The sequence below is a fragment of the Litorisediminivivens sp. KMU-197 genome (assembly GCF_056858395.1).
This window is the reverse complement of the sequence record NZ_JBXEQG010000004.1, coordinates 225994-335092: the sequence shown is the minus strand read 5'-3', so window position 1 is coordinate 335092 and position 109099 is coordinate 225994. Positions and strand designations below refer to the sequence as shown.

At 65.6% G+C, this 109099-nt stretch carries 113 protein-coding genes and 1 riboswitch (2 of these 114 running past the window's edge); of the genes, 62 read left to right on the top strand and 51 right to left on the bottom strand.

Going from position 1 to position 109099, the window contains the following annotated elements:
* Nucleotides 1–1049, top strand: the 3' portion of a protein-coding gene (locus tag AC04PT_RS11695) for a mandelate racemase/muconate lactonizing enzyme family protein (protein ID WP_482873864.1). It extends 184 nt beyond the left edge of the window; only the last 1049 of its 1233 coding nucleotides appear in the window; its start codon lies beyond the left edge, outside the window; its stop codon occupies nucleotides 1047–1049.
* A 102-nt stretch (nucleotides 1050–1151) separates the two neighbouring features.
* On the top strand, nucleotides 1152–1430 hold the full coding sequence (locus tag AC04PT_RS11690; RefSeq protein ID WP_482873981.1) for an ArsR/SmtB family transcription factor: 279 nt from the start codon (nucleotides 1152–1154) through the stop codon (nucleotides 1428–1430).
* On the opposite strand, the gene AC04PT_RS11685 is transcribed toward AC04PT_RS11690, so the two are convergent.
* Both AC04PT_RS11685 and AC04PT_RS11680 read right to left on the bottom strand, forming a co-directional pair.
* Nucleotides 1418–2644 carry a DUF1963 domain-containing protein gene (locus AC04PT_RS11685; protein WP_482873863.1) on the bottom strand — a complete coding sequence of 409 codons (1227 nt, stop codon included), beginning with the start codon at nucleotides 2642–2644 and terminating at the stop codon, nucleotides 1418–1420. The genes AC04PT_RS11690 and AC04PT_RS11685 overlap by 13 nt on opposite strands.
* 67 nt (nucleotides 2645–2711) lie before the next feature.
* Nucleotides 2712–3347 (bottom strand): ImuA family protein, encoded by a 636-nt coding sequence (locus AC04PT_RS11680; protein ID WP_482873862.1) that lies wholly within the window; start codon nucleotides 3345–3347, stop codon nucleotides 2712–2714.
* A gap of 137 nt (nucleotides 3348–3484) precedes the next feature.
* On the opposite strand from AC04PT_RS11680, the gene AC04PT_RS11675 reads away from it, so the two are divergent.
* Complete coding sequence (locus AC04PT_RS11675) at nucleotides 3485–4525, top strand: aldo/keto reductase (protein WP_482873861.1); 1041 nt, start codon at nucleotides 3485–3487, stop codon at nucleotides 4523–4525.
* 66 nt (nucleotides 4526–4591) lie between these two features.
* Nucleotides 4592–5272, top strand: coding sequence for a thermonuclease family protein (locus tag AC04PT_RS11670; protein WP_482873860.1), 681 nt, complete (start codon nucleotides 4592–4594; stop codon nucleotides 5270–5272).
* Between the two features lie 118 nt (nucleotides 5273–5390).
* On the opposite strand, the gene scpA is transcribed toward AC04PT_RS11670, so the two are convergent.
* A complete protein-coding gene (gene scpA / locus AC04PT_RS11665) occupies nucleotides 5391–7520 on the bottom strand; it encodes a methylmalonyl-CoA mutase (RefSeq protein ID WP_482873859.1) in 2130 nt (709 codons plus the stop codon).
* 126 nt (nucleotides 7521–7646) lie between these two features.
* On the opposite strand from scpA, the gene AC04PT_RS11660 reads away from it, so the two are divergent.
* Nucleotides 7647–8135 (top strand): DUF4174 domain-containing protein, encoded by a 489-nt coding sequence (locus AC04PT_RS11660; RefSeq protein ID WP_482873858.1) that lies wholly within the window; start codon nucleotides 7647–7649, stop codon nucleotides 8133–8135.
* 114 nt (nucleotides 8136–8249) lie between these two features.
* Here AC04PT_RS11660 and AC04PT_RS11655 read toward each other — a convergent pair whose 3' ends face one another.
* The 6 genes from AC04PT_RS11655 to AC04PT_RS11630 form a co-directional block, all read right to left on the bottom strand.
* On the bottom strand, nucleotides 8250–10295 hold the full coding sequence (locus tag AC04PT_RS11655) for an ATP-binding protein (RefSeq protein WP_482873857.1): 2046 nt from the start codon (nucleotides 10293–10295) through the stop codon (nucleotides 8250–8252).
* 577 nt (nucleotides 10296–10872) lie between these two features.
* Nucleotides 10873–11235: a hypothetical protein gene (locus AC04PT_RS11650; protein ID WP_482873856.1), complete on the bottom strand. Its 363-nt coding sequence runs from the start codon at nucleotides 11233–11235 to the stop codon at nucleotides 10873–10875.
* Nucleotides 11236–11301: 66 nt separating this feature from the next.
* Nucleotides 11302–11445 carry a hypothetical protein gene (locus AC04PT_RS11645; protein ID WP_482873855.1) on the bottom strand — a complete coding sequence of 48 codons (144 nt, stop codon included), beginning with the start codon at nucleotides 11443–11445 and terminating at the stop codon, nucleotides 11302–11304.
* A gap of 214 nt (nucleotides 11446–11659) precedes the next feature.
* On the bottom strand, nucleotides 11660–12058 hold the full coding sequence (locus AC04PT_RS11640; protein WP_482873854.1) for a DUF6497 family protein: 399 nt from the start codon (nucleotides 12056–12058) through the stop codon (nucleotides 11660–11662).
* A 95-nt stretch (nucleotides 12059–12153) separates the two neighbouring features.
* Nucleotides 12154–12510, bottom strand: a complete 357-nt coding sequence (locus tag AC04PT_RS11635; protein WP_482873853.1) for a hypothetical protein — start codon at nucleotides 12508–12510, stop codon at nucleotides 12154–12156.
* 22 nt (nucleotides 12511–12532) lie between these two features.
* Nucleotides 12533–14065: an acyl-CoA carboxylase subunit beta gene (locus AC04PT_RS11630; RefSeq protein WP_482873852.1), complete on the bottom strand. Its 1533-nt coding sequence runs from the start codon at nucleotides 14063–14065 to the stop codon at nucleotides 12533–12535.
* Between the two features lie 224 nt (nucleotides 14066–14289).
* Between AC04PT_RS11630 and AC04PT_RS11625 the strand changes: the two genes are divergently transcribed.
* On the top strand, nucleotides 14290–15507 hold the full coding sequence (locus AC04PT_RS11625; protein ID WP_482873851.1) for a multidrug effflux MFS transporter: 1218 nt from the start codon (nucleotides 14290–14292) through the stop codon (nucleotides 15505–15507).
* An 86-nt stretch (nucleotides 15508–15593) separates the two neighbouring features.
* On the opposite strand, the gene AC04PT_RS11620 is transcribed toward AC04PT_RS11625, so the two are convergent.
* Nucleotides 15594–16985: an aminotransferase family protein gene (locus AC04PT_RS11620; RefSeq protein ID WP_482873850.1), complete on the bottom strand. Its 1392-nt coding sequence runs from the start codon at nucleotides 16983–16985 to the stop codon at nucleotides 15594–15596.
* A 362-nt stretch (nucleotides 16986–17347) separates the two neighbouring features.
* Here AC04PT_RS11620 and AC04PT_RS11615 point away from each other — a divergent pair, with 362 nt between their 5' ends.
* The 3 genes from AC04PT_RS11615 to AC04PT_RS11605 all read left to right on the top strand — a co-directional run bounded on the left by AC04PT_RS11615 (nucleotide 17348) and on the right by AC04PT_RS11605 (nucleotide 20494).
* Nucleotides 17348–18358 carry a taurine ABC transporter substrate-binding protein gene (locus AC04PT_RS11615; RefSeq protein WP_482873849.1) on the top strand — a complete coding sequence of 337 codons (1011 nt, stop codon included), beginning with the start codon at nucleotides 17348–17350 and terminating at the stop codon, nucleotides 18356–18358.
* Nucleotides 18359–18425: 67 nt separating this feature from the next.
* Nucleotides 18426–19229 (top strand): taurine ABC transporter ATP-binding protein, encoded by an 804-nt coding sequence (locus AC04PT_RS11610; protein WP_482873848.1) that lies wholly within the window; start codon nucleotides 18426–18428, stop codon nucleotides 19227–19229.
* The gene (locus AC04PT_RS11605) at nucleotides 19229–20494 is read left to right on the top strand and encodes an ABC transporter permease (protein ID WP_482873847.1); all 1266 of its coding nucleotides are present in this window, start codon (nucleotides 19229–19231) and stop codon (nucleotides 20492–20494) included. The genes AC04PT_RS11610 and AC04PT_RS11605 overlap by 1 nt, the downstream gene beginning before the upstream one ends.
* A 52-nt stretch (nucleotides 20495–20546) precedes the next feature.
* Here AC04PT_RS11605 and AC04PT_RS11600 read toward each other — a convergent pair whose 3' ends face one another.
* A complete protein-coding gene (locus AC04PT_RS11600) occupies nucleotides 20547–22118 on the bottom strand; it encodes a 2-isopropylmalate synthase (RefSeq protein WP_482873846.1) in 1572 nt (523 codons plus the stop codon).
* A gap of 267 nt (nucleotides 22119–22385) precedes the next feature.
* Here AC04PT_RS11600 and AC04PT_RS11595 point away from each other — a divergent pair, with 267 nt between their 5' ends.
* Together AC04PT_RS11595 and AC04PT_RS11590 are read left to right on the top strand one after the other, a co-directional pair.
* Nucleotides 22386–23063: an SDR family NAD(P)-dependent oxidoreductase gene (locus tag AC04PT_RS11595; protein ID WP_482873845.1), complete on the top strand. Its 678-nt coding sequence runs from the start codon at nucleotides 22386–22388 to the stop codon at nucleotides 23061–23063.
* Nucleotides 23057–24586, top strand: a complete 1530-nt coding sequence (locus AC04PT_RS11590; protein ID WP_482873844.1) for a cryptochrome/photolyase family protein — start codon at nucleotides 23057–23059, stop codon at nucleotides 24584–24586. The genes AC04PT_RS11595 and AC04PT_RS11590 overlap by 7 nt, the downstream gene beginning before the upstream one ends.
* Nucleotides 24587–24696: 110 nt before the next feature.
* Here the strand turns inward: AC04PT_RS11590 and AC04PT_RS11585 are convergent, their stop codons facing one another.
* Entirely contained in the window at nucleotides 24697–26184 is a 1488-nt protein-coding gene (locus AC04PT_RS11585) for an MORN repeat-containing protein (protein WP_482873980.1), read from the bottom strand.
* Nucleotides 26185–26369: 185 nt separating this feature from the next.
* Between AC04PT_RS11585 and AC04PT_RS11580 the strand changes: the two genes are divergently transcribed.
* Nucleotides 26370–27683: a nitrilase-related carbon-nitrogen hydrolase gene (locus AC04PT_RS11580; RefSeq protein WP_482873843.1), complete on the top strand. Its 1314-nt coding sequence runs from the start codon at nucleotides 26370–26372 to the stop codon at nucleotides 27681–27683.
* Nucleotides 27684–27724: 41 nt separating this feature from the next.
* Here the strand turns inward: AC04PT_RS11580 and AC04PT_RS11575 are convergent, their stop codons facing one another.
* The 4 genes from AC04PT_RS11575 to AC04PT_RS11560 all read right to left on the bottom strand — a co-directional run bounded on the left by AC04PT_RS11575 (nucleotide 27725) and on the right by AC04PT_RS11560 (nucleotide 30796).
* Nucleotides 27725–28372, bottom strand: a complete 648-nt coding sequence (locus AC04PT_RS11575; protein ID WP_482873842.1) for an SGNH/GDSL hydrolase family protein — start codon at nucleotides 28370–28372, stop codon at nucleotides 27725–27727.
* Nucleotides 28373–28400: 28 nt separating this feature from the next.
* Nucleotides 28401–28799 (bottom strand): metallopeptidase family protein, encoded by a 399-nt coding sequence (locus tag AC04PT_RS11570; protein ID WP_482873841.1) that lies wholly within the window; start codon nucleotides 28797–28799, stop codon nucleotides 28401–28403.
* Nucleotides 28796–29746 (bottom strand): 1-phosphofructokinase family hexose kinase, encoded by a 951-nt coding sequence (locus AC04PT_RS11565; protein ID WP_482873840.1) that lies wholly within the window; start codon nucleotides 29744–29746, stop codon nucleotides 28796–28798. The genes AC04PT_RS11570 and AC04PT_RS11565 overlap by 4 nt, the downstream gene beginning before the upstream one ends.
* Before the next feature lie 120 nt (nucleotides 29747–29866).
* Nucleotides 29867–30796: an MBL fold metallo-hydrolase gene (locus AC04PT_RS11560; RefSeq protein ID WP_482873839.1), complete on the bottom strand. Its 930-nt coding sequence runs from the start codon at nucleotides 30794–30796 to the stop codon at nucleotides 29867–29869.
* A gap of 106 nt (nucleotides 30797–30902) precedes the next feature.
* On the opposite strand from AC04PT_RS11560, the gene AC04PT_RS11555 reads away from it, so the two are divergent.
* Entirely contained in the window at nucleotides 30903–31337 is a 435-nt protein-coding gene (locus tag AC04PT_RS11555) for a DUF1801 domain-containing protein (RefSeq protein ID WP_482873838.1), read from the top strand.
* 96 nt (nucleotides 31338–31433) lie between these two features.
* Nucleotides 31434–32759, top strand: coding sequence for a glutamate--tRNA ligase (gltX, locus tag AC04PT_RS11550; RefSeq protein ID WP_482873837.1), 1326 nt, complete (start codon nucleotides 31434–31436; stop codon nucleotides 32757–32759).
* Nucleotides 32760–32834: 75 nt separating this feature from the next.
* Here the strand turns inward: gltX and AC04PT_RS11545 are convergent, their stop codons facing one another.
* Nucleotides 32835–34025, bottom strand: a complete 1191-nt coding sequence (locus AC04PT_RS11545) for a DUF2254 domain-containing protein (protein WP_482873836.1) — start codon at nucleotides 34023–34025, stop codon at nucleotides 32835–32837.
* Nucleotides 34022–34594 (bottom strand): gamma-glutamylcyclotransferase family protein, encoded by a 573-nt coding sequence (locus AC04PT_RS11540; protein ID WP_482873835.1) that lies wholly within the window; start codon nucleotides 34592–34594, stop codon nucleotides 34022–34024. The genes AC04PT_RS11545 and AC04PT_RS11540 overlap by 4 nt, the downstream gene beginning before the upstream one ends.
* A gap of 95 nt (nucleotides 34595–34689) precedes the next feature.
* On the opposite strand from AC04PT_RS11540, the gene AC04PT_RS11535 reads away from it, so the two are divergent.
* The 4 genes from AC04PT_RS11535 to gcvP all read left to right on the top strand — a co-directional run bounded on the left by AC04PT_RS11535 (nucleotide 34690) and on the right by gcvP (nucleotide 39881).
* On the top strand, nucleotides 34690–35139 hold the full coding sequence (locus AC04PT_RS11535; protein WP_482873834.1) for an RrF2 family transcriptional regulator: 450 nt from the start codon (nucleotides 34690–34692) through the stop codon (nucleotides 35137–35139).
* A gap of 41 nt (nucleotides 35140–35180) precedes the next feature.
* A riboswitch (glycine riboswitch) is annotated at nucleotides 35181–35267 on the top strand.
* A gap of 163 nt (nucleotides 35268–35430) precedes the next feature.
* The gene (gene gcvT / locus AC04PT_RS11530; protein WP_482873833.1) at nucleotides 35431–36564 is read left to right on the top strand and encodes a glycine cleavage system aminomethyltransferase GcvT; all 1134 of its coding nucleotides are present in this window, start codon (nucleotides 35431–35433) and stop codon (nucleotides 36562–36564) included.
* 18 nt (nucleotides 36565–36582) lie between these two features.
* The gene (gene gcvH / locus AC04PT_RS11525; protein ID WP_482873832.1) at nucleotides 36583–36942 is read left to right on the top strand and encodes a glycine cleavage system protein GcvH; all 360 of its coding nucleotides are present in this window, start codon (nucleotides 36583–36585) and stop codon (nucleotides 36940–36942) included.
* An 89-nt stretch (nucleotides 36943–37031) separates the two neighbouring features.
* Nucleotides 37032–39881: an aminomethyl-transferring glycine dehydrogenase gene (gene gcvP / locus AC04PT_RS11520; RefSeq protein WP_482873831.1), complete on the top strand. Its 2850-nt coding sequence runs from the start codon at nucleotides 37032–37034 to the stop codon at nucleotides 39879–39881.
* Nucleotides 39882–40016: 135 nt separating this feature from the next.
* Here gcvP and AC04PT_RS11515 read toward each other — a convergent pair whose 3' ends face one another.
* From AC04PT_RS11515 to AC04PT_RS11505, 3 genes are all read right to left on the bottom strand, one after another.
* Entirely contained in the window at nucleotides 40017–40916 is a 900-nt protein-coding gene (locus AC04PT_RS11515; protein WP_482873830.1) for an inositol monophosphatase family protein, read from the bottom strand.
* A 190-nt stretch (nucleotides 40917–41106) separates the two neighbouring features.
* Nucleotides 41107–43623, bottom strand: a complete 2517-nt coding sequence (locus AC04PT_RS11510) for an ABC transporter permease (RefSeq protein ID WP_482873829.1) — start codon at nucleotides 43621–43623, stop codon at nucleotides 41107–41109.
* Nucleotides 43620–44312: an ABC transporter ATP-binding protein gene (locus tag AC04PT_RS11505; protein WP_482873828.1), complete on the bottom strand. Its 693-nt coding sequence runs from the start codon at nucleotides 44310–44312 to the stop codon at nucleotides 43620–43622. The genes AC04PT_RS11510 and AC04PT_RS11505 overlap by 4 nt, the downstream gene beginning before the upstream one ends.
* A 19-nt stretch (nucleotides 44313–44331) precedes the next feature.
* On the opposite strand from AC04PT_RS11505, the gene AC04PT_RS11500 reads away from it, so the two are divergent.
* The gene (locus tag AC04PT_RS11500) at nucleotides 44332–45003 is read left to right on the top strand and encodes an arylesterase (protein ID WP_482873827.1); all 672 of its coding nucleotides are present in this window, start codon (nucleotides 44332–44334) and stop codon (nucleotides 45001–45003) included.
* Between the two features lie 212 nt (nucleotides 45004–45215).
* Here the strand turns inward: AC04PT_RS11500 and AC04PT_RS11495 are convergent, their stop codons facing one another.
* The 5 genes from AC04PT_RS11495 to AC04PT_RS11475 all read right to left on the bottom strand — a co-directional run bounded on the left by AC04PT_RS11495 (nucleotide 45216) and on the right by AC04PT_RS11475 (nucleotide 48278).
* Nucleotides 45216–45422, bottom strand: a complete 207-nt coding sequence (locus AC04PT_RS11495; RefSeq protein ID WP_048532637.1) for a cold-shock protein — start codon at nucleotides 45420–45422, stop codon at nucleotides 45216–45218.
* 179 nt (nucleotides 45423–45601) lie between these two features.
* Nucleotides 45602–46111 carry a histidine phosphatase family protein gene (locus tag AC04PT_RS11490; RefSeq protein ID WP_482873826.1) on the bottom strand — a complete coding sequence of 170 codons (510 nt, stop codon included), beginning with the start codon at nucleotides 46109–46111 and terminating at the stop codon, nucleotides 45602–45604.
* Between the two features lie 58 nt (nucleotides 46112–46169).
* Complete coding sequence (locus AC04PT_RS11485; protein ID WP_482873825.1) at nucleotides 46170–47321, bottom strand: geranylgeranyl reductase family protein; 1152 nt, start codon at nucleotides 47319–47321, stop codon at nucleotides 46170–46172.
* 74 nt (nucleotides 47322–47395) lie between these two features.
* The gene (locus AC04PT_RS11480) at nucleotides 47396–47953 is read right to left on the bottom strand and encodes a L,D-transpeptidase (RefSeq protein WP_482873824.1); all 558 of its coding nucleotides are present in this window, start codon (nucleotides 47951–47953) and stop codon (nucleotides 47396–47398) included.
* Nucleotides 47954–48065: 112 nt separating this feature from the next.
* Nucleotides 48066–48278, bottom strand: coding sequence for a hypothetical protein (locus AC04PT_RS11475; protein ID WP_482873823.1), 213 nt, complete (start codon nucleotides 48276–48278; stop codon nucleotides 48066–48068).
* A gap of 182 nt (nucleotides 48279–48460) precedes the next feature.
* Between AC04PT_RS11475 and AC04PT_RS11470 the strand changes: the two genes are divergently transcribed.
* On the top strand, nucleotides 48461–48946 hold the full coding sequence (locus tag AC04PT_RS11470; RefSeq protein WP_482873822.1) for a DUF2938 domain-containing protein: 486 nt from the start codon (nucleotides 48461–48463) through the stop codon (nucleotides 48944–48946).
* Nucleotides 48947–48976: 30 nt separating this feature from the next.
* Here the strand turns inward: AC04PT_RS11470 and AC04PT_RS11465 are convergent, their stop codons facing one another.
* The 3 genes from AC04PT_RS11465 to AC04PT_RS11455 all read right to left on the bottom strand — a co-directional run bounded on the left by AC04PT_RS11465 (nucleotide 48977) and on the right by AC04PT_RS11455 (nucleotide 50423).
* Nucleotides 48977–49519: a ribosome modulation factor gene (locus tag AC04PT_RS11465; RefSeq protein WP_482873821.1), complete on the bottom strand. Its 543-nt coding sequence runs from the start codon at nucleotides 49517–49519 to the stop codon at nucleotides 48977–48979.
* Between the two features lie 315 nt (nucleotides 49520–49834).
* Nucleotides 49835–49990, bottom strand: a complete 156-nt coding sequence (locus AC04PT_RS11460; protein WP_482873820.1) for a DUF3309 family protein — start codon at nucleotides 49988–49990, stop codon at nucleotides 49835–49837.
* 226 nt (nucleotides 49991–50216) lie between these two features.
* On the bottom strand, nucleotides 50217–50423 hold the full coding sequence (locus AC04PT_RS11455) for a cold-shock protein (protein WP_482873819.1): 207 nt from the start codon (nucleotides 50421–50423) through the stop codon (nucleotides 50217–50219).
* 329 nt (nucleotides 50424–50752) lie between these two features.
* On the opposite strand from AC04PT_RS11455, the gene AC04PT_RS11450 reads away from it, so the two are divergent.
* Nucleotides 50753–51373, top strand: a complete 621-nt coding sequence (locus AC04PT_RS11450) for an REP-associated tyrosine transposase (RefSeq protein ID WP_482873818.1) — start codon at nucleotides 50753–50755, stop codon at nucleotides 51371–51373.
* 254 nt (nucleotides 51374–51627) lie between these two features.
* On the opposite strand, the gene AC04PT_RS11445 is transcribed toward AC04PT_RS11450, so the two are convergent.
* Nucleotides 51628–52143 (bottom strand): hypothetical protein, encoded by a 516-nt coding sequence (locus AC04PT_RS11445; RefSeq protein ID WP_482873817.1) that lies wholly within the window; start codon nucleotides 52141–52143, stop codon nucleotides 51628–51630.
* A gap of 77 nt (nucleotides 52144–52220) precedes the next feature.
* Nucleotides 52221–53876 (bottom strand): energy-dependent translational throttle protein EttA, encoded by a 1656-nt coding sequence (ettA, locus tag AC04PT_RS11440; protein WP_482873816.1) that lies wholly within the window; start codon nucleotides 53874–53876, stop codon nucleotides 52221–52223.
* A 254-nt stretch (nucleotides 53877–54130) separates the two neighbouring features.
* Between ettA and AC04PT_RS11435 the strand changes: the two genes are divergently transcribed.
* From AC04PT_RS11435 to AC04PT_RS11410, 6 genes are all read left to right on the top strand, one after another.
* On the top strand, nucleotides 54131–54769 hold the full coding sequence (locus tag AC04PT_RS11435; protein WP_482873815.1) for a DUF1326 domain-containing protein: 639 nt from the start codon (nucleotides 54131–54133) through the stop codon (nucleotides 54767–54769).
* 13 nt (nucleotides 54770–54782) lie between these two features.
* The gene (locus AC04PT_RS11430) at nucleotides 54783–55613 is read left to right on the top strand and encodes a DUF2182 domain-containing protein (protein ID WP_482873814.1); all 831 of its coding nucleotides are present in this window, start codon (nucleotides 54783–54785) and stop codon (nucleotides 55611–55613) included.
* Nucleotides 55614–55641: 28 nt separating this feature from the next.
* A complete protein-coding gene (locus tag AC04PT_RS11425) occupies nucleotides 55642–56094 on the top strand; it encodes an MOSC domain-containing protein (RefSeq protein WP_482873979.1) in 453 nt (150 codons plus the stop codon).
* Between the two features lie 53 nt (nucleotides 56095–56147).
* Nucleotides 56148–56753, top strand: a complete 606-nt coding sequence (locus AC04PT_RS11420) for a nicotinate-nucleotide adenylyltransferase (RefSeq protein WP_482873813.1) — start codon at nucleotides 56148–56150, stop codon at nucleotides 56751–56753.
* Nucleotides 56754–56849: 96 nt separating this feature from the next.
* On the top strand, nucleotides 56850–58394 hold the full coding sequence (dacB, locus tag AC04PT_RS11415; protein WP_482873812.1) for a D-alanyl-D-alanine carboxypeptidase/D-alanyl-D-alanine endopeptidase: 1545 nt from the start codon (nucleotides 56850–56852) through the stop codon (nucleotides 58392–58394).
* Between the two features lie 172 nt (nucleotides 58395–58566).
* Nucleotides 58567–59085 carry a GNAT family N-acetyltransferase gene (locus AC04PT_RS11410; RefSeq protein ID WP_482873811.1) on the top strand — a complete coding sequence of 173 codons (519 nt, stop codon included), beginning with the start codon at nucleotides 58567–58569 and terminating at the stop codon, nucleotides 59083–59085.
* A gap of 309 nt (nucleotides 59086–59394) precedes the next feature.
* Here the strand turns inward: AC04PT_RS11410 and AC04PT_RS11405 are convergent, their stop codons facing one another.
* Together AC04PT_RS11405 and AC04PT_RS11400 are read right to left on the bottom strand one after the other, a co-directional pair.
* Nucleotides 59395–59913, bottom strand: coding sequence for a L,D-transpeptidase (locus tag AC04PT_RS11405; protein WP_482873810.1), 519 nt, complete (start codon nucleotides 59911–59913; stop codon nucleotides 59395–59397).
* 22 nt (nucleotides 59914–59935) lie between these two features.
* Nucleotides 59936–60361, bottom strand: a complete 426-nt coding sequence (locus AC04PT_RS11400) for a tellurite resistance TerB family protein (RefSeq protein ID WP_482873809.1) — start codon at nucleotides 60359–60361, stop codon at nucleotides 59936–59938.
* A gap of 107 nt (nucleotides 60362–60468) precedes the next feature.
* Between AC04PT_RS11400 and AC04PT_RS11395 the strand changes: the two genes are divergently transcribed.
* The 3 genes from AC04PT_RS11395 to AC04PT_RS11385 all read left to right on the top strand — a co-directional run bounded on the left by AC04PT_RS11395 (nucleotide 60469) and on the right by AC04PT_RS11385 (nucleotide 65049).
* Nucleotides 60469–62112 carry a lysine--tRNA ligase gene (locus tag AC04PT_RS11395; protein WP_482873808.1) on the top strand — a complete coding sequence of 548 codons (1644 nt, stop codon included), beginning with the start codon at nucleotides 60469–60471 and terminating at the stop codon, nucleotides 62110–62112.
* Between the two features lie 72 nt (nucleotides 62113–62184).
* Nucleotides 62185–62613, top strand: coding sequence for a DUF4864 domain-containing protein (locus tag AC04PT_RS11390; protein WP_482873807.1), 429 nt, complete (start codon nucleotides 62185–62187; stop codon nucleotides 62611–62613).
* Between the two features lie 150 nt (nucleotides 62614–62763).
* A complete protein-coding gene (locus tag AC04PT_RS11385; protein WP_482873806.1) occupies nucleotides 62764–65049 on the top strand; it encodes a glycosyl hydrolase family 28-related protein in 2286 nt (761 codons plus the stop codon).
* Between the two features lie 26 nt (nucleotides 65050–65075).
* On the opposite strand, the gene AC04PT_RS11380 is transcribed toward AC04PT_RS11385, so the two are convergent.
* Together AC04PT_RS11380 and AC04PT_RS11375 are read right to left on the bottom strand one after the other, a co-directional pair.
* A complete protein-coding gene (locus AC04PT_RS11380) occupies nucleotides 65076–66545 on the bottom strand; it encodes a hypothetical protein (RefSeq protein ID WP_482873805.1) in 1470 nt (489 codons plus the stop codon).
* A gap of 76 nt (nucleotides 66546–66621) precedes the next feature.
* The gene (locus AC04PT_RS11375; RefSeq protein WP_482873804.1) at nucleotides 66622–67290 is read right to left on the bottom strand and encodes a hypothetical protein; all 669 of its coding nucleotides are present in this window, start codon (nucleotides 67288–67290) and stop codon (nucleotides 66622–66624) included.
* Between the two features lie 145 nt (nucleotides 67291–67435).
* Between AC04PT_RS11375 and AC04PT_RS11370 the strand changes: the two genes are divergently transcribed.
* The 3 genes from AC04PT_RS11370 to AC04PT_RS11360 all read left to right on the top strand — a co-directional run bounded on the left by AC04PT_RS11370 (nucleotide 67436) and on the right by AC04PT_RS11360 (nucleotide 69260).
* Nucleotides 67436–68278, top strand: a complete 843-nt coding sequence (locus AC04PT_RS11370; protein WP_482873803.1) for a DUF6206 family protein — start codon at nucleotides 67436–67438, stop codon at nucleotides 68276–68278.
* A 95-nt stretch (nucleotides 68279–68373) separates the two neighbouring features.
* Nucleotides 68374–68694: an antibiotic biosynthesis monooxygenase family protein gene (locus AC04PT_RS11365; RefSeq protein ID WP_482873802.1), complete on the top strand. Its 321-nt coding sequence runs from the start codon at nucleotides 68374–68376 to the stop codon at nucleotides 68692–68694.
* The gene (locus tag AC04PT_RS11360; RefSeq protein WP_482873801.1) at nucleotides 68691–69260 is read left to right on the top strand and encodes a hemerythrin domain-containing protein; all 570 of its coding nucleotides are present in this window, start codon (nucleotides 68691–68693) and stop codon (nucleotides 69258–69260) included. Before AC04PT_RS11365 ends, AC04PT_RS11360 begins: the two co-directional genes overlap by 4 nt.
* A gap of 37 nt (nucleotides 69261–69297) precedes the next feature.
* On the opposite strand, the gene AC04PT_RS11355 is transcribed toward AC04PT_RS11360, so the two are convergent.
* The 5 genes from AC04PT_RS11355 to AC04PT_RS11335 form a co-directional block, all read right to left on the bottom strand.
* A complete protein-coding gene (locus AC04PT_RS11355; RefSeq protein ID WP_482873800.1) occupies nucleotides 69298–70131 on the bottom strand; it encodes a 2OG-Fe(II) oxygenase in 834 nt (277 codons plus the stop codon).
* 66 nt (nucleotides 70132–70197) lie between these two features.
* On the bottom strand, nucleotides 70198–70578 hold the full coding sequence (locus AC04PT_RS11350) for a VOC family protein (protein ID WP_482873799.1): 381 nt from the start codon (nucleotides 70576–70578) through the stop codon (nucleotides 70198–70200).
* Nucleotides 70579–70679: 101 nt separating this feature from the next.
* Nucleotides 70680–70865 carry a PLDc N-terminal domain-containing protein gene (locus AC04PT_RS11345; RefSeq protein ID WP_482873798.1) on the bottom strand — a complete coding sequence of 62 codons (186 nt, stop codon included), beginning with the start codon at nucleotides 70863–70865 and terminating at the stop codon, nucleotides 70680–70682.
* Between the two features lie 194 nt (nucleotides 70866–71059).
* Nucleotides 71060–71347: a hypothetical protein gene (locus tag AC04PT_RS11340; protein WP_482873797.1), complete on the bottom strand. Its 288-nt coding sequence runs from the start codon at nucleotides 71345–71347 to the stop codon at nucleotides 71060–71062.
* Between the two features lie 160 nt (nucleotides 71348–71507).
* Entirely contained in the window at nucleotides 71508–72467 is a 960-nt protein-coding gene (locus AC04PT_RS11335) for an NADPH:quinone oxidoreductase family protein (RefSeq protein ID WP_482873796.1), read from the bottom strand.
* 321 nt (nucleotides 72468–72788) lie between these two features.
* Between AC04PT_RS11335 and AC04PT_RS11330 the strand changes: the two genes are divergently transcribed.
* The 4 genes from AC04PT_RS11330 (at nucleotide 72789) to AC04PT_RS11315 (ending at nucleotide 75881) form a co-directional block, all read left to right on the top strand.
* A complete protein-coding gene (locus AC04PT_RS11330) occupies nucleotides 72789–73163 on the top strand; it encodes a helix-turn-helix domain-containing protein (RefSeq protein ID WP_482873795.1) in 375 nt (124 codons plus the stop codon).
* 49 nt (nucleotides 73164–73212) lie between these two features.
* Complete coding sequence (hisN, locus tag AC04PT_RS11325) at nucleotides 73213–74007, top strand: histidinol-phosphatase (protein WP_482873794.1); 795 nt, start codon at nucleotides 73213–73215, stop codon at nucleotides 74005–74007.
* A gap of 106 nt (nucleotides 74008–74113) precedes the next feature.
* Nucleotides 74114–75457, top strand: a complete 1344-nt coding sequence (locus AC04PT_RS11320) for an 8-oxoguanine deaminase (protein WP_482873793.1) — start codon at nucleotides 74114–74116, stop codon at nucleotides 75455–75457.
* Nucleotides 75444–75881: a CAP domain-containing protein gene (locus tag AC04PT_RS11315; protein ID WP_482873792.1), complete on the top strand. Its 438-nt coding sequence runs from the start codon at nucleotides 75444–75446 to the stop codon at nucleotides 75879–75881. The genes AC04PT_RS11320 and AC04PT_RS11315 overlap by 14 nt, the downstream gene beginning before the upstream one ends.
* A gap of 96 nt (nucleotides 75882–75977) precedes the next feature.
* On the opposite strand, the gene guaD is transcribed toward AC04PT_RS11315, so the two are convergent.
* A complete protein-coding gene (gene guaD, locus AC04PT_RS11310) occupies nucleotides 75978–77267 on the bottom strand; it encodes a guanine deaminase (RefSeq protein WP_482873791.1) in 1290 nt (429 codons plus the stop codon).
* A gap of 127 nt (nucleotides 77268–77394) precedes the next feature.
* On the opposite strand from guaD, the gene mgtE reads away from it, so the two are divergent.
* The 5 genes from mgtE (at nucleotide 77395) to AC04PT_RS11285 (ending at nucleotide 82629) form a co-directional block, all read left to right on the top strand.
* Nucleotides 77395–78798: a magnesium transporter gene (mgtE, locus tag AC04PT_RS11305; RefSeq protein ID WP_482873790.1), complete on the top strand. Its 1404-nt coding sequence runs from the start codon at nucleotides 77395–77397 to the stop codon at nucleotides 78796–78798.
* Nucleotides 78795–79358, top strand: a complete 564-nt coding sequence (locus AC04PT_RS11300; protein ID WP_482873789.1) for a 5-formyltetrahydrofolate cyclo-ligase — start codon at nucleotides 78795–78797, stop codon at nucleotides 79356–79358. The genes mgtE and AC04PT_RS11300 overlap by 4 nt, the downstream gene beginning before the upstream one ends.
* A 79-nt stretch (nucleotides 79359–79437) precedes the next feature.
* Entirely contained in the window at nucleotides 79438–79851 is a 414-nt protein-coding gene (locus AC04PT_RS11295; protein ID WP_482873788.1) for an OsmC family protein, read from the top strand.
* A 78-nt stretch (nucleotides 79852–79929) separates the two neighbouring features.
* On the top strand, nucleotides 79930–80748 hold the full coding sequence (locus AC04PT_RS11290) for a TIGR00282 family metallophosphoesterase (protein ID WP_482873787.1): 819 nt from the start codon (nucleotides 79930–79932) through the stop codon (nucleotides 80746–80748).
* A 90-nt stretch (nucleotides 80749–80838) separates the two neighbouring features.
* Nucleotides 80839–82629, top strand: coding sequence for an SLC13 family permease (locus tag AC04PT_RS11285; protein WP_482873786.1), 1791 nt, complete (start codon nucleotides 80839–80841; stop codon nucleotides 82627–82629).
* Here AC04PT_RS11285 and AC04PT_RS11280 read toward each other — a convergent pair.
* Both AC04PT_RS11280 and AC04PT_RS11275 read right to left on the bottom strand, forming a co-directional pair.
* On the bottom strand, nucleotides 82620–83354 hold the full coding sequence (locus AC04PT_RS11280) for a glutamine amidotransferase (RefSeq protein ID WP_482873785.1): 735 nt from the start codon (nucleotides 83352–83354) through the stop codon (nucleotides 82620–82622). The two genes, AC04PT_RS11285 and AC04PT_RS11280, sit on opposite strands and share 10 nt — an antisense overlap.
* 111 nt (nucleotides 83355–83465) lie before the next feature.
* Nucleotides 83466–85238 carry an SLC13 family permease gene (locus AC04PT_RS11275; RefSeq protein WP_482873784.1) on the bottom strand — a complete coding sequence of 591 codons (1773 nt, stop codon included), beginning with the start codon at nucleotides 85236–85238 and terminating at the stop codon, nucleotides 83466–83468.
* A 151-nt stretch (nucleotides 85239–85389) separates the two neighbouring features.
* Between AC04PT_RS11275 and AC04PT_RS11270 the strand changes: the two genes are divergently transcribed.
* The 9 genes from AC04PT_RS11270 to AC04PT_RS11230 all read left to right on the top strand — a co-directional run bounded on the left by AC04PT_RS11270 (nucleotide 85390) and on the right by AC04PT_RS11230 (nucleotide 94701).
* On the top strand, nucleotides 85390–85920 hold the full coding sequence (locus AC04PT_RS11270; protein WP_482873783.1) for a MarR family winged helix-turn-helix transcriptional regulator: 531 nt from the start codon (nucleotides 85390–85392) through the stop codon (nucleotides 85918–85920).
* A 39-nt stretch (nucleotides 85921–85959) separates the two neighbouring features.
* Nucleotides 85960–86385: a group I truncated hemoglobin gene (locus AC04PT_RS11265; RefSeq protein ID WP_482873782.1), complete on the top strand. Its 426-nt coding sequence runs from the start codon at nucleotides 85960–85962 to the stop codon at nucleotides 86383–86385.
* Nucleotides 86386–86519: 134 nt separating this feature from the next.
* Nucleotides 86520–87260, top strand: coding sequence for a YebC/PmpR family DNA-binding transcriptional regulator (locus AC04PT_RS11260; protein ID WP_482873781.1), 741 nt, complete (start codon nucleotides 86520–86522; stop codon nucleotides 87258–87260).
* Between the two features lie 371 nt (nucleotides 87261–87631).
* Nucleotides 87632–88771: a lytic murein transglycosylase gene (locus tag AC04PT_RS11255; protein ID WP_482873780.1), complete on the top strand. Its 1140-nt coding sequence runs from the start codon at nucleotides 87632–87634 to the stop codon at nucleotides 88769–88771.
* Between the two features lie 153 nt (nucleotides 88772–88924).
* Nucleotides 88925–90718 carry an HWE histidine kinase domain-containing protein gene (locus AC04PT_RS11250; protein WP_482873779.1) on the top strand — a complete coding sequence of 598 codons (1794 nt, stop codon included), beginning with the start codon at nucleotides 88925–88927 and terminating at the stop codon, nucleotides 90716–90718.
* A 107-nt stretch (nucleotides 90719–90825) separates the two neighbouring features.
* Complete coding sequence (locus tag AC04PT_RS11245) at nucleotides 90826–91422, top strand: heme NO-binding domain-containing protein (RefSeq protein ID WP_482873778.1); 597 nt, start codon at nucleotides 90826–90828, stop codon at nucleotides 91420–91422.
* Complete coding sequence (locus tag AC04PT_RS11240; RefSeq protein ID WP_482873777.1) at nucleotides 91422–92453, top strand: diguanylate cyclase domain-containing protein; 1032 nt, start codon at nucleotides 91422–91424, stop codon at nucleotides 92451–92453. Before AC04PT_RS11245 ends, AC04PT_RS11240 begins: the two co-directional genes overlap by 1 nt.
* Nucleotides 92454–92521: 68 nt before the next feature.
* A complete protein-coding gene (gene tsaA / locus AC04PT_RS11235; RefSeq protein ID WP_482873776.1) occupies nucleotides 92522–93004 on the top strand; it encodes a tRNA (N6-threonylcarbamoyladenosine(37)-N6)-methyltransferase TrmO in 483 nt (160 codons plus the stop codon).
* A 41-nt stretch (nucleotides 93005–93045) separates the two neighbouring features.
* On the top strand, nucleotides 93046–94701 hold the full coding sequence (locus tag AC04PT_RS11230; protein ID WP_482873775.1) for an ABC transporter permease: 1656 nt from the start codon (nucleotides 93046–93048) through the stop codon (nucleotides 94699–94701).
* A gap of 57 nt (nucleotides 94702–94758) precedes the next feature.
* Here the strand turns inward: AC04PT_RS11230 and AC04PT_RS11225 are convergent, their stop codons facing one another.
* The 3 genes from AC04PT_RS11225 to AC04PT_RS11215 form a co-directional block, all read right to left on the bottom strand.
* Nucleotides 94759–95130, bottom strand: a complete 372-nt coding sequence (locus AC04PT_RS11225) for a DUF2237 family protein (protein ID WP_482873774.1) — start codon at nucleotides 95128–95130, stop codon at nucleotides 94759–94761.
* A 52-nt stretch (nucleotides 95131–95182) separates the two neighbouring features.
* Nucleotides 95183–95863, bottom strand: a complete 681-nt coding sequence (gene pth, locus AC04PT_RS11220; RefSeq protein WP_482873773.1) for an aminoacyl-tRNA hydrolase — start codon at nucleotides 95861–95863, stop codon at nucleotides 95183–95185.
* Between the two features lie 105 nt (nucleotides 95864–95968).
* Entirely contained in the window at nucleotides 95969–96616 is a 648-nt protein-coding gene (locus AC04PT_RS11215) for a 50S ribosomal protein L25/general stress protein Ctc (protein WP_482873772.1), read from the bottom strand.
* A 162-nt stretch (nucleotides 96617–96778) separates the two neighbouring features.
* Between AC04PT_RS11215 and AC04PT_RS11210 the strand changes: the two genes are divergently transcribed.
* From AC04PT_RS11210 to AC04PT_RS11195, 4 genes are read left to right on the top strand one after another with little or no spacing between them, the layout of a single operon-like run.
* Entirely contained in the window at nucleotides 96779–97936 is a 1158-nt protein-coding gene (locus AC04PT_RS11210; protein ID WP_482873771.1) for an MFS transporter, read from the top strand.
* Nucleotides 97926–98531, top strand: a complete 606-nt coding sequence (locus tag AC04PT_RS11205; RefSeq protein ID WP_482873770.1) for a GNAT family N-acetyltransferase — start codon at nucleotides 97926–97928, stop codon at nucleotides 98529–98531. Before AC04PT_RS11210 ends, AC04PT_RS11205 begins: the two co-directional genes overlap by 11 nt.
* Before the next feature lie 4 nt (nucleotides 98532–98535).
* Nucleotides 98536–99132: a LysE/ArgO family amino acid transporter gene (locus AC04PT_RS11200; RefSeq protein ID WP_482873769.1), complete on the top strand. Its 597-nt coding sequence runs from the start codon at nucleotides 98536–98538 to the stop codon at nucleotides 99130–99132.
* A 50-nt stretch (nucleotides 99133–99182) separates the two neighbouring features.
* Nucleotides 99183–100103, top strand: coding sequence for a DMT family transporter (locus tag AC04PT_RS11195; RefSeq protein WP_482873768.1), 921 nt, complete (start codon nucleotides 99183–99185; stop codon nucleotides 100101–100103).
* Between the two features lie 20 nt (nucleotides 100104–100123).
* Here the strand turns inward: AC04PT_RS11195 and AC04PT_RS11190 are convergent, their stop codons facing one another.
* Entirely contained in the window at nucleotides 100124–101011 is an 888-nt protein-coding gene (locus AC04PT_RS11190) for a helix-turn-helix domain-containing protein (protein ID WP_482873767.1), read from the bottom strand.
* A 108-nt stretch (nucleotides 101012–101119) separates the two neighbouring features.
* On the opposite strand from AC04PT_RS11190, the gene AC04PT_RS11185 reads away from it, so the two are divergent.
* Nucleotides 101120–101326 carry a DUF2061 domain-containing protein gene (locus AC04PT_RS11185; protein WP_482873766.1) on the top strand — a complete coding sequence of 69 codons (207 nt, stop codon included), beginning with the start codon at nucleotides 101120–101122 and terminating at the stop codon, nucleotides 101324–101326.
* A 43-nt stretch (nucleotides 101327–101369) separates the two neighbouring features.
* Here the strand turns inward: AC04PT_RS11185 and AC04PT_RS11180 are convergent, their stop codons facing one another.
* Both AC04PT_RS11180 and AC04PT_RS11175 read right to left on the bottom strand, forming a co-directional pair.
* Nucleotides 101370–102068 carry an NUDIX hydrolase gene (locus tag AC04PT_RS11180; RefSeq protein ID WP_482873765.1) on the bottom strand — a complete coding sequence of 233 codons (699 nt, stop codon included), beginning with the start codon at nucleotides 102066–102068 and terminating at the stop codon, nucleotides 101370–101372.
* A 10-nt stretch (nucleotides 102069–102078) separates the two neighbouring features.
* On the bottom strand, nucleotides 102079–102453 hold the full coding sequence (locus AC04PT_RS11175; protein ID WP_482873978.1) for a DUF983 domain-containing protein: 375 nt from the start codon (nucleotides 102451–102453) through the stop codon (nucleotides 102079–102081).
* 295 nt (nucleotides 102454–102748) lie between these two features.
* On the opposite strand from AC04PT_RS11175, the gene AC04PT_RS11170 reads away from it, so the two are divergent.
* From AC04PT_RS11170 to AC04PT_RS11155, 4 genes are all read left to right on the top strand, one after another.
* Complete coding sequence (locus AC04PT_RS11170; protein ID WP_482873764.1) at nucleotides 102749–103339, top strand: EF-hand domain-containing protein; 591 nt, start codon at nucleotides 102749–102751, stop codon at nucleotides 103337–103339.
* Between the two features lie 153 nt (nucleotides 103340–103492).
* A complete protein-coding gene (locus tag AC04PT_RS11165; protein ID WP_482873763.1) occupies nucleotides 103493–104086 on the top strand; it encodes an RNA polymerase sigma factor in 594 nt (197 codons plus the stop codon).
* Complete coding sequence (locus tag AC04PT_RS11160) at nucleotides 104073–104456, top strand: hypothetical protein (protein ID WP_482873762.1); 384 nt, start codon at nucleotides 104073–104075, stop codon at nucleotides 104454–104456. The genes AC04PT_RS11165 and AC04PT_RS11160 overlap by 14 nt, the downstream gene beginning before the upstream one ends.
* A 2-nt stretch (nucleotides 104457–104458) precedes the next feature.
* Entirely contained in the window at nucleotides 104459–104959 is a 501-nt protein-coding gene (locus AC04PT_RS11155) for a periplasmic heavy metal sensor (protein WP_482873761.1), read from the top strand.
* A 6-nt stretch (nucleotides 104960–104965) separates the two neighbouring features.
* Here the strand turns inward: AC04PT_RS11155 and AC04PT_RS11150 are convergent, their stop codons facing one another.
* Complete coding sequence (locus AC04PT_RS11150; protein WP_482873760.1) at nucleotides 104966–106396, bottom strand: diguanylate cyclase domain-containing protein; 1431 nt, start codon at nucleotides 106394–106396, stop codon at nucleotides 104966–104968.
* A gap of 95 nt (nucleotides 106397–106491) precedes the next feature.
* On the opposite strand from AC04PT_RS11150, the gene AC04PT_RS11145 reads away from it, so the two are divergent.
* Nucleotides 106492–106776: a DUF3572 domain-containing protein gene (locus AC04PT_RS11145; protein WP_482873759.1), complete on the top strand. Its 285-nt coding sequence runs from the start codon at nucleotides 106492–106494 to the stop codon at nucleotides 106774–106776.
* Nucleotides 106773–107486 carry an HAD family hydrolase gene (locus AC04PT_RS11140; RefSeq protein ID WP_482873758.1) on the top strand — a complete coding sequence of 238 codons (714 nt, stop codon included), beginning with the start codon at nucleotides 106773–106775 and terminating at the stop codon, nucleotides 107484–107486. The genes AC04PT_RS11145 and AC04PT_RS11140 overlap by 4 nt, the downstream gene beginning before the upstream one ends.
* A gap of 2 nt (nucleotides 107487–107488) precedes the next feature.
* Here the strand turns inward: AC04PT_RS11140 and betA are convergent, their stop codons facing one another.
* Nucleotides 107489–109099, bottom strand: the 3' portion of a protein-coding gene (gene betA / locus AC04PT_RS11135; protein ID WP_482873757.1) for a choline dehydrogenase. 48 nt of this gene lie beyond the right edge of the window; only the last 1611 of its 1659 coding nucleotides appear in the window; its start codon lies beyond the right edge, outside the window — the gene reads right to left on this strand; the stop codon is at nucleotides 107489–107491.

Below are 109099 nucleotides of genomic sequence, written 5' to 3'. Positions count from 1 at the left end.
TGGCGGGCGAAAATCCCGAAAACATCGAACGGATGTTCCGCCGCGCCTATTCCAGCGGCTTCACGCAGCGGCCCGACCTGACGGTGATGGGGGCGTTTTCGGGGCTGGAGATCGCCTGTTGGGATATCCTCGGCAAGGCGCGGGAACGGCCGGTCTGGGCGCTGCTTGGCGGGATGATGAACGAACGGCTGCGTGCCTATACCTACCTCTACCCGCTGTCGCACCACCAGATGCCGGCATTCTGGGCCTCGCCTGAAATGGCGGCGGAGAGCGCGCTGGATCTCGTGGAAAAGGGCTATACGGCGGTGAAGTTCGATCCGGCGGGGCCTTACACCTTCCGCGGCGGACACATGCCGGCGATGTCGGATATCTCGACGTCGGTGGCTTTCTGCAAGGCGATCCGCGAGGCGGTGGGCGACCGGGCGGATCTGCTGTTCGGCACGCACGGGCAGTTCACCACCGGTGGCGCGATCCGGCTGGGAAACGCAATCGAACCCTACCAGCCGCTGTGGTTTGAGGAACCGATCCCGCCCGACAACCCGCTTGAATTCGCCAAGGTCGCGCAGGCGGTGCGTATCCCGGTTGCGACCGGCGAACGGCTGACCGGACGGGCCGAGTTCGGCACCCTCCTGCAGACCGGCGGCGCGTCCATCCTGCAGCCGGCGCTGGGCCGCGCCGGCGGCATCTGGGAGGTGCGCAAGATCGCCGCCATGGCCGAGGCCTTCAATGCGCAGGTCGCGCCGCATCTCTATGCCGGGCCGGTGGAATGGGCGGCCAACATCCACCTTGCCGCCGCAATCCCCAATCTCCTGATGATCGAGACCATCGAGACCGGGTTCCACGCCGACCTAATCCGGAACAGTCTGATCGTCGAAGGCGGCTTCGTCACGCCGCCTGACGCTCCGGGCCTCGGGATCGAGGTCGACGAGGATCTGGCGCGAGCGCATCCCTATACCGGCGACGGGCTGCACCTCGAGATGCAAGAGGGCCCTTGCGATTACGTGAACGGAAACGTCTTTGGTGGCGGCGCGCCGCCGCAGGAGACGTGATTGCGGTAACGATGTCCGGTGTGATATGGCTGGACGCGATTATTATTTACGAGCTAATTGCACCCCGTGAAGGACGAACAACCCAAACCCGGATTTGACGAGATGACCCGCAATGCCGAAACGGCAGCCGGGTATCTGAAGACGCTTGCGCATCAGGGCCGCCTGATGATCCTGTGCCATCTGGTGCAGGAGGAAATGTCCGTGGGCGCGCTGGAAGAGGCGCTTGGCATGCGGCAGGCCGCTGTCAGCCAGATGCTGGCGCGGCTGCGCGACGAAGGGCTTGTGTCCACCCGGCGCGAGGGCAAGGCGATCTATTATTCGCTGGCTGACGACAAGACCCGGCGCATGATCGGACTGCTCTACGAGCTTTACTGCTCCTGACCCTTCAGCATCGGCACCACCTCCGGTGCGCCCTGCGGGCCCGTGTCCGTCCAGAGTACGAAGGCGGCTGAGAAGTCGCCGACGGCCAGAGCGCCCAGCGGCAAGCAGACCGTCAACGTCGCGCCGCCCCAGTCCCAGCCGGTCAGAGGCCGGTCGGGCAGGCGCATCAGCACCGCGACGGCACCGTCGGGTGTGCTGCCCATTTCGCCCAGCGTCAGGCTCATGCCATCGGTCTCGTGGTAAAGCGCGCGGGTCCAGAGCGGGTGAAGCGCCTCGGGAAGCTGCCCGGGCGTGTGGGTCAGAAGCGTAAGGGCGTGGCGCTTCAGGTCCTTGTGCCAGACCTCGGCCCAGTCACTTTGCGGCATGCCCTGCGGCGCCTGGGCCGATGCGGTGGCAGGCACGTTGCGCTGGTAGATGCGCAGGGACGTCGGCGCGTTCGGCGCGGTGGGCAAGTCCGGCGCGGCTTCGGTCAGAAACAGCGGCAGGGTCACATGGCTCAGCGCGTCGCTGAGCAGCAGCACGGCGTCACGGGGCAAGGGATCATCGGCCCGGTCCAGCACGTCGGACAACCGGTCCAGCACCTCGCGGGCACGGTCGATATCGGCACGACCGGTGATCAAGATTCCGGGATTGGCAAGCGCGGGGGGCACCGGCTCGTTCCGGGGTCTGGCGCGCAGCATCCGGCCCCAGATGCCCTGGCTGCCGGGGCGGTCCACCGGGACCGGGCTGCATTTCGCAGCGAGGGCGTCAAGATAGGCCTGCCCACGGTTCAGCTCGGCCTGCAATGCCGCGATCAGGCTGCGGGCGCTTGTCAGGTCCACCGGCTGGCAGGCGGGGTTGTTCAGGTCGAAGGCGGGTGGCTGCGCATGTGGTATGTGTGCCGCGTCATAGCCCAGCTCGCGCCGTGGCCCGGAAGGACCGTCCGCCGGGGCGCCCCGCGTTTCGCTGTGGATCAGGCAGGGTTCGCCCCCCGCGCCGAGAAACAGCCTCAGCCAGCCGGTGCGCGGGCCATAGCCACGCCACATCGCGTCGGGTAGCGCCGAAAGGTCGATCTGCGCCAGGAAACGGGCCGGCGCGCCGTCGACTTCGGGCCAGGGCTGTCCGGGCGCCAGGCAGGGACCGCCGCCGATCCATCCTACCGCGTCGCCGGTGCCTTCCGGGACCGGACGAAGGCAGAGGACCTCGTCCTCGGGGATGGGCGCGCGTTGCGGCATGGCAGTCTCCTTCACCACCCCCGGTTAACCAGCCGAATGCGGAGAAAATTCGGCAGCACCGTGACAATCACCCGGAAGGGCACCCGGAGGGGCGGGCCAGTTCCGGGCCGTCCGGGCCTTCGGTCACCCGCCAGTTGCGCAGCGGTGCGGTGCGTGCGCGCAGACGGGTCAGCGCCCAGCCGGCGGCCTCGGGTCCATGCGCGGGATCGAGCCGCCAGCGGCTTTCCACCCCCGGCGCGCCGCCCTCGGACCCCGGTGTGAGCAGCAGCCCGAGGGGCGCGCTGCCCATCGCCTCGGCCCCGGCCTCGGCCGCGAGATGCATGCGCCGCACCTGCGTCAGGCTGGGCAGACCGGGCAGATCGCCCACCACCAGCGGCGACGCGCCCGAGCGCAGCACCTCTTCGAGGCTCCACAGGATATCCTCGGCGCGCGACGGCCGGACAAAGAGAAACCGATCGGGCGCGCAGACCTGCGCCAGACCGGGGGTGAAGAGCGTCTCCGCGTCCCAAGCCGGCGCGACCCAGATCACCGGGCCGTGCTCGGCCTTCTGCACCGCGCCGGCGATCCAGGCCGCCAGCGTCCGCCGCGCCCTTCCGCAGACCTCGTGCACCCGCATCCGGGTCAGCGACAACTCTCCCATCACCGACAGCGCCGGCCGCGCCTGATGTGGCGCGCGGGTGAGAAGGGCGTGATGGCGACTCATGCCCGCATTGTAAGTGTTCGCTATATGTTCTCAAGCGTCCCATTGAGGCTTACGCAAGAGAAGACGCCCGCACGGGGCTTTAACTTCCGCTCCGGCGCGCTAGGGTCCGCCGCGAACTCAGTGAGGGACCGCACACCATGAAGACCAATCCGCTCGGCCGTACCGGCATCGAGGTATCCGAATATTGCCTCGGCACCATGACCTTCGGCACCCAGACCGAGGCCGGGGATGGCCATGCGCAGATCAGCCGCGCGTTGGACGCCGGGGTCAATTTCGTCGACACCGCCGAGATGTATCCGGTCAATCCCGTCCGGGCCGAGACCATCGGGCTGACCGAAGAGATCATCGGTGAATGGTTTGCCGCGTCGGGACGGCGGAGCGATGTGGTCCTGGCCACCAAGCACTCGGGCGAAGGGTCGAAAGCGCGCGGCGGCGCGCCGATCACCGCCGAAAGCATTCCCCGGACCATCGAGGGATCGCTGAAACGGCTGAAGACGGATTACATCGACCTCTACCAGTTTCACTGGCCCAACCGGGGCTCCTACATGTTTCGCAAGAACTGGCACTACGATCCCTCCGGACAGAACCGCGCCGAAACGGTGGCCAACATGGAAGCCTGTCTTGGTGCCCTGCAGCGTGAGGTCGAGCGCGGCACGATCCGCGCCTTTGGCCTGTCCAACGAAAGCGCCTGGGGCACCACCCAGTGGATCGAGGCGGCCAAGCGCGTCGGCGGGCCGCGGGTGGCGTCTTTGCAGAACGAATATTCGCTGATGTGCCGGCTGGCCGACACCGACGTGGCCGAGATGTGCTGCAACGAAGACGTGGGGCTGCTGCCGTTCTCGCCCTTGGCCTGCGGGCTTCTGAGCGGAAAGTATTCCGGCGGAACCGTGCCCGAAGGCTCGCGCATGTCGCTGAACCCCAAGTTGGGCGGGCGAATGAATGACCGCGTGTTGCCTGTGGCGGATGTCTACGTGGGAATTGCACGGGATTTCGGGCTCGACCCGGTGCACATGGCGCTGGCGTGGACGACGGGGCGGCCCTTCGTGACCTCGACGATCTTCGGCGCGACGACGCAGGCGCAGTTGGAACATGCCTTGGGTGCGGCAGAAGTTACCCTGAGCGACGAAGTGCTGGCCGCACTGGACGCCGCCCACCGGGCGCACCCAATGCCGTATTAACTTTCCGTTAACCTTTCTTAACAAATTTGGCTTGTGCGATGTCTGCGAACGCCGCACATTAACCAAATGTTAAGAGTTTGTTTACGGCTTGTTCCCTTCCTGCTGGGGTTTGCTGCGCTGACCCCGGGCCCCGCCCAGACTGCACCCAACGAAATCATCGGTTCCGCGCGTGTCATCGACGGTGACACCCTAGAGGTCGGCGACACCCGAATCCGGCTGTTCGGTATCGACTCGGTCGAGCAGTCTCAGACCTGCCGGCACCCTGCCACCGGCGTCTGGCCGTGCGGGCGCGAGGTGACCCGTGAACTCCGGCGCTGGCTGGACAACGAGACCCTGCGCTGCGCGCCGCGCGACAGGGATCGCTACGGCCGCGTCGTGGCGATCTGCCACCTGCGTGGCGCGGACGTGGGCGAGGCGCTGGTGACCGCCGGGCTGGCGTTTGCTTACAAGAAGTACTCGACCCGCTACGTCGCGCAGGAAGCGCAGGCCTTGGCGGCTGGACGCGGGCTCTGGACTTCGGTCGTGCTCCGGCCCGAAGCGTTCCGGCGCAACCAAGGGGCATCGGCGGTGCCGACGCAGGCGAAGTGCAGGATCAAGGGCAACATCTCGTCGAAGGGCGAGCGAATATACCATGTGCCGGGGCAGAAGTGGTACAGCCGCACGAGGATCTCGCCACGCAAGGGCGAGCGTTGGTTCTGCAGCGAAGCCGAGGCGCGCAAGTCCGGGTGGCGTCGCGCCCGACGCTGAAAGCCGGACGTCAAGTCGACACGCCAAAGTGCGAACACCCGCCGACGGACCTTGCGGAATCCATCGAAGGAATTTCGGCGTCCGGCCGCAAGCATGTGTGCCGGACGTCTATGACGGATCAGGCCCGGGCTTCGCGGATCAGTTTCAGGATGTTTTGCGCGGCCTCAGGAATGTTGGTGCCCGGCCCGAAGATCGCCTTCACGCCCTTGGATTTCAGGAACTCGTAATCCTGCTGCGGAATGACCCCGCCGCAGATCACGATGATGTCGCCCGCATCATTGGCCTTGAGCGCCTCGATCAGCTGCGGCGCCAGCGTCTTGTGACCCGCCGCCTGTGACGAGATGCCGACCACGTGGACATCATTGTCGATGGCGTCCTGAGCGGCCTCTTCGGGCGTCTGGAACAGCGGGCCGACGTCGACGTCGAAGCCGATGTCGGCAAAGGCGGTGGCGATCACCTTGGCGCCCCGGTCGTGGCCATCCTGGCCCATCTTGACCACCAGCATGCGGGGGCGGCGGCCTTCGTCCGCCGCGAATTCCTCGACCGATTTCTGGATCGCCGCAAAGCCCTCGTCGCCCTCATACGCCGCGCCGTAGACGCCCGCGAGGGTCTTCACCTCGGCGCGGTGCCGTCCGAATACCTTTTCCATCGCCATGCTGATTTCTCCTACGCTGGCACGGGCACGCGCGGCCTCGACCGCCGCTTCCAGAAGGTTGCCGCCGTCCTTTGCGCGGCGGCTGAGTTCGTCGAGCGCCGCGTCGCAGGCAGCCTGATCGCGGCTGGCGCGGATGCGTTCGAGCCGGGCGATCTGGCTGTCGCGCACCTTGACGTTGTCGACGTCGAGGATGTCGATCGGGTCTTCCTTGTCCTTGCGGTACTTGTTGACGCCGACGATCACCTCGTCGCCGCGGTCGATCATCGCCTGCCGGGTGGCGGCCGATTCCTCGATGCGGAGCTTGGGCATGCCGGAGGCCACGGCCTTGGTCATGCCGCCCATCTCCTCGACCTCCTCGATCAGTTCCCAGGCTTTTTCGGCCAAGTCGTGGGTGAGTTTCTCGACGTAGTAGGAGCCGGCCAGCGGATCGACCACGTTGGTGACGCCGGTTTCCTCCTGCAGGATCAATTGCGTGTTGCGGGCGATGCGGGCCGAGAAGTCGGTGGGCAGGGCGATGGCTTCATCGAGTGCGTTGGTGTGCAGCGATTGCGTGCCGCCCAGCACCGCCGACATTGCCTCGTACGCTGTGCGGATGACGTTGTTGTAGGGGTCTTGTTCCTGCAACGAGACGCCCGAGGTCTGGCAATGCGTGCGCAGCATCTTCGAGCGGTCGTTCTTGGCGCCGAACTCGGTCATGATGCGGTGCCAGAGCAGGCGGGCGGCGCGCAACTTGGCGGCCTCCATGAAGAAGTTCATGCCGATGGCGAAGAAGAACGACAGCCGGCCGGCGAACTTGTCGACGTCCATTCCGGCGTCGATGGCGGCACGCACGTATTCGCGGCCGTCGGCCAGCGTATAGGCCAGCTCCTGCACGAGGTTCGCGCCGGCCTCCTGCATGTGGTAGCCGGAGATCGAGATCGAGTTGAAGCGCGGCATGTCGTTCGAAGTGTATTCGATGATGTCCGACACGATCCGCATCGAGGGTTCGGGCGGATAGATGTAGGTGTTGCGGACCATGAACTCCTTGAGGATGTCGTTCTGGATGGTCCCCGAGAGCACCGACTTGTCGTGGCCCTGTTCCTCACCGGTGACGATGAAGGAGGCCAGGATCGGGATCACCGCGCCGTTCATCGTCATTGACACCGACACCTGATCCAGCGGGATGCCGTCGAACAGGATCTTCATGTCCTCGACCGAATCGATGGCCACGCCGGCCTTGCCGACATCGCCGACGACGCGGGCATGATCGCTGTCATAACCGCGGTGGGTCGCAAGGTCGAAGGCCACCGACACACCCTGCTGTCCGGCGGCAAGGTTGCGGCGGTAGAAGGCGTTGGATTCCTCAGCCGTCGAGAACCCCGCATATTGGCGGATGGTCCACGGACGCCCCGCGTACATCGTGGCTTTCGGCCCGCGAGTGAACGGCGCGAAGCCGGGCAGCGACCCCATGTGCGGCAGGCCGGCGGTGTCCTCTTCGGTATAGAGGGGCGCCACCGGGATGCCTTCAAGCGTCTGCCAGGTCAGGTCGTCCAGCGGGCGGCCGCGCAGTTCCTTTTCCGCAAGGGTCTTCCAGTCGTCTTTCGTCGGGCTCATCGGGTCTTCCTTTCAGACGGGGCAGGGCCGGGGCACCTGCGAAATGGGTTGCATTGACGCACACTCACGCCATTCTCAGTCGCAATCGGGGGGACAGTGCCTATATGCTGGGAGCAAGGAGGACCCATGGCCCATATGTTCCGGTTTTTGATCCTGGCCTTGATGGTGTCGGCGCCCGCCGTGGCGGCGCAGGATGACGCTGTCGTCGAGGAGGGCCCGGAAGGGGCCGAAGAGGTCGTGGTCGAAGCCGATCCGGTGATCGTTCCAGCGGGCGAGCACGATCTGGCCGAGTACTTATGGCTCAAACGCCCCCTGGTCGTCTTCGCCGACAGTCCGAACGACCCGCGCTTCATCCAGCAGATGGACCTGATCGAAGAGCGGCTGGAGGATTTGGCGGTCCGCGACGTTGTGGTGCTGATCGACACCGACCCTTCGACCCTGACGCCGCTGCGCGAAAAGCTGCGCCCGCGCGGCTTCATGCTGGTGCTGGTGGGCAAGGACGGCGCGGTATACCTGCGCAAGCCATTCCCGTGGTCGGTCCGCGAAATCGGCAGGTCCATCGACAAGATGCCGCTGCGCCAGCAGGAGATTCGCGACCGACGCGCCGGCGGGTGAACGCCTGCCGCCGCAGCCCATCGACCGGGCCGGGCGCCGCCGTGGCGGACGACGCCGATAACCGGCCAGACCGCAGGAAAGGTCGCTATCCAGCCCAGCGCCGCCATGGTGGGGTTATTCGAACTCCATGATCACGTCATCGACGGCAAGGCTGTCACCGGCCGCAGCGTTGATCTTAGACACCACCCCGGTGCGTTCGGCTCGCAGGATATTCTCCATCTTCATCGCCTCGACGGTGCACAGCGCCTGACCCTCCTGAACCTCCTGGCCTTCCTCGACATCGACCTTCACGATCAGCCCGGGCATCGGGCAGAGCAGCATCTTCGAGGTATCGGGGGCTTCCTTCTCGATCATCAGCGAGGACAGTTCCGCCTGGCGGCGCGACCGGACATGAACCTTGATATCCGCCCCGCGCGACCGCACGCGGAACCCATGGGTAATCTTGTCGACCTTCAACACCAGCGGCACGCCATCGACCTTCATCGAGGCCAGCGTCATGCCGGGGGTCCAGCTGCCCTCGACCCGCAGCGCACCGCCATCCTCGAAGGTCACCGTGGCACCGTCATGATCAGGCTGGATAGTGACGTTGTAGGTGCTGCCCTGAAGCGAAACGCAGGCCTTGTTGTCCACCCGCCGCTCGTGGTTGTCGAGCCGTCCCGAGACGCGTGTCCGCCGGATCTCTGCAACGCGATTCATCGCGGCGCAGGTGGCAGCGATGCGGCGCAGGGCGGTGTCGTCAAGCTCGACCCCCTGAAAGCCGTCGGGATATTCCTCGGCGATGAAGGCGGTGGTCATGTTGCCGGAGGCGAACTTCGGGTGATCCATCACCGCTGACAGGAAAGGGATGTTGTGACTGATGCCCTCAACCTCGAACGAGTCGAGCGCCACGCGCATCGCCTCGATGGCCTCGGGCCGGGTCGGCGCCCAGGTGCAGAGCTTGGCGATCATTGGATCGTAGTACATGCTGATCTCGCCGCCCTCGAAGACGCCGGTGTCATTGCGCGCGGCGGTGGCGCCGGAGGGTGCCTCGCCCTGCCACTTGTCGTTCGTCAAAAGCGGCCCCGCTGCGATCTCGGCGGGCGGACGGTAACGGGTCAGTCGGCCGATGGAGGGCAGGAAGTTGCGGTAGGGGTCCTCGGCATAAAGGCGGCTTTCGATGGCCCAGCCGGTCAGCTTCACGTCGTCCTGGGTAAGGGAAAGCTGTTCGCCCGCGGCGACACGGATCATCTGTTCCACAAGGTCGACGCCGGTGATCAGTTCGGTGACCGGGTGTTCCACCTGCAGGCGGGTGTTCATCTCGAGGAAATAGAAGTTCTTTTCACCATCGACGATGAATTCCACGGTGCCGGCGCTGGCATAGCCCACGGCCTTGGCCAGGGCAACCGACTGCTCGCCCATCGCCTTGCGCGTGGCCTCATCCAGAAAAGGCGAGGGCGCCTCTTCGATGACCTTCTGGTTCCGGCGCTGGATCGAGCATTCGCGCTCGCCCAGATAGATCGCATTGCCGTGGTGGTCGGCCAGCACCTGGATCTCAATGTGGCGCGGCTGCGTGACGAACTTCTCGATGAAGATACGGTCGTCGCCGAAGCTGCTTGCCGCTTCGTTCTTGGACGACTGGAAGCCTTCGCGCGCTTCATCGTCGTTCCAGGCGATGCGCATCCCCTTGCCACCGCCACCGGCGGAGGCCTTGATCATCACCGGGTAGCCGACCTCGTTCGAAATCTTCACGGCCTCCTCGGCGTCCGCGATCAGGCCCATATAGCCCGGCACGGTCGAGACGTTGGCCTCCTGCGCGATCTTCTTCGAGGTGATCTTGTCGCCCATCGCCTCGATCGCGCCCTTGGGCGGTCCGATGAAGGCTACGCCGGCGGCTTCCAGCGCCTCGGCGAACTTGGGGTTCTCGGACAGGAAGCCATAGCCGGGGTGCACCGCCTCGGCGCCGGTCTCTTTGATCGCCTGCATGACCTTGTCGATCACGATGTAGGACTGGTTGGCGGGTGGCGGGCCGATGTGCACCGCCTCATCGGCCATCTTGACGTGCAGCGCGTGCTTGTCGGCGTCGGAATAGATCGCCACCGTCTTGATGCCCATCTTGCGGGCGGACTTGATGACACGGCAGGCAATCTCGCCGCGGTTGGCGATCAGGATCTTGTTGAACATGCGGACTCCTTGAGGACCTTGGCGGACACGACAAAAAGGCCTCGCGGCGCAAAGCACGCCGGAAGCCGTTCATGAGTCGTGAGAGGAAGCGGGTTTAACGCGGGATCTGGTGCACCATCGACCAGCCGGACCTGGACGTCATCTCGGTTCGGCTGCAGCCAGCTAAGGCGACCAGTACGGATACCAGTACCATGATGGAAAACATCGGTTGTCCTGCTCTCATTTTCTGCCCCTTGTGCCAGCGGCTCGGTGACATTGACGGTAACAGGCAGAGCGCCGCGAGCAACCGCGCGTTGCACGGAATGCGGACAGGGTGATGCTATTTGGCGACAGTTATTAACGGTCGCTGCAACAGGACAGGGCCGCGAAAAAGGTGCGGGCGGATGCGAAGGGGACACGCAGAGCCGCCCGCAGGTCAAAGGGTAACGGTGATTGGCAGGATAAGACTGGGACTCCCGCCGCACTCGTGTAGAGCCGAGCCTGCGCGCAGATTCGGCGAAATCCAAGGCAATCCGATGCGTCTTCCTGCGATCGGCAAGGTGCCGCGCGTTTACGGCAAGGCTCAGCAAGAAGGCGCTCATTGCAACGGTCCGCCGTCTTCAAAGGCTTCGGGAAAGGCACGCCGGGCGGCGTCCTCGTCAATGACGAGCTGAGCATCATAGGAGGTCGGATCGAAGGGATCGTCGTAGGGCAGCACCTCGCGTCCGAACAGCCAGCTGAGCCGGCCACCGTCGAGGTTGCCGCGCACGAATGGCTCGGTCCCGAAATGCTGCCAGAGGGCGGCCATGAACCACAGGTCGGCGCGCCGGTCGGGAGCACGGCGGTCGCGATAGCGTTCACGCCGGATCAGCGGCGTCGCACCCTTGGGATTGAAGCGGCGGATGATGAACTGGAAATCGGTGCCCGGAAGGCGGCCGGGGAAGCCGCGATGCTTGATCATGCCGCACCTCCGGGAGCGGGGGCGACGCAAAGGGGGGCAGGCCCGAGGGCCTGCCCCAGAGTCTGCTTACTTGTATTTGCCGGTGTAGACGGGCTCGACCGAAATCGGCTCCGGATCCACGACGACATACTCTTCCTGCTGCTGCTGCGCGCACGCGGAAACAACGGTGAAGAGGCCAAGCGCTGCGATGAGCTTGATGCTCTTGGACATAAGTTTCTCCTGTCAGTCAAAACGGCACGGTCCCGGACGCGAAATCCGGCACCATACCGCCACAGAGGTGAGGTCACTTTGGGGTAACCCGCCTTAAGGTTAGTGGATAAGTATTCGGAAATATACGCTATTTCGCGCGGTGCGATGTCATGTGTCATGAAAGCCGCAGACCCGTGACCCGACCCCGCGCGTTCCGCAAGATGTAGTATTTCCATCAGTAGAGTTCCCAGATGCAGGTGCCGTCCTCAACGGTGTAGGACTCGAAATATTGCGGCACATCGGGCGCGATGGTGCCCAGTTCCAACGGTTCGGCGCTGATCGAGACGACGATGCGGCGCGGTTCGGCGCCGCGTGCCGCGACCTCGGAAAGGGCGGCGGTGTTGCACAGGTGTTCGAGGTCGGTGAACACCGTCTCGAGGTCGGCCTCGCCGCTCAGGCCGGGGACCAGAAAGCGCGCCCGGAAGACACCGTCGGCAGTGGCGGTCTCGTCGTGGTATTCGAGCACTTCTATTGGCTGGCCTGAAGGCAGCTCGATCGCCTCGGGATCGGCCGAAGCGGTGCCAATGGTGGCGGTGAAGGTCAGCGATATCGTGGTGACAAAGGCTGTCGACAAGTGGCAGCCCCGACCCCGTTTCCAGGCTCCTCCCGCCGGGGCTGCGCGGCGATTTGGTCCCCCTCGCGCCGCTTTGACCTTGTCTCGAAGAAGGCTCATAACACATCCTTTCGCGACGTCAACCTGGCACAGCGTTGCCACCGGGCGCGGTGATCCGGATCGGCCAGAAACGCCCCGATTTGCGCTTCAGTGCGCAGCTTTGGGAAGGATCCGGCAACCGATCCGCCTGCCGTGACCTGCAAACCCTCGGCGACGCGACGGATATCGACGACCGGGGTAAAGCCGCGCAGCCGCTGAAGCAACCGCCAGAGGTCCTGCCGAATCATCTGTGCCAGCGGCAGCATCCTGAGCGGCGGAAACTCCGCCGTCGCGGCGACGTCGAACCGCGCCTGCGCGTGGCGTGACAGGGTCAGGCCATCGGCATCGCGGGTGATGTGCCAGCGGGGTTTCATCAGGGTGTCTCCGGCGCGCCGCTTACAGCGGGATGTTGTCGTGTTTCTTCCACGGATTGGTCAGCTTCTTGCTGCGCAGGGCCGCGAAGGCCCGACTGACCCGCTTGCGGGTCGAATGCGGCATGATCACCTCGTCGATGAACCCGCGCTCGGCGGCGACGAAGGGATTGGCAAAGCGGTCCTCGTACATCTGCGTGCGCTCGGCGATCTTCTCCTTGTCACCCAGCTCCGAGCGATAGAGGATCTCGGTCGCGCCCTTGGCGCCCATCACCGCGATCTCGGCCGTGGGCCAGGCATAGTTCATGTCGCCGCGCAGGTGTTTCGAGGCCATCACGTCATAAGCGCCGCCATAGGCCTTGCGGGTGATGACCGTCACTTTGGGCACGGTCGCCTCGCCATAGGCGAACAGCAGCTTGGCGCCGTGCTTGATGACGCCGCCGTATTCCTGGCTGGTGCCGGGCAGGAAACCGGGAACGTCCACGAAGGTCAGGATCGGGATCTCGAAGGCATCGCAGAAACGCACGAAACGCGCCGCCTTGCGCGAGCTGTCGATGTCGAGGCAGCCTGCCAGCACCATCGGTTGGTTGGCGACGACACCAACGGTCTGGCCTTCAAGCCGGATGAAACCGGTGATGATGTTCTTGGCGAACTCTTCCTGGATCTCGTAGAAATCGCCCTCGTCCGCGACCTTGTGGATCAATTCCTTCATGTCATAGGGCGTGTTGGGGTTCTCCGGGATCAGCGTGTCGAGACTGTCTTCCAGCCGGTTCACGTCGTCGAAGAACGGCCGCACCGGGGGCTTGTTGCGGTTGTTCAGCGGCAGGAAGTCGACGAGCCGGCGAACTTCTGCCAAGGCTTCCACGTCGTTTTCGAAGGCGCCATCGGCGACGCTGGACTTGCGGGTGTGGGTCGAGGCACCGCCCAGTTCCTCGGCGGTGACCTGTTCATTGGTCACGGTCTTCACCACGTCAGGGCCGGTGACGAACATGTAGGAGCTGTCCTTCACCATGAAGATGAAATCGGTCATGGCGGGGGAGTAGACCGCGCCGCCCGCGCAGGGCCCCATGATGACCGAGATCTGCGGTACCACGCCCGACGCCATGATGTTGCGCTGGAAGATCTCGGCATAGCCCGCCAGAGCATCGACGCCTTCCTGAATGCGCGCACCGCCCGAGTCGTTCAGCCCGATCACCGGGGCGCCGTTGCGGATGGCCATGTCCATGATCTTGCAGATCTTCTGGGCATGGGTGGCGCTGACCGATCCGCCAAGGACCGTGAAATCCTGTGAATAGACATAGACCATGCGGCCGTTGATGGTGCCCCAACCGGTGACCACGCCGTCCCCTGCCGGACGGTTGTCCTCCATCCCGAAGTCGGTGCAGCGGTGTGACACGAAGGTGTCGTATTCCTCGAAGCTGCCTTCGTCGAGCAGCAGCTCTATGCGCTCTCGGGCGGTGAGCTTGCCCTTGGCGTGCTGCGCGTCGATGCGCTTCTGTCCGCCCCCCATGCGGGCGTCGTGGCGGCGGTCTTCGAGTTCCTGAAGGATGTCTTTCATGGCGGGCCCCTTTGCAATTCCCGCGACCATACTGCGGTGCAGCGACGAGACAAGGAGAAGATGGAATATTTGCAAATCACTTCGCTACAGCTTTCGCAAATTTGCAAATCTAGAGATGTCAGCAGAATTGCACAGGTTTTGTGCGCAGCGTAACCTAACCTACCGACCGGTTTGCTGGCCTGTGTACATGGACAGCCCGGCGTGGCAGGCGTAAGCCTTTGGCCATGTCAGTCCAGCCTGTGGTCCGTTTCCTCGACCGCTCCACCCCGCCACATATCTTCACGCTGATCCTGCTTGCGGGAATGTCGGCGCTGGCGATGAACATCTTCCTGCCATCGCTGCCGGGGATGACCGCCTACTTCGATACTGAGTATCGCCTGATGCAGCTGTCAGTGGCGATCTACCTTGGCGTGAATGCCTGCCTGCAATTGGTGATCGGCCCGCTTTCGGACAAGCTGGGGCGGCGGCCGGTGATCCTTGCGGGGCTGGCAGTGTTTCTGGTGGCGACGCTGGGCTGCATCTTCGCGCCCAATGTCACCGTGTTCCTGATCTGCCGTATGGCGCAGGCCGCCGTCGTCGTTGCCATGGTGTTAAGCCGCGCCGTGGTGCGGGACATGGTGCCCCAAGACCAGGCGGCATCGATGATCGGTTATGTCACCATGGGCATGGCGGTTGTGCCGATGATCGGCCCGATGATTGGGGGCGTTCTCGATGAGGTCTGGGGCTGGAAGGCCTCGTTCTGGCTGTTGTTCGCCACCGGTGCGGCGACCTTCTGGCTGGCTTGGCGCGATCTGGGTGAAACCAAGGTTCGCTCGGGTCAGACGCTGGTACAGCAGTTCAGCGAATACCCCGAGCTTATCGCCTCGCCCCGGTTCTGGGGCTATGCGCTGGCAGCGGCGCTGTCGTCGGGGGCCTTTTTCGCCTACCTCGGCGGCGCGCCTTTCGTCGGGTCCGAGGTGTTCTCGCTCGATCCGGCGCTGTTGGGCGTGCTGTTCGGAGCGCCGGCGGTGGGCTACCTGATCGGCAACGGCCTGTCGGGCAAGTTTTCGGCCCGGTTCGGGATCAACCGGATGATCCTCTGGGGCACCTACGTGAATACCCTGGGTTTGGGCCTGTCCATACTGGTCTTCGCTCTGGGCTACGGCTCGGCGCTGAGTTTCTTCGGTTTCATGACCTTCGTCGGCCTCGGCAACGGCCTGACCATCCCAAATGCAACCGCCGGAACGCTGTCGGTGCGGCCGCATCTGGCGGGCACGGCCAGCGGCCTGGGCGGCGCGATCATGATCGGCGGTGGCGCTGGTCTGTCGGCACTGGCGGGCGCGCTGCTTCAGCCGGGGACCGGGGCGTGGCCGTTGCTGTGGATCATGCTGGTGACCGGGCTGGCGGGGATGGTGGCGATCCTCTACGTGATCCGGCGCGAAAAGATGTTGGGATTGGTCTAGCGCCACACCCTTCCGGGACCGGACCCTCATGGCGTATGCGGGCAGGCCCCGGCTCAGGGCCGGGGCGCGTTGTTACTCAATCCGCTTTAGCCGAACACCCGGCCAAGCGCGCCGTCCACCGCCGACACGATCTCGTCCACGTTGTCGCGGCTGGCGATCAGCGCAGGTGAGAAATACAGGCTGTTGTTGCGTCCCGGCACCGAGCGGTTGGCCGAGCCGATGATGACCCCGTTCTTGCTGCAATCGGCGACGCAGGCCGCGATCTGCGCCTCGGCCACCGGGTCCTTGCTGTCGCGGTCTGCGACCAGTTCGATGCCCAGGAACAACCCCTTGCCGCGCACGTCACCGACGATCCGGTGCTTGTCTTTCAGCGCCTGCAACTGGTCCAGCATGTAGTGACCCATTTCGGTGGTGTTCTCCAGCAGGCCCTCTTCCTCGATGATCGCCACGTTCTCAAGCGCCGCCGCCGGCCCGGCCGTGCAGCCGCCGAAGGTCGAGATGTCGCGGAAATGGTTCAGCGGGTCCGAAGCGTCGTCCTTGAACATCTCGAACACCTTCTCCGACGTGACGAGACAGGCAATCGCCGCATAGCCCGAGGCCACGCCCTTGGCCATGGTCACCATGTCGGGCTCGATCCCGTAGTGCTGATAACCGAACCAGGTGCCGGTGCGCCCGACGCCGCAGACCACCTCGTCGATATGGAGCAGGATATCGTACTTGCGGCAGATCTCCTGCACCTTGGGCCAGTAGCCGTCCGGCGGCAGGATCACGCCGCCGCCCGCCGTCACCGGCTCAAGGCAGAGCGCGCCCACGGTGTCGGGGCCTTCGCGCAGGATGATCTGTTCGATCTGGTCGGCGGCCCATTCGCCGTAGTTCTGCTCAGGCGCTCCGTCCTGTTCGTGCTTGCGGTATTCCAGGCAATGCGGGATCCGCACGAAGCCCGGCGTGAACGGCCCGTACTGTGCATTGCGGTCGTCCTGACCGCCCGCCGAGAGGCAGCCGATGGTGGTGCCGTGATAATCGCGGTCGCGGTAGAGGATCTTGTGCTTCTTGCCGCCGTAGCGCTTGTGCGCGATCTGGCGAACCAGCTTGAAGCCCTTCTCATTGGCCTCGGAGCCCGAGTTGCAATAGTAGACGCGGCTGAGGCCCGGCATCTTTTCCAGCAGCTTCTCGGCAAACCGCGATCCGGGAACCGACCCGGCGGTGCCCGCAAAATAGTTCAGCTTGACCAGCTGGTCGCGCACCGCATCGGCGATGCGTTCGCGGCCATAGCCCACGTTCACGGTCCAGACCCCGCCCGAAACGGAATCCAGAAACCGGGTGCCGTGCTGGTCCCAGACATGGATGCCCTTGCCTTCGATGATGACGCGCGGATCGGAGGTCTCGAAGGGTTTGTGCTGCATCAGATGATGCCAGATATGCGCCTTGTCGGCCTCGACCACCCGGCTGATGTCGTTCTCGTTCAGATTGCCGTCCATGGCGTCCTCCTGCACAAACCCGTGTTCTTCCCCGCATGGGCCTGCCCTCCGGGCGGCCGCATCGCGACGCCGCATTCAAGACAGGCTGAGCGCAAAAAGGAAGAGCCTATTTTTCAGGCATGACGGTTTCGCTCCGTGGAAAGACGTTTTCGTAATCGGGGCCGACGGAAAATTGCCGAATGTTGCGTACTGTGGGGGCGGAGGCGCGCACGACGAATTTTGACCCGTGCAAAGTTTTTCATTGATCGAAGCGCCGATTTCCGTTCGGATTGCAGCGACGTCCCGGAGAATCCGGGACGGGCCCGGCAAAACGCCGGCAATATAGGTGCCGCACGACGGTACCACCAACACGGGAGATGACTATGACGATTACACGGACGCTCATGGGTGCGGCGGCGGGTGCTGCCCTGCTGGCCTCAAGCCAGGCAGCGCTGGCGGCAAGCCACAGCGACGGCATCACGGTGGGGTACTTCCTCGAATGGCCGATGCCGTTCCAGTACGCCAAGCAGGAAGGCATGTATGACGAGGCGCTCGGCATGCCGGTCAACTGGGTCAGCTTCGACACTGGCACGGCAATGTCGGCGGCGATGGCCTCGGGCGACGTGCAGATGTCGGTCAGTCAGGGCGTGCCGCCCTTCGTGGTGGCCACCAGCGCAGGGCAGGACCTGCAGATCCTCGACGTGGCGGTCAGCTATTCCGAAAACGACAACTGCGTCGTTCGCGAAGACCTCGAGATCGACAAGGACAGCGCCGGCGAACTGGCCGGCAAGAAGGTCGCAGTGCCGCTGGGCACGGCGGCGCACTACGGTTTCCTCAAGCAGATGAGCCACTTCGGCGTCGACGTCGCGTCGCTCGACGTGGTTGACATGGCGCCGCCGGACGGCGCGGCCGCGATCGCACAGGGCTCGGTCGACATGGCCTGCGGCTGGGGTGGCTCGCTGCGCCGGATGAAGGAGCACGGCAATACCCTGCTGACCGGTGCCGAAAAGGAAGAGCTGGGCATTCTGGTGTTCGACGTGACCTCCGGCCCGGCGGGCTGGGTTGCCGAGAATTCTGACACAGTGGCGAAGTTCCTCAAGGTCACGGCGGATGCCAATGCCATGTGGGCGGATGAGGCCAACCACGACAAGATGCTCCCGGTGATCGCCAAGGATGCCGGCATGGACGAAGAGGCGACCATGCAGACGATCTCGACCTTCATCTTCCCGTCGGTCGACGAGCAGATGGGCGAGAAATGGCTCGGCGGCGGCGCGCAGGAGTTCATGAAGGGCGTGGCGGATGTCTTCGTTGAAGCGGGGTCCATCGATTCGGCGCTCGAGTCCTATGAGGATGCCGTGAACACCGGACCGCTGAGCTCCGCCAGCGGCATGTGATGATCGGGCCGCTCCCCCGTCCGTCACGGGCGGGGGGGCGGCTCCACCAACGAAAGACAGGGCAGGGATGTCGGGACTACAAATAGAAAACGTGTCGATGCGGTTCGACCTGCCCAACGGGAGCTACGTACAGGCTCTGCAGGACGTGTCGCTCGACCTGAAGGAAGGCGAGCTGATGTCGGTGCTGGGCCCGTCGGGCTGCGGCAAGACCACGTTGCTGAACATCGTGGCCGGCTTCCTTGCGCCGACGGACGGGCGGCTGGTCCTCAACGGCCACGAAATTCACGGACCGGATGCCGAACGCGGCATGGTGTTCCAGCAGGGCGCGCTGTTCGAATGGATGAGCGTGCGTGAGAATGTCAGCTTCGGCCCGCGGATGCGTGGCCAGCGCGAAAAACAATATGCCGAGGAGGTGGATCACCTGCTCGACATCGTCGGGCTGCGCGACTTCAAGGAAAAGGCGATCTACGAGCTGTCGGGCGGCATGCAGCAGCGCGTGGCGCTGGCGCGGTGCCTGGCGAACCATCCCGACGTGATCCTGATGGACGAACCGCTGGGCGCGCTGGATGCGCTGACCCGCGAGAAGATGCAATCGCTTGTGCTGAAGCTCTGGAAGGAGACCGGAAAGACCATCATCCTGATCACCCACTCGGTCGAAGAGGCGCTGCTGTTGGGCGAACGCCTGCTGGTGATGGCTCCGCGCCCGGGACGCATCCACCGTGAATACCGTCTGCCCTTTGCCGATCTCGGAGTCGGCCAGGACCTGCGCGAGGTCAAGAAACATCCGGAGTTCGGCCAGCGCCGCGAGGAAATCCTTGGCATGATCTGGGACATGGAAGAGGAAATCATGGGCCGGACGGAGGACGCGTGATGGTTATTCTGCTGATCTATATCGTCATCTTCGCCGCGTCCTTCTTCCTTGTGCGACTGATCGTCGACCAGACCGCCAAGGGGTTTGCGGCCCGCAAGACCGTGACCTTCGGGGATGAAAGCGCGGTCACGTCGAACCGCGTGGCCAGCGTGATCTCGGTGCTGACGATCTTCCTGTTGTGGGGGGCCTTCACCGGTTCGACCCTGCTACCCCGGTTCCTGCATGCGCCGGGGCCTTTCGAAGGCACGGCGACGATCGACTACACGGCGCAGGCGGCCGATGGCTCGACCGACGACGCCACCATCACGATCGTGGTGCACAAAGTGGGCGAAGAGAGCGCGGAACCCGAGATCGATCCCGGTGATGGCTGGGCCAAGAACGACGTGTTCACAATCGGGGCTTGGCGCTCCGGGCTGCTTCGGGTTGACCGCAACGACGAGAAGGGCCGCGACGAGGGCCACGAAGTGATCGCCGTCGACGGTCAGCAGATCGCCCCCGGCGGTTCGGTTCAGACCGACTTTGGCCGGGTCGGCATGTCACCCAAGGGCACGCTGAACTTCGAGCCCGCGAAGGGCTGGCAGATGGAGCCGATCTGGCTGCCTCCGCCCGAAGCCGTCGCCGCGCGGCTGGTCGAAATCGCGGATCAGGGCTATCGCGATTCAACGCTGTGGGAGCATCTGGGCTGGTCGCTGTTCCGCGTGGTGGTCGGCTTCTTCTTCGGGGCGCTGGTCGGTATTCCGTTGGGCTATGCCATGGGCCTTTCGGCCTGGTTCCGCGGCTGGTTCGATCCCATCGTGGAGTTCATGCGCCCGGTGCCGCCGCTGGCGCTGATCCCGCTGGTGATCATCTGGGCCGGCATCGGCGAGGTCGGCAAGATCATACTGCTGTTTCTCGCGGCGCTTTGGATCATGGCAATCGCCGCGCGGTCGGGCGTGTCGGGGGTCAACATCACCAAGGTGCACGCCGCCTATTCGCTTGGTGCCTCGAAATGGCAGATCATGCGGTATGTCATCGTGCCCAACTCACTGCCCGAGATTTTCACCGGTGCGCGGGTGGCGATGGGGGTTTGTTGGGGCACCGTGGTGGCGGCCGAACTGGTCGCGGCCGAGAAGGGGGCCGGCATGATGATCATGGTCGCCTCGAAGTTCCAGCTGACCGACATCGTGATCATGGGGATCATTTTGATCGGCGTGATCGGCTTCGGCATCGATATGCTGATGCGCTGGGCGGAACGCGTTCTGGTGCCTTGGAAGGGTCGGGCGTGACGTCAATGTAGCGTGTAGGATGGGTGCTGAGCACCCATCCTACCGACCTCCGCTACCCCAGTTCCTTGTAGCTGATCTCGCGCGTGTCGGCGCCGGGGCCTAGCTTCTCGCGCCGCGTCAGAATGCGGTTCAGCGCCTGGATGTAGGCCCTGACGGAGGCCACCACCGTATCGGTGTCCGCAGATTGCCCGGTGGCGATCATGCCGTCCTCCTCCAGCCGCACTGACACAGTCGCCTGCGCATCGGTGCCTTCGGTCACCGCATGCACCTGGTACAGTTGCAGTTGCGCCGTGTTCGGGTGCAACTCGCGCACCGCCTTGAAGGCCGCATCCACAGGCCCGTCGCCGTGGCAGGTGGCGGACTGCTCCGCGCCGTCGATTTCCATCTCCAGCACCGCCTCGGCCGGGCCGCCGGTGCCGCAGACGACCTTGAGGTTGACCAGCTGCAACCGCTCGGTTCCGCCATCGGTGGTGGCCGTCACCAGCGCCAGCACGTCGTCGTCGAAGACCTCCTTCTTGCGGTCGGCCAGTTCCTTGAACCGCACGAAGATGTCCTTGAGCTGGTTGTCGCCCACTTCGACCCCGAGGTCCTTCAGCTTGGCCCTGAGCGCCGCCCGCCCCGAGTGCTTGCCGAGTGGCAGCGAGGTGCCCGAAAGCCCCACGTCCTCGGGGCGCATGATCTCGAAGGTCTCGGCGTTCTTGAGCATGCCGTCCTGGTGGATGCCGCTTTCATGCGCGAAAGCGTTCTTGCCGACGATGGCCTTGTTGAATTGCACGTTGAAGCCCGAAACCGTCGCAACACGGCGCGAGATGTGCATGATCTTGCGGGTGTCGATCCCGGTCTGGAACGGCATGATGTCGTTGCGCACCTTCATCGCCATGACGACTTCTTCCAGCGCGGTATTGCCGGCGCGTTCGCCCAGCCCGTTGATGGTACATTCAATCTGCCGTGCCCCCGCTTCCACCGCCGCCAGCGAGTTGGCCGTCGCCATGCCGAGATCGTTGTGACAGTGGGTCGCGAAGACAACCTCGTCTGCGCCCGGCACCGTCTCGATCAGCCGGCGGATCAGGTCGGCGCTTTCGCGCGGCGCGGTGTAGCCCACGGTGTCGGGGATGTTGATCGTGGTGGCGCCGGCCTTGATGGCGATCTCGATCACACGGCAAAGATAGTCCCACTCGGTCCGCGTTGCATCCATCGGCGACCATTGCACATTGTCGCAAAGGTTGCGGGCGTGGGTGACGGTCTGTTCGATGCGCTCGGCCATCTCGTCCTGCGTGAGGTTCGGAATGGCGCGGTGCAGCGGTGAGGTGCCGATAAAGGTATGGATCCGCGGCCGGGCGGATTGTTTCACCGCCTCGAAGCAGCGGTCGATGTCGGGCAGCTGTGCCCGCGCAAGCCCGCAGATCACCGCGTTCTTCGATCGCTGGGCAATCTCGGACACGGCGCGGAAATCGCCCTCAGAGGCGATTGGAAAGCCAGCTTCGATGATGTCGACGCCCATGTCGTCAAGCAGTTCGGCGATCTCGAGCTTCTCGGCATGGGTCATGGTCGCGCCGGGGCTCTGCTCGCCGTCGCGGAGGGTCGTGTCGAAGATCAACACGCGGTTCTTGTCGGTCTGGGTCATTGTCTTTGTCTCTTGATTGGATGCGTCTTGCTGGTCCGGGCGCGAACGGGCCTCCTCTGAGCGGTCGCGCCGGAAGGCACGCTCAGAGGCGGACTAGCAGAGCCAGCAGGCCACGCGACAGCGCCGCGCGGGGGGCGCTGGGAAGGGTCGCTGTATGGGCCTGGATCGACATGGGGGCGACTATACGCGGCTGCGCCTGAATGAAAAGTGTCTTTTTGCCCTTCGGTCGTGCTTGAATGCGGGCTTCGCACAGCTAGTTGGCGCGCAATGGAGCACAGGATCGAACGCGCGCTGGTGATCGGCGCAACGGGTGGCATCGGCAAGGCTGTGGGCAGGGCGCTCGCGGCGCAGGGAACCGAGGTGACCGGCCTGTCCCGCGCGGTGAACGGATTGGACCTCACGGTCGAAGCCTCGATCGAGCGGCATCTGTCGGCGCAAGAACGCCCCTTTGATCTTGTTCTGGTGGCAACCGGCGCGTTGGAGATCGCCGGGGCGGAGCCGGAAAAGACCATCCGCGATCTGACACCCGAAGCCATGGCACGGCAGATGGCGCTCAACACGATCGGTCCGGCTATGGTGCTGAAACATGCGCTGCCCCTGCTGCCGAAGGACCGCCGGTCGGTGGTGGCAGCGCTTTCGGCGCGGGTTGGGTCCATCGGCGACAACCGGCTGGGCGGCTGGTATTCCTACCGGGTGGCAAAGGCGGGCGTGAACCAGGTCGTGCATTCCTTCGCGATCGAGCTTGCCCGGTCTCACAAGCATGCGGTCTGCATTGCCCTGCACCCCGGGACCGTGGCGACCACCTTCACGGAGAAATACGTCAGCCGGCATCCGGCCGTGTCACCCGACGAAGCGGCCGGCAACCTGCTGAAGGTGATCGACGGGCTGGGGCCGGACCAGACCGGTGGCTTCTATGACTGGGCCGGCCAAGAGGTTCCGTGGTGAGCCGCCTCGTTCTGGTGCTGGGCGATCAGCTGACGTCTGACATCGCTGCGCTGGAGGCCGCGGACAAGACCCGCGACGTCGTGGTCATGGCCGAAGTCGCGGACGAAGCCGACTACGTGCCGCATCACCCCAAGAAGATCGCACTGGTGCTGGCGGCGATGCGCAAGTTCGCCGCGGCGCTGCGCGACGACGGCTGGGACGTGCGTTACACCCAGATGGACGACACCGACAACGCGGGCTCCATCGTCGGTGAACTGCTGCGACGGGCGGAAGAGACCGGTGCTGACGAAGTGCTGGCCACCGAGCCCGGCGAATGGAGGCTGATCGATGCGCTGAACGCCGCACCCATCCCCGTCCGCATGCTGCCCGACACCCGGTTCCTGGCGTCGCATACCGAGTTCGAGACATGGGCCGAGGGCCGCAAGAGCCTGCGGATGGAATATTTCTATCGAGAGATGCGGCGCAAGACCGGGTACCTGATGGACGGCGACAAGCCTGAGGGCGGCGCGTGGAACTACGACAAGGAAAATCGCAAGCCGCCGCCCGACAGCGTCGATTTCGGCGGGCCGATGGAATTCACCCCGGACGAGACCGTCGAAGAGGTGCTGGACTTGGTGGAGGCTCGCTTCGGCGACAACTTCGGCACGCTGCGGCCCTTCACGCTGGCCACCGAGCGCGGGCAGGCGCGTCGCGCACTAGCCCATTTCATCAAACACGCGCTGCCCCGCTTCGGCGACTATCAGGACGCAATGCTGAACGACGAGCGGTTCCTCTACCACGCGGTAATCTCGCCCTACATGAACATCGGCCTGCTGGATCAGCGTGAGGTCTGCGCAGCGGCGGAGGCGGCCTATCGTGCCGGGGATGCGCCGCTGAACGCCGTCGAAGGCTTCATCCGCCAGATCATCGGCTGGCGCGAGTTCGTGCGCGGCGTCTATTTCCTGGAAGGGCCGGATTACACGCGGAACAACAAGCTGAACCACCAGCGCAAGTTGCCTTGGCTCTACTGGGGCGGCGAGACGCGGATGAACTGCATGTCCAAGGCCGTGGAACAGACCCGCGACGCGGCCTATGCCCACCACATCCAGCGGCTGATGGTGACCGGCAACTTCGCGTTGCTGGCGGGGGTGAACCCGGCCGAGGTCCACGAATGGTATCTCGCGGTCTATGCCGATGCTTATGAATGGGTCGAGGCGCCCAACACCATCGGCATGAGCCAGTTCGCCGACGGCGGGGTATTCGCTTCGAAACCCTATGTCTCGTCAGGGGCCTATATCGACCGGATGTCGGATTACTGCGGCACCTGCGCCTATGACGTGAAGACCAAGGTGGGCGAGGGCGCCTGTCCGTTCAACCTGCTCTACTGGCACTTCCTCGACCGGCACCGCGACCGGTTCGAAGCCAACGGACGGATGGGCAATATCTACCGCAACTGGGACCGGATGGACGAAGACAAACGTGCGGCGGTGTTGGCGCAGGCAGAGGCGTTCCTCGCGGATCTGAGCGCCGGCAAACCCGTCTGAGGCGGTCGCGTTCCGAGTGGTCACCGTAGGCCGGGCTTCAGCCCGGCACTCCGCGGACCGGAGCCGGGCTGAAGCCCGGCCTATGCCCGGTCTATTAGTGACCCGCGCGGTTACTCGGTCTCGGGCTCTTCTGGAGTGTCGGCGGCGGCGCCGTCCTCGGTGTCAGGCTCTGTTTCGGTCTCCGCCTCTGCCGGCTCGGCCTGCTGTACCAGCGCGCCGTTCTTCCACTCGCCCGATGCTTCCTGCCCTGCGGCATAGCGCATTGTGCCCTCGCCCTGGCGCTTGCCGGCGACGAAAGTGCCCTCGTAGACATCGCCGTTGGCATAGGTGGCCACGCCCTTGCCCGAGATCTCGCCATTCTGCCATTCGCCGATGTACTTGAACCCGTCGGGCATCGAGATCTCGCCCTCGCCGTGGCGCTGGCCGTCTTCGAATTGGCCGATGTAGACGGTGCCGTCGGCATAGGTCGCGGTGCCCTTGCCATGGCGGCGGCCCCGTTCCCATTCGCCCTCGTAACGGTAGCCGTCGGCGTAGGTCATGATGCCGAAGCCATGGTTGCGGGCATTGAGGAAGCTGCCCTCGTAGACCAACCCGTTGGGATAGGTGGCCTTGCCCTCACCCTCGATCACGCCGTTGACCCATTCGCCTTCGTAGGTCGAGCCGTCGGGATAGGTGATGTTGCCCACGCCATGCGCCAGGTCGTCGACGAACTCGCCCACGTAGATCGAGCCGTCGGGATAGGTCACGGTGCCGACGCCCTGGATCTTGCCGTTTTCCCAGTCGCCCTCGTAGCGATAGCCGTCCTCGCCGGTGAACACGCCCTTGCCGTTGCGCTGGTCGTCGCGGAAGGTGCCTTCGTAAACATCACCGTTGGCATAGGTGACGCGGCCCTGTCCCTCGCGGCGGCCCTCGATCAACTCGCCCTCGTAGACATCGCCGTTGGGCTGGATCAGCTTGCCTTCGCCGGAAATCTGGCCTTCGCGCCAAAGGCCCTCATAGATCAGCCCGTCGGTCATCTCGAGCTTGCCTTCGCCATCGCGCTTGCCGTCCGCGACGCGGCCTTCATAGACCGAACCGTCGGGATAATTGATGGTGGCCACGCCTTCCTTGACGCCGTTGACCCACTCGCCGTCGTAGCTGTAGCCGCCCGGGCTGGTCATCACGCCGCGACCGTGATGCATCGCGTTGCGGAACGCGCCCTCGTAGCGCACGCCGTTGGCATAGACCGCGACGCCCTGGCCGGTGATCTGGCCGTCGTCCCAGGTGCCTTCATAGGTGCCGCCGTCGGTGAAGGTGATCTTGCCGACGCCATGCGGCTTGCCTTTGGCAAACTCACCCTCGTAGATCGAGCCGTTGGGAAAGCGGGCCACGCCCTTGCCCTTGATTTCGCCCTCGTGCCATTCGCCGGTGTATTCATAACCGTTGGGCAGCCGATAGGTGCCGGTGCCGTGTTGCAGCCCGTCGCGGAAGGTGCCCTCGTAGACCCCGCCATCATCATATTGCTTGGTCAGGACTTCGGTTCCCTGCGCCAGCGCCGGCTGCATGGCGAGAACTGCCAGGGCCAGGCCCATGCCTGCACTGCGAACGGTCTGCTTCATATGGCTCAACGTGCCCCCGGGAACAACTTTCCCCGGAAGGTAAAGGAGCCTGACGGTGCAGACAATGGCTTTTGATCACAGGCGCTTGATCGGGCCGGCGCTCGGCGGCGGCACGCGCAGCCACCATGGGGCTTGCTCCCGGCCGCGTAGCCGATAGGTACGGAACGAACCAAGGGGGCAAGACCATGACCGAGACCTTCCGCATTACGCTGGCGCAGCTGAATCCCACTCTGGGCGACATTGACGGCAACGCCGCGCTGATCCGTCAGGCGTGGAAGGACGCGCAGGCGGCGGGGGCCGACCTGCTGGCCTGTCCGGAAATGGCGATGACCGGTCATCCCATGGGGGATCTGCTGCTGGACCCCGCGGTCTGCCAGACCGCCACGCAGGCGATAAAGACGCTGGCCAAGGACTGCGCAGAGGGGCCAGCGTTGGCTGTCGGCGGGCCTTGGGCCGAAGGCACGGAGGTGTTTAATGCCTATGTCGTCTGCCACGGCGGCAAGATCGTCTCGGTGCAGAAGAAGCACCACCTGCCGCATCACGAGGCCCGCGCCTTCGCCGCGGGCGACCTGTCCGGCCCATTTGCGGTGAACGGGGTGCGGATCGGTTGCGCCATCGGCAGCGACGCGGCAGGGCCGGACGTGGCCGAGACCCATGCCGAAACCGGGGCGGAGCTTCTGCTGATCCCCGACGCTTCGGCCTATGCGCCCACGGCCTTCGATCTGCGGCTAAACCATGCGGTGGCCCGTACGGTCGAGACCGGGCTGCCGGTGATCTGGCTCAACCTCGTGGGTGGGCAGCAGGGCCGGGTGTTCGATGGCGGCGGTTTCGGCCTGAACCCGCGCGGCGAGCTGGCATTCAAGCTGCCGGTGTTTCGCTCGCAGTCCGTGCATGTCGACCTGAAGCGCGGCGCGGAAGGCTGGCGCATCCTGCCGGGTGAGGTGGCACCTCATCCCGGCGCCAAGGAGCAGGACTATCATGCCATGGTGCTGCGCTTGCACGATGGTCTGCGCAAGGCGGGCAAACGGACGGTTTGGCTGGACCTATCGGGCGGGATGAACGCGACGCTGCTGGCGATGATCGCCGTGGATGCGCTGGGCGCAGACCGGGTGCGCTGCGTCTGGCTCGCCCCGGGCCGGCCATCGGGCGAAGCCTTGCAAATGGCAGGCAGGCTGGCCGAGCGGCTGGGATGTCGGTTCGATGTCATACCGACGGAGGGCGTTGCGGCTGCGGTCGCCGAGGCGGTAGCGCCCATTTCGGAGGGGGCTCCGCCGGCTGCCCTTCAGGCGCGGCTGCGCGTCTTCCTGCTTGGGGCTCTGGCCGACGATGACGCGGTGGCCTTGACCTCGGGCGACGGGGCCACGGAGGCTGGAGTGCAGTTCAATCCGCTCGGTGGGCTGGATGCCGTGCGGATCGCGGACCTGCTCCGCTGGCGAAACGGCAACCACCGCAGCTGGATGCTTGGCCCAAATGGTGGGGTGGTTTCGGAAGACGGGTGAACCCGTGTACTGCCCCACCAAGAACCCACATCCTACAGGGGTCAGCGCGGAATGTAGGACGCGATGAACCGCGCGATGCGGGCGCCGCCCTTGGGTGTGGGGTGGATCAGGTCGCGGGCATAAAGCGACATGTCACGCGGATCGTAGACCTGCCCGGCATCGAGGAACGTCACCTTCTGCCTTTGTCGCGCCGCCTTTTCCATGCGGCTGGCCAGCGTCGCCAGTTCGTCGCGGCAAGGCGCAAAGGGTCCACCGCGCACCGAAACCGGGAAGTAATCGAGCCAGATCACCTTGTTCGCCCGTTGCGCCAGCAGGTCGAGGAAGGCCGGCATCTCGCCTCTCTGCCCGTCGGCGGACACCAGTTGGTTCAACGTGCCTTCGCACCGCCCGCAGCCGCATTCGCGCTTGAGGTCGTTGCCGCCGCCGTTCACCACGATCACGTCCCAAGTGCCCTGCGGCAGTTGCGACATGATCTCCCGGCCGAACAGCCCGCGCGTGCCTGAAAAAACCGCCCCCGAAGCCGCACGACTTTGCACCGACAGCCCGTCAAAGCGATTCATCTGCTGGGGGATCGACTGACCGCGCAGCCCGTTCCACGCAAGAATGGAATCGCCCACCACCAACACGCGCATCTCAGCCATGGCCGACATCGGCAGCAGCAGGAAGACGATCAGAAGCAGGCGCGCCATGGCTGGTCCTTTCGAAGATCTGAAGGGATCACTCCCACCACGGATCAATTATGGCGATGTCGTCGTCGGACCAGCCGAAATGATGCGCAAGTTCGTGAACCAGCACGTGACGGACCAGATCGCCCAGCTCCTCGTTGCCGCGATCGCGCCACTCGGCAAGGATCGGTTCTCGGAACAGCCAGATCACATCGGCGCCGTAGGGCTGGTCGAAGCCGGACTTCTCGGTCAGCGGAATGCCCTCGTAAAGCCCGGTCAATTCTCGCGGGTCCTGCATGCCGAAGCTTTTCAGCATCTCGTCGCTGGGCCAGTCGGCCACCTGTATCACCACGTCCCGGGCCGGTGTGGCGAAGACGTCGGGCAGGCTGTCGATGGCCTCGGCGGCGAGGCGGGCAAAGCCTTCGGCCGAGGTGTCGGTGCGCGCGGTCACAGCCTGGTCAGCTTCGCGCCCGGCAGCATCCGCTCGACCGTGGCGCGTTCGCACAGGCGGGTGCCCAGCGTCGTGCAGGCAGCCCCGGCGGCGACCACGCCGACCTTGAGGCACTGCTCGACCGCTTCGCCCCGCGCAAGGGCCAAAGCGAAGGCGCCGACGAAACTGTCGCCCGCCCCGACCTTGGAGACGACCTCGATCTTCGGGCCGACCGCGTGCCAGCTGGCGTCGGCGCTGGACAGGACGGAACCGTCGGCGCCGCGCGCGACGATCACGTTCCCCGCCACCCCCCGGTCGACCAGGCTGCGGGCGAAGGCAGCGCTTTCCTCGCGGGTGGGCAGGGGGCAGCCCGCCAGTTCCTCGGCCTCGGGTCCATCCATGCGCAGCGCGAAGACCGTCTCATGCGGTTCGCGGGCCAGCTGGAACAGCGCCGGGCCGGAGGTGTCGACGATGATCTGCGCCCCGCGTCCCTTGATGTGGGCGGCGAGGATCGAGGGAAACTCCTTGGCCACCCCCGGCGGCTGGCTGCCCGACAGGATCACCAACGTGTTCTCGGCCGCCGCCTGGTCGATGGAGTTCAACCCTCGGGCCACGTCATGCTCTTCCCAGGGCGAACCGGGCATGACGAAGCGGAATTGCTCGTTGGTCTGCTGGTCGGTAACTGAGAACGACAGCCGCGTCTCGCCCGGCCCCTGAAAGGCCACCGTCGGCACGCCTTCCAGCGCCAGCAATTGCAGCAGTTGCGCACCGGTGCCGCCGCCGATGGCGATCAGCGCAGTCGCGTGTCCGCCAAGCATCTGCACAGCGCGGGCGACATTGATGCCGCCGCCGCCCGGGTCAATCGAGGGATCGGTGCAGCGCAGCTTGTGCTCGGGGTAGACATGCGGCGCCGAGGTGGCGAAATCAACCGCGGGATTGAGCGTGATGGTCAGGATGTTGGTTTGCATCGTGTCGGTCCGGGCCTGTCGGCATGTAGCAGTTAGCGCTCACATTCTCACTTCCGGCATCCGGATGCCACCCCTTCGTACTTGAGGCGCCCGCCTCAGTCGGGCGGGCGCCTGCCGGGATCAGAGCATCAGTTGATAGCTCATCGCCTCGTAGCCATAGCCGCCTTCGCGTTGGTTGACATATCCGATGGCGGGAAAGGGCATGTGGTAGCCGATGAAGGGGGTCTTGTCGGCCGCCATCATCGCCAGCAGTTCCTTGCGGGTGGCAGCGGCCGCCGCCTTGTCCATATCGAACTTCACCTCCCAGTCGGGGTAGGCCAGCGACCAAACGTAGTGATTGGCGAAATCGGCCGCGATGATCAGGCTCTTGTCGCCGCTGTCGAGCCGATAGACCATGTGGCCAGGGGTGTGGCCGAAGGCCTCGACGGCCTCGATGCCCGAGGCGACGGAATGGCCGCCCTCGACCATCTCCATCTTCTCGGCCAACGGCCTGACCTTGGCATCGAAGCCGTCGTTGCCGGCGCTGGCCCAGTGGTCGTACTCGGTCGCGCCGGTCACGTAACGGGCATTGGCGAATGTGGCATTGCCGGCGTCATCGGCCAGGCCGCCGATGTGGTCGCCGTGCATGTGGGTAAGGACAACCACGTCGATATCGTCCGTGCTGCGCCCCGCGGCCTCCAGCGCGGCAGAGATGCCCTGCGCGTTCAGCCCCGTATCGAAGAGCACCAGTTCGGACCCGGTGTAGACCAGTGTCGGCGTGAAGAAGAACTGTGCCTGGTCGGTGGGGATATTGGCCTGTTCCGAGGCTTGCGCGAACTCTTCCTCGCTGGCGTTGAGGCCGAAGATATTGTGCGGATCGGGCACGGCGCGGGTTCCGGCGAGCAGCGTCGTCACCTCGAAGTCGCCCAGCTTCACGCGACGGTAGTCGGTGGTGTTGATGCCCATCTGCTCGGGCTGCGAGGATTGGGCGCGGGCGGCGCCCGCTGTCAGCCCGGCCAGCGGCGCGGCGGCAGCAGATGCAAGAAGGGCGCGGCGGGAAAAATCGGTCATGCTATTGTCTCCTTTTGGTGGACGGCTAAGGCTAAAGTGACCGGAGAAGACGTCCCTGTCTATCACGGCTTCGTGACCGGCAAGGACCGGATCAGAGGGATCGCGGATGACGCAGGACCAGAACAAGACACAGGCGACCGATGCGTCGGTCACGGAGTTCCTCGCCACGGTAGAACCAGAGCGAAAGAGGGCGGACGCGCAGGCGCTGGACGCGCTCTTTCGGCAGGTGACGGGTTTCCAGCCCAAGATGTGGGGCAAGGCGATCATTGGCTACGGGCAATATCACTACCGCTATGCCTCGGGCCGAGAAGGCGATTCCCTGGCCACGGGGTTCAGCCCGCGCAAGGCGAACCTGTCGATATACATCATGCCCGGCTATGCGGATTTCGGGGACCTGATGTCCCGGCTCGGCAAGCACAAGACCGGCAAGTCCTGCCTCTACGTGAACAAGCTGGCGGATGTCGACATGGACGTTCTGGCCGAGTTGATACGCGCGGGACTGCGCGACCTTGACAGCCGTTGGCCGGTGCAACCGACCTGAGGCGGGTGCTCAGGTCCGCGGCGCGGGCGCGCGCGGGGCAGGCGGCTGGACAAGACTGCCGGATCGTGGGAAAGGCTCAGCCAACAGGAGAGCCCCATGACCACCACCCGTTTCGCCCCGTCGCCCACCGGTTACATCCACATCGGCAACCTGCGCACCGCGCTGTTCAACTGGCTGATCGCGCGCAAGGCCGGCGGCAGCTTCATCCTGCGCATCGACGACACCGATCCGGAGCGGTCGAAAGAGGAATACGTCGACGCGATCAAGGAGGACCTGGAATGGCTGGGCCTGACATGGGACCGGGTTGAGCGTCAGTCGGAGCGGCTTGACCGCTACCACGAGGCAGCCGAAACCCTGCGCGACAAGGGCCGCTTCTACGAGGCCTTCGAAACCCCCACCGAGTTGGACCTGAAGCGCAAGAAACAGCTCAACATGGGCAAGCCGCCGGTCTATGACCGCTCGGCGCTGGCGCTGTCGGACGACGAGAAGGCCAAGCTGCGCAACGAGCGCGGCGCCGGTGTCTGGCGCTTCAAGCTGGACCATGAGCGGATCGAGTGGCTGGACGGCATCCTCGGCGACATCTCGATCGACGCGGCCAGCGTCTCCGACCCGGTGCTGATCCGGGCGGATGGGCAGATCCTCTACACTCTGGCCTCGGTGGTCGACGACACCGAGATGGGCGTGACCCACGTGGTGCGCGGCTCGGACCACGTCACCAACACCGCGACACAGATCCAGATCATCAAGGCGCTCGGCGGCACCCCACCGTCCTTCGCGCACCATTCGCTGCTGACCGGTCCGCAAGGCGAGGCCTTGTCGAAACGGCTGGGCACGCTCAGCCTGCGCGACCTGCGCGCCAACGGTGTCGAGCCGATGGCGGTTCTCAGCCTGATGGCGCGGCTGGGCTCGTCCGACCCGGTCGAGTTGCGCAGTGACCTATCGGAGCTGATCGAGGGCTTCGACCTCGAGAAGTTCGGCTCCGCCCCGACCAAGTTCGACGAACAGGATCTCTATCCGCTGACCGGGCGCTATCTGCAGACCCTCGATTACACGCAAGTGGCCGACGATATCCGCGCCCTGGGCGTGCCGGAGGACTTGGGCGAACGCTTCTGGACAGTGACGCGTGAAAACATCACCACGCGCGGCGACCTGGCCGGTTGGTGGCAGATGTTCCGCGACGGCGCCGAGCCGGTGATCGCCGAGGAAGACCGTGACTTCGTGAAAGAGGCGATGACGCTGTTGCCCGAGGGCCCCTATGACGGCGAGACATGGGGAAAGTGGACAACCGAAGTGAAAGCCGCCACCGGGCGCAAGGGACGGGGGCTCTTCATGCCGCTGCGCAAGGCCCTGACCGGGATGGAACGAGGGCCGGACATGTCCGACGTGATGCCCCTGCTGCAGGTTGTGAAAGCACGCGGCTAGGGCACTCTGCGCTGGCACTGGTCCACTACGCCACGGGCTCGGATGACCCCCGCACACCCGTGGGCCGGGCAGGAGTCATTCCTCGAAGATTTCCTCTCGCGCCCTCTTTGCGGCGCCGGCCATGTCGCTGTTGGGGTGGGTCTCGAGGCTTTCCAGCACCTCGCGCAACCGGCCCATCACCTGAGGGTCTTCCGCGCCGTCCCGCGCGATCGGCAGGACCGCGTGGCGCAGCAGCCCCTCGGCCTCGATCGGCGGCATCGAGATGCGCGGAAACTGCGGCGTGCGCTCGCGCTCATGGTTCGGGACACTCGGGACTTCTTCCCAGAGCAGCCGGTCGATGCGCCCCAGCACTTCGATGGCGGTGCCGGGGTCGTTGATACCGGGCGAAAGCGCCCGCTGGGCGCTCTCTGCCAGGATGGACAGGCCCAAGGTCGGGTCTTGGTCAAAGGTGCGCACATCGCCAATGTCGAAGCATCGGGCAATGCGGTCGATCAGCGCGTCGTCGGCCTTCGTGGCGGTGCCTAGGGTCTTGGTGCGCAGCACGTATTCACCCGGTACGCGGGCTATATGCACATGGATTCCCGCCTCCTTGGCCAGTTCGTCCAGGTTCGAGACGTCGATGAAACGGATGTAACCGGATTTCAGCGCCGGCACCCGGCGCGCGGTGTCGGGCACGATGTCCTCGGGCGTGGCCTCGCGCGCGCCGAGACAGGGCCTCTGCGCCCGGTCGCGCATGGATTCGCGCGCGCGCACCTCGATGATGTGCAAAGTATGGTCCATGCTGCCAAGTTGCGACAGGTGGTCGATCCAGCGCAGGATCGCCAGCACGATCATTGCGAAAACCACCATGGTGAGGGCGAAAACCACCACCGAAGCCTCTTCCGAATAGACTTGCGCGTGAAACAGGATCACCGCGCTCAGCGAATAGACGAAACCGCCCACGAAGGTCGCCAGCACGCTCTGCGTCACCGTATCCTCGAGCAGCAGGCGGTAGGCGCGCGGGGTCGCCATGGACGAAGCGGTGCGATAGGCGCTGACCATGACGTTGAGCGAAAAGGTCGTTACCGCCAGCATCCCCGAGGCGAGGATGGTCAGCACCGGCAGGATCGCCTCGCGGCCCAGATGCAGCTTGATGTTCGTCGGGATGATCGGCGTCAGCAGGGGCGCCATCGCCAGCGCCAGTAGCGAAAACGCCGAGAGAAGAGCCACGCGGACCCAAAGCTTGGTGAATATTCGCCGCAGGATCAGCAGCGCCTTCGAGATCATGCGAGGCTCACCAGAATGCGTGCGCCGGCATCGGTCAGCAGGTCGCCAAAGAAATCGCGTTCATGTCTCTCCATGATCTGGTGGCGCGGATAACGCGGCTCGGCCCGATCATCGAGGATCGGTGCGTCCCAGCCATCAGTGGTGGCGATGAAATCGCGCACACCGTCACGGCCATAGAGCCTGAGGTAGCCCTGCAACACGCATTCCAGATAGGACATCAGGATCGGGTGCGCCTCGGTCGGGGGGCTGTGCCGGTCCGGCGGGATCGCATAGATTGCAATGTCGCGGGCGTAATCGGCCCTGTGGTCGATCTGGTGCGCCGCCGCGATGCGGTCATAGGCACCCTCGCGCTCATCCAGCGCCGCCCAGTCGGCTCCCGGCACGGCAGCGATCACCCCGTCGATGGCGGTCAGGCTGTCGGGCACCGCTGTGAGAAATGACACCGGCCGCAATTCGGTGTGACGCCACGCGCGGCGCCACCCGCGGGCCTGCGCGAGGTGGATGTCGGTGAAGGCATGCGTCGCCGCATTCACCAAAGAGCCGTAGCCGAAGAAGAAAGGATCACTCATCGCCTCTAAATGTGACCTGTCAGTGACTTATGTCAAATCCTGCGTTTCGGCGTTGTGCCATGCTGAGCCTCATAAACAGCAAGAGAGTGTTATTGATGCGAGTTACCAAGCGTACCAACATTGCCGTCCGGGTCCTCATGTACAGCGCCGCCCATACCGGAAGGCTGGTGACAAAGTCCGAGATTGCACGGCGCTGCAATGCCTCTGAGAACCATTTGGGTCAGGTAATCAACCAGTTGGCACAGCTTGGCTTCCTGAAAACCCACCGGGGCCGCAACGGCGGGCTGGAACTGGCAAGGCCGGCTTCGGAACTGCATATCGGTTCGGTGTTTCGCGCGATGGAGACCGCGACGCCCGCCAACGAATGCGTCGCGGATTCCGACAACAGCTGCCCGCTGATCGAGGTTTGCCGGCTCCGCATCGCCCTGGCAGACGCCTGCGAGGCCTTCTATGCGCATCTCGACAAACTGACGCTCGACGCGCTGGTCTGCGATAACGCGCCGCTGATGGATATCCTCAATCCGATGACCTGCGCCCGGCACTGATTTTGCCGTTGCCCCGGGTGTAGACCTTCGCATACATTCCCCGCGACTCGGTGGGAGAACCGGCTGATGCCGGTGCCGAAGGAGCAACCGCCCCGGAAACTCTCAGGCGACAGGACCGCCGACGTCGACAGAATCTGGAGAGATCCCGGCCAATCCGGGGCGCCGAAGGGATAACGATCTCAGGCAGAAGGACAGATGGGGCATCACCGGGCTGACCTTCGGGTCGGGTCGCAGGGGATGCCGGGTTGATCCTTCACGGACGCTCCGGCCCGAAAACGGGAGAGTGTCGACGTGTCCGACGATCAAGAGCTGAAGCGCACGCCGCTGTATGACCTGCACGTGAAACTTGGCGCCAAGATGGTGCCCTTCGCGGGCTATGAGATGCCGGTGCAATACCCGCTGGGCGTTCTGAAAGAGCACCAGCACACCCGCGCCAAGGCCGGGCTGTTCGATGTCAGCCACATGGGGCAGGTGGTGCTGCGCGCCAATGACCCCGAAGCGGCGAAACGCGCTTTCGAAACGCTGGTGCCGGTCGATGTGCTGGGGCTGGGCGAGGGCCGGCAGCGCTATGGCTTTTTCACCAACGAACACGGCGGCATCGAGGACGACCTGATGTTTGCCAACCGGGGCGATCACCTGTTCGTCGTGGTCAACGCCGCCTGCAAGACAGCCGACATCGCCCGGATGCGCGACGCGCTGGAACCCGAGGTGACGGTCAAGGAAATCACCACCCGGGCGCTCCTGGCGCTGCAAGGGCCGGCCGCCGCGGCGGTGCTGGCCGAGCATCATCCCGCCGTGGCGGACATGAAGTTCATGGACGTGGAGACCGTGCCGCTGGCCGGGGCCGAATGCTGGGTCTCGCGGTCGGGCTATACCGGCGAGGACGGCTATGAGATCTCGGTGCCCGAGGCGGCGGCGGAGGAACTTGCCAAGGCGCTGCTGGCCCATGACGACGTGGAGCCTATCGGCCTCGGTGCCCGGGACAGCCTGCGGCTGGAGGCGGGGCTCTGCCTTTACGGTCACGACATAGACGATCAGACCACGCCGGTTGCGGCGGGACTGACGTGGGCCATGCAGAAGGTGCGCCGGCCGGGCGGGGACCGGGCCGGAGGCTATCCCGGTGCCGACGCCATCGCCAGCGATCTGGCCGAAGGCAGCGCACAGAAGCGGGTCGGGCTGCAACCGGAGGGCCGTGCCCCCATGCGCGAAGGCGTGGAGCTTTTTGCCGACGCGGACGGCGGCGAAGCGGTCGGCCACGTGACCTCGGGCGGTTTCGGCCCGACGGTGGGCGGACCGGTGGCGATGGGCTATGTCTCGACAGCGCTCGCGTCCGTCGGCACGGTGCTTTACGGCGAGGTGCGCGGCAAGCGGCTGCCGGTCAAGGTGGTGAAGCTGCCCTTCGTCGCACCCGGGTTCAAGAGATAGGTTCAACAGGAGACACCGATGAAATACACCGAAGAACATGAATGGCTCGACGCCGACGGCGACGTCGTCACCGTGGGCATTACCGCGCACGCTGCCGAACAACTGGGCGACGTGGTCTTTGTCGAACTGCCCGAGGTCGGCACCGAGGTCAGCAAGGACGACGAGATCGTGGTGATCGAAAGCGTCAAGGCCGCCAGCGACATCCTCGCGCCCATCGATGGCGAGATCGTCGAGGTCAACGAGGCCATCGTCGAGGATCCCGGCAAGGTCAACGACGATCCCGAGGGCGAGTCGTGGTTCTTCAAGATCAAGGCGTCGGACGCCAGCCAGATGGACGACTACATGGACGAAGCCGCCTACAAGGATTTTATCGGCTGATATTCCGTCCTGTCGGAGCCTGTTTTTCGTCGCAGGACCAAGGGCTTCCGGCAGGATTTTAATTTGCAAGATGAAGCAGGGGGCTTTGCATGGCTTTCACTCCGATCGACTATCTTCCGTATGATTTCGCCAATCGGCGGCACATCGGACCGTCCCCTGCCGAAATGGCGGAAATGCTGGAAAAGCTGGGTGCCGACAGCCTCGACGCCCTGATCGACGAAACGGTGCCCAAGGCGATCCGGCAGGACAAGCCGCTGGATTTCGGAAAGCCAAAGTCGGAACGCGAGCTGCTGCGCCACATGCGCGAGGTCGCGTCGAAGAACAAGGTGCTGACCTCACTGATTGGCCAAGGCTATCACGGCACTGTAACACCGCCCGCCATCCAGCGGAATATCCTTGAAAATCCGGCGTGGTACACGGCCTATACCCCGTACCAGCCGGAGATCTCGCAGGGCCGGCTCGAGGCGCTGCTGAACTTCCAAACCATGGTCAGCGACCTGACCGGGCTGGAGGTCGCCAATGCCTCGCTGCTCGATGAAGCCACCGCCTGCGCCGAGGCGATGACCATGGCGCAACGCCTGTCGAAGTCGAAGGCAAAGGCGTTCTTCATCGACCGTGACTGCCACCCGCAAAACATTGCGGTAATGCAGACGCGGGCCGAGCCTCTGGGCATAGAGATCATTGTGGACAAGCCGGAAAGGCTCAATCCATCAGCGGTTTTCGGGGCGATCTTCCAGTACCCGGGCACCTATGGCCACGTCCGCGACTTCTCCGACGAGATGTCGGCGCTGCATGAGGCCAAGGCCATAGGCATCGTCGCCGCCGATCCGCTGGCGCTCACCCTGTTGAAAGAGCCGGGCGCGATGGGCGCGGATATCGCTGTCGGATCGACGCAGCGCTTCGGCGTGCCGATGGGCTATGGCGGTCCGCACGCGGCTTACATGGCCTGCCGCGACGATTATAAGCGGGCGATGCCGGGCCGGATCGTCGGCGTGTCGGTGGACAGCCACGGCAACCGCGCCTACCGCCTGTCGCTGCAAACCCGTGAACAGCATATTCGGCGTGAAAAGGCCACCTCAAACGTCTGCACCGCGCAGGCGCTGCTGGCGGTAATGGCCGGGATGTACGCGGTGTTTCATGGGCCGGAAGGGCTCAAGGCGATTGCCCAGCGTATCCACCGTAAGACCGTGCGACTGGCCGAGGGGCTTGAGGAGGCCGGCTTCAAGGTCGATCCCAAGGCCTGTTTCGACACGATCACCGTCGACGTACGCAGCCTGCAATCGGCGGTGCTGAAATCGGCGCGGGACGAGGGCATCAACCTGCGCCGCGTCGGTGAATACCGCGTCGGCATCACGCTCGATGAATGCACCCGGCCGTCGACCATCCAGGCCGTCTGGCGCGCCTTCGGGATCACCAAGAAGGACGACGACTATACGCCGCATTATCGGATGCCCGAGGAAATGGTGCGCACGTCGGACTTCCTGACCCACCCGATTTTTCACATGAACCGGGCCGAGACCGAGATGATGCGCTACATGCGCCGTCTGGCCGACCGCGATCTTGCGCTCGACCGGGCGATGATCCCGCTGGGGTCCTGCACCATGAAGCTGAACTCGGCGGCCGAGATGATGCCGGTCAGCTGGCGTGAGTTCTCGGTGCTGCACCCGCTGGTGCCAGCGGATCAGGCGCTGGGCTACAAGCACCTGATCGACGACCTGAGCCAGAAGCTCTGCGCGATCACTGGCTACGACGATTTCTCGATGCAGCCCAATTCGGGCGCACAGGGCGAATACGCCGGCCTCCTGACGATCGCCGCCTATCACCGCGCCAATGGCGAGGGCCACCGCAACGTCTGCCTGATCCCGATGTCGGCGCATGGCACCAACCCGGCCAGCGCGCAGATGGTGGGCTGGAAGGTCGTGGCGGTGAAATCCGCGAAAAACGGCGACATCGACCTCGACGATTTCCGTGCCAAGGCCGAGAAGCATGCCGACAACCTCGCCGGCTGCATGATCACCTATCCCTCGACGCATGGCGTGTTCGAGGAAACCGTGCAGGATGTCTGCTCGATCACCCATGAGCACGGCGGACAGGTCTATATCGACGGCGCCAACCTCAACGCCATGGTGGGCCTTTCGCGCCCCGGCGATCTGGGCGGAGACGTCAGCCACCTGAACCTGCACAAGACCTTCTGCATTCCGCACGGCGGCGGCGGTCCCGGCATGGGGCCGATCGGCGTCAAGCAGCATCTCGTGCCGCACCTGCCGGGTCATCCCGCGACGGATGGCGAAGAAGGACCGGTCAGTGCCGCGCCCTATGGCTCACCCTCGATCCTGCCGATCTCCTGGGCCTATATCCTGATGATGGGCGGCGAGGGGCTGACCCAAGCGACCCGCGTGGCGATCCTAAACGCCAACTATATCGCCAAGCGGCTGGAGGGGGCCTATGACATCCTCTATCGCGGCCGCAACGGGCGGGTGGCGCATGAATGCATCATCGACACGCGGCCCTTCGCAGACAGCGCGGACATCTCGGTGGACGACATCGCCAAGCGGCTGGCCGATTGCGGCTTCCACGCGCCAACGATGTCATGGCCGGTGGCCGGCACGCTGATGGTCGAACCCACCGAGAGCGAAACCAAGGCCGAGCTCGACCGGTTCTGTGACGCGATGCTGGCCATCCGCGCGGAGATCCGCGAGATCGAAGAGGGCCGCATGGACCGGGCCAACAACCCGCTGAAGAACGCGCCGCACACGATGGAGGATCTGGTTCGCGAATGGGACCGGCCCTACAGCCGCGAGCAGGGGTGCTTCCCGCCGGGCGCGTTCCGCGTCGACAAGTACTGGCCGCCGGTGAACAGGGTGGATAACGTCTTCGGCGACCGGAACCTGGTGTGCACCTGCCCGCCGATGGAGGAGTACGCCGAAGCGGCGGAATGACGTCTCGGGGGGCTGGCCAGCGTGCTTCCCCCCAGCCTTCCCGGACCTGATCCGGGACCTCCGGTCAAACCATAAGGAGAGGCCCCGGATCATGTCCGGGGCCCTTGTTCGCAAACCTTCGGCGGTGCGCGCCGGTCAGGCGTCTTCGACCTCGGGTGCATCCTCGGGCTTTGGCCCCAGCAAGAAGCTCAGCTCGTCCGCCACGGTCTGCCACGTCTTCTCGCTGCCGGCGCACAGCAGATAGCCCTCGCGGTGCGCGACCGAATAGTCGCGCCCGTCGAGAAAGGCCACATGGCCGCCTGCCTTCTGGCACAGGATCACCCCGGCCGCATGGTCCCAGGATGTCATCTTGCACGACAGCACGAAATCGCAGTGCCCCTCGGCCAGCAACCGGTACTCATGCGCCGAGCAGCGCAGCGCGTCGGGCCGGCCGATGCGCGGATAAAGCGCCGCAATCTGCGGCTGCACCGCCTCTGGCATCAGCTTGAGGTGAATGTAGCCCACCATATCGGCCAGCGGTTTCGGCGCGGCGGTGGCCAAAGTGCGGCGGCGGCCTCGGGGGCCGGTCCACTGGGCAACGGTGTCTTCGTCCGCCGTCACCACATCGTCGTTCAGCGGGTCATAGATCAGCCCGAACACCGGCTTGCCGAAGCGTGTGGCGGCAACCATCGTCCCGAACAGCGACAGCCCGTGCGCGAAGTTCCAGGTGCCGTCCACCGGATCGATCAGGAACCCCAGCTCGGCCTCGTCCAGCGCATCGAGTATTTTCGGATCGCGCGACGCGGCTTCCTCGCCGACAATCACTGCCGAAGGAAAGGCCATTTGCAAGCCCCGGGTGATCATCGCCTCGGCGGCCTCGTCGGCGGCGGTGACGAGGTCCAGCTTGCTGGTCTTCTCGATGATGTCGGCCGGATCGAGGGCGCGGAAGCGGGGCAGGATCTCGGCCTTGGCGGCGCGCCGGACCAGGTTCAGCAGTGCGGTCTTCTGGGCACGCGTCAGCGGCGCGTGGACGGTCATGGGCAGGTTGTCGGCCATGGGGAGCTCCGATTCTGGCGGAAGTTGTAAGCGGTTTGCCAGCCGGGGGCCAAGGGTTCAAGGGAAGGTTTGCGAGCGCGCCGCGGTCCGCCGTGCAGCCCCGTCAGCCGAAAGGCGCGACGCGAACGGAAAGCGCCTGCCGACACGCATTACGTCAGCGCACCGGCGGCACGCCAGCTGCCTGTCGGCGCTACTCCCGCGCCCTCAGCACCCGCGCCGGACGCGCCGCCAGCGGACGCCATGCGAAGGCCAGCCCCGACAGCAGGGTCGCCAGCACCCCGCCCGACACGATCAGCAGCGCCGAGGCCCATTGCACCGCATAGTCGGTCTCCATCACGAAGGTCATGACCGCCCAGCCGCCGATGACGCCTGCGGCCAGCGCCACCAGCCCCGCCGCCGCGCCCAGCAGCACCGAACGCAGGGCAAAGCTTTGCAGGATTCGCGCCCGCGCCGCGCCCAGCGTCTTGAGCACCGCCGCCTCGTAGGTACGCGCCTGTTCGCCCGCCGCCGCCGCACCGATCAGCACGAGGAAACCGGTCAGCAGCGTTGTCGCCGCGCCCCACGCGGTGGCCGAAGCGATCCCGGCGAGGATCTCGGCCACCCGGTCAACCGCGTCCTTCACCCGGATCGCGGTGATATTGGGAAACTGCGTGGCCAGATCGCGCAGGATCGTGGCCTCGGCCTCTTCCTCGGCATAAACAGTGGCGATGAAACTGTGCGGTGCCGCTTGCAGCGCGGCGGCGTTCATCGTCATGACAAAGCCGATTCCGGCCGTCGAGAAATCAACCTCGCGGAACGAAGTGATGGCGGCTGTGATATCGCGCCCAAGGATGTTGACGGTGATCTCGTCGCCCAGGCTCAGCCCGATCTCATCGGCCTCTTCGGCGGCAAAGCTGATCTGCGGGTTGCCGGTATAGCCCGCGCCCCACCACTCGCCGGCGGTGATCGTGGTGTCTTCGGGCAGGGCGTCGGCATAGGTCACGCCCCGGTCGCCACGGATCACCCAGTGGTTGCCTGCGACCTCACGTGCCGGGACGCCGTTGATCTTGGTGATCACCCCGCGCAGCATCGGCGCGCTCTGGACCCGCGACACCGCCGCGTCCGCGTCCAGCCGCGCCCGGAAACCTGGCATCTGGTCCTTCTGGATATCGACGAAGAAGAACGACGGCGCCACGTCAGGCAGTTCTGTCTGGATCGCCGCGCGCATGTTGCCGTCGATCTGGCCCACCGCCGCCAGCACCGACAGCCCGAGCCCCAGCGACAACACGGTCGAGGCCGCGCCCTCGTGGTGGCCGGAAATGGCCGACAAGGCCCAACGCAGCGCCGGTCGGTGCCGCGCCGCCCGCTGCGAGCGGTGCGCGATGCGGCGGATCAGGAACGCGGCAAGCGCCAGCACGGCCAGCGCGCCGATGATGCCACCGGCGGTCCAGAGCGTCAGGGTGGACGCGCCGGAAAACAGCATGGCCGAGCCCAGCAGCCCGGCGAAAAGTAGCAGCGTCGCCCCAATGTAAGGCCAGTGTGGCACCAGTCTGGCGCTGTCCAGCGCGTCCCGGAACAGGGTGGCGGGGCGGATGTCTTCGGTCCGCGCCAGTGGCCAGAGGGTAAAAATCAGCGCTGTGAAGGTGCCGTAAAGCGCGGCCTCCGCCAGCGGTCCGGGATGCAGCGCAAAGATTGCCGGCACCGGCAATTGGGACTGCAACAGCGGCGCCAGTACCAGCGGCACCATCGCACCAAGCACCAGCCCCAGCGCAATGCCCAGAAGGCTCAGCGCCCCGATTTGCAGGAAATAGGTCAGGAAGATCACCTTCCGCGTCGCCCCCAGGGTGCGCAAGGTGGCGATAACCGAGGTTTTCGTCGCCAGGTAGGCCCGCACCGCCGCTGATACGCCCACGCCCCCCACCGCAAGGCCCGACAGGCCCACGAGGATCAGGAAGTTGCTCAGCCGGTCGACGAACAGCCGCACGCCGGGGGCGCCATTGCGGGCGTCGCGCCAGCGGCCCCCGGTGTCGGAAAACCGCGCCCGCGCCTCCCGCGACAGCGCTGCCAGCTCGGTGCCCGGCGGCAGCGCCATCCGGTAATGCGTCTCGTAAAGCGTGCCGGGTTGCAGCAGGCCCGAACCCTCCAGCGCAGCGGTCCGCACCAGCGTCCTCGGCCCCAGGTCGAAGCCGCCGCCGGCGTTGTCCGGCTCGACCTTCAGCACCGCCGAGAGGGTGAATCCCTGTTCGCCCAGCCGGAAGCTATCGCCCGGGGTCAACCCCAGCCTGTCCGCCAGCACCGGCGCCATCACCGCGCCCTGTCCGGCCAGCGCCTCGTGCAGTGGCATTGCGGGCTCCAGCACAACCGCGCCCAGCAACGGATAGGCGTCGTCCACTGCCTTGACCTGCGTCAGCGCGCGCTCGGTGGTTCCGTCCCGGTCCACTACCGCCAGCGAGCGGAAATCGACCATCTCAGAAACCGCCGTGGCGCGCTCTTCCAGCCAGTCGCGCTCATCGGCCTCGGCAAATCGATAGGTAAAGCGCAGCTCGGCATCGCCGCCCAGCAGTTCCGCGCCCTTCTCCTCCAGCCCCATCTGGATCGAGGCCCGCACCATGCCGATCCCGGCGATTGCCGCGACCCCAAGCGCCAGGCAGGCCAGAAAGATGCGAAACCCGCGCAGGCCGCCGCGCAGCTCACGGCGGGCGAAGCGGGCCGAGGTGGCAAGGCTCATTCGGCGGCCTCGCGCACGGCGGTATCCACCCGGCCATCGCGCAGCCGCACAACCCGGTCACAACGATCGGCCAGCGCCGGCGCATGCGTCACCAGCACCAGCGTCGCCCCGTGCCGGTCGCGCAACCCGAACAGCAGGTCCATGATCGCACCGCCGTTGGTCTCGTCGAGGTTGCCGGTCGGCTCATCGGCCAGCAGGATATGCGGGCGCGGGGCCGAGGCCCGCGCCAAAGCCACGCGCTGCTGTTCCCCGCCCGACATCTGCGCCGGGTAGTGACCGGCGCGATGCGCCAATCCGACGGTTTCCAGCTCGGCCTCGGCGCGGTCAAAGGCATCGCGGTGCCCGGCCAGCTCCAACGGCGTGGCAACGTTTTCCAGTGCGGTCATCGTGGGGATCAGGTGAAAGCTCTGAAACACCACCCCCATGTGGTCACGCCTGAACCGCGCCAGGGCGTCTTCGCTCATCGCGCCCAGATCCTGCCCCAGCGCGGTCACCGTGCCGCTGGTGGCGCGCTCAAGCCCACCCATCAGCATCAGCAACGACGACTTGCCTGATCCCGAAGGGCCGATCAGCCCGATCGAAGAGCCTTTCGCGACGTCCAGAGAGATGCCGTGCAGGATCTCGACCCTCCCGGCATTGCCATCCAGCGCCAAGTGCACATCTTTAAGCGACAGGACGGGATCAACCATGAAAAGGGCCTTTCGGGCAATGTTGCAGCTTTTGACATATGGGGTCGGCCGGGGGTTGAGCAAGACGCTGGCCTTGGTTTTGACGCTCGCGGCCCCCGCGGCGGCGGATGAGCTTGAAATCCTGCTGCTGGGCGACAGCCTGATCCAAGGCTACGGATTGCCGTCTGACGAAGGCTTCGTGCCGCAGATGCAGGCCTGGCTCGACGCGCGCGGCCATGAGGTGACGCTGATCAATGGCGGCGTGTCGGGCGACACCACGGCAGGTGGGCTGGCGCGGGTGGAATGGTCGCTGACGCCCGAGATCGACGCCATGATCGTGGCGCTGGGTGGCAACGATGTGCTGCGCGGCATCGCGCCCGAGGTCGCCCGCGCCAACCTCGACGGCATCCTCAAGGTGGCCGCAAGCGCCGGTCTCGCGACCATGCTGGTGCCGATGCGCGCACCGGGCAACTATGGTGCCGACTACAAGACCGCCTTCGACGGCATGTACCCTGACCTTGCGGCGCAATATGCCGCGCAGGAGGCTCCGGCCTTTTTCGAGATCCTTATGGAGGGTGGCACCGATCCGATGGCCGCCAAGGGGCTCATGCAGGGCGACGGCATTCACCCCAACGCCAAGGGCGTCGCGCGCATCGTCGAGGGCATCGGCCCGCACGTCGAGCAATTGATCAAGACCGCCGAGCCAGGCTGAACCCGGTCTCCCTCTTTCATCTTGCAAGAAAAACTCCCGCCGGAGGCATCCGCCCGCGCCTCTGGCGTCTCCGTCGGAAAAACGTCTTCCTAGCGCCCGTTGCGCGACACCCACCCATAAACCTGCGCGCCGCAGGCGCTCCTTGTGATCAGACCCCGTGCAACGAAAAAGGCCCCGCCGAAGCGGAGCCTTTCATGTCGCACGGCGCAATCTTACGCCAGTGCGATGTTCTCGGCAGCCTCGCGGCCGTCGCGGCCCGGCTTGATGTCGAAAGTCACCTTCTGGTTGTCCGCCAGACCGGTCAGGCCCGAGCGTTCAACGGCAGAGATATGCACGAAGACGTCCTTCGATCCGCCATCGGGTGCAATGAAGCCGAAGCCTTTGGTGGTGTTGAACCATTTCACAGTGCCAGTGGCCATGTGTCTACTCCTGGTGTTTGCTGCCCGCGGAAGTGCGGCAGCCCGGCTTAGTCAGTGCAGATCGAAAGACTGAGCCGTGAAGGAGCAGTGGTCGATAGATAACTTCGCGCCGGAAATATGAGGTCTGTTCGGACGTCTTTCAAGAAATTTTTCATGTCGCCAAGGCAGGTTCCGCCGGTCTAGGCCGGTTCCCAGCGCCGGCGCAATACCTGCAGGGTGCCCGTCGCGTCGGCGGTCAGGATCGCCAGGTCGCCGTATTCCAGTGGCGGTGCGCCGCCGGGGTCGAGATCAGACCAGATACTCTTCAGGTTGCCCTTGTTGCCGACCCAGACCACCGATTGGCCGGGGCTGCGCGCGGCGATGATCGGTGCCGGACGCTCCTGCGGGATGCGGGTCACCTCCAGGCCGCGCGCCGCCGCGAGGGGCGCCGCGGTATCGAGGTTGCGCTGAATGCCGGGGCTGTAGATCACGTCGATCGGAAGGCCCGCCAGCGCGGCAGGCAAGGCCGCGGCGCGCGCCCTGCCGATGTCGCTGAGGTCGGAACCGTTGCGGTCGGCATGGCGCAGCAGGATCAGCCGGGTGCCCGGGGCCAGCGTCACCTTGCCGGCCACCGGCGGTCGGGCGCAGGCCGTGACGCCCGCCATGGCGCCCAGTCCGAGGGCAAGAAACAAGCGTCTGGTCAGGGGCATGCGCGGTCCTTCCGAAATTCCGGGGTCGCCCCGAGTGTCCGGGCTAACTGCCCCTCGGTCAAGGCCGCCGCATCAGGCCCGACGCGCGGCTCAGGTAATCGGGCAGCCGCCACATCACCCGCCGCATCAGTTGCGGGTATTCGATTTCGCCGCCCAGAAGCGCCATGTAATCGTGCCGCAGCCGCCCGGACCCGCGCGCCGCGCGCACGAAACCGCGTTGCAGCGGGCCGCGATAGAGCAGCACCCGCAGGCGATTGGCGTGCCGCATGGCCGCAAGGATCGGACGCAGCCGGTGACGATAAAGCGTCAGCGCCATCTCAGGTTCATGCCGCGCCAGCGCATCGCGGGCCGCAAGCGCCGCCATCTGCCCGGACTTCATCGCATAGCCGATGCCCTCGCCGGTGACCGGATCGACCAGCCAGGCGGCATCGCCCGCCAACAGGACATTGGCCCGGCCCGGCCGCTTGCGGGCCTTGCCGAAAGGCAGAAACTGGCCTTTCACGGGCGTGTCCCCGGGCAGGCCGAGCCCCTCCAGATAGACCCGCATCCGGGCCTTCATGTCCGGGTTGCGGCCATACACCCCACCGACGCCCACCGTGTGGCTCCCAGGCTTGGGAAAGGACCAGCCGTAACCCCACTCCGCGGCGCCCAGATCTATGCGCAGCGTCGCGTCGGGCGCGATCGCGGGTGCCTCGGTCTCCAGCGCGAAACCCACCTCTGCGGGATCGAAGGCCCGCCTGAAAAGCGCGCGCGCGGTGGCGCTGTTCACACCGTCCGCCCCGATCACCACCGGCGCGGTCAGCACGGCTCCATCCGACAGGGTGACGCGCCCGGCCTCGGGGTCGAGTTCGGCAATCCGCCGGCCGGTGAAATCCTCGGCTCCGGCGGCGCAGGCCAATGCAAGCAGGCGCGCGTCAAGCGAGGTCCGCATGGTCAGGTGGATCGGCGGTATGTCCTCGATCAGGCCCAGCTTCTCGCCGAAGGCATAAAGCGCCACCGACGCCTTCGAGGTGAAATCCGCTGGCAGTTCGGTTTGAAAAATCTCGCGGTAATAAATCGCGGCACGGCCGGTGAACCCACCGCCGCACAGCTTGTCGCGGGGAAACACCGCCTTGTCGACCAGCGCCACGCGCAGGCCCTCGGCCGCGGCGGTCCGCGCGGCGGCCGATCCGGCGGGGCCGGCACCGATGACGATCACATCGTAAGACATGAATCTACTTCCGCCGCCTGCCTGCCGGGGTCAAGATCGAAAATCCTCGCGCTGCTGCGTGGAGGCGCGATGCCTCAGAGCACGGTGACCGGAGTGCCGACTGGAATGCGCGGATAAAGGTCCATCACATGGGCATTGGCCATCCGGAAACAGCCGTTCGAGGCCGCGCGCCCGATCGAGCCCAGATCATCGGTGCCGTGGATCGCCGCATAGGTGTTGACGCCGTTCTGGAACAGGTACATCGCACGCGCGCCCAACGGGTTGCCGGGGCCGCCCGGTTGCACATCGGTATTGCCCTTGAACTTGCCGTAGACGCGGGGGTTGCGTTCGATCATCGCGTCGGTGGGCCGCCAGGTCGGCCATTCCTTCTTGACTTCGACGACGGCGGAGCCCGAGAATTCGAGCCCGGCCTGCCCGACGCTGATACCATAGCGCAGGGCCTTGCCCTGTTCCTCGACCCAGTAAAGGAAGCGCGCCTTTTGCAGCACGACGATCTGCCCGGCGGGCAGGTCCGACCGGACGCGGACATATTGCGGATTGAACTTGGGGTCGAGGCTGGTCTGGGCCTTGGCGACGGCCGGAACGGCAAGCGAGGCCGCGGCTGTTCCGATAAAGTTGCGGCGTGAAATCATCCTGCTGTCCCCTGCGATGCCCGAGCGTCCGCAATGATAGGGCAGTGCCGCGGCGATCTGGAGTCAGGAATTCGTGACCCGCGCCGATTGTGGGCGCAGGGCAACGGGACGGTCAGGCGGCAAGCACGTCGCTGTCAGCCGAGGGGCTCAGCGGGCCCTGACCCTGACGCAGTGCCGTGACCACGATCAGCAGTGTGGGCAGGCTCAGGCTGCAGGCAAGGTAGACCGCGAAGGCGGCACCAAGGCTGAGACCGAACACCAGCCATCCGACAGCTCCGGCACAGAAACCAAGAAAACTTGCGCCCAGGATTGCGATGATGGCCATGTCGGTGTCCCCTTGTCGATGTGTCGCTGCCGTAATCCATGTTAATGCGTGAATTGAGGCAGCAATGCGACGCAAACGGTGCGTTGTTATGTGCAGAACCTCCGACTGTGGCCGTGCGGCCTTGCGGGCCCCGGTCGGGTCTGGCAGCCTTCGATCAACCGGCGGCAAAGGGACTTCCGTTGATGACAGGGTTGATCTTGGCGGGCGTTGTCATCGGGCTTGGCGGCACGATCGCGATGGACCTCTGGGCCGAGGTTCTGGCCCGCGGGTTTGGCCAGCCGCGTCCGAACTGGGCCAATGTCGGCCGCTGGTCGGCGCAGGCGGGCCGTGGGCGCTTCTTTCACGATGACATCGGTGCCGTCCGGCCGTGGCCGGGGGAAACAGCGCTGGGGTGGGGCGTACACTATGGTGTCGGCATGCTCTACGGCGTGGTCTGGGTGCTGCTGGCGGGCCCCGGTTGGCTGGATCAGCCGACGTTTCTGCCGGTCTGGACCTTCGCGCTGATTACCATCGCCGCAGGCTGGTTCCTGCTTCAGCCTGGCATGGGGCTTGGCGTCGCGCTGTCGAACACAGCACGTCCGTGGAAGGGGCGTCTCATGGGTCTTGTCGCACACACGGTTTTCGGGGTTGGAATGTGGACGGTGGCCTGGCTGGGCGCGCAAAGCTGATCGCAAAAGATAACGTCGCGCGTATGGATGTCAGCGTTCCGAGGTGGGCCGAAAGGGTTCTGCCTGACGCTCTTTTTCGTTGGCCTGCATCCAGCCGTTCTTCCATGACTGGTGGTCGACGCTGTTGGGTGAATAGGGGTTCGCGTCGAAGGTTATTCCGTCCAGACGTGCGTCAAAGCCCTCGTCATAGCTGCCGATCCGCGGGTCCATGCCGGCCGAATGGTGGGCGGTGGCCTGCAGATGCTCGGCGAATTCCGGGTAGGTCACGAGGATGGTCTGATCGAGACCGTCCGGGTGCGATGCCAGCGCCTCGTGGCCGCGATCGGTCAGGCGCAGGCTGTCACCCTCATCGGCGGGCACCAGTATCCGGGCGATTGTCAGGTGGTGCAAATGTCGCGAGAGCCTGGCCTTGCGGTCGTCAAGGTCGAGACCGGGTGTCTTTCCAGCTTGCTCGAACAACCGGTCCAACCGGTCGGAGCACCCCTGAAGCGTCACCGGACCCTTGGCGGCTTCGTGCAATATCAATGCTGTGAGGCTGGCGGTGCTGAGCAGGGGATGATCGTTATCGAACATGGTTGCGCTGTCCTGTCTCAATGCTCCCCTTTGATCAGCCTAGGCGCAAGGGCCAGTGCGGTAAAGAGGCAGGAAGGTCACGGGGCATCCGCCCCGAAACGGTTGTCAGAGCGCGGCCCAATCCGTGAAGCGCCAGGTTTCCGGCATGCGCGGTCCGGGCTGCGGAAGTTGACGTGTCGAGCGGTTGGGCTGGTTCGGTTCGGTGGGACGAGTTGTCATGGCTTCTTCCTCCTGCCGACAAGGATGCGGCAGAGCCTCCTTCTTGGTAAGTCAGGAAAACCGGAGGGGCGGGTATTCCCGACCCTCCTTTGCGGGTCAGATCGCTCCGAGCAGGAGCAGGATGATAAGTATCACCAGCACGGCACCGAGGATGCCCGAGGGACCGTAGCCCCAATTGGCCGAGTGGCCCCAGCGCGGGAGAGCGCCGATCAGCAGCAAGATCAGGATGATGATCAGGATCGTATAGAGCATCGGTTTGTCCTCTTCCTTGGTGTCCTGTCCGGACGATTGGGAGGAGGGGAACGTGGCTCGGCCTGATGCCTCGGTCTGGTGGTCCCCGCCTTCCCTATGTGGCGATATCAGACCAACTCCGGCGTGGAGGAATTGGTTCCATCGTCGGACTTTAATCGTTGCATGTCAACGATTTGCACAAAAAAAGCGCGCCGAAGCGCGCTTTTCAAGGTCGAAGATCGAAGGCTTATGCCAGCGCGAGGTTGGTCGCGCTCTCGCGGCCGTCGCGGCCGGATTCGATGTCGAAGGTGACTTTCTGGTTGTCCGCCAGGCCGGTCAGGCCGGAGCGCTCAACGGCAGAGATGTGCACGAACACGTCTTTGGAGCCGCCGTCGGGTGCGATGAAGCCGAAGCCTTTGGTGGTGTTGAACCATTTCACGGTGCCAGTGGCCATGTGAAGTTTCCTTTGTTTTCAACGCTGTCCGCAGAATGCGACAGCCCGGCTTTTCACGTCTGGATCGAGGACTGTGTGCCGGTATCGGAAAACAGAAGGGTCGAAGAAGAAGATCGTCAGCACGGGTGATATGACAGGTGCCGGTGGTTCTGGCAAGCCCAAAGGTTGCGGCGGCGGGAAACCGCGCTGAACTTCGCGTGATCGGGAGTTTTGTACAATTTGTACAGAACGACCCCCTGTTTTGTACAAAAGCCCCCCTGGGTGAGGGGACGGGCGCGAGAGGCCCGCGCGTTCAGACGATGTTAACCAGCCAGCGAGAGGATGGGCGCATGTCGAACTACGTGCGACCGAAGGTGTCCGGGGCAACGGTGTTCTTCACCGTGGCGCTGGCCCGGCGCGGCGGGACGCTGCTGGTGGAAGAGGTGGACCTGCTGCGCGCGGCGGTGCGGGTGACGCGGATGCGCCGGCCGTTCGACATCGCGGCCTGGGTGGTGTTGCCGGATCACCTGCACGCGGTGTGGACCCTGCCGGCGGGGGACAGCGATTATTCGACTCGGTGGGGGGCGATCAAGGCGATGTACACGCGGGCGGTGCGGGAGAAGTATTCGGGCGGGGCTGGGGGTAGGCCGGGCTTAAGCCCGGCTTACGGTGAGTTGCCGAGCGAATTGCCGGTGGTGCGGTCGGGAAGATTTGCCGGGCTGAAGCCCGGCCTTCGGGAGAATAAACGCGAGGCGGCGATCTGGCAGCGGCGGTTCTGGGAGCATCATATTCGGAGCGAGGCGGATTACCGGGCGCATGTCCGGTATTGTTTGCTCAATCCGGTGAAGCATGGGTTGGTGCCGCGGGCGGTGGATTGGCCGTATTCGTCGATCCATCGAGATGTGCGGTTGGGGCGGGTGGAGCCGGAGGTCTCGGGCGCGGATTTCGATGAAGGATATGGGGAGCCGTAGGGTGTGCCGCATGGGTGCGTGTCACATGGGTGCGTGCCACGTGCAGGCCGGTGTAGGCCGGGCTTCAGCCCGGCGGTTGTGCGGCTGCGTGATGGGGCTGCGTTTGTGGTGGGGGCACAGGGTTCCGGGCTGAAGCCCGGCCTACGGGATGAAATTCGGGGGGCGGAGTGCGGCTGACCCTACGCTTGCTGCGGGTGTAATGGGGGGCAGCGTATCCTACGTTTGCCTAATCGGGTATTAGATCAAGGCAGTTTTTAACGCGCCATAGTAAGCAGATACCGGCCTCCCTTAAATCCTACATAGTAGTTGCCGGTAATTTTCCATACAGAGCCGCCCATGTATGTGTGGATCATCGGGAATGAGAAATCATTATCAATAAAGTACATATGCGTGACCCCGCAGTCGTCCAATTTGATAGGGATCAACCAGCGAGCCGGGCTAGCCGCATTACCGGCACCAATTTCGCTGATTTCCTGGTCTACAGTGCATGGCCCTTCAATATATGATGACGTTAATAGGTGATACGAAAGGTCTAGCGACACAATGCGACCCATATATCTATCCAGATGATCCGCGAGCCTTGCGTTGTCGGCCGCACAGTAATTCGGAATATTGCAGACTTTTATGGAGATTAGAGGGTTTCTAAAGTAACGGGTATAAGCGTTGAGGCTGAGTTGATACAATCCCGCGAGAGCCGAGGTCACTGACGCGATAAGAAGCAACCACGCAACAGGGCCGAATTTCTTAACTGCCTCAGCGCGCCATTGCATGTAGCCAAACTCCTTCGAATTGCTGGTGGCATTGGCGTGGAAGCTTCATTAATCAACAACACTAGCGCGTAGACCTTCTACCGCGCAAACTTCTTGTGCTTCAGCCGCTTCGGCTCCAGCGCGTCCGCCCCCAGCCGGCGTTTCTTGTCTTCCTCGTAGTCCTCGAAGTTGCCTTCGAACCATTCGACGTGGGCGTCGCCCTCGAAGGCGAGGATGTGGGTGCAGATGCGGTCGAGGAAGAAGCGGTCGTGGGAGATGACGACGGCGCAGCCGGCGAAGTCGACGAGGGCGTCCTCCAAGGCGCGGAGGGTCTCGACGTCGAGGTCGTTGGTGGGTTCGTCGAGCAGCAGGACGTTGCCGCCCTCTTTCAGCAGGCGCGCCATGTGGACGCGGTTGCGTTCGCCGCCTGACAGCAGGCCCACCTTCTTCTGCTGGTCGCCGCCCTTGAAGTTGAAGGACGAGCAATAGGCGCGGGAGTTCACCTGGGCGTCGCCCAGCTGGATGATCTCGGCGCCGCCGGTGATCGCCTCCCACACAGTGTCATTGGCCTTGAGATCGTCGCGCGACTGGTCGACGTAGGACAGATCGACGGTGTCGCCGTATTCGATTGTGCCCTCGTCGGGTTTTTCCTGCCCGGTGAGCATCTTGAACAGCGTCGACTTGCCGGCGCCGTTGGGGCCGATGACGCCGACGATGCCGCCGGGGGGGAGCGAGAAGGTGAGGTCCTCGATCAGGAGCTTGTCGCCCATGTGCTTCTTGAGGCCCTCGACCTCGATCACCTTGCCGCCGAGGCGCGGGCCATTGGGGATGACGATCTGGGCGCGGGTGATCTTTTCGCGCTCGGACTGGTTGGCCATCTCCTCATAGGCCTGGATACGGGCCTTGGACTTGGCCTGACGCGCCTTGGCGCCCTGCTGCATCCATTCCAGCTCGCGCTCCAGCGTCTTCTGCTTGGCCTTGTCCTCGCGGGCCTCCTGGCTGAGGCGCTTGGCCTTCTGTTCGAGCCAAGCCGAGTAGTTGCCCTCGTAGGGGATGCCGCGGCCGCGGTCCAACTCGAGGATCCAGCCGGTGATGTCGTCGAGGAAATAGCGGTCGTGGGTGACGATCAGGATGGTGCCCTTGTAGTCGATCAGGTGCTGCTGCAGCCAGGCGATGGTTTCGGCGTCGAGGTGGTTGGTCGGTTCGTCGAGCAACAGCATGTCGGGGGCTTCGAGCAAGAGCTTGCAGAGCGCGACGCGGCGCTTCTCACCGCCCGAGAGGGTGCTGACATCGGCGTCGTCGGGCGGGCAGCGCAGGGCCTCCATGGCGACGTCGATCTGGCTGTCGAGATCCCAGAGGTTTTCGCTGTCGATCTGATCCTGCAGCTTGGCCATCTCGTCGGCGGTCTCGTCCGAGTAGTTCATCGCCAGTTCGTTGTACTTGTCGAGGATGGCCTTCTTGCCGGCGACGCCCAGCATGACGTTTTCGCGCACGGTGAGCGCGGGGTCGAGTTCGGGCTCCTGCGGCAGATAGCCGACCTTGGCACCCTCGGCGGCCCAGGCTTCACCGGTGTAGTCGGTGTCCTGCCCGGCCATGATCCGCATCAGGGTGGATTTGCCCGAGCCGTTGACGCCGACGACGCCGATCTTGACGCCCGGAAGGAAGCTGAGGCGGATGTTCTCGAAGCACTTCTTGCCGCCGGGGTAGGTCTTGGACAGGCCGTCCATGTGATACACGTATTGATAAGCCGCCATGGGGTCCTCGGGTTCGGTGAGCGTGGAGTTACCGGCGGTGATAGCGGAGCGGGCAGGCGGGAGCAATCGGGAAGCGGCAGCAAGGCGCGGGAGCCGACCGGCGCTTTGACTGAACGCCGCAGCGGGAGTATCCTGTCACCTTACGGATTGCTTATTCGATCCCTCTTTTTCGGGCAAAAGATTTTACCAACCGAGGCTTTTTCGGACGGGCGCGTTTCGGGCAGCGTCGCAATGTTATTTCAAGGACAGACGTCATGACCGATTGGATGATCAAGGCCACGGAACTGGCCAATTGCAACTGCAACTCCGGATGTCCCTGCCAATTCAGCCAGTTGCCGACCGATGGCACCTGCGAGGCCGCGGCCGGGTTTGAATTCAGCGAAGGCCATTACGGCGATGTCGACCTTGGCGGGCTGAAGGCCGCGATGGTCCTGAAGTGGCCGGGGCCGATCCACGAGGGCAACGGACAGATCCAGCTGGTGATCGACGAGACCGCCACCGAGGAGCAGCGCGCGGCGCTGGAAACCATCATGTCGGGGGGCGATACCGAGGAAATGGCGACGTTCTGGTACGTGTTCGGCAAGATGACGCCGAACAAGCACCCGACGATCTATGCGCCGATCAGCCTGGATTACGACCGCGAGACCGGCACCGGATCGGTCAAGGTCGAGGGCGTCTTCGACATGGCCGTGAAGCCGATCCCCAACATCGTCTCGGGCGAGCCGCACCGGATCAGCATCGCCCTGCCGCACGGGTTCGAGTTTGCCGAAGCCACGATGGCGCAGGGCAGCACCAGGACCGAGGGCGGCGCGATCGAGCTTCTCAAAAACAGCGACACGCATTCGCATGTCGCCAATCTGCACCTGACGGGCCAGGGCGTCGTCCGGGCCTGAATTGGAGGCCGCGATGCAAAAGGTTGCCGGGCAGCACGGGCGCGGGCTTGCCGAGACGCTGGCACGCAGGGACAGGCTGGTCGTCGCGGTGGCGGTTCTGGTCGTGGTGGCGCTGGCCGGGCTCTACACCGTGTTCGGGGTCGGGATGCAGATGACGGCCATCGACATGACCGGCATGGCGCGCGCGCCGGGGCAGCCGATGGAGATGGACGCGCGGGTGTCGTGGTCGGCCGGTTATTTCGGGCTGGTCCTGCTGATGTGGTGGGGGATGATGATTGCGATGATGACCCCCAGCGCCGCGCCGATGGTCCTGCTGTTCACCGCGGTCAAGAAGGCCGGCGCCGACGCCGCGCGGGCGCAGGTTCTGGGCATGGTGTTCCTGTCCGGCTACCTGCTGGCATGGGGGGGCTTCTCGCTGCTGGCGGCGGGCCTGCAATGGCTGCTGGAGGATGTCGGGCTGTCGAGCGGCGCTATGATGACGCTGCAATCGCGGGCCTTCGCGGGCGGCGTCCTGATCGCGGCGGGTCTCTACCAGTTCAGCGGGATCAAGTCGGCCTGCCTTCGGCATTGCCGCAACCCGGTCCATTTCCTGACGGCGCACCACAGGCCGGGCACCTTGGGCGCGCTTCGGATGGGCGCGCGTCACGGCGTCTTCTGCCTTGGCTGCTGCTGGGCGCTGATGGGGCTGCTGTTTGTCGGCGGGATCATGAACCTCTACTGGATCGTCGGTCTGGCGCTTTACGTTCTGTTGGAAAAGACCGTGCGGCGGGCGGACGTGTTGACGCGCGGGACCGGCGCGGCTTTGATCGTCTCGGGCCTGTACTTCGTGATGACTGGACTTTGAACTTGGCGACCCCGTGTCCCTGAAAGCAATGATCGCGCGTCAGGCGCAGCCCGGCGCGGTGCGCTGGATCGGGCTGCGGCCCGGCCGGCGTGACCCGATGATGCCGGTCGAGCAGGCCAGTATCGGGTTCGACGGGCTGGAGGGCGACCGGGCGCGACCGGGCAAACGCGCGGTGACGCTGGTGCAGGCCGAGCATCTGGCGGTGATCGGGGCGTTTCTTGGCCGGGGCGAGGTGCCGCCCGAAGCCTTGCGGCGCAACCTGCTGGTGTCGGGGATCAACCTGCTGGGACTGCGGCGGCGCGAGGTGCAGGTGGGCACGGCGGTGCTGAGGATCACCGGGCCCTGCGCGCCCTGCAGCCGGATGGACGAGGCCTTTGGCCCGGGCGGTTATGCGGCGGTGCGCGGCCACGGCGGCATGACAGCAGAGGTGGTGCGGCCCGGCGCGGTTGCGATCGGCGACGCCTGCGCCCCGATTGATTGACAAGCCCGCGGTAAATGCCTGACATGAGGGCGTTTTGATCGAGGAGGCCCGCGGTGCCGCATCTTCCCGCCAACCGTCCCGGACAGACCGTGGGTCTGCTGGGCGGGTCGTTCGATCCGCCGCATGAGGGCCATGTGCATATCACCCGCGAGGCGCTGAAACGGTTCGGGCTGGACCGGGTGTGGTGGCTGGTGTCGCCCGGCAACCCGCTGAAGCCGCATGGTCCGGCCCCGATCGAAGACCGTATCGCGGCGGCGCGCAAGCTGATGCAACATCCCAAGGTTGAGATTAGCGATTTCGAGGCACAGGCAGGAACAAGGTATACCGCCGAGACGTTGAGAGCCCTCAGACAACATTATCGAGGTCTCGAATTCGTATGGCTGATGGGCGCGGACAACCTGGTGCAGCTGCCGCAGTGGCAGGATTGGCGACAGATCATGGAAAGCGTTCCCGTCGGCATACTGGCCCGGCCGGGCGACCGCATCCGGGCGCGCAATTCGAAGCCGGCGCGGGTTTACGCGGGCGCGCGCATCCGGGGCCGCGAGTCGCAGAGGCTGGCGCGGGCCGAGGCGCCGGCGTGGTGCTTCGTGAACGTGCCGATGCGGGCCGAAAGCTCGAGCGCGATCCGGGCCGGGGGCGGCTGGGGCGCGTCGGACTGAGCCGGCGCATCGCCACGGCCCACTTATCGTTAAAATCGTCGTTAATTCGCAGCCGGTCCGCTTGTTTGGACTCGGCGACTGAGGTTTAATCGCAACATGACCAAAAAATTATCTCGCAGGGTATTTTTGGGGTCTGCGCTGGGTTTCATGGCGGCGCAGGCGCTGGGCGACGCGCCCGCACGGTCCGTCCGGCCGGTGGCGCGCCCTGGCAGCACGACGCCGATCATCGACAGCATCGACGACATCCTTGCCGGATCGCGGCTGTCGGGCGAAGTGAGCTTTGCGGTGATGGACGTGCGCAGCGGCAAGCTGCACGAGGCCGAGAAGGGGCTGACCGGATTGCCGCCGGCCAGCGTGATGAAGGCAATCACCACGCTTTACGCGCTGGAGGCGCTGGGCGCGGACCACCGGTTTCCGACGACGGTGCAGGCCACCGGGCCTGTCGTCGAGGGTGTCGTGAAGGGCGATCTGGTGCTGGCCGGAGGTGGTGATCCGACGCTGGACACGGACCGGCTGGCCGAGCTTGCCAAGCAGTTGAAGGCGGCGGGTATCCGCGAGGTCGAGGGCGATTTTCTGGTCTGGGGCGGGTTTTTGCCGTTCTCGCCCGGGATCGACAGCGAGCAGCCGGATCACGTTGGGTACAACCCGGCCGTGTCGGGGCTGAACCTGAACTACAACCGTGTGCACTTTCAATGGAAGAAGCAGGGTGGCAGCTATACGGTCACCATGGATGCGCGCAGCGGAAGCCATACGCCGGACGTGCGCTTTGCCCGCATGGCGGTCGAGAACCGGTCTCTGCCGGTCTACACCTATGACGATCAACCCGGGCGCGACAACTGGACCGTGGCCCGCGCGGCGCTGGGCAACGGCGGGGCGCGGTGGCTGCCGGTGCGCAAGCCCGAGCTTTATGCCGGCGAGGTGTTCCAGACCTTTGCCCGGACCAACGGAATTGCCCTGAAGACGCCGAGGGTCACCAAGGCGCTGCCCGAGGGCGAGGTCGTGGCGCAGATCGTCAGCGCGCCGCTGACCACCATCCTTGGCGACATGATGACCTATTCCACCAACCTGACGGCGGAAGTCGTCGGGCAGGCGGCGACGCAGGCGCGCAAGGGCGAGGTCGCCGGTCTGAGGGACTCTGCCGCCGCGATGACGGAATGGGCCCGCGAGACCTATGGTCTGAGCGCCGATGTCGAGCTTGTCGATCATTCGGGGCTGGGCGACGATTCGCGGATGACGGCGCAGGACATGGTGACGATGCTGCGCGAGGCGCGCGTCGACGGGCCTTTGCGGTCGCTGATGAAGCCGGTCGCGATGCGCGACGACAGCCGGCGCGTGATCGAGAACCACCCGGTCGAGGTGGACGCCAAGACCGGAACGCTGAACTTCGTGTCGGCGCTGGCGGGGTATGTCACGGCGGTTGACGGGACCGAGTTGGCCTTTGCGATCTTCACCGCCGATGCGCCGCGCCGGGATGCGCTGACCAAGGCCGAACGCGAGCGGCCCGAAGGCGGGCGGGCGTGGAATGCGCGCTCGAAAAAGCTGCAACAGAAGCTGTTGCAGCGCTGGGGGTATGCCTTTGTCGAGGAGGCCAGCGAGAGCGCCGGGCCGGAGCCGGTCGGCGCCCTGGCCGACCAGGGTTGACCCTGCACCTGCACCTTAGTTTCTGGGGGCGTCCGCAAATCGTGTTGGTCGGCAATGCGGACAAAGTTACCTTCCAAGCTTTTTCAACCAATGTCCGCTTACTCAGCCCAGTTGAATTGACTTAATTCTACGGAAACGCAACGGTCTGTGGTGAGTTTTGAGGGTTTTTGACATGGCGGAAATATCTGTGCGGCTATCACGCGATGCGAAGGACTTGGAAGCGGCACGTGCACTCTGTCGAGATTGGTTGGACTGGCATTGGAAAAACTACCCACCGGATTGGCCAAGAGGTGACGATCATCCGATGAACCCGGTTGCATTCGAAGCGACCCTTGAAAATCTACCCGACATTCACAAGCGACCCCTTGGCGGAATTCTGATTGCCTCGGTGGATGGGAAGCCCTCTGGATGTGTTATGTACAGCGAAGCAGAACCGGGAGTTGCTGAATTCAAAAGAATGTTTGTGAGTGTCTCTGGTCGAGGCCATGGCCTTGGTCGCAAATTGCTGGACGCCATGTTTGAGCAGATGATCGCCGACGGATACCAGCGTGTATTCTATTCATCAGCCACATTCTTAACGCATGCGCGCACAATGTATGAGAATGCTGGTTTTGTCCCGATAGCACACCCTAATGGGTTCCCAGATGAGTGGCGGGACAAAGTCTATTTCATGGATCGTTCGCTCCGGTAGTCGCAAAAATTCGATCGCATTGAACCAACTCACTGATGCGCGTAGCGGACGTCGGACCGCATCGAAGTTGCGCTATGAGGTTCGTATTACGTCGGCTGGTAGCGCCCCTCCCAGCCGCAGCTCCAGCCAACGAATGTGGCCGTTTAGGTTCTTCGTGGCCGGCCCGCAGAAGGGCTTGATGAACTTGTTGTATCGGGCGTGGAGCGAGTTCACGTTCTGGATGTGATAGCAATGAGTGCCTTCCGTGGTATTTACGGTTGGCTTGTTTCCTCGAAACCGAAGCGAGCCAACACGATTAGCGGACACATCCTAATTTTTAATCACCACGCGCGTGTTCTTCAGACCGACGCGGCGCACCTTGTCGAACAGCACGGCGGCGTTGCTCGGGTGCAGGCGGATGCAGCCCGCCGAGGCCGGTCGGCCGAGGTACTTGGTCTGATTGGTGCCGTGGATCGCGTAGTTGCCCTTGAAAAAAATCGAATAGGGCATCGGCGCATTGTTGTAGAGGCTGGATTTATGGTGGCGTGACAGCCACTTGGCCGAATAGGTGCCGCGCGGGGTCCATTTGCCCTTGCGCGCGGTGGAGACCGGCCATCGGTGGGTGACGCGGCCGTTTTCATAGACCGTCATGGTCTGGCTCGAGACGTCGATCTGGGCGACGAGCGGCGCGGCGATGGCTTCGGCGGCGGCGGTGAACAGGAAAAACGCGGCGGCGCAGGCAATGAGAATGCGGGTCATGAAATCCTCCGTATCAATGCGGCAAGCAGAAAAATTGCAGGCCAGCAGGGTAGCACGGGATTTCAGGCCGGGTAGGGTGATTTCCCCCACTTGACGGAGGTTTTACGGGCGCTCAGGCCTTGAGATGACGCGCGCGCGCGCCGCGTTCGATGGCGGCGGCGTGAAGACGGTCGATGTCTAGCTCGTAGCGGATCTCCTCGAGCAGGCGCAGTTCCGGGGCGCGCAGGGTGCCGTCGGCGGCGGCCACGTCGCAGGCCAGCGCATAGGCGGTTTCGAACAGCCGCTCGGGAAGGTTGTCGCGGATCAGGCCGAACAGGGCGTCGAGCCCGTCTTCCTGCTCGAACAGGTCGAAGACCATGCGTCCGATGAAGTTCATGCGGTCGGTATCGTATTCCGCGAACACCGGCAGGTTGTTGACCGCGGCCTCGATCTTGACCAGCTCGGCGGTGCGGATGTTTTCATCCGAGGCCGAGACGGCGATCATCAGGCCGACGAGGCAGTCCTGCGGGCTGAGCGAATGGGGGATATCGTTGGTCATGGAGATCTCCTGTTGCAGTGCAGAATATTGACCCCGCGCCCCGCCCGCAATAGGGAGAGCCGACCTGCGCGCATCGGGCGCATGGGGGAAATCGGAGAGCCTTTGCCATGTCTGATCTGCGGGACGCCGCCCTGAATTCGAAAGCCTGGCCTTTTGAAGAGGCGCGCCGCGTGCTCAAACGCTATGAAAAGGCGCCGCCGGAGAAGGGCCATGTGCTGTTCGAGACAGGCTATGGGCCGTCCGGGTTGCCGCATATCGGGACCTTCGGCGAGGTGCTGCGCACGACGATGATCCGCCACGCCTTCGAGGCGATTTCGGACATTCCTACGCGGCTGATCTGTTTCTCGGACGATCTGGACGGGATGCGCAAGGTGCCCGGAAACGTGCCCAACCAAGAAGCGCTGGCCGAGCATCTGCAGAAGCCGCTGACCAGCGTGCCCGATCCCTTCGGCACGCACGACAGTTTCGGCGATCACAACAACGCCATGCTGCGGCGGTTCCTTGATACCTTCGGCTTCGAATACGAATTCTATTCGGCGACCGAATTCTACAGGTCGGGCAAGTTCGACGAGGTGCTGCTGCGCGCCTGCGAACGCTATGACGACGTGATGAAGGTGATGCTGAAATCGCTGCGCGAGGAGCGGCGGCAGACCTATTCGATCTTCCTGCCGATCCATCCGGAAACCGGACGGGTGCTGTATGTGCCGATGAAGAACGTCGACGCCGAGAAGGGCGAGATCACCTTTGACGACGAGGACGGGCGCGAGTGGACCCTGCCGGTGACCGGCGGCAACGTGAAGCTGCAATGGAAGCCCGATTTCGGCGCGCGCTGGGCGGCGCTGGGTGTCGACTTCGAAATGTACGGCAAGGATCATTCGACCAATACGCCGATCTATGACGGGATCTGCCGCATCCTCGGGCAGCGGCCGCCGGAGCATTTCACCTATGAGCTGTTCCTCGATGACAAGGGGCAGAAGATTTCCAAGTCGTCGGGCAACGGCATCAGCATCGACGCATGGCTGACCTATGCTTCGACGGAGAGCCTGAGCTACTTCATGTATCTCAAGCCGAAGACCGCGAAGCGGCTGTATTTCGACGTCATCCCCAAGGCGGTGGACGAGTATCACCAGCAGTTGCGCGCCTATGAAGGGCAGGACCTGACCCAGCGGCTGAACAACCCGGTGCATCACATCCACAACGGAGATGTGCCGGTGTCGGACATGGTGGTGACCTTCTCGATGCTGCTCAACCTTGCCAGCGTGTCGGGGGCCGAGGACAAGGAGACGCTTTGGGGCTTCATCCGCAAGTACGCGCCGGACGCCACCGCCGAGACCCATCCGGGGATGGATCAGGCGGCCGGCCACGCGGTGCGCTATTATCAGGATTTCGTGAAGCCGGCCAAGGTGTTCCGCGCCGCAACCGAGCAGGAGCGGGCGGCGCTGGTCGATCTGGCCAAGGCGCTGCGCGACGAGGGCCATGCGCTGGACCTGATCGCCCAGAAGAACGCCATCGTCGGCAACACCGACCCGGTGCCGCAGGCGGATTACGGCGACGAGGAGTTCCTGCAGTCAGTGGTTTTCGCGGTCGGCAAGGTGCACGGGTTCGAGCCGCTGCGCGACTGGTTCAAGGCAATCTACGAGGTCCTGCTGGGCGCCAGCCAGGGCCCGCGGTTCGGCGGCTTCATCGCGCTTTACGGGGCTGGCGAGACGGCGGAACTGATCGAGCAGGGGCTCGCGGGCGAGCTGGGCTGACGCATCGGTGAATTGACCGGCGGGCGGTAGGGGATACCATCGGCGGGGTAAATCCCTGCCGGAGGACCTGCCATGTCACGCCTGTACGCGCTTGTTTTCGCCCTCGGACTGCTGGCGGTTCCAGCCGTGGCGCAGGAGGTCGGGCCGGATATCATGCCAGAGGAGCCGGCGATCGAGGCGGTGATCGGCAGCCAGATCGAGGCCTTCAAGGTGGATGATTTCGCCACCGCCTTCACCTTTGCCAGCCCGACGATCCAGCGGCTGTTCGGTTCGGCCGAGAACTTCGGCGTCATGGTGCAGCGCGGCTATCCGATGGTCTGGCGGCCGGGCGAGGTGCGGTATCTGGAGCTGGAGGACGTGGGCGGCACGTTGCGCCAGCGGGTCGAGATCATCGACCGGGAGGGTGAGCGGCACCATCTGGGCTATCGCATGATCCGTGGCGAAAACGGCTGGAAGATCAGCGGTGTGGAGATCCTGAAGCTGCCGGACGTCGCGGTCTGAGGTATCCGGTAGGATGGGTGCTCGGCACCCATCCCACGTAGCGTACGGTCGTCTCAGCCGACGTTAAGCCCCTTTTAGTACCCCTTTCATATCGGCGGGTGAGACGCCTGCGGGGCTCGTGAATCGAGCGCGACGTGGAAAGGGTACTTCATGAACAAAGCGATAACCGAGGGCGTGGTCTTCAATCCGACACCGTTCGCCGACGGCCTGGGCGTCTGGTCGAGCCAGAACGGCCGTCCGGGAGACGACACCTATGCCAATGCGGCCAACGCGGCCTTCGTGCCGGCGGACCAGGACTTTGGCGGGTGTCTGGAGTTGCAGAAGACGCAATCGGTGCAGAAGCTGCGCTATACCGGCGAGACCCCGCTGCTGCCGGGCTGCTACGTCCGGGTCACCGCGCGGGTCAAGGCGGTGGCGGGCAACCTGCCGAATGTGCGCATCGCGGGCTATCCGGCTGCCGCCAACGGCACGCAGGTCGGTGGGCTTAACACCGCCGGACCGCAGGTCACGCTGACCACCTATGGCGAGGTGGTCGAGGTCAGCGCGATCATCGGGCCGGGCAACCGCGGCGGTGTCGACATGGTCTGGGGTACGGCACCGGTGTTTGCACACCTTGGGCTGGACCTGACCGGGTCGAACGGCGGGATCGTGCGGATCGACGACCTTGTCTTCGAGGACATCACCAGCGTTTTCCTGAGCGACATGCTGGCCTCGGTCGACGTGCGCGATTTCGGTGCGGTGGGCGACGGGACGACCGATGACAGTGCCGCCTTCGAGGCCGCCGACAGTGCCGCCGACGGGCGCGAGATCGTGGTGTCGGCGGGGACCTATCGGCTGGCCGGCAGCGTGACGATCAATTCGCGCATCCGCTTCGAGGGCACGGTCACCATGCCCGACGGCGCGATCCTGTCGTTGACGCGGAACTTCGATCTGGGCAGCTATATCGACGCCTTCGGCAACGAGGAGACGGCGTTCCGCAAGGCGTTCCAGTCGCTGCTGAACAATTCCGACCACGAGAGCCTCGACCTTGGCGGACGGCGGATTTCGGTCACCGGACCGATCGACATGCAGGCGGCGGTCAGCAACAAGACGGCCTATGCCCAGCGCCGGCACATCGCCAACGGGCAGCTTTACGCCGAAGGCACAAGCGTCTGGGACCCCGATGTGGTGACGTCGCAGGCCAGCTATGCGGCATCGGACGATTTCAAGCTGACCAATGTCACCAATATCGCCAATATCCCGGTCGGCGCGCATGTCACCGGCACCGGCGTGGGGCGCGAGATCTATGTTCGGGCGCGCAACGTGGCGGCGGGCGAGCTGACGCTGAGCCAACCGCTGGGCGACGCCACCGGCACCCAGACCTTCACCTTCACGCGCTACAAGTACATGCTGGATTTCTCGGGCTTCGAGCAGCTGACCAGCCTGTCGCTGTCGGACATCGAATTCCAGTGCAACAACAGGGCCAGCGCCGTCATGCTGGCCAAGACCGGCAACGTGTTCCAGGTGCGCGACTGCTATTTCACGCGGCCCAAGCACCGCGCCATCACCTCGATCGGCTATGGCTGCCAGGGCATGCTGGTGGATCGTTGCCAGTTCATCTCGTCCGAGGGCGGGGTGGCGGCGCAGAACCGCATTTCGGTGGCGATCAGCGCCAATGCCAACGACGTCAAGATCCGCAACAACCGCGCCAGCCAGTTCCGCCATTTCTGCATCCTGAGCGGGTCGAACTCGGTCGTGTCGGGCAACCACTTCTTCCAGGGTGACGGGCAGCCCAACGGGGTGCGGCTGGCGGGCCTCGTGCTGACGCTGAAGTCGTGCAACGCGACCATCGTTGGCAATTATGTCGACAATTGCTTCATCGAGTGGAGCAACGAGCGCGACGTCAATCCCGACTTCACCGGCGGCTTCGGGTTCTCGGGCCTGTCGATCACCAACAACGTGTTCCTCTGCGGCGACCTGATCCCGTCGTTCGCATGGGTCGTGGTGACGCCGCATGGCAATAATCACGTGCTGAACGGGCTGAACGTCACCGGCAACCTGTTCCGCTGCGTCGATGGCAACATCAATCGGTGCGAGAAGATCGACACCAGCCACGGCAGCATGAACTTCGGCGGCATGAAGAAGGTCTATTTCTCGAACAATACCTTCAACAACGTCGAGTACCGGACCGAAAACCCGGCGGTCGTCGAGCACACCCAGAACACCGCCGCCGCGACCTGGCAGGTGCCCGGGTGGGGCGTGCTGGCCTTCGGCGGCGAGGTGCGCAGGGTCGATGGGCTGGTGGCCACGTCCAAGATCGCGCGGTCCAACAACACCGCGCATTGGGGCAGTCCCTACGTCAAGGGCGGGCAGGGGCCCAACAACAACCGCGTGGACGTGCACTGGGAGGAGGCGGTCAGCGGCAAGGTCAACGTGACCATGCGCATGGACATCTGAAGCGGCACCGGACCGGCGGAGGCGGATCAGGGCGCGGCAAGGAACCGTGACGACATCCAGCCCTGCCGGTCCGACGCCGTGGTGACCATCCACCAGACATCGTTCGAGGCACGGCAGGCCTTGGCGGTTTGCAGTTCAACGTCGGTCGGCGCTTCGGTGCTGGCCGCGAGACAGGCCTCGGCACAGGCGCCGGAGCGGATGACCACCGCCGTGTCGTCGGCGGCCAGCGGGGTCACGATACTGTCCTTGACCACCTCTTCCAGCACCGCGGCGTCGAAGTCGGGTTCGGCGCGCAGGGTGGCGAAGTTTTCGACGTTGGTGATCCGGTAGCTGCCGGCGTCGGGCGCGCAATACGAGGTGACGGCGGCCGCGGGTTCGGGGGCGCTGGGCGCTTCGGGCGCGGCCAGATCGCTGAGCCGCGCGTCGCCGGGGAAGATTGCGACGGGCTCGAAAAAGGCGAAGGGCGCGGTGGCCTGTTCGATCAGTGCCTCGACCTCCCGGGCGGTTGGCGGTGCCCCGGTCGGGGCGTCGGACTGGCCGTTCCAGGCGGCCTGTTGCAGCACCCGCGCCGAGACGCCGGCGGCACCGTTGGCGGGCTGGGCCCAGCGGACCTCGCAGACCTGCCAGTAGAGATCGCCCTCGGAACGATAGCCGGTGAGCCATGCGCCGCGGCGGGCACCGGTTTCGGTCGGGCTGAGGGCGATGCCCACCGCAGAGGAGAAGGCCCGCGTGCTGCCGGGGCGTTCGAAACGCTCGGGGCGCAATTCCGGATCAACGCGTTCGCAGATTTCGCGCAGTTGCGCGTCGGCCAGTTCCTCGGGCAGCGCGCCCAGCCCCTCGACCCGGAGATTGGCGTCGAGACTGCGCGCGACGGTGTCGACGTAGAGGTACTGGCCGGTGGGGACCGCGAAGATCTGCAGCGCGAAGGTGCGGCTGAGTTGCAGCGAATCGAGGCTGACGACGATGTTGGCGGCGGCCAGCATGGTGTCGTCATGGGCGCGCACCACCTGGGTGCGGGTGAACTGATCGTCTGGCACATCCATCTGCGGCGGCTGGAAGCCGAGCGTGGCCTCGGCATGCATCGAGCGGTCGATGCGGCGGCCGAGGGTGTCGTCCTCGACCGTGGCGCGAGTGCCGCCCATGAAGGCGAAGGCGCAGGCGCCGAGGCACTGGGCCTCGTGCGGGACATGGGTGCTGATGCCCTGCCGGACGAGGTATTCGGCGATGGCCACCGCTTCGCCGAAATCGCCGCCGGAACTGTCGAGGCAGAGCCGGGGGGCGGAAGTCACGTAGGGTGCGCCGTCTTCGCCGGGCAGGACCGCTTGCAGACGGTCGCGGTCGCCGGTTTCGATCGTGCCGCTGGCCACCGCCGTGCACCGTTCGGCATGAACCGTGGGGGTGGCGATTTCGAGCGCCGCGACCTTGGTCACGGACAGCGCCAGTGCGAGGGTCAGGACAGCGGCGGACAGATGGATCCGGTGACGAAGTAAAGACATGGGCGCGCTCGGAAATGGGACAGGTCTGACCACTCTAACCCTTTGGGCTGTTTGTGCAACTTCCCCAATTGACGCATCAGAACGTCTGCCAGAGCCCGAACTTGAGCCCGGGCGGGCCGCCGTCGATGATATCGTACATGAGGCCGGTCTCGACATGGGTGCTGTCGCCCAGCGGCACCACGAGGCCGGGGGCGAAGGTGGAATAGAGATTGCCGCCGGTTTCGGTGGTGAAAACCTGCGCCATGGTCTTGAGGCCGGAGGGGTGGGTCAGCCCGAGGGTCAGATCGAGTTTCGAGGTCTGCGGGCGGCCGGGATCGAAGCCGCCCCCGGCCGGGTATTTGAAACGGGTTTCGACCTGAAACCAGCCATTGCGGCCCCACACCTGAAAGCCGCGGCCATAGTTGAGACCGAGGGCGGAATAGGCGGCGTCGCCCAGCGATCCGACGCTGAATTCCAGCGACAGCATCTGACCGCCCCGGTCGAACACGGGAACACGGGCGAAGGCGCGCAGGTCGGGCTCGGCAAAGGCGCCCTGGCCGAGGTTGAGACCGATCGTCAGCGAACGGGCAAGCCCGTATTCGAGGTAGAGGCTGGAGTAGTGGTCGAGCGCGCCCGCGTCACGCGCGAGATGAAGATCGCTTGCCTCGACCGAGGTCGACACGAAGCCGTCACCGCCGTCGCGCAGCCAGGCCCCGGCCAGGGCGGAAGTGGCTGGCAGGGCCAGCAGAAACAGAAGGAGGATCATGCGCATTCTGCACAAGCCTTTGCTGTCAGTGACCCCGTCCTTTCGCAAGGGTGGGGTGGTATTGGTAAACAGGGGGTTAACGCAGGCCCAAGCTGGTCAAGGCGGGCAGCAGGTAGTATAGGCCGGGCCAAAGGCAGGATGCGACATGACCGATCTCAATCAACTGGCCCGCCTGATCCGCGAAGACGGCGAGAGCCGGGGTCAGACGATTTCGAAACTGGGGTATTTCTGCGCGCCGTTCCGGCCCGCCGAGGGGCCGTTTTCCGACAAGGTGATCAAGGTGTACCGGGCGTTGCCGGATGCGTCGGTGATGCAGCGGCTGGCCGATTGTCATGCGGATTACGTGGCCGCGCTGGTCAAGACCGGCGTGCCGGTGCCCGAAACCGAGTTTCACCTGCTGCCCGAGGGCGAGGCGCAGCGCCCGGTGATCGTGCAGCAGGCGCTGCCCGCCGAGACGATGATGCGGCCGCAGATGCAGTCGGCGCCGGTGGCGGAGGCCGTGGCGCTAATGGAGGCCGCGGGGCAGGTGATCGCGCGGTTCTGGAACAATGCGGACCAGTTCAACACGCGGATCGGCTTTCACCCGTCGATCCGGAATTTCGCGGTGCAGGGTGGCGAGGCGGTGTTCTTCGACACCTTCCCGCCGCTGATCCACTATTCGCGCGACGACATGGGGCGGATGCTTCTTCTGTTCTCGGACTCGGCGCTGATGCGGGCGGTGGGGCCACTGTTCAAGGGCCGCGTGACCGGGATTCAGGACGAGTGGTATTCGGCGCCCGAGACGCTGGTGGGGCTGGTCGGGTCGGCCTGCCGGCTGCGGCCCGACGACGCGCAGGCTTTCCTGTCGTGGGGCCGCGACTTCGTCAGCCGCGAGATGCCGCGCTGGGCGGATGCTGCGCTGCCCGAATTGCAGCACCCGCCGAGACTGCCGGGTTATTGGACCGGGATGCGGAAGATCCTCGGGTTGCAGGGTGAGCCGAACGTCTGAAGCGGGCGGGTAAAGACGCGGCGGCGCCGCCCGAATTTCCGTCTTTGTCTTGTGCCGGTCGCGTGGCAGGGTAGGGGCAAAGGAGGACCCGTCCCATGCCCCAGATTTCCCGCGACACCCAGATGCAGACCGTCATCACCACCTTCGAGATGACCCCCGGAACCTGTCAGGATCTGCTGGAGGAACTGAAGGAAGCCTATGACGCCTTCATCTCGAAGCAGAAGGGATTCATTGCGGCCGGCCTGCATGTGAACGACGCGCAGACCCGGATCGCCAATTATTCGCAATGGCAGAATCGCGAGGATTTTCTAGCCATGCTGCGCTCGGACGAGATGCGGCGGCGCAACCGGAAGATCCACGAGTTGTGCCGGAGCTTCGAGCCGGTGATGTACGATGTCGCGGCGACGTTTGATTGAGCGGGGCGACGCCGGTCTTGGGCCCCGGTGAGGCGCTGACGGCGCGGACCGGGCTGCCGTCCGCCCTGCGCGAGCTGGTTGACGCCTGTCCGCGCGGGAGTTGGGAGGCGCATGGCAATTTCGGCGGGCTGGTGGCCTTCTGGATGGAGCGTCACCTTGGCTTCCGCCGCCTGCTTGCGGCGCTGCGCACCGATGCCGAGGCGGTGATCGGCGGCACGCTGGACCCGCAGCGCCATGCGGCGTTGTTGCAGCGTCATGGCAGCATGTTGGTCAGCCAGTTGCACGGCCACCACCAGATCGAGGATATGCATTACTTTCCGCAGCTGAGTCTTTTGGAGCCGCGGCTCGCGCACGGGTTCGAGCTGCTGGATGCGGATCACCATGCGCTGGACGGGCTGTTGGCCGGGTTTACCGACAGCGCGAACGCGGTGTTGCAGGGCGGCGCACCTTCGGCGTTTCATGACAGGCTGACGGAGTTCGAGCGGATTCTGGACCGGCACCTGCTGGACGAGGAAGACCTGATCGTGCCGGTGATCCTGAAGCACGGCGAGGCGGCGCTGGCGTGACGCGCGGGCCAATTGGGTGCGCGGCACCCCGCGCCGGTCAGAAACCCAGACGCCGGAGCGGGCCGATCACCCGCCGGAACACCACCGGGGGCAGCATGTCCTGCAAAAGCTCAAGCCGCCGCACCTCGCGGTCCGGCTGGTCGTGGGTGCCGGGGCGCGGCCTGAACAGCGTGGTATGCGACCGCTTGGTGTGATCCCAGGTCGCGGTGTAGTAATAAAGCGCCATCGACATGCGCGGCTTGCCCGCCGGGTGGTTCACCGTTTCGGGGTTGCCATGAAAGGTGTCGGAGCCGGTGTTGAAACAGCACATGCGGTTGAATTCCGGCACGAAGCTGGCGACCTTCTCGCTCATGTCCTCGTTCCAGATTTCGAAGGAACCGCCGTAGTCGGCCTGCCAGCCCTTGTTGAGATAGATCAGCACGTTCAACCGACGTTCGAGGTTGAGCTTGGCGTTGTGGTTGAAGTCGGCGTGGATGTCGAGGTGGCCGCCGTTGGCCACCACATGCACCCCGCCGCCCGCGAAGTAGGGATCGGGGATCAGACCGTTGATGCCGGTCATCTCTTCCAGAAATCGCACGAAGGGACGCGAATTGAGGGTGTAGAACAACTGGCGCGTATAGGGCGGCAGGCGCTCGGGCAGATAGGAGGTTTTCAGCTTCTCCTGCGCGCGGTCGAAGCTGTCCTCGGCCTCGGGCAGCGACTTCAGGTCTTCGAGCACCCTGTCGAGCACGGCGTCGGGCAGGAAATCCTCGAAGGAGCCGTAGGGATAGGGTTTGCGGGAGCGGTAAGCCTCGGCCGCGGCCTTGCCGGCGGCCTGCGTGGCCTTGGAGTCCATGGCGAGCGTGTCGGGATCAATCGGAATGACGGGCATCTGGTAAATCCTCGTGCGAATACCGGGGTCGGATAGCGTGGAAATCGGGCGAAAGTATGGATGGTGTCAGGGGGTGGAAAGTGCGGTGTCAAAGTCGACATGGATGTGGTTGCCGTCCGGGTCGCGCAGGTTGATCTGCGTTACCGCGATGCCGGGGACCGGATCGACGCTGTGGGGGATGGCGTTACGGTCGAGCAGGGCGCGAAAGGCGGTCATGTCCTTGCCGCGAAAGGCAAAATGCTCAAGCGCGACGTCCCCACCCGCCTGCGGTTGGGTGTCGCTGCCGACCAGATGCACGACGGCGCGGTCTTCGAGGTAGAGCCAGGCGCCGGGGAAGCGGAAGGGGGGACGCGGGCCGGCGGTGAGGCCGAGAATGTCGGCATACCATGCGATCATGGCGTCGAGGTTGGCGGTGCGGATATTGACGTGATCAAATGCGACGAGCATAGGCTGCGGCTCCGAAAAAGGATGTCGCCGCAGCCTATGCCGTGAATTGGAAAATGCCCAGATCTGCGGTTGCCATTAAAGGCCCCCGCAGATGGCCGGTGTCACGCGTGGGCGGCGTGGCCTTTGGGTCCGAAGATCAGCCAGGCGATGAAGCCCAGGATCGGCAGGAACAGGATGACGAGGGTCCAGATCACCTTGGCGAGGGTCGATGCGCCCGAGGTGATGATCTTGTAGATAGCGTAGATGTCCGCGATCAGGACGATCAGTCCGAAAATTCCATATTCCATGAGTATTCTCCAGCAGTTGCGTTAGTGGTGTTGTTCTGGCCGGTCAACGCAGGCATCGGCTGGAAAGTTCCGGACACACGATTGTGGGGTGCGAAGGACCCTGCGGCCTTTGGGGACGCAGGGTCGAACGTCGGCGGCCGCGACCCCGTGCTGTGACGGGGCGCGGCGCTGTAAGGTCGGGTGTGGCGCGGGCCTCAGTTGTTGCTGTCGGTCGCGTCCGGCAGGACCGCCGCAATGCGGTGCAGGGCGTCGATCTTGGTCAGCCCGTCTTCGCCTGCGGTCTCGTAGACCAGGTGCACGCTTTCGCCGGCGACAAGGTCTTCCGGCACGATCAGTTCGGGCGGCAGTTCCCAGACGGTGCGGTCGCTCAGGACGAGGATGCTGGCCTGACGGTCATAGGCCAGCACGAGGCCCTGGGTTTCGTCTGCGATGACGGGAAGCGCGGTCAGCGATGCCAGAGCCGCGGTGAAAAGAATGCGCATGGGCAGTGTCTCAAGTGAGGAAAGCGCTCTCGGGGCGTCATCGCCCCTGCAGCCGCCGGATGGAGCCTCGCATCCAGATGGAGGGAAGATGGGATGCGCCGGGGCCGGCGCAAGGGGGCGGCGAAAAGAATTTCGGTGATAAATTTCGCGCCCCGCCGGGTCACATCGTGACGACCACCTTGCCGGTCGATTTGCGGTCGCGCAGCAGGGCCAGCGCCGCCGCGGCTTCGTCCAGCGGCAGGGTGTGGCTGATGTGCGGGATGATACGGCCTTCGGTGTGCCACTGGATCAGGGTTCTCAGCGAATCGACCAGCACCTGCGGCCGGAACGACATGTACCCGCCCCAGTACAGCCCGATGACAGTGAGGTTCTTGACCAGCATGTGGTTGGCCTTGATGCGGGACACCTCGCCGCTGGCAAAGCCGATCGGCAGGATTCGGGCCTCGGGGTTGCAGGCGCGGAAGGCGGCCTCGAAATGATCGCCGCCCACCGGGTCATAGACCACGTCGGCGCCGCCCAGGGCCAGCACCTCGGCCCGGATGTCGGCGGTTTCGGCATCGATCAGGTGGTCCGCCCCGGCCTGTTGCGCCACCTTCAGCTTGTCGGCGCCACGGGCGCAGGCGATGACGCGGGCCCCCATGATCTTGCCGATCTCGACCGCGGTGAGACCGACGCCGCTGGCCGCGCCGAGGACCAGAAGCGTCTCGCCCGGCTGCATGCGCGCCCGGTGATCGAGCGCCAGATGCGACGTGCCGTAGGCGATCTGCAGGGCGGCGGCATCCCGGAAATTCATCGTGTCCGGGATGGCAACAGCGCGGGCCACGTCAAAGCACCCGAATTCGGCCAGCCCGCCCTGTCCGCCGAACACCGCGACCCGGTCCCCGACCGCAAATTGATCCACCCCGGGCCCGGTCGCATCGACCGTGCCGGCGACCTCCATCCCAAGCGTGAACGGAGGTTCGGGCGTGTCCTGATAGGTGCCCTTCTGCATCAGGATATCGGCGAAGTTCAGCCCGCAAGCCGCTATTTTCACGCGAATTTCTCCGGCGCCGGGGTTTGGCGTGTCGATCTCGGCCAGGGCTGCTTCGGCCCCGGAGGCCGCGATGTGAAAAGCGCGCATGTCTTGTCAATTCCCGTGCTAGGTGGTTCAGTGGCTTTACAGTCTCGTGCAAGTATCGCAATGTAAAGATGCGGCTGATAGTGCATGGTCACGCCATGCGGTGTTCACTTACCGTTCTGCGTGTGTTTTTGGTTAACCGTAAAATCTATACGCGTTCTTTTTCCTTGCTTTCTGTAGTCTCGGCCGTATCTTCTTTCATGCTGCAGGGGTGCAATGTCATAGAGCGAAACCGCGGGGCACAAAATGTCCCGTGTCAACAAGAGTACGCGCAGGTCAGGTGTTTCACTATCGCGGGCGGGCGCAAAGTAAAGGAAGAACAGTATGCCACACCCTGTGGATGTACATGTGGGCAAACGGATCCGACATCGCCGCTGGCTTGTCGGGATGACCCAGCAACAGCTTGCCGAACATGTCGGTATCAAATTTCAGCAGATCCAGAAATACGAAACCGGCGCCAACCGCGTCAGCGCATCGCGGCTTTGGGATATCGCGGATGCCCTGGACGTTCCGGTCAGCTTCTTCTTCGAGGGGATCGAAGAGCGGGATGCACCCGAGCAGCAGGCCGAAAGCAGCGTGCCCGCCGACCTTCTGGGCGACAAGGAAGCGCTGGACCTGGTCCGGTCCTACTACGCCATTCCGGAAAACCAGCGTCGGCGCCTGTTTGAGCTTGCCCGTGTGTTGAGCGACGTCGCATAACCCACCCGAACGCGCGGCCAGAACGGTCGCGCCAACCGGCGGGGGAGACATGCAGAACGAAGAGTTGCGCCACCTCTGGCAGGTGGTTGATGAAATGGCCGATGCCGCGCGCTCGGCCATTCTTCCGTTTTTCAGGGGCAGCGCGCTGGACACCACGTCCAAGCTGGCGGACGGTTTCGACCCTGTCACCGTCGCCGACCGCGCCGCCGAAAAGGCGATGCGGGCGGTGCTGGCCCGCCTGCGCCCCGATGACGCCATCCTGGGCGAGGAATTCGGCGCCAGTGCAGGCACAAGCGGGCTGACCTGGGTGCTGGACCCCATCGACGGCACGCGCGGCTTCATCAGCGGAACACCGACCTGGGGTGTGTTGATCGCCCTGTCGGATGCCGCCGGCCCGATCCTCGGGGTGATCGACCAGCCCTATATCGGTGAGCGGTTCTATGGCGGTGGCGGAGAGGCCTGGATGACCGGGCCGCACGGCCGCCGCCCGCTGAGCTGCGGCGACAACTCCGATCTGGCGCAGGCGATCCTGTTCACCACCTTCCCCGAAGTCGGCACTCCGGCCGAGCGCGCCGGTTTCGAACGCGTCGTGCCGCGCGTCAGGCTGACCCGCTATGGCATGGACTGCTACGCCTATGCGCTGGTCGCGCTTGGGCAGGTGGATCTGGTGATCGAGGCCGGGCTGAACGCCTATGACATTCAGGCCCCGATCGCGGTGATCGAGGCCGCGGGCGGCATCGTCACCGATTGGCAGGGCGGCAAGGTGCATGACGGCGGCCGGGTGCTGGCGGCGGCGAACCCGGGGATCCACGCCGCGGCGTTGGCGCTGTTGCAGGAGGCTTGATCGCCGGGTCGGGCTTTTGTACATTCCGCGGCGGCAGCGTGTGCAATTTGCCCTTTTCCGACGCGCTGGCTTCACCTCAGAAATGGGCCGCATCTGAGGTATCCGCATGTCTGAAATCCTGTTGAAGCGGGCCGGTCTGGTCCTGACCATGGACGACGCGTCCAGCGAACCGTGTGGCTGCGACATCCGCCTGAAAGACGGCGTGATCGCCGAAATCGGTTACGATCTGGAGAGCCGGGGCGAGGTGGTCGACACCTCTGGCTGTCTGGTCACGCCCGGGTTGGTGAACACGCACCATCACCTTTACCAGACGCTGACGCGCGCGGTGCCGGGCGGGCAGGATGCGCTGCTGTTCGGGTGGTTGCAGACGCTCTATCCGATCTGGGCGCGGTTCGGCCCGGAAGAGATGTTCGTCTCGGCGCAGGTCGGGCTGGCGGAACTGGCGCTGTCGGGCTGCACGATGTCGTCGGATCACCTGTATCTTTACCCCAACGGCGCGCGGCTGGATGACACCATCGCGGCGGCGGCTGAGGTTGGACTGCGGTTTCATCCGACGCGGGGCGCGATGTCGATCGGCGAAAGTGCGGGCGGGTTGCCGCCGGATTCGCTGGTCGAGAGGGAAAGCGTCATTCTGGACGACATGGTGCGGGTGGTGGACAGCTTCCACGACCCGTCGGAGGGGGCGATGGTGCGGGTGGGACTAGCGCCCTGTTCCCCGTTTTCCGTCAGCCGCGAGTTGATGCGGGACACCGCGCTGCTGGCCCGGGACAAGGGGGTGATGCTGCACACCCATCTGGCCGAGAACGACGAGGATATCGCCTATTCGCTGGAGACTTTCGGCTGCCGCCCCGGCCAGTACGCCGAGGACCTGGGCTGGACCGGGGACGATGTCTGGCACGCGCATTGCGTCAAGCTGGACGGAGATGAGATCGATCTGTTTGCCCGGAGCCGGACCGGGGTGGCGCATTGCCCGTGCTCGAACTGCCGGCTGGGGTCGGGGATCGCGCCGGTGCGGGCGATGCGTGACGCGGGCGTGAAGGTGGGGCTGGGTGTCGACGGCTCGGCCTCGAACGACACCGGCAACCTGGTGGCCGAGGCGCGCCAGGCGATGCTGCTTCAGCGGGTGGCGCGCGGGGCCGATGCGATGAGCGCGCGCGAGGCCCTGAGGATCGCGACGCGCGGCGGGGCCGAGGTGCTGGGCCGCGACGACTGTGGCCAGATCGCCGTAGGCAAGCGGGCGGATATCGCCGTCTGGGACATGACTGGGCAGGATACTGCCGGTTCATGGGACTGGGGCGCGGTGCTTCTTGCAGGTCCGTTAAGGGTTCGCGATCTATACGTCGAGGGGCGCACCGTGGTGCGCGGCGGCATGGTGGTTTCCTTCGATCTCGGGGCGGCCCTGCGCCGGCAGAACGAGATGGCAAGGAGATTGAGGGATGAACAGGCGTGACGTCCTGATCGGAGCAGCAAGTTTCATGATGGTTCCGGCGCTGCCGGCCATGGCGGCAGAGCGCCGGGCGCTGGACTGGGTCAACCAGTTCCGCCGCCAGCAAGGGCGCGGTGCCTTGCGCTGGTCGCCCGAGTTGACGCGGGCGGCGGAGGCGCATGCGCTGGACATGAGCCAGCGCGGGTTCTTTTCGCACACCGGCTCGGACGGGTCGAACGTGGGCAAGCGGGTGAAGCGCACCGGCTATCGCTGGTGCCGGGTGGCCGAGAACATCGCCCGCGGGCAAGGCAGCCTGGAGGCGGCGCTGACGGGCTGGCAGGGATCGGCCGGGCACCGCAAGAACATGTTGCACAGAGGCGTCAGCGACATCGGCGTCGCGCGCGGGCCGGGCAATACCTGGGTGATGGTGCTGGCGCGGGGCTGCTGATTAGAGCCGTTTGCCGACAGAGTGGTGCGTGGTGACATGCCCTTGTTCGGGAGGGGTGCAATTCGCCTTCTCGGACACGCGCGCCGGGGGGCTGGGTCAGGCCGGCGGCACGCACTTACCGTTGATCCAGGTGGCCCGCACCGCCCGGTCGTCGCCCATCATGATCGTGGGGAAGATCGATTCCCAGATGTCCGTGGCGCGCGCGTTCCGCTGGGCGATGGCGGGGGTCGAGGCGAGGTCGAGCACCACGAGATCGGCCTCCATGCGCGGGGCGAGGGTGCCGATCCGATCATCCAGGTGCAGCGCGCGGGCGGATCCGCATGTGGCGAGCCACAGCAGTTGCGCGGGATGCAGCGCGGTGCCGGTGAGTTGGCCGATCTCGTATGCGGCGGCCATGGTGCGCAGCATCGAGAAGCTTGACCCGCCGCCGGTGTCGGTGGCCAGCCCGATGTTCAGGCCACGGGATTTCAGGGCCGCCGTGCGAAACAGGCCGGACCCGATGAAGGTGTTGGACGTCGGACAGTGGATGAGCGCGGCGCCGGTCTCGTGCAGGCGGTCGATCTCGCGCGGTTCGAGGTGGATCGCGTGGCCGTAGAGGCCGCGTCGGTCCAGCAGCCCGTGCGCCTCGTAGGTGTCGAGGTAGTCGCGGGCCGTGGGAAAGAGGGCGCGGACCCAGGCGATCTCGTCCGTCTGTTCGCTGAGATGGGTCTGCATCAGGCAATCGGGGTGTTCGGCCCAGAGGGCACCGAGGGCCGCGAGCTGGTCAGGCGTTGAGGTCGGCGAGAAGCGCGGCGTGATGGCGTAGTGCAGCCGGTCCCGGCCGTGCCAGCGCTCAATCAGCGCCTTGCTGTCGTCATGGGCCGATTGCGCGGTGTCGCGCAGATCGTCCGGGGCGTTGCGGTCCATGCAGGTCTTCCCGGCGACGATGCACTGGCCGCGCGCCTGCGCCTCGGTGAACAGCGCGTCGACGCTGGCGGGGTGTATGGTGCAGAAGCTGGCCACGGTGGTGGTGCCATGGGCCGCCGTCAGGTCGAGATAGCGCCGCGCGATGGTGGCGGCATGGCCGGGATCGGCAAAGCGGGCCTCTTCGGGGAAGGTGTAGGTGTTGAGCCAGTCGATCAGCCGCAGGCCCCAGCTGGCGATGATCCCGGTCTGGGGATAGTGGGCGTGGGCGTCAATGAACCCGGCCGAGATCAGGTCGTCGCCGTAGGATACGACTTCGGCCTGTGGATGCCTTTCGCGCAGGGTGTCGGCCTCGTCCACCGCGAGGATACGGCCATTGTCGATCAGCACGCCGCCCCGGCGCCGGTGGGTGACGGCGCTGCCTGCGGGCACTTCGAAGGGGTCGTGGGTGAAGCTGAGGGTCTGTCCGGTGAGAAGCTGCATGACGGTCCCCGATGGCGCCCGCGTTCATGTCCGGGCCTTGCTGAAATCCTGCGTCAGACCGGTTGCTTTGGAAAGCGCTACCTGTATGTTTCGCCACAAATAACAGGCTCTGACCGATGGGGGTGTCATGGCGGACCAACTCGAAGACCGGCCGGAGGATCTGGCGCAAGAGACCGACGCCCACGAGGATGCCTATGCGCTGGACCGCAAGGCGGTAGCGGCGATCCTGCAGGCGGTCGAGGCGGGCGACCGCGAGACGCTGGTGGCGATGATGGACCCGCTCCACGCCGCCGACATCGCCGACCTTCTGGAGCAGGTCGATCCGCAGGACCGGGCGGCGCTGATCCGGCTTTATGACAAGGAATTCGACGGCGACATCCTGTCGGAGCTTGACGAGGGCATCCGCGAAGAGGTTATCGGGGTGCTGGCGCCCGAGGTGCTGGCCGATGCGGTGCGCGAACTGGAAAGCGACGATGTCGTCGACCTGATCGAAGACCTCGAGGAACCGCAGCAGGAGGCGATCCTCGGCGCGCTGGAAGACAGCGAGCGGGCGGCCGTGGAGCAGTCGCTGGCCTATCCGGAGTTCTCGGCCGGCCGTCTGATGCAGCGCGAGGTGGTGATGGCGCCGGAGCACTGGACGGTGGGCGATGCCATCGACTTCATGCGTGGCGAGGAGGAACTGCCTGAGCAGTTCTATCACATGACGCTGGTTGATCCGCGGATGCATCCGGTGGGCAACGTGGCGCTGGGCCGGATCATGGGGTCGCCGCGCGCGGTGCCGCTGACCGAGCTGGTCGAGGACATGTTCCAGACCATTCCGGCTACCCAGGACGAGGGCGACGTGGCTTATGCCTTCAACCAGTATCACCTGATTTCCGCACCGGTGGTGGATGACGAGGGCCGGCTGGTCGGCGTGATCACCATCGATGACGCCATGGCGGTTCTGGACGAGGAGCACGAGGAAGACATCATGCGGCTGGCCGGTGTCGGCGAGGGCTCGCTGTCGGACCGGGTGATCGAGACCACCAAGCAGCGGTTGCCCTGGCTGGCGGTGAACCTGGTGACGGCGGTGCTGGCCTCGCTGGTGATCGCGCAGTTCGAGGAGGCGATCGCGCAGCTGGTGGCGCTGGCGGTGCTGATGCCGATCGTGGCCTCGATGGGCGGCAACGCGGGGACGCAGTCGCTGACGGTGGCCGTCAGGGCGATTGCCACGCGCGACCTGACCGGCGCCAACGTCTGGCGGGTGATCCGGCGCGAATGTCTGGTGGGGCTGATCAACGGCGTGGTCTTCGCGGTCGTCATGGCGATTGTCGGGATTGTCTGGTTCGGCTCGCCCGCGCTGGGCTATGTGATCGCGGCGGCGATGGTGATCAACCTCGTGATCGCCGGGCTGGCCGGCACGGTGATCCCGGTGCTGCTTGAGAAGATGGGCGTCGATCCGGCGCTGGCCTCGGGGGCCTTCGTGACGACCGTGACCGACGTCGTGGGGTTCTTTGCCTTTCTGGGGCTGGCCGTGGTGGTGCTGTTGTGAGCGATCTGGACGCAGAGAAACACGTGGCGCGGGCGGCAGGGTTCGCCCGGCGCGCCGCGGCGCACGAGATCGCCGGGCCGGGGCGGGCAGGGCATCTGTCTTCGGTGCTGGCCGGCCATCGCGGGGTGCCGCTGGCAGGCTACATGGCGATGCGGTCCGAGATCGACCCGCTGCCGGTGATGGAGGAGGCCGCGGCGCATGGTCCGGTTTGCGTCCCGGTGATCGAGCAGAAGGGCAAGCCGCTGAAATTCGCGGTTTGGGAGCCCGGTTGCACCATGGTGGACGGCACATTCGGCGCGCGGGTGCCCGAGACACTGGCCTTCATCGAGCCGGAGATCCTGATCGTGCCGCTGGTGGCCTTTTCGCGGACCGGCGGCCGTCTGGGTTATGGCGGGGGGTTCTATGACCGCACGCTGGAGATGCTGCGGGCGAAGCGCCCGACACTGGCGATAGGATTTGCCTATGCCGCGCAGGAGGACCCGGACCTGCCGCTGGAGCCCACGGACCAGCCGCTCGACATGATCGTGACGGAACAGGGGATCATCACCCCCGGCCCCTGACGCGGACGTTGACGACTCTGTGTCAAAGGCGAAGGATGTCTGGCAAGGGCGTAGGTTCTGCCAGATACGGAGGTGCGGGATGAGTACGCATGTCACGACACGGTTCAGCCCGGTCCCCGGCACGGCCGCCGGCCTCGGGCTCATGCCCGGAGGCAAGACATTGCTTGCGGATCGACCGCAGGGGCGGGCCGGTGGCCAAGGGCTGGGCAGCAATGGCGCGGAGCTCTTGAGCGCCGCGCTGGGCGGATGTTTCTGGAACGATCTCCACTACGCGGCAGAGGCGGCGCAGACTCCGATCAGGGTGGAGTCGGTGGAGGCCGAAGTCGAGATGGCGGGCAATCCGCCCCGGGTGGTGCGTGCGCATGTCCGCGCGCAACTGTCCGGTGCACCGGAAGCGGTAATGGCGCAGATCTTCGAGGCCGCGGCGGAAAGCTCGACCATCGCCGGATCGCTCAAGGGGGCCTTCGAGACGGTGTTCGAACGCAAGCCCTGAGCGCGCCCGGCCCATGCGCCGCCAATCCGCTGCAATTGATCCCTTGCCCACGGGCCGCTGCCGCCGTACCCCGTCTGCATGCGGATTCTCTTTCTTGGTGACGTGGTGGGCCGTGGCGGCCGGACAGCGGTGACGGACCGGCTGCCGGCCTTGCGGGCCGAGTGGAAGCTCGATTTTGTGGTGGTCAACGGCGAAAACGCCAGTAATGGCGCCGGGCTGACCGGCGACCATGCAAAGCTGTTGCTGGAGGCCGGCGCCGATTGCCTCACCCTCGGCGACCATGCCTTCGACCAGCGCGACATGCTGCAATACATCGACCGCGAGCCGCGCATCCTGCGGCCGCTCAACTTCGCCAAGGACGCGCCGGGGCGCGGCGCCGCGATCTTCGATGCGGGCCGCGGCCGGCGCATCCTGGTGGCGCAGGTGCTGGGGCAGGTTTTCATGAAGCGGCCCTTCGCCGATCCGTTCTCGGCCGTCGACGCGGTGCTGAGCAAGCATCCCCGCGGCGGGCAGGTGCAGGCCAGCCTGATCGACATGCACTGCGAGGCCACCAGCGAAAAGATGGGCATGGGCCATTTCTGCGACGGGCGCGCCAGCGTCGTCGTCGGCACCCACACCCATGTGCCCACCGGCGACGCCCAGGTCCTGCCCGGCGGCACCGCCTATCTGACCGATGCCGGCATGTGCGGCGACTACAATTCGGTCATCGGCATGGAGAAGGCCGAGCCCCTGCGCCGCTTTGTCACCGGCATGCCCAAGGCGCGGTTCAAGCCCGCCACCGAGGAGGCCACGCTCAGCGGTCTCATGGTCGAGACCGACGACCGCACCGGCAAGGCCACCGCCGTTCACATGGTGCGCCAGGGGGGACGCCTGCAACAGGCCGGGCCGAATATCTGAGGCATCGCACCGCGGCCCTTGCCCCGCTGCCCGGCAAGGGTACAACGGGTCGGCGGGCGCGGCACAGGGTCCCGCGGCAAAGGGATACCGATGACCGACCTATTTGAACTGTCGCAGACCGGGCAGGCGCTGACCGCGCTGGGCGTCGTGGCCGCCATGTTCCTGCTTTTCGTCCGCGAGACCTATCCCACCGAGGTGGTGGCCATCGGCGGCGTTGCCGTGCTGCTGCTCACCGGCGTGCTGCCCTATGACCTCGCGCTCGAGGTGCTGTCGAACCCCGCGCCCTGGACCATCGCGGCGATGTTCCTCGTCATGGGGGCGCTGGTCCGGACAGGCGCGCTCGACGTGCTGACCCGTGCCGCCGAGCGCAGCGCCGAGGTGGCGCCGAAGCGGGCGGTCGCGGGGGTGATCCTGATGGTGATGTCGGCCTCGGCGATCATGAACAACACGCCGGTGGTGGTGGTGATGATCCCGGTGGTGGTGCGGCTCAGCCAGACGCTGGGCATGAAGGCCTCGAAGCTGCTGATCCCGCTGAGCTATGCGGCCATCATGGGCGGCTCACTGACCCTGATCGGCACCTCGACCAACCTGTTGGTCGACGGCGTGGCCCGCGCCCAGGGGCTGGCGCCCTTCGGCATCTTCGAAATCCTGCCCATCGGGCTGGTGGTCTGCGCCACCGGTCTGGTGTTCCTGACCGTGCTCGGCCCCCGCCTGCTGCCCGACCGCGATTCGATGGCCAACATGCTCTCGGGCGACCGGTCGCGGATGAAGTTCTTCACCGAGGCGGTGATCCCCCCCGAAAGCAACCTCGTGGGCCGCGAGGTGCTGGGCGTGCAGCTTTTCAAGCGCGAGGGCGTGCGGCTGATCGACGTGATCCGCGGCGACACCTCGCTCCGGCGCAACCTCGGCGTGGTCAAGCTCGAGGTCGGCGACCGTGTGGTGCTGCGCACCAAGATGACCGAACTGCTGTCCCTGCAGCGCAACAAGGAGCTCAAGCGCGTCGACCAGGTCTCGACGGTCGAGACCTCGACGGTCGAGGTGCTGATCACCCCGGGCTGCAAGATGGTCGGGCGCAGCCTCGGCGACCTGCGCCTGCGCCGCCGTTACGGGGTCTATCCGCTGGCCGTGCACCGAAGGGCGCAGAACATCGGCCGGCAGCTCGACCAGATCGTGGTGCGGGTGGGCGACACCCTGCTGCTCGAAGGCGCGCCGGCGGACATCCAGCGGCTGGCCGCCGACATGGACCTTGTCGATGTCTCGCATCCCTCGGCGCGGGCCTTCCGCCGGGGTCACGCCCCCATTGCCATCGGCGCGCTGCTGGGCATCGTGGTGCTGGCGGCGCTGGGCGTCGCGCCGATCCTCGTGCTGGCGGTCATCGCGCTGGCGCTGGTGCTCTTGACCCGCTGCATCGACGCCGACGAGGCGTTCTCCTTCGTCGAAGGCCGCCTGCTGGCGCTGATCTTCTCGATGCTGGCGGTGGGCGCGGCCTTGCAACATTCCGGCGCGGTGACGCTGATCGTCGACAACATCGCCCCGGGGTTGGCGCAACTGCCGCCGCCGCTGGTGGTGTTCTGCGTCTTCCTGCTGACCACGACCTTCACCGAGATCGTGTCGAACAATGCCGTCGCCGTCATCATGGCGCCGATCGCCATTGGACTCGGGCAGGCGCTGGGCCTCGACCCGCGGCCGCTGGTGGTGGCGGTGATGATCGCGGCGTCCTGCGCCTTCGCCACGCCGATCGGGTACCAGACCAACACGCTGGTCTACGGGCCGGGCGGCTACCGCTTCACCGATTTCATGCGCGTCGGCATCCCGATGAACATCGCCATCTCGGTGCTGGCCAGCATCGCCATCCCGTTCTTCTGGCCGCTTCAGCCATAGCGCTCCACGAAGCGGCGCAGCACCTTCTCGGGCTGGGTGACGTCGGCGGCAAGGCAGGTGGCGATCAATTCGTCGGCGGTCTCGGGCGGGAAGTAGCCGTGGTTGCGATAGGTCCGGATGCGGGTTTCGAAGACGCGGCCATCGGCCTCGGGATGGAACTGGGTGGCATAGACGTTCTGCCCGTAGCGCAGCATCTGGAACGGGCAGGGACCCGAGGTGACGAGGTGTGTGCAGCCCGGCGGAAGCTCCTGCAGCGCCTCCTTGTGGCCGACGAAGGCGTGGAAGTCCTGTGGCACCCCCTCGAGCAGCGCGTCGCCGGCACCGTCCTCGGTCAGGTGACACAACACCGGCCCCACCGGTTCGCCGTAGCGGCGCTTGGACACCTCCGCGCCGAGATGCGCGCCGAAGATTCCTATGCCGTAGCAGCAGCCCATGAAGGGATGGTCCGCCGCGGTAATCGCCGGCATCAGCGACAGCACCGCCTGTTCGATCCTTGCCTCGACCGGGGTCTTTTCCGCCGGCGGGTCCGAGACGCACCCCGGCCCGCCGCCGACGATCACCCCGGCAAAATCACGCGGGTCCAGACCCGCGGGCAACGCCTCGCGGTCCAGCCGGATGCGGTGACACCGGTCCTCCGCCAGCCCCGCCTTGGCGAGGATCGCGTCGTATTCCCCGTCCGAGGCATCGGTTTCGGGCCGCAACTGCAAGATCAGGAACTGTCCCATGTCAGGCTCCTCGTTCAACCGCTTCTTCTGGCCGGAAATATCCCGGGGGTTTGGGGGCAGGGCCCCCAACCGTCAAACCTGTGCGCCGCAGGCGCTCATCGTGAAGGCGCCTCACAGCGGCCAGAAGATCAGGATGGACGGGATCGAGACCGCGATCACCAGCACCTCCAGCGGCAGTCCCATGCGCCAGTAGTCGCCGAAATGATAGCCGCCGGGGCCGAGGATCAGCGTGTTGTTCTTGTGCCCGATGGGGGTGAGGAACGCCGCCGAGGCAGCCACCGCCACCGCCATCAGGAACGGGTCGGGTGAGACGTCGAGCGCGCGGGCCATCTGGATGCCCACCGGGGCCGCGACGATCGCCGTGGCGGTGTTGTTCAGCACGTCCGACAGAGTCATCGTCACCACCATCAGCACGGTCAGCACCGCCCAGACCGGCCAGCCTTCGGTCAGCCCCACCAGCGCGCCGGCGATCAGCTCGGTCCCGCCCGAGGTCTCCAGCGCCGCGCCGAGCGGGATCATCGAACCCAGAAGCACCACCACCGGCCATTCGATGTGATCGTACAGTTCGACCAGCGGGATGATCTTCAGAAGCACGTAGGCCACCACCACCAGCCCCAGCGCCACCGGCAGGTAGATCAGCCCGAAGCTCGCCGCCGCCACCGCTGCCGCGAACAGACCGATCGCGGCCCAGGTCTTCGAGTTCTGCGTCACCGCCAGCCCCCGGTCGGCCAGCGGCAGCACCCCCAGCCAGTCGGTGACCGATGTGGCGGTCTCGCGCGGGGCCAGAAGCAGCAGGATGTCGCCCGGCTCGATTACCGTCTGGCGCATCTGCTTGGTGATCCGCCGGCCCTTGCGCGAGATGCCCATGAGAATGGTGCGGTGCCGCCAGGTCAGCCCGACGCCCTGCACCGTGCGACCGTTGAGACGCGAGGTATCCGGCACCACCACCTCGATCAGGCTCAGGCCTTCGCTTTCGGCCTTCAGCAGTTCCTCGCGCCGTTCGTCGGCAAAGGCGAGGTCGAGCGTGGTGCGGAACTCGTCCAGCGCGTCGGGCGTGGCTTCCAGCACCAGCGCGTCGCCGGCCTCGATCTGGTTGTTGAGCACCGCGCCATAGCGCCGCCGGTTGTCGCGGATCAGGCCCACGATGGCGACATCGGCCTTGTCGGCCTCCTCGATCAGGTCGCGGACCCGTTTGCCGATCACCTTGTTCTCGGGCGGCACGGTCAGCTCGGCGATATAGGGGTCCAGTTCACCCGCCTTGCTGAGCGCGTCCTCGCGCTGCGGGATGAACCGCCAGCCGATCAGCGCCACGAAGGCAAGGCCGACCCCGGCGGCGACCACGCCCACCGGCGCGAAGTCGAACATCCGGAAGGGCGCGCCGAGGGTCTCGCCGCGGATGGCGGCGATGATGATGTTCGGCGGGGTGCCGATCAGCGTGACCATGCCGCCGAGGATGGTGGCGAAGCTGAGCGGCATCAGCGATTGGGCGGGCGAGCGTCCGGCCTTGCGCGCGGTCTGGATGTCGACCGGCATCAGCAGCGCCAGCGCCGCCACGTTGTTCATGAACCCCGACAGGACGGCGCCGACCCCGCCCATGATGGCGATGTGGGTGCCCAGCTTGCGGCCTGAATCGACCAGCGTGCGGGTGATCAGCATCACCGCGCCCGAGCGCACCAGCCCGGCCGAGACCACCAGCACCAGCGCCACGATCAGCGTTGCCGGATGGCCGAAGCCCGAAAAGGCGTCCTTGGTTTCGACCACGCCGAGCACCACGCCGAGAAGCAGCGCCGAGAAGGCCACGATGTCGTATCGGAACTTGCCCCAGAGCAGGAAGCCGAAGACGGCGCCGAAAAGCGAGAAGAGGATGATCTGATCAGTCGTCATGGCCCTAGTCCTAACCCCGCTTCGACTGGCGGGACAGAAAGATTTCCTCCGAATCGGAGGATATGTTATTCAGGCATGTATAGTTCATGCGTGAATAAAAAGCCGCAGTCTCTTGTGGGAGACGGTTTGCGGATCGAAGTGGAAAGGTGCCATGGCCGAAACCGACGCGAGCCAGACCGGCAAGGACGCCGATGACATGCCGGCGGGCAAGGTTCGGCTGGAGGACCAGCTTTGTTTCGCGCTCTATGCCGCGACCAACGCGGTGACGCGGGCCTATCGACCGGACCTGATGGCGCTCGGGCTGACCTATCCGCAGTACCTGATGATGATGGTGCTCTGGCAGCAGGGCAGCGCCACCCCGTCCGAGATCGCCCGGCGGCTTGGGCTGGGGCTGAACGCGGTGACGCCGCTGGCCGATCAGCTTGTCGCCGCAGGCTTCGCCGACCGCAGCCGCAGCACCGAGGACCGCCGCAAGGTGGTGATCACGCTGACGCCGAAGGGCGCGGATGTCGAGCGCCATGCCGCGCGGGTCCAGAATGGGGTGGTCTGCCGCACCGGACTGCCGCCCGAGCGCTTTGCCGCGCTGCGCGAGGCCCTGCACGCATTGACCGAGGAAATGACCGGAATGCCCGGACCCGACGGCCGGCGCAGGGAGGCGCCGCAGCGGAACGACCGGGACTGACAGCCCCATCGCGGGCATAGCAACGGGAGGAGCCAGCCCATGACCCAGAAGATCGACGACATCACCGCCGAAGCCCCCTATGACAAGAGCGACGACAGCCTCTATTCCCGCCTTGGCGGGCTTTACGGAATTTCCGCCGCGGTCGACAACCTCGTGGACCGGCTTTACGTTAACCAGTTCGGCAACGCCAATCCCAAGGTCGCCGAGTTCCACGAGCAGCAGGGCCACGCCGGGTTCAAGTTCCTGGTCACCGCATGGTCGGTCCAGGAGACCGGCGGCCCGGCGATCTATCCCGGGCGCGACATGCGCGAGAGCCATGCGCATCTGAACGTCACGGCGCGCGAATTCGACATGGTGCGCACCGAGATCAAGACATCGCTCTACCAACTCAACGTGCCGGAACGTGAATTCGACGAGTTCATGGCGATCATCGATTCTTACGAGGACATGGTCGTCTCAGGCTGACATTCCGCCCCGGGTCCGACGGCGCGGCCGCCGGGGCGGGGAAACCTGACCCGGCAGCCGGTGCACCACCTTGCGAATGCCTGCCCGGCTGCATTATAGAAGCGCCTGATCAGCAGACAGGACGCGAGGCAGCCATGGCCGGCCATTCAAAATGGGCAAACATCCAGCACCGCAAGGGGCGCCAGGACGCGGCGCGCTCCAAGCTCTTTTCCAAGCTCTCGAAAGAGATCACCGTCGCCGCCAAGATGGGCGATCCGGACCCGGACAAGAACCCGCGCCTGCGGCTGGCCGTCAAGGAAGCCAAATCGCAGTCGGTGCCCAAGGACGTGATCGACCGGGCGATCAAGAAATCGCAGGCCAACGAGGGCGACGATTACGAGGAAATCCGCTACGAGGGCTATGGCCCCGGTGGCGTCGCGGTGATCGTCGAGGCGATGACCGACAACCGCAACCGGACCGCGTCCAACGTGCGCTCGACCTTCACCAAGGCGGGCGGCAATCTGGGCGAGACCGGATCGGTCGGCTTCATGTTCGAGCGCAAGGGCGAGATCGTCTATCCGGCGGACGCAGGTGACGCCGACACGGTGATGATGGCCGCGATCGAGGCCGGCGCCGAGGATGTCGAAAGCTCGGACGACGGGCACGTGATCTATTGCGCGGATACCGACCTGAACGAGGTGTCGAACGCGCTGGAGGCCGAACTGGGCGAGAGCGAATCGACAAAGCTGATCTGGAAGCCGTCGACCACAACCGAGTTGGACCTCGACGGGATGCAGAAGCTGATGAAGCTGATCGACGCGCTGGAAGACGACGACGATGTGCAACGGGTGACGGCCAACTTCGAAGCCTCGGACGAGGTGATGGACGCGCTTTGAGGCGACTTGCCGGATTGACGGGCGCCGGTTTTCCGTCCGCAATCGCGCCGGTCCTGCCAGAGCGTGTTGCAGGAAAAGTGGGCACCGGTTTTCCGTCCGCAATCGCGCCGGTCCGGCCAGAGCGTATTGCAGGAAAAGTGGGCACCGGTTTTCCGTCCGCAATCGCGCCGATCCAAACTGTGCGCCTGGCGGCGCGCCGGAGGCCTCGGCCCCCATCCTGACCTTCCCCCGGACACGGGGGAAGGAACCCTGTGGCGGGTCTACCCTGACAAGCGACCGTCGTGCGCGGAGCGGCGCCGGGGCGATGGCGTGCCGATTGCACCCGGCCCGCGATCGTCTAGTCTGCGCGGAGCAGCAACAGGGGCGGTGCGATGCAGGTATCGAGACGACAGGTCGGATTGGGATTGGCGGCATTGTGGCTGACAGGCTGCGGCGGTGGGGCCGTGAGCGTCGGCGGCGCGTCGGGCGGGCTGCCGGCGGACCTGAGACCGGTGGCGAACGCCGGCTATGACGCCTGGGTCGCGGCGTTTCGCGGACGCGCGGCGGCGCGCGGGATCAGCCAGTCGACGCTGGACGGGGCGTTCCGCGGGACCGGGTATCTTCCGGGAGTGGTCACGCGGGACCGCAACCAGACCGAATTCAAGCGCTCGCTGGAGGACTACCTGTCAATCGCGGCCTCGGACGAGCGTGTGGCCAAGGGACGCGCGGCCTTTCGGCGGCATCAAGGCACCCTGCGGGCGATCGAGGCGCGCTATGGCGTCGATGCTCATATCTTGACGGCGATCTGGGGGCTGGAGAGCTTCTACGGGGAACGGCAGGGACAGATCCCGGTGATCTCGGCGACCTCGACCCTGGCCTATGACGGGCGGCGCGGGGTGTTTTTCGAGAAGCAGCTTCTGGCGGCGCTGCGGATCATCCAGAACGGCGATATCGCCGCCAGCCGCATGACCGGAAGCTGGGCCGGGGCGATGGGGCATACGCAGTTCATCCCGACGACGTTCCGGGAATACGCGGTGGATTTCACCGGTGACGGGCGGCGCGACATCTGGGCTTCGGACCCGACGGACGCGCTGGCCTCGGCCGCCAACCTGCTGGCGCGGAGCGGCTGGCGGCGCGGCCAGCGCTGGGGGGCGGAGGCCGGTGCCGGTGCGCCTTCGGGACGCCGGTTGCAGCCGCAGGCGGGTGGGCCGGTCTTCGTGGTGACAAGCAATTTCAGCACCATCAAGCGCTATAACAACTCGGACGCCTATGCGCTGGGTGTCGGGCACCTTGCGGCCCGGATCGCCGGGGGCGGGCCGCTGCGCACGGCGTTTCCGCCGGATGCCTACGGCTTGACCAAGGCGCAACGGATCCGGATGCAGCAGCGGCTGACGGCGCAGGGCTTCGACACCGGCGGCGCCGACGGGGTGATCGGCGACATGACCCGCGCCGCGATCCGGGCCTATCAGGCGCGCAATGGCCTGCCGGTGACCGGCGACCCCTCAATCGCGCTGTTGACGGCGCTGGGCTGACTGACAGGGGCGCCGGGTTGACGCAACGGCAGTGCGAGCGGCCCGAATTTGCTTTTGCCGCTGGCGGAGATCCGTCTAATCTTGACCTGTCGCCGGATCGGGGTTGACCCCTCGTGCGGCGGACCTTTCGGGCTTGAAGGAGACTGTCGGCTGGTGACTACGGATGCGGACCTGAACGATGCCGACCTGCGTGCGTTGCTCGATCATACGGTGGGTTTCGTCGGGCTGCTGCGGCCGGACGGTACCCTGACCGAGGCCAATGCCCCGGCGCTGGAGGCCGGTGGCGTCAGCCGGAACGACGTGATCGGCCGCAAGTTCTGGGACACCTACTGGTGGTCGCATGATCCGACAGAAATCACCCGGATGAAGGATGCGGTAAGCCGCGCGGCCGCTGGCGAAACGGTGCGTTATGACGCGGTGGTGCGGATGGCGGGGGATACCCGCATGGACATCGCATTTATGCTGGCGCCGCTGCGCAACGCGGCGGGCGAGATCACGGCGCTGGTGCCGTCGGGCTTCGACATCACCGAGCGCAAGGCTGCCGAGACCCGGCTGCGCGCCGCCCATGATGCGCTCAGGCATGTGGTCGACCATTCGCCGTTCGGCATCTACACGGTGGACGCCGATTTCAGGGTTGCGCAGGTCAGCGACGGCGCGCGGCGGGTGTTCGAAAGCATCCGTCCGCTGCACGGGCGCGACTTCGAGGAGGTGCTGCGGATCATCTGGCCCGAACCCTTCGCCACCGAGGCCATCGGACATTTCCGCCATACGCTGGAGACCGGTGAGCCCTATGGCTCGCCCAGCACCATCGAGACCCGTGCCGATATCGGTGCGGTCGAGGCCTATGACTGGAAGATCGAGCGTCTGCTGCTTCCCGACGGACGGCCCGGGGTGGTCTGCCATTTCTACGACCTGTCCGAGCGCCAGCGCCACGAGGCCCAGATCGAGACGCTGTTGCATGAGATCAACCACCGGGCCAAGAACATGCTGGCCCTTGTGCTGTCGATCGCGCGGCAGACGGCATCTACGCGGCCGGAGGAGTTTCTCGAGCGGTTCGCGCAGCGTGTTCAGGGGCTTGCGGCTGGGCAGGACCTGCTGATCGACAGCAGTTGGCAGCCGGTGTCGCTGGATGCGCTGATCGAGGCGCAACTCGGGTTCGTCAAGGATCTGATCGGGGCGCGCATTCATCTGGACGGGCCGGAGGTCGCGGTTACTGCCGCCGCGGCGCAGTCCATCGGGCTGGCGATGCATGAACTTGCCGCCAACGCGGTGAACTACGGCGCGCTGTCGGGCGAGACCGGCGAAGTTCGGATCGGCTGGCAGGTGACCGGCACCGACGAGACGTCTGTCCTGACGCTGGAATGGGTGGAACTTGGCGGACCGAAGATCGTGCCGCCCAGCCGCAGCGGGTTTGGCTCCAGCGTCACCGGCGATCTGGTGCGCAAGTCGCTGAATGGCGAGGTTGAGACCCGGTTCGAGCCGACCGGGCTTGTCTGGCGGTTTTCCTGCCCGACCGAGGACGTGGCCGAGATCAGGGCGCTGGCACAGACCAAAGCGCCATCGGCGGGACCACGTGCGGCAGAGGAGACGGCGGAGAACAACAGTATCCTCGTCGTAGACGACGAGACGTTGATCGCGCTGGATATATCGGACACGCTGACGGAGGCGGGTTTCGAAGTGCTGGGCCCGGCGCGGACCGTCGAGCAGGCGCTGGAACTGATCGGCACGTCGAGGTGCCGCGCCGCGATCCTTGACGTCAACCTTGGCCGCGGGTCTTCGGAACCGCTGGTGACGGAGCTGGGACGGCTGGGCATTCCGTTCATCGCGGTGTCTGGCTACAGCGCCGATCAGCTGCCCGAGAGCTTCCGGACGGCGCCGCTGGTGGGCAAGCCGCTGAACATGTCGGTTCTGGTGGAACGGCTGAACCGGCTTCTCGAAAAGGCGTGACGACCCAAGACCTGACCCGCGCCCGCGGCGTTATTCCGAAGCATTTTAGATGTTGGGGAAACCTTAAGGGGTGCGGGGCCATTCTGCGCCAAACGGAGCAGGTTTCCATGCATGGTCTGATTAATCGGGCAATCCAGTGTTTCTACCGCGATACCTATGGCGCAGGGGCCTGGGGCGATATCGTGCGCGATCTCGATCTCGACTTTACCGAGTTCGAGCCGATGCTGCGTTATCCGCGTGCGTTGACCCAGCAGATGGTGGCGGCCATCGCCTTGGCGCTCGGCAAGGACCGCGAGACGGTGCTTGAGGATATCGGCACCTACCTTATCAGCCACCCGGAGATCCAAGGGCCGCGGCGGCTGTTGCGCTTTGGCGGGGTCACTTTCGTCGATTTCCTGCATTCGCTTGATGACCTGCCGGACCGGGCGCGGCTGGCAGTCGAGGATCTGGAGCTTCCGACACTGGAGTTGCATGAATACGGGGTCAACCAGTTCAGCCTGTCCTGCCGCGGCGAACCCGAGGGCATCGGGCATGTGCTGGTGGGCGTTCTGCGGGCCATGGCCGACGACTACGGGGCGCTGGTGTTTCTGGAACACCTTGGCCACACCGGCGGCGGCGAAGTGATCGAGATCACGCTAATCGAAGCCGCCTTTGCCGAAGGCCGCACCTTCGAGCTGGGTGCCGCACGCGTCGAGGGCATGTGATGGATAAACTCGGCAACCTGCTGGATACGTTGTGTCCGATGCACCTGACGCTCGATCCGACTGGCCATATCGCCCATGTCGGACCGACACTGGCCAAGCTCAGGCCGAACATGCTGCTGGGCGGGGCTCGCTTTCTCGAAGTTTTCGAGCTTCGCCGTCCGAGAGCGGTGACCGACATGGACGGGCTGATGCGCCACGCCGGCACCAAGCTGCACCTGCGGTTCCGCGATACGCCGGGCACCGGTCTGAAAGGCGTGTTGCTGCCGGCGCCCTGCGGACGGCCGGGCGCGGTGATCAACCTGAGTTTCGGGATCTCTGTTATCGACGCGGTGCGCGATTACGCCCTGACGGCGGCGGATTTTCCGCACACCGACCTCACCATCGAAATGCTTTATCTGGTCGAGGCGAAATCGGCCGCGATGGAGGCGTCGCGGAAGCTGAACCAGCGCCTGCAGGGGGCCAAGATCGCGGCGGAAGAGCAGGCCTTTACCGACACGTTGACCGGGCTGAAGAACCGGCGCGCGATGAACCATGTGCTGGGCCGCGCGGTGGCCGACGGACGGCGCTTTGCACTCATGCAGCTCGATCTCGATTTCTTCAAGGCGGTCAACGATACCATGGGCCATGCCGCCGGTGACCACGTGTTGCAGGAGGTGGCGCGCATCCTTGTCGAGGAGACCCGCGCCGAGGATACGGTCGCCCGTGTCGGTGGTGACGAATTCACGCTGCTGTTCACCGGACGGATGACCAAGGAGCGGCTCGCGGACGTGTCGGCGCGACTGGTGGCGCGACTGCAGGAACCGATCGTCTATGGCGGCGAGACCTGCCGCATCTCGGCCAGCATCGGCATCGCCATGAGCGAGGATCTGGCCGAGGTTGACGCGGCGCAGGCGCAGGAGGATGCGGACCTTGCGCTCTATGCCTCCAAGCACGGCGGGCGATCGCGCCATACCTTCTTCGATCCGTCGCTGCGCACTGCCGGTTTCATCGGCGCGTCGCCGCCCGGACGCGATGATCTGAGCCTGCAGTAACCTCACCGCCGGCGGCCCTGTCCTGTCGGGCCGGCCTGCGCTAGGCTGGGGTGGCAAGGAGGGCCGGGATGTCACCGACACAGGAACTGCGCGAAAACGAGGTGGCGGTCGACCTGCCGGAGACCTTTGACGCCGGGGTGCATTTCATCGGGGTGATACGAACGCCCTACGTGACCCGCGACCTCTGCCCGCGTCAGGGGCGGCTCGACGGGCCGGAATGTCGGCTGGTGTTGCATGACCCCTGGGTGCGTGGTCTGGCGGGGTTGAAGCGGTTTGAGATGGCCGATGTGCTGTACTGGCTGCACGAAAGCCGCCGCGACCTGCTGCTGCAGAGCCCGAGGTCCGACGGCGCGGTGCGCGGCGTGTTTTCGCTGCGCTCGCCGGTGCGGCCCAACCCGATCGGGTTGTCGAAGGTGCGGATTGTCGCGGTCGAGGGCGCCGAGGTCATCGTGCGGGGGCTTGACTGTCTGGACGGCACGCCGCTGATCGACCTCAAGCCCGACCGCTGCGCCTATACGCCGCTGGCGCCCGACAAGCCGGCGGACGGCTGAGAGGCTTGCACCCCGGGCGGGAACCTGACAGAAAAGCTCGGATGTCGGACACCGCTTCCATCAGACCGAAACGTCACAATGGCGAGACCCTGCGCGCGCTGCGTGTTGCCGCCTATGCCATTGGCCTGCTGTGCCTGTTGCCGATCGTCGCGGTGATCGCGGCGGCCCTGAGCGGCGGCATCGACACGCTGGCGCATCTGGCGGGGACGGTGCTGTCCAGCTACGTCGGGAATACGCTGGTGCTGGTGGCAACGGTTGCCTGCGGCACCTTTGCCATCGGCACCGGAGCGGCCTGTTTCGTCACCATGACCGAGTTTCGCGGACGCCGCCTGCTTGAAGTGCTGCTGGTGCTGCCGCTGGCCTTTCCCGCCTATGTGCTGGCCTATGCCTATACCGATCTGCTGGACCACCCCGGTATCGTGCAGGCGACCCTGCGCGAGGTCATGGGCTGGGGGCCGCGCGACTACTGGTTTCCCGAGATCCGCAGTCTGGGCGGCGCGGCGGGCATGCTGACGCTGGTGCTTTATCCATATGTCTATCTGCTGGCACGTGCCGCATTTCTGGGCCAGAGCGCCAGCACGTTCCACGCCGCCCGCGCGCTGGGCAAGACGCCGGTGCAGGCCTTCCTGCGGGTGACGCTGCCGATGGCGCGTCCGGCGATTGCCGCCGGCGTCCTGCTGGCCACGATGGAGACCATCGCCGACTTCGGTACCGTGTCCTATTTCGGTGTGCCGACCTTTGCCACCGGCATCTATACCAGCTGGTTTTCGATGGCGGACCGGGCGGCGGCGGCGCAGCTGTCGCTGGGGCTTCTGGCCTTCGCGCTGACGCTGGCGGTGCTGGAGCGGCAATCGCGCGGCGAGGCGAAGTTTCACGCCGGCCAGAAGGTCGAGCGGTTGGCGCGACTGCGGCTGTCGGGCTGGACGGAAGCGGCGGCGCTTCTGCTCTGCGCGATCCCGGTGCTGTTCGGAGCGTTGCTGCCGGTCGCGGCGCTGGCTGTGATGGGGCTCGAGTCAAACCAGAACCTGTTGAGCGCGCGGTATCTGGGGTTCATCCGCAACTCGGTTATCCTCGCGGGGACGGCGGCGGTGCTCACGGTTGGCGCGGCCGTGGTGCTGGGCTACTTCCGCCGCGCTTCGCAAAGCCGGGGCGCGCGCTGGGCGATCCTCGCAGGGCGGATGGGGTACGCGGTGCCGGGCGGCGTGATCGCGGTGGGGCTGATGGTGCCCTTCGCGGCCTTCGACAATGCGCTGGACGCGGTGATGCGCGACTGGTTCGGGGTGTCGACCGGGCTGCTGTTCACCGGCTCGATCTGGCTGCTGGTCTTTGCCTACATGATCCGCTTCATGGCTGCGGCGATCGGGTCCTACGAAGGTGGGCAGAGCGCGATCAACCCCAACCTCGACGCAGCGGCGCGGATGCTGGGGCAATCCTCCTATGGCACCCTGCGGCGGGTCCACATGCCGATCCTGACTCCGTCGCTGCTGACCGCGCTGCTGATCGTGTTCGTCGACGTGATGAAGGAACTGCCGGCGACGCTGATCCTGCGGCCGTTCAACTTCGACACGCTGGCGGTGCAGGCGCACCGGCTGGCGGCGGACGAACGGCTGGCCGGCGCGGCGGTGCCGTCGCTGGTGATCGTGGCGGTCGGGCTGCTGCCGGTGATCCTGCTTTGCCGCAAGGTCGGGCGCGGGTAGGATCGAGCAGCGTGAGGGGGTGCCGGGCTGAAGCCCGGCCTACGGGTGGCCCTGCCGTCAGGTGGCAGCGTTTTCCTTCAGCACGTCCAGAGGCACGATGTCGAGCGCCCGGACGTGGGTGGCTGACAGGTTGACCTTTGGCGCACAGCCTTCGTCGTGGGCTTGCAGGAAGCGCCCGGCACAGAGGCACCAGTGGTCGCCCGGTTTCAGACCCTTGAACTGGAACTCGGCCCGGGGCGTCGACAGATCGTTGCCGACGTACTTGGAATAGGCGAGAAATTCGGCGGTCATCACCGCGCAGACGGTGTGGCTGCCGCGATCCTCGTCGCAGGTGTTGCAGGCGCCGTCGCGGAAGAAGCCGGTGAGCGGATCGGTCGAGCAGGGCGTCAGCGTGTCGCCCTGTACGTTAAGGGATGGGTCCTTCTTCATTGGCCACTCCTTTGGATCGTCGAGGGGACAGGTAAGCCGACCCGAGGTAATCTCAACGAAATTTATCGGCGAGCTTCTGCAAGGGCGAGCGGGTGTCCTGCGGGGGGTCGGCAGGCGGCTCCTTTGGCTGCGGCGGCGTCTTGGCCGGCGCGGTCTTGTTGCGCGGCGGCGCGATCTGGAGCGCAACCGCGTTTAGAAAGCGCCCGTCTTCGCCCGAGGCCAGTTCGCCCGCGCCCTTGGAAATGCCCTGCAGCAGCGGCTCCAGCCAGTCCTGATCGGCGCGGCTGAAATCGTGCAGCACGTAGCCGGACACCGCCTCTTTGCGGCCGGGGTGACCGATGCCGAGACGCACGCGGCGATAGGCCTCGCCGACGTGGCCGTGGATCGAGCGCAGACCATTGTGGCCGGCGTGGCCGCCGCCCATCTTGACGCGGCACTTGCCGGGGGCGAGGTCCAGTTCGTCATGAAAGACGGTGATGTCGCCCGGCTCCAGCTTATAAAAGCGCATCGCCTCGCCCACGGCCTGACCGGACCGGTTCATGTAGGTTCCGGGCTTCAGCAGCAGCACCTTTTCGCTGCCGAGACGACCCTCGGAGACCTGGCCCTGAAATTTCGATTTCCAAGGCGAAAAGCCGTGATCCTCGGCGATGCGGTCCACGGCCATGAAGCCGATATTGTGCCGGTGACCGGCGTATTGCCCGCCGGGATTGCCCAGACCCACGAAAATCTGCATGACGCGCGCTCCTTCGCTTCCTTGTGCCCCGGGTCACCCCCGTCGTTCAATGCAAAAAGCCCCGGGCGCGAACCCGGGGCCTTGCAGATCGTCGCCGGGGCGGGATCAGTCTTCGGTTTGCTCGATGGCCGGGACCTCGTCCGCGTCCACATCATCCTCTTCCTCGTCTTCCGAGGCTTTCAGGCCCGACGGGGCCGAGATGTTGCAGATCACGAAGTCACGCTCGGTGGTCGGCTTGGCGCCTTCCGGCAGGGTGACGTCCGAGATGTGGATGATGTCGCCAATTTCCAGCGCCGAGAGATCGACGGTGATCTTTTCGGGGATGTCGCCGGCGGTCACCACCAGTTCGACCTCGGGACGGACCACAGTGACGACGCCGCCCTTCTTCAGGCCGGGAGCTTCATCTTCGCCGATGAATTCGACGGGGATGAACAGGTTGATCTTGGTGGTGCGGCGCAGGCGCATCAGGTCGAGGTGCGTCGGCAGGTCCTTGACCACGTCGCGCTGCACATCGCGGCAGATGACGCGGACGTCGTCGTGGCCGTCAACCTTCAGGTTGAAAAGCGTCGACTTGAAGCGTCCGGCCTTGAGCTTCTTCAAGAGCTCGTTGAACGGGATCTGGATCGGAAGCGGATCAGCCTCGCCACCGAAAACGATGCCCGGAACCATGCCGTCGCGGCGTGCCTGACGAGCGGCGCCCTTGCCTGTCCCCGTGCGTTCCTGGGCGTTAAGATCAGGGATCTCTCCAGCCATTTTGTATCTCCATAGGTAAAGGCGGGGATCCTCCAAGGCTGTATCCCCGCGTGAAGCCGCGCGTATAGACCGGATGGTGTGGATTGGAAAGAGGGTTTTTCGGGCGCGTGCGCGGTGTTTTTGCGGATTGCCAGTGGCCGGGAGGCATGGCACGGCTGGGCAATGATTTCACGTCAGGATATCGCCGCCGCGCGCCCGCCGCTGGCCTGCTTCGTGAGCCTCGGGCTGGTCTGGGGCGCGTTTGCCGCGCAGGCACCGGTGCTGAAGGCGCAGATCGGCGCCTCGGACGGGCTGTTCGGGTTGTGCCTGCTGGCGGCGGCGGCCGGATCGGTGGTGTCGATGGCGCTGGCGCCGCGGTTCGACGCGCGGGTCGGACGGCGCAGCATGGGGGTGCTGGCGCTGGGGCTGGGCGCGGCCTTCGTGATGCCGGGGCTGACCGCGGCGCCGGCGGTCTTTGCCTTGACGATGGTGCTGGCGGCGTCGCTGGCGGGGACGCTCGACGTGGTGATGAACGCGCGGATTTCGGCGGCAGAGGCGCGGCATGGGCGGCCGCTGATGAATTTCGCTCACGCGGTGTTTTCCATGGCCTATGCGATCTCGGCGCTGACGGCGGGTCTGCTGCGCGAGGCGGGCTGGTCGCCGGTGGCCGTGTTCGCCCTGATCGGGGTGGTGAACGTCGTGATGGTTCGCGCGGCCCTGCAGGACCGCGACGCGCCATTGGACGAGGATGCCATCGGTGACGCGCCGGCCGCGAAAGGCCTGATCCTGCTGGGCGGGTTGGTGATCCTGATCGGTTTCATGGCCGAGAACGCGACCGAAGCGTGGTCGGCGCTGCACCTCGAGCGCACGCTGGGCGGCGGTGCGGCACAGGGCGCGCTGGGACCGGCGATCCTGGGCGCGACCATGGCGGTGGGGCGGCTGGGCGGACAGGCGCTGGTGCGGCGGTTTTCCGAGACGAGCGTTATGGCGGTGGCCGCCGCGGTGGCGGCCTTCGGGGCGCTGACAGCCGCCTTTGCCCCTGGACTGGCGATGGCCTATCTGGGGTTCGCGACGTTGGGGATCGGGGTGTCGGTGGTTGCGCCGATGGCGTTTTCGCACGTCGGGCGCAATGTCGGAAACCGGGTGCGCACGGCGGCGATCGCACGCATTTCGGTGATCGGCTACACCGGGTTCTTCATCGGCCCGCCGGTGATGGGCTTCGTGTCCCAGGTCTATGGGCTGGGCACGTCCTTCGCGGTAATGGGGGCCGCGCTCATGCTGATCACGCTGGTGCTGGCGCCGATGCTGGCCACAAGACAGAGGAGACACCATGCTGGCTGACGGATTTCACGATGTGCCGCCGGGCAAGGTGGCGGCGGTGGTGACGCACCTCGAGATGCGCGCAAGGCCCGAGCTTGCCGAGGCGACCCTGCCGGACGGGGTGACGATCCGCGAGGTCGAAACGCCCTCGGTCGATTGGTATCGCGATCTCTATCTGCGGGTCGGCGCGCAGGACTGGCTGTGGTTCTCGCGGCTGCGGACGGACGACGCCACCCTGCGCGGGATGCTCGAAGACCCGCGCGTGCAGGTCTTCGCGGTCGAGCGCGACGGCAGGGCAGAGGGGCTGGTGGAACTGGATTTCCGCGTCGAGTACGAATGCGAGCTGGCCTATTTCGGCGTGACCCGCGCGCTGATCGGGCAGGGTGTCGGACGGGCGATGATCGGGCTGGCGGTGGCGCAGGCCTTCGCGCGGCCTATCGCGCGGTTTCACGTACATACCTGCACGCTCGACAGTCCGCAGGCGCTGGGGTTCTACCGGCGCGCGGGCTTTACCGCGGTTCGACAGCAGGTCGAGGTGGCCGACGATCCGCGCCTGACCGGAGAGCTGCCGCGCGATGCGGGCGCGCATGTGCCGCTGTTCGACGGGCAGGGCTGAGCCGATGCAGGCAGCCTTGGCGGGCTTCGCGCTCGGGTTTTCGCTGATCCTCGCGATAGGCGCGCAGAACGCTTTTGTCCTGCGGCAGGGGCTGAAGGGCGTGCACGTGCTGGCGGTGGTGCTGACCTGCGCGCTGAGCGATGCGCTGCTGATCGCGGGCGGTGTGGCGGGTTTCGGGGCGCTGGCCGAGGCGGTGCCGCTGTTCGAGACGGTGATGCGGCTGGGTGGCGCGGCCTTCCTGTTGTGGTACGGGGCGCTGAACTTTCGCGCGGCGTTCAAGGGCGGCCAGGCGCTGAAGGACCGGGGCGAGACGACGCAGAGCCTGAAGGCTGCGGTCGGCACCTGCCTCGCGCTGACCTGGCTCAACCCGCACGTCTACCTGGACACGGTGGTGCTGATCGGCTCGATCTCGGCGCAATATGACGACCGGCTGGCCTTCGGGATCGGCGCGGTGACGGCGAGCTTCGTATTCTTTTTCTCGCTGGGGTACGGGGCGCGGATGCTGCGGCCGCTGTTCACCTCGGCGCGTGGTTGGCAGGTGCTTGACGTGATCGTGGGCGTGACCATGTGGGCCATCGCGGCGAAGTTGCTGGTGGGCTGAGGGCGCGGCGCGGCTTGCACATCCCACGACGCCCGTGCTTGATGCGCGCCATGAGCACAGCCGACACCCTCGCCCCGCCCCGCCACTCCCCGGTTCGCGGGGTGGTGTGGATGCTGGTCACGGGGCTGTGCTTCGTGACGGTGACGGCGCTGGTCAAATATCTCGACAACGCGGTGCCGGCTGCCGAGGCGGCCTTTCTGCGCTATGTGCTGGGGCTGGTGTTCCTGTTGCCCATGGCGAAATCGCTGATGGCGACCCGGCTGAGCGCCCGGCAATGGGGACTGTTCGGCGTAAGGGGGCTGGTGCATACGCTGGGCGTGATCCTGTGGTTCTATGCCATGACGCGGATCCCCATCGCCGAGGTGACGGCGATGAATTATCTCGCGCCGATCTATGTGACCATTGCCGCCGCTCTTTTTCTGGGCGAGACGCTGGCGCGGCGCCGGATCATCGCGGTTTGCGTGGCGCTCGAAGGCGCGTTGATCATCCTGCGGCCGGGCTTTCGCGAGGTGAACGCGGGCCACTTGGCGATGCTGGGCACGGCGTTGCTGTTCGCTTGCTCCTACCTGCTGGCCAAGATTGTCGCCGACGAAACGCCGGCGTCGCTGGTGGTGGCAATGCTGTCGGTGACGGTGACCCTCGGGCTGGCGCCTTTCGCCTTCGCGGTCTGGGTGACGCCGGACCTGTGGACGCTGGCGGTCTGCTTCGCCATCGCCTGCGCCGCCACGGCGGGGCATTTCGCGATGACGCTGGCCTTCGGCGCGGCGCCCCTGACGGTGACCCAGCCGGTGACCTTCCTGCAACTGGTCTGGGCGGTGACGCTGGGCGCACTGGTCTTCGGCGAGGCGGTCGACATCTTCGTGGTGCTGGGCGGCACGCTGATCCTGGCCTCGGTGGTGTTCATCACCCTGCGCGAAACTCAGTTGAAACGCCGCGAGGTGACGCCGGGGGTGAATGCGCCGAAGGGGTGAGACCGACGCAAGCCGTCGTGTCAAGGATCCGCGGCCGGCGGCCCGCCATCGCGGATCCCGTCCAGCAACCCGGCGATATGGTCTGGCACCGCGCGCGCGGGCACCGAGGCTTCGCGCACCAGTTCGTCGAAATGCGTGGTCATGGCGCGCACCCGCTGGGTGTCGTGGAAGGCAAGGAAATTGCTGCCGATATAGATCACCGCCTGCAAGGGGCCGAAGATGGTCATCGGTGCGGAATAGAGCCTGCGGGCATCGAACAGGCAGATCCGCAGCCGGGGATAGAGCTGCCTCGACAGGCGCTGCAACCTGGTGAGCTGCGCGACGCGCAGGTCCTTGGGGAACCCGTCGTAGTAACCGGTGCCTTGTGCGCAGCTGTGCAGTTCGTAAACCGGCAACGCGATTTCGTAATCCGAGGCAGAGTTGCGCATCCAATCGAGCCGTTCCTGCGAGGCGTTGATTGCCTGCTCGGCGGTCCGGCCCAGATGCGGCGCATATTCCCAATCCAGGAAGGCGCGGGTCTTGAGCATGTCGGGCAGGGCCGTGGGGACGTGGCGGATCTTGTAGCCTTCGGCCTCGCGGTGCCAGTCGTAGATTTGCTCGTCCACCAACGCGCGCGGCGCTTCGGTCAGCCGGAAGGCATCGGCGACGATCCGCGCCGCGCTTTCCGGGCGATCGGACAGGCCCAGCAGCCAGTCGGAGGAAACGCCAAGCACGCGGGCGCATTCGGCCACGACCTGCGCGTTGGGCAGCCGCGCACCGCTGCCTGTCAGAAGCTGCGAGACAGTGGATCGGTCGACGCCGATGTCGCGGGCGAGCGCGCTTTGGCTGGCGCCGACCCGGGTGAGGGCCTCGGACAACCTGCGGCGAAACAGATCGGCGCGATCGCGCTTGTCGGTTTTAATCGTCATCCGGTGAATTAAATCACGATTGCGCAGTTTTGTTAACTGTTCCCGGAATGGTGCGCGGCGCGTGCGGGGCGTAGCACGAGGCAGGCCAGATAAAGGAGGATGACGAGGATGGAGACGCCGAAGCGCACCCTGGTGAAGGCGATCCTGTGGATGATGGTGGGATTGGTGGTGATGAGCCTTGTGGGGCTTCTTTTCACCGGTTCCATGGCCGTGGGCGGGATCATGGCTATGGTCAACTCGGCGATCGGCTTCGTGACCTACCTTGGCTATGAACGGCTGTGGTCGCGCATATCCTGGGGCCGGGTCCCCGGCTGAGGGGCGATGGGTGAACCCGGTCCGGGGCCACCCGGCGCAGGGTTTACTCCGGCGATGTCGTGCCGTGCAGACGCAGGAACAGACTTTCCTCATCATCGTTGCGGAAGAACGGGACGGAGTTCGGCGGCGCGGGGTCATGTACACGCGTGGCGACTTCGGCCAATACGACTTCGGTGATAAAGGGCAGGTCGAGGGCGCGCACCTCGTCCAGCGGCACCCATTGCAGGTGGCTGAGTTCGTCGCAGGCGGCGGAGAAATCGTCGGGGTCCGAGGCAATGTCTTCGGCGTCGATCAGGAAGAACCGCGCATCGAAACGGCGCGGGCGGCCGGGCGGGGTGATGGCGCGAAACACGAACTGCAATGGCGCCCCGTCGGGCAACAGGCCCAGATCGGCGAAGCCTTTCCAGTCGTCGGGCACCGAGCCGGGCCAATCCCCGGGCTGGCCAAGCAGGAGGCCGGTTTCCTCCCATAGCTCGCGCACCGCGGCGGCGGCCAGGGCACCGGTCATGTCGGCGGGGCAATCTTCGGTCAGGCGGCTGGCGCAGGGGGATCCGATCGGGCGTGCCAGCGGCACTTGAGCGTCGGCGGCATCCACTGCGCCGCCGGGAAACACGAACTTGTTGGGCATGAAGGCCGCGCGTGACCCGCGCTGACCCATCAGGATGCGCGGCTTCGTCGCGCGGTCACGTAGGGCGATGACGGTCGCGGCGTCGCGGATTGCCGTCTTGTCGATTGTGCTCATTCAGCCCCCGTCAGGGGCTGACCGCCCCGCTGCTTCCCGCTGCGCCGAATCCATGCATCCGCCGCGCCCATTGAAAGGCGACGATCACCCCCTTGAGCCGGGGCAGAAGATAGAGCGACAAGGCGATGGTGCCAACGGCAAAGATGGTGAACAGCACCAGCGGCTCGGGCCGCCACGTGGTGAAGGCAAACAGCAGCGCCGGCGCCATCAGGTGGCCGACGATCAGGATCGTCAGATAGGCCGGGCCATCGTCGGCGCGATGGTGGTGCAGGGCCTCGCGGCACACCGGGCAGGTTTCGCGCACCTTGAGATAGCCAGACAGCATCGGGCCCTTGCCGCAGTTCGGGCACGCGCGCCGCCAGCCCTTCCACAGGGCAGGACCCATCTCGCGCTGTACCGTCGCCTCGGGGGCATACGGCGATACGGGCTCGACCGGGTCATCACCGGCGATCGTCACGTTCTTCATCAGTCACCTCACTCACTTGTCTTCCAGACTAGGGGGGCCGGATTCAAAAAAACATCGGACAATCGGTCCTTGCGGCGGGATGTCGCGTGCCGGTTCACGGCGTCGTGACCAGAAAGGCCGTTTGCCAGCGACGGAACCGCGGGTGCCGCCCGTTAGACATCCAGATCGAGCGGCCGAAGCCCTCGCATCTGACTGGAAACCGAAAGGACCCAAGATGACAAAGACACGTACATCCCTGACCGGCGTGGCCCTGATTGCCGCGTTGATCATCGGCGTTCCGGCGACGGGCGCGCTGGCCATGGGCGGCCACGGCGACCGCGCCTTCAGGGGCGGCGTCGCGCCGGACTTCGAGCACTTCGATCAGAACGGCGACGGCAGCCTCAGCCCGGACGAGTTGCGCGACCGCGCTACCGCCTGGTTCCGGGCGGTGGACCGCAACAGCGACGGCGAGCTTTCCGTCGAGGAGCTCGAGTCGGCATCGCAGGCGCGGCGCGCGGCGCGTGTCACGCGCATGATCGAGCGCATGGACAGCGACGGCAACGGCACCGTCAGCATCGAAGAGATGCAAACGGTGCGTGATGACATGCGCAAGGGCGGCAAGCACGGTGGTAAGCGCATGCATGGTCATGACGGCGGCGAGGGTGGCGCGACCCGCGAGCGCCGTGGTGACCAGCGCTTCGACCGTCTGTTCGCGCTGATCGACGGCAACGGCGACGGCGTGGTGTCAAAGGCCGAATTTGACAGCGCGAAGGCGCGTCTAGCCGCCACAGACGGCGCACGTCGCGGCAGCATCGGGGACAACTGAGTTGGGAAGGGAGGGGATGGATGCCTCGCCCGTCCCCTCCTGCCACAAGCCCCTCTCCGGTCTGCGGAGCGGGGCGCCCCGGCGCGGAGTCGGCCGCCGCCTTGGCAGGTTGCCGCTTCCCAGGCCGCGCAAAAGGATTTAGGCCGGCGCAATATGGACAGGCCCTTGGACGCGACAGACCCGATCAGCGACGAGGCGTTGCTGGTGCTCTATGCCAACGGCGACGGGCCGGCGGCGCGCGCGTTGACGCTGCGTCTGACGCCAAGGGTGTTCGGGCAGGCCGTCAGGATGCTAGGCGACCGGGCCGAGGCCGAGGACGTCACGCAAGAGGCGCTGCTCAGGCTGTGGAAGATCGCGCCGGACTGGCGGCAGGGCGAGGCACAGGTTTCGACCTGGCTGTGGCGGGTGGTGGCCAATCTGGCGACCGACCGGCTGCGCCGCTGCCGCAGGATCGCGCCGCTTGATGCCGCGGGCGAGCCTGCGGACGAGGCGGCAGATGCGCCCGCGCGGATGCAATCCGAGGCGCGGCGCACGGCGCTGGCCGGTGCCTTGGCGGACCTGCCGGAACGACAGCGCCGGGCGGTCGAGCTGAGGCACTTCGAGGGCTTGGGCAACCCGGAAATCGCCGCCATACTCGACATCAGTGTCGAGGCGGTGGAGAGCCTGACGGCGCGCGGCAAGCGGGCTTTGGCCCGCGCGCTGGAGGGCCGCAAGGCAGAATTGGGGTACACGGATGACGACGCCTGAGACAGATCGCGAAGAGGCCTTCCTCGACCTGCTGCTGGACGAAGAGCGGCAGGCGCGCCGCGGCGATGCCCCGGAGGTGTCGGCCGACCTTCTGGCGCGGGTGTTGGCGGATGCCGAGACGGTTCAGGCCGAGTTCGCTCGTCAGGCCTTGCCCGAACGCCAGCCGACACGCGGATGGCTGCGGCAGCTGGGGGCGGCGCTGGGTGGCTGGCCGGCCTTTGCCGGGTTGGCGGCGGCGTCGATCTGCGGGCTTTGGCTGGGCGTCAATCCGCCACAGAGCCTGAGCGAGACGGCGGCGATCTACCTGTCAGATGAAGCCGTGCTGTTCGACCCGGTTTCGGGCTTCGATTTCGATCTGGAGGAAAGCTGACCATGGCCGAGTTGCCGGACCCCGCACCGAAGCACCCGCGCCGATTCTCGACCGGGCTGCGGGTGGTGCTTTTCGTATCGCTGGCACTGAACCTGCTGATCGTTGGCATCGTGACCGGCTTTGTATTGCGGGGCGGGCCGGGCCTTGCGCCGCCGCGGCACATGCGGGACGCCGTCGCCCCCTACACGCAGGCGCTGACCGGCGAGGACCGGCGCGCGATCGGCCGCGCGGTGTTCCGCAGCCTGCGTGCCGAAGGTGCGCGCCGCGAGTTGCGCGCGCAGAGCGACGCGGACTACGAGACGGCGCTGGCGCTACTGCGTGCCGACGCCTTCGATGCGGACGCCTTCGCCGAGGTGCTGGCGCGTCAAAGCCGACGGGCGATCGAAATCCAGAAGCGCGGCCAGGACGCGCTGGTGGCGCGTCTGTCGGCGATGAGCCCGAGCGAGCGGGACGCCTTTGCCGCGCGAATGGCAGAGGCGCTGGAGCGGCGCAAACGGCGCTGATCTGGCTCAGGCCGCCGGCCGCCGCAGCTCCACCTGGTTGCGGCCGTGTGCCTTGGCCTCGTAGAGCGCGGCATCGGCCTGCCGCAACAGGCATTCAGGCTGCAATTCTGGCCGGTGCAGCTGGGCAGTTGCCGCGTCTCGCCCGGTTTCGGTCGTGGCGGGCAAAGCCAGGGTGATGCCGATCGAAACGGTGATCGACACCGGTTGCGCCCGTCCCGGGATATGGAACGACGCGTCTGCAACCGCGGCGCAGAGGCGCTGCCCGGCAAGCCGCGCGGCACGGGCCGACGCGTCAGGCAGGGCGATCAGGAATTCCTCGCCGCCGATCCGTGCCAGCAGGTCCACCGGCCGCAGGTTGTCGCGCAGGCGGAGCGCAACCTCGGCCAGCACCGCGTCGCCTGCGGCGTGGCCGAACCGGTCGTTGATCTGCTTGAAGTGATCGAGGTCGGCCACCATGACGGCGAAAGGCCGCCCGACACGGTCGGCGCGTTCGGCGATGCGGCTGAGGTGTGGCAGGGCATAGCGGCGATTGAAAAGCCCGGTCAGGGGGTCGGTGACGGCGGCACGCAACCCGGCGCTGACGGTGCTGCGCAGTCGGTCGTCCTTGCGCTTGCGCGCCAGCAGGCGATTGATGCGCAACGCGATTTCGTCCGGGGCGATGTCCAGAGGGGCGACGTCGTCGGCGCCGAGGTCCAGCGCGGAGGCGGCAGTCGCCCCCGCCGCATCCGGCACCAGCACCAGAATCCCCGCGTCGCGCGTCGCCATCCGCGCCCGAAGGTCGGGCAGAAGCTGAAGTGCGGCATCGGGCTGATCGTCGGGCAGGGCCATCACCAGCACGTCGGGCGCCTCGGCCGCGTCCGAGCTTTGTGGGCGTTCGAACAGGTCGCGCGCGGCAAGCAGATCGAACCGATGCCCGGTCGAGGCCGTCAGCGTCGCCATGCGCCCGGCGAAGCTGCGGCGGTCGTCCGCGATCAGGCCGATGCGGCCGGGTGCCGGAAACGCTGCCTGCGGTTCGTTCAGCCCGAGGGCGCGATGGGTGCTTTCGCGCATCCGCAATTCGGTATCGGCCTCCTGCAGGCGCAGGAGCGAACGCAGCCGCGCCAGCAGCAGGGCGTCGCAGCACGGCTGGTCGAGGATGGTGTCGGCCCCCGCCTGAAGCGCCGCCAGTCGCATCTTTGGCTCCGCCTGCGGCGTCAGCACCACGATCGGGCAATAGCATGCCCCCGGCAGCGCCCGCAGCTGCCTGCAAAGCTCGACGGGACCGAGTTCATCCAATCCTCCGATGACGATCAGGGCGGGCGGGTTTTTCTGCACCCTTTTCACGGCATCCTGCGCCGTCACCGCCTGGGTCACGTCGTAAAAGGCCGCCGTCAGCTTGACCTTCAGAACGATGCGATTGGTGGCCACCGCATCGACGATGAGGATTTGACGCGCCAATTCCGTGACCTCGTCATTGATGAAAAGTTGACTTAAGGTTTTGCATCCGAACAGTTAAGAAATCCTTTCCAAATGGTAACTTCAGGGGACGCTGCATGGCCGATACGCGGGAAGCCGCCGAAACACTTGGGTTGCAGGCCCTGGCCTGGTTGGTAGGCGAAGACGACCTGATCGGGGTTTTCCTCGGGTCGACCGGCACCTCCGAAGCGGAGCTGCGCGAACGTGCGGGCGACCCCGATTTCCTTGGTTCGGTGCTGGATTTCCTGCTGATGGACGATGCCTGGGTGATCCGTTTCTGCGACAGTCAGGGCATCGCTTATGACCGGGTGATGTACGCCCGCGAGGCGCTGCCCGGCGGCGAGCAGGTGCATTGGACATGACCGACCGGCCCGGGATCGCCGGAGTGATCTTCGACAAGGACGGCACGCTGTTCGATTTCGCCGGAACCTGGAATGTCTGGGCGGCGGGGGTTATCGAGGATCTGGCGGCGGGGGACCCCGTGGCACGGGACGCGCTGGCCCGGCACCTGCGCTACGACCTTGCCGGACAGGCCTTCTTCCCCGACAGCCCGGTGATTGCCGGCACCAATCGCGAGGCGGCGGAATGCGTGCATCGCGCCCTGCCGGACCGGCCGGTCGAGGAGGTCGAACTCTACCTGATCCATGCGGCCCGCGCGGCGCCACTGCACCAGGCGGTACCGCTGGTGCCGTTTCTCGCCGGTCTGGCGCGGCGCGGCCTGCGGCTTGGTGTGGTGACCAACGACACCGAGACAACCGCCCGCGCGCATTTGAGCGCTGTCGAGGCCACGGAGCATTTCGACTTCATCGCCGGGTTTGATAGCGGCCACGGGGTGAAGCCCGATCCTGAGCCGTTGCTCGCTTTCGCGGCAGCCACCGGCCTTGCACCCGGACAGGTCGTCATGGTGGGCGACAGCACCCATGACCTGATTGCGGCGCGCCGTGCCGGGATGGCCTGCGTGGGGGTGCTGACCGGCCCGGCGCGGCGCGCCGATCTGATGCCGCACGCCGACGACGTGCTTGACGACATCGGCGGACTGCCGGGCTGGCTTGACGCGCGGGGCGCAGGCTAGGCTCAGCGCTGCTGCGTCTCCCAATCCGGGTGAATCCACGGCCGGGCGTTGTCCGGCGCCAGCGGCGCGCGTCCGAGGATGTGATCCGAGGCCTTTTCACCCACCATGATCGACGGGCTGTTGAGGTTGCCGTTTGTTATCGACGGGAACACCGAACTGTCGGCCACGCGCAGCCCGTCGACCCCGATCACCCGGCACTCCGGATCGACCACTGCCTGCGGATTGTCGCGCGCGCCCATGCGGCAGGTGCCGCATGGGTGATAGGCGCTTTCCACGTGTTCACGGATGAAACCGTCGAGTTCCTCGTCGCTCTGCACGTCGGGGCCCGGCTGGATTTCGGCGCCGGCAAAGGGTTTGAATGCCTCCTGCGCAAAGATTTCGCGGGTCAGGCGGATGCAGTTCCGGAAATCCTCCCAGTCCTTGGAGTGGCTCATGTAGTTGAACAGGATCCGCGGATCGGCGCGCGGATCGCGCGATGTCAGCGTCACCGATCCGCGCGAGGGTGAGCGCATCGGTCCGACATGGGCCTGGAACCCGTGCCCCTCAGCGGCGACCTTGCCGTCATAGCGCACCGCGATCGGCAGGAAGTGATACTGGATGTCGGGATAGCGGACGCCGGCGCGTGACCGGATGAAGGCCGCGCTCTCGAACTGGTTCGAGGCGCCCGGCCCCTTGCGCGTGGCCAGCCATTGCAAGCCGACCCAGGCCTTTCCGAAGAGGTTCCAGTAGCGATAGAGCGAGACCGGCTGGGTCGCCGCCATCTGGATGTAAAGCTCGAGGTGGTCCTGAAGGTTCATCCCCACGCCCGCCCGGTCGGCCACCACGTCGATGCCCAGTTCCGAAAGATGCGCCGCCGGGCCGATCCCCGACAGCATCAGCAGCTTGGGCGAATTGATCGCCGAGGCCGCCAGCACCACCTCGCGCCGGGCCATGACCCGGTCGCGTCCGCCGTGGCGGAGCAGTTCCACGCCCTCTGCCTTGCCGTCGCGGATAATCACCCGCGTCGCCAGCCCGCGCACCATCGTGCAGCGCCCGGTGGCCTGCGCCGGCCGCAGGTAGGCACGCGCTGCCGACCAGCGTTCGCCCTTGTGGACGGTCTGATCCATCGGTCCGAAGCCTTCCTGCTTCTCGCCGTTGTAATCCTCGGTTGTTTCGTAGCCCGCCTGCTGCCCGGCGTCGACGAAGGCCTTGACCAGCGGGTTCTTGCGGGTGCCGCGGGTCACGTGCAACGGCCCGTCCTGACCGCGCCAGTCCGGTTCGCCGCCATGGCCGGCCGCGTGCCAGCTTTCCATCCGCTTGAAGTAGGGCAGCACGTCGGCATAAGCCCAGCCCGCAGCGCCGCTGTCCGACCAGCTGTCGTAATCCGCCGCGTGGCCGCGCACGTAGACCATGCCATTGATCGAGGACGACCCGCCGATCACCTTGCCACGCGGACAGGCCAGCCGTCGTCCACCGAGGTAAGGCTCGGGGTCGGTCCGGTACCCCCAGTCGTAACGCTTCATGTTCATCGGATAGCTGAGCGCGCCCGGCATCTGGATGAACGGCCCCGCGTCCGAACCTCCGTGTTCCACAACGATCACGGAATGCCCCGCCTCGGTCAGGCGATAGGCCAT

Bases quoted from the DNA above. Each gene is read 5' to 3' on its own strand.
- AC04PT_RS11445 (WP_482873817.1), bottom strand. From the start codon at position 52,143: ATGCAATGGCGCGCTGAGGCAGTTAAGAAATTCGGCCCTGTTGCGTGG.
- AC04PT_RS11410 (WP_482873811.1), top strand. From the start codon at position 58,567: ATGGCGGAAATATCTGTGCGGCTATCACGCGATGCGAAGGACTTGGAA.
- AC04PT_RS11345 (WP_482873798.1), bottom strand. From the start codon at position 70,865: ATGGAATATGGAATTTTCGGACTGATCGTCCTGATCGCGGACATCTAC.
- AC04PT_RS11395 (WP_482873808.1), top strand. From the start codon at position 60,469: ATGTCTGATCTGCGGGACGCCGCCCTGAATTCGAAAGCCTGGCCTTTT.
- gcvH (WP_482873832.1), top strand. From the start codon at position 36,583: ATGAAATACACCGAAGAACATGAATGGCTCGACGCCGACGGCGACGTC.
- AC04PT_RS11580 (WP_482873843.1), top strand. From the start codon at position 26,370: ATGACCGAGACCTTCCGCATTACGCTGGCGCAGCTGAATCCCACTCTG.
- AC04PT_RS11265 (WP_482873782.1), top strand. From the start codon at position 85,960: ATGACCCAGAAGATCGACGACATCACCGCCGAAGCCCCCTATGACAAG.
- AC04PT_RS11615 (WP_482873849.1), top strand. From the start codon at position 17,348: ATGACGATTACACGGACGCTCATGGGTGCGGCGGCGGGTGCTGCCCTG.
- AC04PT_RS11645 (WP_482873855.1), bottom strand. From the start codon at position 11,445: ATGTCCAAGAGCATCAAGCTCATCGCAGCGCTTGGCCTCTTCACCGTT.
- AC04PT_RS11620 (WP_482873850.1), bottom strand. From the start codon at position 16,985: ATGGACGGCAATCTGAACGAGAACGACATCAGCCGGGTGGTCGAGGCC.
- guaD (WP_482873791.1), bottom strand. From the start codon at position 77,267: ATGCAGCTTCTCACCGGACAGACCCTCAGCTTCACCCACGACCCCTTC.
- AC04PT_RS11510 (WP_482873829.1), bottom strand. From the start codon at position 43,623: ATGAGCCTTGCCACCTCGGCCCGCTTCGCCCGCCGTGAGCTGCGCGGC.
- AC04PT_RS11200 (WP_482873769.1), top strand. From the start codon at position 98,536: ATGCAGGCAGCCTTGGCGGGCTTCGCGCTCGGGTTTTCGCTGATCCTC.
- AC04PT_RS11500 (WP_482873827.1), top strand. From the start codon at position 44,332: ATGTTGCAGCTTTTGACATATGGGGTCGGCCGGGGGTTGAGCAAGACG.
- ettA (WP_482873816.1), bottom strand. From the start codon at position 53,876: ATGGCGGCTTATCAATACGTGTATCACATGGACGGCCTGTCCAAGACC.
- AC04PT_RS11575 (WP_482873842.1), bottom strand. From the start codon at position 28,372: ATGGCGCGCCTGCTTCTGATCGTCTTCCTGCTGCTGCCGATGTCGGCC.
- AC04PT_RS11260 (WP_482873781.1), top strand. From the start codon at position 86,520: ATGGCCGGCCATTCAAAATGGGCAAACATCCAGCACCGCAAGGGGCGC.
- AC04PT_RS11140 (WP_482873758.1), top strand. From the start codon at position 106,773: ATGACCGACCGGCCCGGGATCGCCGGAGTGATCTTCGACAAGGACGGC.
- AC04PT_RS11180 (WP_482873765.1), bottom strand. From the start codon at position 102,068: ATGAGCACAATCGACAAGACGGCAATCCGCGACGCCGCGACCGTCATC.
- AC04PT_RS11375 (WP_482873804.1), bottom strand. From the start codon at position 67,290: ATGATCCTCCTTCTGTTTCTGCTGGCCCTGCCAGCCACTTCCGCCCTG.
- AC04PT_RS11545 (WP_482873836.1), bottom strand. From the start codon at position 34,025: ATGATCTCGAAGGCGCTGCTGATCCTGCGGCGAATATTCACCAAGCTT.
- AC04PT_RS11390 (WP_482873807.1), top strand. From the start codon at position 62,185: ATGTCACGCCTGTACGCGCTTGTTTTCGCCCTCGGACTGCTGGCGGTT.
- AC04PT_RS11190 (WP_482873767.1), bottom strand. From the start codon at position 101,011: ATGACGATTAAAACCGACAAGCGCGATCGCGCCGATCTGTTTCGCCGC.
- AC04PT_RS11435 (WP_482873815.1), top strand. From the start codon at position 54,131: ATGACCGATTGGATGATCAAGGCCACGGAACTGGCCAATTGCAACTGC.
- AC04PT_RS11270 (WP_482873783.1), top strand. From the start codon at position 85,390: ATGGCCGAAACCGACGCGAGCCAGACCGGCAAGGACGCCGATGACATG.
- AC04PT_RS11655 (WP_482873857.1), bottom strand. From the start codon at position 10,295: ATGTTCAACAAGATCCTGATCGCCAACCGCGGCGAGATTGCCTGCCGT.
- AC04PT_RS11320 (WP_482873793.1), top strand. From the start codon at position 74,114: ATGTCTGAAATCCTGTTGAAGCGGGCCGGTCTGGTCCTGACCATGGAC.
- pth (WP_482873773.1), bottom strand. From the start codon at position 95,863: ATGCAGATTTTCGTGGGTCTGGGCAATCCCGGCGGGCAATACGCCGGT.
- scpA (WP_482873859.1), bottom strand. From the start codon at position 7,520: ATGAGCCCGACGAAAGACGACTGGAAGACCCTTGCGGAAAAGGAACTG.
- AC04PT_RS11555 (WP_482873838.1), top strand. From the start codon at position 30,903: ATGACGCAGGACCAGAACAAGACACAGGCGACCGATGCGTCGGTCACG.
- AC04PT_RS11330 (WP_482873795.1), top strand. From the start codon at position 72,789: ATGCCACACCCTGTGGATGTACATGTGGGCAAACGGATCCGACATCGC.
- AC04PT_RS11215 (WP_482873772.1), bottom strand. From the start codon at position 96,616: ATGGCTGGAGAGATCCCTGATCTTAACGCCCAGGAACGCACGGGGACA.
- gltX (WP_482873837.1), top strand. From the start codon at position 31,434: ATGACCACCACCCGTTTCGCCCCGTCGCCCACCGGTTACATCCACATC.
- AC04PT_RS11460 (WP_482873820.1), bottom strand. From the start codon at position 49,990: ATGCTCTATACGATCCTGATCATCATCCTGATCTTGCTGCTGATCGGC.
- AC04PT_RS11145 (WP_482873759.1), top strand. From the start codon at position 106,492: ATGGCCGATACGCGGGAAGCCGCCGAAACACTTGGGTTGCAGGCCCTG.
- AC04PT_RS11335 (WP_482873796.1), bottom strand. From the start codon at position 72,467: ATGCGCGCTTTTCACATCGCGGCCTCCGGGGCCGAAGCAGCCCTGGCC.
- AC04PT_RS11285 (WP_482873786.1), top strand. From the start codon at position 80,839: ATGACCGACCTATTTGAACTGTCGCAGACCGGGCAGGCGCTGACCGCG.
- AC04PT_RS11225 (WP_482873774.1), bottom strand. From the start codon at position 95,130: ATGAAGAAGGACCCATCCCTTAACGTACAGGGCGACACGCTGACGCCC.
- AC04PT_RS11295 (WP_482873788.1), top strand. From the start codon at position 79,438: ATGAGTACGCATGTCACGACACGGTTCAGCCCGGTCCCCGGCACGGCC.
- AC04PT_RS11385 (WP_482873806.1), top strand. From the start codon at position 62,764: ATGAACAAAGCGATAACCGAGGGCGTGGTCTTCAATCCGACACCGTTC.
- AC04PT_RS11680 (WP_482873862.1), bottom strand. From the start codon at position 3,347: ATGAGTCGCCATCACGCCCTTCTCACCCGCGCGCCACATCAGGCGCGG.
- AC04PT_RS11275 (WP_482873784.1), bottom strand. From the start codon at position 85,238: ATGACGACTGATCAGATCATCCTCTTCTCGCTTTTCGGCGCCGTCTTC.
- AC04PT_RS11495 (WP_048532637.1), bottom strand. From the start codon at position 45,422: ATGGCCACTGGCACTGTGAAATGGTTCAACACCACCAAAGGCTTCGGC.
- AC04PT_RS11255 (WP_482873780.1), top strand. From the start codon at position 87,632: ATGCAGGTATCGAGACGACAGGTCGGATTGGGATTGGCGGCATTGTGG.
- AC04PT_RS11475 (WP_482873823.1), bottom strand. From the start codon at position 48,278: ATGGCCATCATCGCAATCCTGGGCGCAAGTTTTCTTGGTTTCTGTGCC.
- AC04PT_RS11160 (WP_482873762.1), top strand. From the start codon at position 104,073: ATGACGACGCCTGAGACAGATCGCGAAGAGGCCTTCCTCGACCTGCTG.
- AC04PT_RS11280 (WP_482873785.1), bottom strand. From the start codon at position 83,354: ATGGGACAGTTCCTGATCTTGCAGTTGCGGCCCGAAACCGATGCCTCG.
- AC04PT_RS11485 (WP_482873825.1), bottom strand. From the start codon at position 47,321: ATGTCTTACGATGTGATCGTCATCGGTGCCGGCCCCGCCGGATCGGCC.
- AC04PT_RS11540 (WP_482873835.1), bottom strand. From the start codon at position 34,594: ATGAGTGATCCTTTCTTCTTCGGCTACGGCTCTTTGGTGAATGCGGCG.
- AC04PT_RS11610 (WP_482873848.1), top strand. From the start codon at position 18,426: ATGTCGGGACTACAAATAGAAAACGTGTCGATGCGGTTCGACCTGCCC.
- AC04PT_RS11535 (WP_482873834.1), top strand. From the start codon at position 34,690: ATGCGAGTTACCAAGCGTACCAACATTGCCGTCCGGGTCCTCATGTAC.
- tsaA (WP_482873776.1), top strand. From the start codon at position 92,522: ATGTCACCGACACAGGAACTGCGCGAAAACGAGGTGGCGGTCGACCTG.
- AC04PT_RS11185 (WP_482873766.1), top strand. From the start codon at position 101,120: ATGGAGACGCCGAAGCGCACCCTGGTGAAGGCGATCCTGTGGATGATG.
- AC04PT_RS11650 (WP_482873856.1), bottom strand. From the start codon at position 11,235: ATGATCAAGCATCGCGGCTTCCCCGGCCGCCTTCCGGGCACCGATTTC.
- AC04PT_RS11585 (WP_482873980.1), bottom strand. From the start codon at position 26,184: ATGAAGCAGACCGTTCGCAGTGCAGGCATGGGCCTGGCCCTGGCAGTT.
- hisN (WP_482873794.1), top strand. From the start codon at position 73,213: ATGCAGAACGAAGAGTTGCGCCACCTCTGGCAGGTGGTTGATGAAATG.
- AC04PT_RS11480 (WP_482873824.1), bottom strand. From the start codon at position 47,953: ATGATTTCACGCCGCAACTTTATCGGAACAGCCGCGGCCTCGCTTGCC.
- AC04PT_RS11425 (WP_482873979.1), top strand. From the start codon at position 55,642: ATGATCGCGCGTCAGGCGCAGCCCGGCGCGGTGCGCTGGATCGGGCTG.
- AC04PT_RS11455 (WP_482873819.1), bottom strand. From the start codon at position 50,423: ATGGCCACTGGCACCGTGAAATGGTTCAACACCACCAAAGGCTTCGGC.
- AC04PT_RS11380 (WP_482873805.1), bottom strand. From the start codon at position 66,545: ATGTCTTTACTTCGTCACCGGATCCATCTGTCCGCCGCTGTCCTGACC.
- AC04PT_RS11505 (WP_482873828.1), bottom strand. From the start codon at position 44,312: ATGGTTGATCCCGTCCTGTCGCTTAAAGATGTGCACTTGGCGCTGGAT.
- AC04PT_RS11675 (WP_482873861.1), top strand. From the start codon at position 3,485: ATGAAGACCAATCCGCTCGGCCGTACCGGCATCGAGGTATCCGAATAT.
- AC04PT_RS11165 (WP_482873763.1), top strand. From the start codon at position 103,493: ATGGACAGGCCCTTGGACGCGACAGACCCGATCAGCGACGAGGCGTTG.
- AC04PT_RS11515 (WP_482873830.1), bottom strand. From the start codon at position 40,916: ATGGCCGACAACCTGCCCATGACCGTCCACGCGCCGCTGACGCGTGCC.
- AC04PT_RS11690 (WP_482873981.1), top strand. From the start codon at position 1,152: ATGACCCGCAATGCCGAAACGGCAGCCGGGTATCTGAAGACGCTTGCG.
- AC04PT_RS11340 (WP_482873797.1), bottom strand. From the start codon at position 71,347: ATGCGCATTCTTTTCACCGCGGCTCTGGCATCGCTGACCGCGCTTCCC.
- AC04PT_RS11600 (WP_482873846.1), bottom strand. From the start codon at position 22,118: ATGACCCAGACCGACAAGAACCGCGTGTTGATCTTCGACACGACCCTC.
- AC04PT_RS11240 (WP_482873777.1), top strand. From the start codon at position 91,422: ATGGATAAACTCGGCAACCTGCTGGATACGTTGTGTCCGATGCACCTG.
- AC04PT_RS11205 (WP_482873770.1), top strand. From the start codon at position 97,926: ATGCTGGCTGACGGATTTCACGATGTGCCGCCGGGCAAGGTGGCGGCG.
- AC04PT_RS11490 (WP_482873826.1), bottom strand. From the start codon at position 46,111: ATGCCCCTGACCAGACGCTTGTTTCTTGCCCTCGGACTGGGCGCCATG.
- AC04PT_RS11245 (WP_482873778.1), top strand. From the start codon at position 90,826: ATGCATGGTCTGATTAATCGGGCAATCCAGTGTTTCTACCGCGATACC.
- AC04PT_RS11175 (WP_482873978.1), bottom strand. From the start codon at position 102,453: ATGGGTCCTGCCCTGTGGAAGGGCTGGCGGCGCGCGTGCCCGAACTGC.
- AC04PT_RS11660 (WP_482873858.1), top strand. From the start codon at position 7,647: ATGGCCCATATGTTCCGGTTTTTGATCCTGGCCTTGATGGTGTCGGCG.
- dacB (WP_482873812.1), top strand. From the start codon at position 56,850: ATGACCAAAAAATTATCTCGCAGGGTATTTTTGGGGTCTGCGCTGGGT.
- AC04PT_RS11465 (WP_482873821.1), bottom strand. From the start codon at position 49,519: ATGTTCGATAACGATCATCCCCTGCTCAGCACCGCCAGCCTCACAGCA.
- AC04PT_RS11450 (WP_482873818.1), top strand. From the start codon at position 50,753: ATGTCGAACTACGTGCGACCGAAGGTGTCCGGGGCAACGGTGTTCTTC.
- AC04PT_RS11355 (WP_482873800.1), bottom strand. From the start codon at position 70,131: ATGCCCGTCATTCCGATTGATCCCGACACGCTCGCCATGGACTCCAAG.
- AC04PT_RS11365 (WP_482873802.1), top strand. From the start codon at position 68,374: ATGCCCCAGATTTCCCGCGACACCCAGATGCAGACCGTCATCACCACC.
- AC04PT_RS11400 (WP_482873809.1), bottom strand. From the start codon at position 60,361: ATGACCAACGATATCCCCCATTCGCTCAGCCCGCAGGACTGCCTCGTC.
- AC04PT_RS11350 (WP_482873799.1), bottom strand. From the start codon at position 70,578: ATGCTCGTCGCATTTGATCACGTCAATATCCGCACCGCCAACCTCGAC.
- AC04PT_RS11635 (WP_482873853.1), bottom strand. From the start codon at position 12,510: ATGAAACCCCGCTGGCACATCACCCGCGATGCCGATGGCCTGACCCTG.
- AC04PT_RS11470 (WP_482873822.1), top strand. From the start codon at position 48,461: ATGACAGGGTTGATCTTGGCGGGCGTTGTCATCGGGCTTGGCGGCACG.
- AC04PT_RS11195 (WP_482873768.1), top strand. From the start codon at position 99,183: ATGAGCACAGCCGACACCCTCGCCCCGCCCCGCCACTCCCCGGTTCGC.
- AC04PT_RS11230 (WP_482873775.1), top strand. From the start codon at position 93,046: ATGTCGGACACCGCTTCCATCAGACCGAAACGTCACAATGGCGAGACC.
- AC04PT_RS11315 (WP_482873792.1), top strand. From the start codon at position 75,444: ATGAACAGGCGTGACGTCCTGATCGGAGCAGCAAGTTTCATGATGGTT.
- AC04PT_RS11170 (WP_482873764.1), top strand. From the start codon at position 102,749: ATGACAAAGACACGTACATCCCTGACCGGCGTGGCCCTGATTGCCGCG.
- AC04PT_RS11290 (WP_482873787.1), top strand. From the start codon at position 79,930: ATGCGGATTCTCTTTCTTGGTGACGTGGTGGGCCGTGGCGGCCGGACA.
- AC04PT_RS11210 (WP_482873771.1), top strand. From the start codon at position 96,779: ATGATTTCACGTCAGGATATCGCCGCCGCGCGCCCGCCGCTGGCCTGC.
- gcvP (WP_482873831.1), top strand. From the start codon at position 37,032: ATGGCTTTCACTCCGATCGACTATCTTCCGTATGATTTCGCCAATCGG.
- AC04PT_RS11370 (WP_482873803.1), top strand. From the start codon at position 67,436: ATGACCGATCTCAATCAACTGGCCCGCCTGATCCGCGAAGACGGCGAG.
- AC04PT_RS11430 (WP_482873814.1), top strand. From the start codon at position 54,783: ATGCAAAAGGTTGCCGGGCAGCACGGGCGCGGGCTTGCCGAGACGCTG.
- AC04PT_RS11565 (WP_482873840.1), bottom strand. From the start codon at position 29,746: ATGCAAACCAACATCCTGACCATCACGCTCAATCCCGCGGTTGATTTC.
- mgtE (WP_482873790.1), top strand. From the start codon at position 77,395: ATGGCGGACCAACTCGAAGACCGGCCGGAGGATCTGGCGCAAGAGACC.
- AC04PT_RS11630 (WP_482873852.1), bottom strand. From the start codon at position 14,065: ATGAAAGACATCCTTCAGGAACTCGAAGACCGCCGCCACGACGCCCGC.
- AC04PT_RS11670 (WP_482873860.1), top strand. From the start codon at position 4,592: ATGTTAAGAGTTTGTTTACGGCTTGTTCCCTTCCTGCTGGGGTTTGCT.
- AC04PT_RS11685 (WP_482873863.1), bottom strand. From the start codon at position 2,644: ATGCCGCAACGCGCGCCCATCCCCGAGGACGAGGTCCTCTGCCTTCGT.
- AC04PT_RS11155 (WP_482873761.1), top strand. From the start codon at position 104,459: ATGGCCGAGTTGCCGGACCCCGCACCGAAGCACCCGCGCCGATTCTCG.
- AC04PT_RS11625 (WP_482873851.1), top strand. From the start codon at position 14,290: ATGTCAGTCCAGCCTGTGGTCCGTTTCCTCGACCGCTCCACCCCGCCA.
- AC04PT_RS11605 (WP_482873847.1), top strand. From the start codon at position 19,229: ATGGTTATTCTGCTGATCTATATCGTCATCTTCGCCGCGTCCTTCTTC.
- AC04PT_RS11595 (WP_482873845.1), top strand. From the start codon at position 22,386: ATGGAGCACAGGATCGAACGCGCGCTGGTGATCGGCGCAACGGGTGGC.
- AC04PT_RS11560 (WP_482873839.1), bottom strand. From the start codon at position 30,796: ATGACCGATTTTTCCCGCCGCGCCCTTCTTGCATCTGCTGCCGCCGCG.